This window comes from Streptomyces sp. CBMA152 (genome assembly GCF_014596475.1).
Lineage (GTDB): Bacteria > Actinomycetota > Actinomycetes > Streptomycetales > Streptomycetaceae > Streptomyces.
This window is the reverse complement of record NZ_MECJ01000029.1, coordinates 56439-171781: the sequence shown is the minus strand read 5'-3', so window position 1 is coordinate 171781 and position 115343 is coordinate 56439. Positions and strand designations below refer to the sequence as shown.

Here is a 115343-nt window from a genome sequence, read left to right as displayed (position 1 = left end):
TGCTTGATGGGCAGTTGCTCCAGCACCGCCTCGACGACCAGTGCGGCGTCCGCGAGCTCGCTCAGCGCGCCGGCCGGGTGCAGCCGGCCCACGGCGGCGTCGCGGTCGGCCGATGCGATCCGGCCTTTCTCGACGAGCCGGTCGAGCCGGGCGGCGATGGCGTCGGCGGCCTCCTGCGCCCGGCCCGGGACTGCGTCGTACAGCCGCACCGGGTGGCCTGCCACCAGCGCGACCTGCGCGATGCCCTGCCCCATGGTCCCGGTGCCGACGACGGCGACGGCCCTGTTCGGCCCGATGGCCCGGCTCTCTTCGATGGCGGTCATGACGCGATCCTCCCCGATGAGTTATCCACAGGTTCGACGGACCCCCTTGTCCCGACCGATCGTTCGGTTACTCTAACTCTGTCCGCCCGTCCCTGCCCAGCTCGAAGAGGAGTTGGTCCGTATGGCCGCCCAGCTCAGCCCCCAGCAGCTCACCGAGACCCACCGGACCACGCTCGACCAGGCGCTCGAAGCGATCCGCACGCGTGCGTACTGGTCACCGCACCCCGAGCACCCCAAGGCGTACGAGAACGACGGCAAGGCCGCTTTCGACGCGCTGCTGGGCACCCGGTTCGACCTGGACCAGCCCGGCACCGACGACTGGACGGGCGCCGAAGTCTCCCCGTACGGCATCGAGTTGGGCATCACGTATCCGCACCCGGACCTGGACGTGCTGCTGCCCGCGATGAAGGCCGGCATGGGCGCCTGGCGCGACGCCGGTCCCGAGACGCGGGCCCTGGTCTGTGTGGAGATCCTGGCCCGCATCGGCGCCCGCACGCCCGAGCTCGCGCACACGGTCATGCACACCAGCGGGCAGGCCTTCATGATGGCCTTCCAGGCGGGCGGACCGCACGCGCAGGACCGCGGCCTGGAGGCGGTGGCGTACGCGTACCAGGAGCAGACCCGCACCCCGTCGGGCGCGGCCCCCTGGTCCAAGCCGCAGGGCAAGCGGGACCCGCTGGAGCTGAGCAAGACGTTCGTCCCGGCCGCGCGCGGCATCGCGCTGATGATCGGCTGCAACACCTTCCCGACGTGGAACGGCTACCCGGGCCTGTTCGCCTCCCTGGCCACCGGCAACGCGGTCCTGGTCAAGCCCCACCCGCGCGCGGTGCTCCCGCTCGCACTCACCGTCAAGATCGCCCGCACCGTCCTCGCGGAAGCGGGCTTCGACCCGAACCTGGTCGCGCTGGCCGCTGAGCGCCCGGGCGAGGGCATCGCCAAGACCCTGGCCGTCCGCCCCGAGATCAAGATCATCGACTACACGGGCTCCACGGCGTTCGGCGACTGGCTGGAGGCCAACGCCCGCCAGGCGCAGGTCTACACCGAGAAGGCGGGCGTCAACACGGTCGTCGTCGACTCGACCGACGACTACAAGGGCATGCTCTCCAACCTGGCCTTCTCCCTGTCCCTGTACAGCGGCCAGATGTGCACCACCCCGCAGAACCTGCTGATCCCGCGCGACGGGATCACCACGGACACGGGTGACAAGTCCTACGACGAGGTGGTGGCCGACCTCGCCGCCTCCGTGGGCGGGCTGCTCGGCGACGACGCGCGCGCCAACGCGCTGCTCGGCGCGCTGGTCAACCCCGATGTGAAGCAGCGCCTGGACGCGGCCCCCGGCCTCGGCGAAGTCGCCCTGGCCTCCCGGGAGATCAGCAACCCGGACTTCCCGGACGCGGTGGTGCGTACGCCCGTCATCGTCAAGCAGGACGGCGCACGCAAGCAGTGGGAGGGGCCCGACACGGACGCCGCCTACCTGTCCGAGTGCTTCGGACCGGTCTCCTTCGCGGTGGCGGTCGACTCCACGGCCGACGCGCTGGAGCTGCTGCGGCGCACGGTGCGCGACAAGGGCGCGATGACGGTCGGCGCGTACACCACGTCGCGGGAGGTGGAGCGGGCGGTCGAGGAGGTCTGCCTGGAGGAGTCCGCCCAGCTCTCCCTGAACCTGACGGGCGGGGTCTACGTCAACCAGACGGCGGCGTTCTCCGACTTCCACGGCTCGGGCGGCAACCCGGCGGCGAACGCGGCACTGTGCGACGCGGCGTTCGTGGCCAACCGCTTCCGCGTGGTGGAAGTCCGCAGGCAGGCGTGAGGCGGGCCCGGGCCCGGCTCTCTCAGCCGGTCGGGCCCGGGATCTCGGCGTAGCGCTGGATCCACGCGTGCATGGCGATCGCCGCGGCCGCGCCCGCGTTGATCGACCGGGTCGAGCCGAACTGGGCGATCGAGCACACCGCGGACGCGTGCTCGCGTGCCTGCTCGGTCAGGCCCGGCCCCTCCTGCCCGAACAGCAGCACACACCGCCGGGGCAGCTCGGTCCGTTCCAGGGGCACGGCGCCGGGCAGGTTGTCGATCCCGATGATCGGCAGCCCCTGCTCCGCCGCCCACTTCGTCAGCGACTCGGTGTCGGGGTGGTGGCGCACATGCTGGTAGCGGTCGGTGACCATGGCGCCGCGCCGGTTCCAGCGACGACGCCCCACGATGTGGATCTCCTTCGCCAGGAAGGCGTTGGCGGTCCGTACGACGGAGCCGATGTTGAAGTCGTGGCCCCAGTTCTCCACGGCGACATGGAAGTCGTGCCGCCGAGTGTCCAGGTCCGCGACGATCGCCTCGCGCGTCCAGTACCGGTAGGCGTCGACGACATTGCGCCGGTCGCCGTGCGCGAGCAGCTCCGGGTCGTAGCGCTCCCCCTCCGGCCAGGGCAGCGGATGCGGCCCGACGCCGACCTCGGGCGCGAACCCGTCGTCGTACTGAGCGGGCTCGTCCGCACGGGCCTGGTCCGAGGGGGAAGGGCTGGGGCTGTTCTCGCTGCTCACGCCACGAGCGTACGGGGCCGCGGCTCCTCCTCCGTACGCCCCTGCTGAGCCGCTCGGGCAGGCAGCCTCTCGCGCAGCCGGGCGACACGGCCGCCGAGCCAGCGCAGGAAACCGGTCGGCAGGAAGACCGCGTCCGCCGCGATCATCGCCAGCGAGAAGAACGGCAGCCCGAGCAGCAGGGCGATCCCCGCGTGCTCCATCATCATCGCCACCAGCAGGACGTTCTTGACCCGCCGGTTGAAGAGCGTGAACGGGAACGCCACCTGGACGGCGACCGTTCCGTAGGTGAGCAGCATGACGATCAGTCCGCTGCCGCCGAGCACGTCGGACAGCGCGGGCCACGGCGAGAAGTAGTCCAGGTGCAGCGGGTAGTAGAGCGCGGTGCCGTCCTGCCAGCGCGAACCCTGGATCTTGTACCAGCCGGCGGTCGCGTAGATCAGGCAGACCTCCGCCATGATCACCACCATGGTGGCGTTGTGCGCGAGGTTCGCGACGACGTCCAGGAGGGCGCGCGGCTCACCTTGGGTGTACCGGTTCGCCGCCCACCACAGCGCCTGGGCCGTCCACAGACCCCAGAAGATCAGCAGCCAGCCCCAGCCCGCGTCGGCAAGGAGAGTGACCGCGGCGAGCGCCACCCCGAGCACCACCCACAGCACCGGCCCCACCCGGTCCGGCACGCTCTCGCCGGTCTCGGCACGGCGGGCGGCGGCGCGGCGCAGGCGCCGGGCGTCCAGCGACCAGACCTGCGCGCAGCGCGTCAGGACCAGATAGATCGCCATGAGGTGGATGACGTTGTCGCCGCCGTCCCCCATGAAGACGGACCGATTCTGCAGCGACAGCACGCCCACCATGAACAGCACGGACATGGTGCGGGTGCGCCAGCCAAGCATCATCAGCGCGCTGGACACCACGGCGACGGCGTACACGATCTCGAACCAGACCGTGCTGTCGGTCCACAGCAGCGCCGTGAAGGCGTGGTTGCCGGAGACGAGCTTCTGGGCCATGTCCCAGCTCCACGGCCCGTCGGGACCGTACAGCTCACGGCGGTGCGGCAGCTCGCGCAGCAGGAACAGCAGCCAGGTCGCGGAGAACCCGATCCGCACGACCGCGCTCTGATACGGGCCCAGAGCGGCGCCGGTGACCCGCCGCAGGGCGAGGGCGGCCTTGCTCTCGGGGACGGGGAGAAGCTGCGGTGACGTAGGGGACGCATGCGGCGACTGTGGAGCCTGCGGCGCGGGGGACGGATGGGGCGCACGGGGCGCTGGAGTGCTCATCGGCTCACTCATCGAGTCGCTCTTCGGCTCACTCATCGGCTGGCTTCCGTCCGTGCGTCGCCGGCCCCGGCGCCGGCCGGGAGATCGGCGGGGGTCACGGTCCACCAGGGGACGACCCGGTAGTACGGCCGGGTGTCGATCTTCTCGTCGCTCCACCGCGGAGCCTTCACGGACGTCGTCACGGACCTGACCTGTACACGGTCGACGGTGCCGCCGTCACGGTGCGCGCCGAGGCGGAGCATCACGATCCGGTGGATGTAGCGCTCGGAGAGCTCGCCGCGCAGGCCGTTGGGCTTGTTGTCGTCGGTGTGGGAGGTCACGAAGAACTCCCAGCCCCGGCGCAGTTCGTTCTGCTGGGTGTGGCTCGGGAGCGGGTTGCTGCGGATGCCGGAGCCGTCCATCGCCGACAGATCGATCCACCCGGTCGTCTTGCGCGTCCCGTCCGGCATCATGATCTCGGCCCGCGCCTGGACCGCGATGTTCTGCTGGAGCGGGTTGGGCGCGAAAAGCTTCCAGTTCTGCTCGAACTCGGGATAGATCCAGTCGTCGACGACCTTGCCGTGCTGCTTCGTGACCGTATTGGACGGCGCGACATGCAGAAACACCATCGCGATGTGGACGACCGCGACAACCGCGACGAGAGCGAGCGCGAGAGCGCCCACGATCTGGTACGGGAGGGACAGCGCGGCGATGCCACGGCCGGGGACGCCGGGCTCGGTGATCTCCGGAACATCGGACGGCGTCACGTTTTCGCTGCTCAGACGGGGTTCGGCGGCCTCGGCGCCGACGGCTGACCCGGCGTTTTCGGCAGCGGGCTCCGGTGGGCGGGGCTGCCCCTCCTGGCCCGACACGTCCTTCTCGTCGTACGAATCCATCCCGCCCCGATCCCGGTCGGCTCCACTGGGTTATCCACAGGGTTGACACCCTACGGGCCGTCGACTCACCATTGAAGTCAATGAACCGAACGATCGGTCGGGAGCGAGTGGCCCGGCGGACCGCCCGCAATCGACAGCTCGGCAGGGGGCTCGGATGACGGCAGTGACCGCGGAGACCGGCACGAACACGCACGGCTCACAGACGGCGGACGACAAGGACACGGCGGTGTACGCGGCGGCGTTCGACGCGGCCGTGGCCGCCGACGAGCGCATCGAGCCGCGCGACTGGATGCCCGACGCCTACCGGGCCTCGCTGGTCCGCCAGATAGCGCAGCACGCCCACTCCGAGATCATCGGCATGCAGCCCGAGTCCAACTGGATCACCCGCGCGCCCTCGCTGCGCCGCAAGGCGATCCTCATGGCCAAGGTGCAGGACGAGGCGGGCCACGGGCTGTACCTGTACAGCGCGGCCGAAACGCTCGGCGTGAGCCGCGACGAGCTGCTCGACAAGCTCCATTCGGGCCGCCAGAAATACTCGTCGATCTTCAACTACCCCACCCTGACCTGGGCGGACGTCGGTGCCATCGGCTGGCTGGTGGACGGCGCCGCGATCACCAACCAGGTCCCGCTCTGCCGCTGCTCCTACGGGCCGTACGCACGGGCGATGGTCCGCGTCTGCAAGGAGGAGTCCTTCCACCAGCGCCAGGGCTACGAACTGCTCCTCGCCCTCTCCCAGGGCACCGGGGAACAGCACGCCATGGCGCAGGACGCGGTGGACCGCTGGTGGTGGCCGTCGCTGATGATGTTCGGCCCGCCGGACGACGAGTCGTCGCACTCCGTGCAGTCCATGGCCTGGAAGATCAAGCGGCACTCCAACGACGAGCTGCGCCAGCGCTTCGTCGACATCTGCGTCCCCCAGGCCGAGGCACTGGGCCTCACCCTCCCCGACCCCGACCTGCGGTGGAACGAGGAGCGGGGACACCACGACTTCGGGACGATCGACTGGACCGAGTTCTGGGACGTCCTCAAGGGCAACGGCCCCTGCAACGAGCAGCGACTCACCCAGCGCCGCCGCGCCCACGAAGAAGGCGCCTGGGTCAGGGACGCGGCAGCCGCGTACGCAACGAAGCACAGCAACGGGGAGGCAACGGCATGAGCAGTACACACGACTGGCCGCTGTGGGAGGTGTTCGTGCGCTCGCGCCGCGGGCTGTCCCACACCCACGCCGGAAGCCTGCACGCCCCCGACGCCCAGATGGCCCTGCGCAACGCGCGCGATCTCTACACCCGCCGGTCCGAGGGCGTCTCGATCTGGGTGGTGCCGTCCACCGCGGTCACCGCCTCCTCCCCCGACGAGAAGGACTCCTTCTTCGAGCCGGCCGGTGACAAGCCCTACCGCCACCCGACGTTCTACGAGATCCCGGAAGGGGTGAAGCACCTGTGACGACCTCGGCGAAGGCCACGAACACGGCGCCGACGGCCACCACCGCGCACCCCGCCGCGCTGCCGCTCGGCGACGACGCCCTGGTGCTCTCGCACCGGCTGGGGGAGTGGGCCGGACACGCCCCCGTCCTCGAAGAGGAGGTCGCGCTGGCGAACATCGCGCTCGACCTGCTCGGGCAGGCCCGGGTGCTCCTCTCCCTGGTGGGCGACGAGGACGAGCTGGCGTATCTGCGCGAGGAGCGGGCGTTTCGCAACCTCCAGCTGGTCGAGCAGCCGAACGGCGACTTCGCGCACACCATCGCCCGCCAGCTCTACTTCTCGACGTATCAGAAGCTGCTCTACGGACAGCTGGCCGCAGGCGACAGCGAGCTCGCCGGGCTCGCCGCGAAGGCGGTCAAGGAAGTCGCCTACCACCAGGACCACGCCGAACAGTGGACCCTGCGCCTGGGCGACGGCACCGACGAGAGCCACCAGCGGATGCAGCAGGCGTGCGAAGCGCTGTGGCGGTTCACCGGCGAGATGTTCCAGCCGCTCGACGGCGTCGACATCGACTGGCGGGAGACCGAAGCGACCTGGCTCGCCTCCGTCACCGCGGTGCTCCAGCGGGCCACACTGACCGTCCCCGAAGGGCCGAGGAGCGGTGCCTGGGCCGCCGGAGCCGGCCGCCAGGGCCTGCACACCGAGCCGTTCGGGCGGATGCTCGCCGAAATGCAGCACCTGCACCGCAGCCACCCGGGGGCGACATGGTGACCGGCACGGCCACGGCTGAAATGACACCGCTGGAACAGGAACTGGCCCGGCTCGCCGGCTCGGTCCCCGACCCGGAACTGCCCGTGCTCACCCTGGCGGAACTGGGCGTACTGCGCGGCGTACACCTGGAAGGGCCCGGCAAGGTCACCGTCCAGCTGACCCCCACCTACACCGGCTGCCCGGCCATCGAAGCGATGTCCAGCGACATCGAGCAGGTCCTGCACGAGAACGGGATACCGGACGTCTCCGTCGTCCGCGTTCTGTCCCCCGCCTGGTCGACGGACGACATCAGCGCCGAAGGCCGCCGCAAGCTCGCGGAGTTCGGAATAGCGCCGCCCCGGCCCCACACGGCCGAAGGGCCGGTCGCGCTCACCCTGAGCGTGCGCTGCCCGAACTGCGGCTCCACCGACACCGAACAGCTGAGCCGGTTCTCCTCCACCGCGTGCAAGGCACTGCGCCGCTGCGTGAGCTGCCGCGAACCGTTCGACCACTTCAAGGAGTTGTAGATGTTCCATCCACTCCGGGTGAGCGAGGTCGAACGGCTCACGGACGACTCGGTGACCGTCACCTTCGACGTGCCGCCGGAGCTGCGCGAGGCCTACCGCCACCGTCCGGGCCAGCACCTCGCCCTGCGCCGCATAGTCGAGGGCGAGGAGATCCGCCGCACGTACTCGATCTGCGCACCCGCCGTGGAGCACCCGGCTCCGCCCGTACTGCGCGTGGGTATCCGCCTGGTCGAGGGCGGCGAGTTCTCCACGTACGCCTTCAAAGAACTCGCCGTGGGCGACGTCGTCGACGTCATGGAGCCGATGGGCCGCTTCATCCTGGAGCCGCGCGCCGGGTACTTCGTGGCCGTCGTCGGCGGCAGCGGCATCACCCCGGTCCTGTCGATCGCCACGACACTGCTGGAGCGCGAACCGCAGGCCCGGTTCTGCCTCATACGCAGCGACCGCACCGTCGCGTCCACCATGTTCCTGGAGGAGACGGCCGACCTGAAGGACCGCTTCCCCGACCGGTTCCAGCTGGTCAACGCCCTCTCCCGGGAAGAGCAGCAGTCAGGTCTGCCGTCCGGACGGCTCGACCAGGAACGGCTCACCGAGCTGCTGCCCGCGCTGCTCCCCGTGGACGAGGTCGACGGCTGGTACCTGTGCGGACCGTTCGGCCTGGTCCAGGCGGCAGAGCGGGCCCTGCGCGGACTGGGTGTGGCACGGGGCCGGATCCACGAGGAGATCTTCCACGTCGACGAGGCACCGGTGCAGAGCACGGCCGCGGCATCGGCTCCGGCGCACGCCACCCTGACCGCGACCCTCCACGGCCGCTCCGGCACCTGGCCGGTCCAGGAGGGCGAGAAGCTGCTGGACACGGTGCTGCGCGCCCGCGCGGACGCCCCGTACGCCTGCAAGGGCGGGGTGTGCGGGACCTGCCGGGCGTTCCTGGTCTCGGGCGAGGTGCGGATGGACCGCAACTTCGCGCTGGAGGAGGACGAGACGGAGGCGGGCTATGTGCTGGCCTGCCAGTCTCATCCGGCTACCAAGGAAGTGGAGTTGGACTTCGATAGGTGAGGGGGGAGGGGTTGGGGGGGACGGGGTGGGGCCGGGGGGGAGGGGGAGGCCCCCCAGGTTCTGCTCAGCATTCCGCGGCCTCAACATTCCGTGGCCCCCGCATTCCAATCCGCCAGAACCTGTTCTATCTTGACGACCCGTCAGATCCGGTGTGTGCAGGATGCGGGATGCGGGAGGGCAGGGCTGTGGACTTCACCTTCACCGAGGAGCAGCAGGCGGCCGTGGAAGCGGCGCGGGCGGTCTTCTCCGGCGTCGCGCCCGACACGGTGCCCAGCCCCGCGCTCACGCAGGGCGCGGTGGCCGAGGACTTCGACCGGCCACTATGGGCCAAGCTCGCCGAGTCCGACCTGCTGAGCCTGGTCATCGGCCCGGAGTACGGCGGCGCGGGGCTCGATCCGATCGCCCTCTGCCTCGTACTGCGCGAGTCCGCGAAGGTGCTGGCCCGGGTGCCGCTTCTGGAGACCAGCGCTGTCGCGATGGCTGTAGAGCGGTACGGGAGCGCCGAGTTGGCACGGGAACTGCTGTCAGCTGTCGGCCGGGGCGAGTTCGTACTCACCGTCGGCGCCAACGGCCGCACCGGCCATGATCCCGCCGAGCTCGGGGTCACCGCCCGTCCGGAAACCGGCGAAAGCGGTGGTGGCGGGAACGGCAGCTGGGTGCTCGACGGTGTGCAGACCGCCGTGCCGTGGGCGCACAGCGCGGACCGTATCGCCGTGCCCGCGCACACCGGTGAGGGCCGCGCCGTACTCGCCCTCATCCCCCGCGTACACGAAGGGCTCACCCTCGCCGAGCAGTTCTCGACCAGTGGGGAACGCTTCGCCGAGGTCCGCCTCGATTCCGTACGCGTCGAGGCGCGCGCGGTCATCGACGCCGAAGGCGCATGGGAGTGGCTGCGTGATCTGCTCGCCACCGGCACCTGCGCGCTGGCACTCGGCCTGGGGGAGGGCGTACTGACGATGACCAGCGAATACACCGGAAAACGCGAGCAGTTCGGGTTCCCCGTCGCCACTTTCCAGGCGGTCGCCGTCCAGGCTGCCGACCGTTATATCGACCTGCGTGCGATGGAAGCCACGCTGTGGCAGGCCGCCTGGCGCATCAGTACGGGTGCCGGGGGCGCGCTGCCGGCGAGCGGCGACGTATCGGTGGCGAAGATCTGGGCCTCCGACGGGGTGCGCAGAGTCGTGCAGACCGCTCAGCATCTGCACGGCGGGTTCGGCGCCGACACCGACTATCCCCTGCACCGGTACCACGCCTGGGCCAAGCAACTGGAGCTGTCACTCGGCCCGGCCGCGGCCCACGAGGAAGCGCTCGGTGACCTGCTGGCGGCGCACCCGCTCGCCTAGCCGAGTCACAGGGGCCGGACGGGCGCCCGGCGCCCGGCGCCCGCCGGAACGTGCTCGTCAGAGGACGAAAGCCGGGGTTCCGTTGTCGGTGACCATCGGGCGCCCGGCACCGTTCCACGCCTGCATGCCGCCGTCGACGTTCACAGCGTCGATGCCCTGCTGCACCAGATACTGCGTGACCTGCGCCGAACGCCCGCCGACCCGGCACATCACATACGCCCGGCGGCCGTCCTCGACCGCCTCGGTCACCTCACCGAACCGCGCCACGAAGTCGCTCATCGGCACATGCAGCGCGCCCTCGACATGCCCGGCCGCCCACTCGTCGTCCTCACGGACATCCAGCACCAGGGCGTCGGCCGGCACAGCGGCGACATCCACCGACGGCAGCTGGGCGAAATTCATGGGTCATGCCTTCTCTCGTACGTATCGGCAGGTCAGTCGTACCCGCAGGTCACTCGCGCTGGCTCATCACTCGTACCGGCGGGCACTCGTACCGGCTGGTCACCTGGAACGCTACTGCACCAGCTCCGCGAGTTCCGCCTCACGACCGGCCACCTCGGCCAGCAGCTGCTCGGCGATCTCGTCGAGCAGCCGGTCGGGGTCGTCGGGCGCCATCCGCAGCATCGAGCCGATCGCGCTCTCCTCCAGCTCCCTGGCCAGCACTGCCAGCAGCTCCTTGCGCTGGGCCAGCCACTCAAGGCGGGCGTAGAGCTCCTCGCTCTCGCTGGGCCGCGCCTCCTCCGGCACCGGCCCGGCCGCCCACTCCTCGGAGAGCTCCCGCAGCAGGGCCTCGTCGCCCCGGCCGTAGGCCGCGTTGACGCGGGCGATGAACTCGTCGCGCCGGGCGCGTTCGCCGTCCTCCTGCGCGAGGTCGGGGTGCGCCTTGCGGGCGAGCTCGCGGTAGAGCCTGCGCGCCTCCTCGCTGGGCCGCACCCGCTTCGGCGGCCGCACCGGCTGATCGGTGAGCATCGAGGCGGCTTCGGGCGAGAGCCCGTCGGAGTCCATCCAGTCGTGGAACAGTTCCTCGACGCCGGGCATGGGCAGCACCGCGGCCCGCGCCTCACGTGCCTTGCGCAGATCCTCGGGGTCACCGGTGAGCGTGGCCTTGGCCTCGGCGATCTGGGCGTCGAGCTCGTCGAGCCGGGCGTACATCGGGCCGAGCTTCTGGTGGTGCAGGCGGGAGAAGTTCTCCACCTCCACGCGGAAGGTCTCCACGGCGATCTCGAACTCGATCAACGCCTGCTCGGCCGCCCGCACAGCCCTGTCCAGCCGGGCTTCGGGCCGCTCCGCGTTCTCCGGGGGCTCGGTGTTCTCCGGGGCCTCGGTGGGGGCGGTCGGGGCGGTCGTCTCTTCGGCAGGTTCGTCCGTCACCGGTCCAGCGTACGGGCGCGGGGGGTGGGGGCCCTCCCTCCCCCTCCCCCCACCCCTCCCCGCCCCCCGCCTCACACCCCCAGCTCCGCCCCCACCCGCCCGTCCCTGATCGCGGCCAGCAGGGTGGCGTGGTCGGCCTCCGTGCGGTCGGCGTAGTGGACCGCGAAGCCGGCCACGGCTTCGTCCAGCTCTTCGTTCTTGCCGCAGTACCCGGCTATCAGCCGGGGGTCGGCGCTGTGCGCGTGGGCGCGGGCGAGCAGTGCGCCCGTCATACGGCCGTAGTCGTCCAGCTGGTCCGGGGCGAGCGCGGCCGGGTCCACGCTGCCCTTGCGGTTGCGGAACTGGCGTACCTGGTAGGGCCGTTCATCGACGGTGGTCCAGCCCAGCAGGATGTCGCTGACGACCTGCATCCGCTTCTGGCCGAGGACCACGCGGCGGCCCTCGTGGCCCACCTCCGGCGCGTGGAATCCTGCTTTCGCCAGGTGCGGCAGCAGGGCGGAGGGGCGCGCCTCCTTCACCTGGAGCACCAGGGGCTCGCCCCGGTGGTCGAGGAGCAGCACCACGTACGAGCGTGTTCCGACGCTGCCGGTGCCGACGACCCGGAAGGCCACGTCGTGTATCGCGTACCGCGCGAGCAGCGGCAGGCGGTCTTCCGACAGGGTCTTCAGGTATTCGCCGAGCGAGGCGGCGACAGCGGCGGCCTCCGCGTCGGGCACCCGGCGCAGTACCGGCGGCGCGTCGACGAAACTGCGGTGGCCGTCGAGGCTCTGCTGGGTCGCCTTGGCGGCGAAGCGCGCGCTGGTGTTGTTGCGGGCCTTGGCCGACACCCGTTCCAGGGTGCCGAGCAGGTCCCGGGCGTCGGTGTGGGAGACGAGTTCCTCGTCGGCTATCGCGTTCCATGCATCCAGCACCGGCAGCTTCGCCAGGAGCCGCATGGTCCGGCGGTAGGCGCCGACCGCGTCGTAGGCCGCGGCCCGGCAGGTGTCCTCGTCGGCGCCCGCGACCCGGCCGGCCAGGACGAGTGAGGCCGCGAGGCGCTTGAGGTCCCATTCCCAGGGGCCGGGCACGGTTTCGTCGAAGTCGTTCAGGTCGATGACGAGTCCGCCACGCGCGTCGCCGTAGAGGCCGAAGTTCGCGGCGTGGGCGTCGCCGCAGAGCTGGGCGCCGATGCCAGTGGTCGGGGTGCCGACCAGGTCGTGGGCCATCAGTCCGGCGGCGCCGCGCAGGAACGCGAACGGGGAGGCGGCCATCCGGCCGACCCGGATCGGGGTGAGCTCGGCCACCCGGCCCCGGTTCGACTCCTCGACGGCGCGCACGGCGTCCGGCCGGTCGGCGGAGAGGGCCAGCGCGTCGTGCGAGGAGCGGGGCACGCGGTCGCGCAGCGCCTTGCCGTCGCCCTTCGGCGAGCCGGGCGTGCGGTCCGGTCCCCGGCCGTTGCGGTGCCGGAAGCCCGGCACTTGCGGTATCCGGATCTGCCCGCCGTCGGGCACCGCTCGCAGTACCGGAATCACCGCCTCGACATCGCTCATCGCGCGCCGCCTCCCCCGTCCTCGTACAACATCAACAGCTCGACTGCCATGACCGTACAGGCGGTGGACGATGGGCGTCTCCCCCTGTGGATAACTCCCGTCGGCGGCCATACGGCAGGCCACCGGCGGGAGTTGTCCACAGATTGTCTGCGGCGTTGTCCACGGACTTGTCCGCTCAGACAGCGACCGCTTCCTCCAGCTCTTCCTCGACCTCTTCGTCCTCTCCGGCACCTTCCCGGACCTCGCCCCGGCCTTCGGCGCCGCCACTCACCGCAGCCGCACCCTGCGCCGCTCCCGCAGCCGCCACCGCACCCCGCCGCGCTCGCGCCTCGGCCAGCGCCGCGATACCCACCAGCGCGATGCCCGCGAGCAACCACAGGGTCAGGACCAGCACATGGCCGCCGAGGCCGTGGCCCGCGAAGTACACGTGGCTGCGGGTGCCCTCGACGAATCCGGCGCCGTTCCAGAAGGCGTGCAGCGCGCCGAAGAAGCCGGGCTGGAGTTCGGGGCGGAAGATGCCGCCGGAGCTGGTGAAGTTGAGCATCACGAAGAGCACCATCACGCCGAGCGTGGTCCACCGCTTCAGGAACGTGTGCAGCCCGACGCCGATGAGCAGGATCCCGGCCGAGTACAGCCACGACATGGCCCACACGCCACCGAGTCCGTGGTCGACGAGGTGGAACATCGGGCCCGCGAAGACCGCGCCGATGCCGCTGACCAGGAACGACATGCCCAGCGCCAGCAGCGCCCTGATCCGCAGCGGCAGGACCGCACCGGCGCCGCCGATCACCGCGACGGACGCGTACGAGCCGATGCTCAGCGCGACCAGCAGGAAGAAGATGCCCTGCCCGGTCGGGTCGCCCTTGGCGAGGTCGGTCACGTCGGTCACCTTGAGCGGCGCGTCCTGCGCCGCCGCGACCTTGGTGAAGACCTTCTCGACGGCGGTGGCGCTGGTGTCGGAGGAGGCGGAGGCGACGAGCAGTTCGGGCCTCGCGCCGGGGATGTACGCGCCGTAGACCTGCTGCTGTTCGAGGGCGTGGACCGCCGAGGCCCGGTCGGGCACGGTACGGACGTCGAGAGCGCCCGCGCCCTTGTCCTGGAGGGTCTGGGCGAGCACCTGCGCGCTGGGGCCCGACCCGACGATGTCGACCCGCAGGTCGTGCGCCTGCGGGCTGTGGAAGGCCCCCAGGTAGGCGAGGCCCATCCCGATGCACATCAGCAGGGGGGTGAGGAGATGGCCGAGCACATGACGCAGGGGGCTGGAAGCGGTACCGGCGGACACCACGACTCCAATGGTTGGCTTATACAACTCAAGCGATACGTTGTACTCTACAACCACTTCTTTGAAAGGGCGAACGCCCAGATCAGAGCCTGCAGCCAGCCATCACCGCCGACTGCTGCCCCACGACCCGCATCGCCGCCGCCAACGCCGATGTTTCACGTGAAACAACGCACCGCGCGGGCACCGGTCGGGCCCCAGGAAGGCCAAAGCCACGCCGACCCAGCCCGCTACAGCGCCGCTACAACCCCGCGTCCCGCGCCAGCAGAGCCGCCTGCACCCGGTTCTCGCACTCCAGCTTCGCCAGGATCCGGCTCACGTACGTCTTCACCGTGGCCTCGCTCATATGGAGCCGCTTTCCGGCGTCCGCGTTCGACAGGCCCTCGCCGAGCAGCGCCAGCACGTCCCGCTCCCGCTCGGACAGCACGCCCACCCGGCGCCGCGCCTGCTCGCCCCGCGCCGCCGCGCGCCCCGTGGCCAGCTGGTCCACGACATGCCGGGTCGCGGCGGGCGACAGATAGGCATCCCCGGCCGCCGCCGCCCGTACTGCGCGGATCAGCTCGGCCGGGGCGGTGTCCTTCAGCAGGAAACCGGCGCTACCGTGCTCCAACGCCCGCAGCACGTTCTCCCGCTCGCCGAACGTCGTGAGGATGATCACGTGCACCGAGGGGGTCGTCCTGCGCAGCTCGGCCAGCGCGGTCAGCCCGTCCATCACCGGCATCTGGATGTCGAGCAGCACCACGTCGGCGGCGTGGGCGCGCGCCGCCTCGACGGCCTCGCGGCCGTTCGCCGCCTCCGCCGCGACCTCGATGTCCGGGTCCGACGTGAGAATCATCCTGATTCCCGCGCGGATCAGCGGTTCGTCGTCCGCGATCACGACCTTGATACGCGGACTGTGCGACCCACGTACGCCCTGCATATCGCCCGTGTCGCCCGGACCGAGTGGACCCGTCACTCCTGCTCCCGTCCTGGCGCCGCGCTACCGCTCGACGTCGTAGGCCTTCTTCTCGATCAGCTTGCCGTCCTTGAAGCAGAACCGGAACACCGGCTCGGTCTTCAGGCTGTCGCCGACCTCCGAGGACATCAGCACGAGGCACGACGACCCGGCGGGCTCGGCCGGGCCCTTGCCGGACAGGCCGGTCGTGAGGAAGGTGTCGCCCTTCGGGAGCCGGGCGCGTACGTCCTGCTCGGCCGTGCCCACCTTGATCTTCTCGTACTCGGCCGGGTCGATCATGCCCTTGTCCGCCGACCCGGCGACGAAGAAGAGCGCGAAGCCCGCGGCCACCACCAGCAGCACCATCGCCGCGAACGCGATCCCGCAGCCCAGTGCGATGCCGCCGCCCCTGCTCCTGCTGCTCATGGCCAACTCCCTCTCCGCGACCTTCAGGTCGACGTCCCAGCCGTCGCGCCGACCGACCGGGTGCCGGCCGGTCCGCGTCGTACCGGCCGGACCACCGTCGCCGGGCGGGAGCTCTCGCGACTGCTGCCGGAAGTCGTCCCCCGCGTCGACGAAGGTCGCCGCCTCCGCCGCCCCGTACGGCAGGACGCCCGCCACCCGGAAGCCGCCGTCCTGGGTGCGCCCGGTGTGGACCATCCCGCCGACCAGTCGGGCCCGCTCGTGCAGCCCGGTCAGGCCCTGGCCGCCGCTGACGACCTCGTCCGACGGTGGCCCGGCCACGGGCCCGTTGACGACCTCGACGACCAGGGAGTCGGGCTCGTAGCGCAGTTCCACCGCGATGGGGGCGCCCGGGGCGTGCTTGTACGCGTTGGTGAGCGCCTCCTGGACGATCCGGTACGCGGCGTGGTCGGAGGCGGCGGCCAGTTGCCGGGGCTCCCCCGTCTCCCGCAGCTCCACCGTGGTGCCCGCCGCCCGCGCGGCCGCCACCAGGGCCTCGACTCCGGCGGTGCCCCGGGCCGCGCGCTGCGCCTCGTCGGCGTGGTCCGGGGCTTCGACGCCGTCGCGCAGGATGCCGACGACCTCGCGCAGTTCGTGCATCGCGGCGACCGATGCCTCCCGCAGCACCCCCACGGCCTCGCGCTGGCGGCCCGTCAGCGCGGGATCGACCTCCAGCGCCCCCGTATGCACGGAGATCAGCGCGAGCTGGTGGCCGAGGCTGTCGTGCATGTCCTGGGCGATGCGCTGGCGTTCGCGCAGCCTGGCCTGTCCGGCGACCATCGCGCGCTCGCGCAGCAGCTGGGTGTTGCGCTCCTGCATGGTCTGCAGCAGGGTGCGCCGCTGGTACCAGTAACGGCTGGCGAGGCCCGGCACGACGGCCGTCATCATGAAGAAGAGCGCCGCGAACAGACCGAGGAGGAGCGGGGGCCCGTCTCCGTGCTCGGCGATCTGAGTGACCGCCAGATACGCGGCGAAGCCGCCGCAGAACGCGAACAGCGCCCGCCCAGCCCCGATGATCCGCCGCCCCGACGAGCAGGCCACGATCAACAGCAGCAGCGTGGCCGCCGGGCTGACCCCGACCAGCGCGGACGTGGCGACCAGCACACCCGCGGGGAAGCGGCGGCGCAGCGGCGACAGGACGAGGACGGCGGCCGCCTCCAGGCCCGGCAGCACCACTCCGCCGTGGATCGCCGAGCTCAGCCCGCCGGCCAGTGCCGCCAGGCACAGGGCGAGCGCCGACTCGCCGACGATCCTGCGGCGCGACCAGCGCTCCGGCCCGGCCAGCCGGCGTCTGGCGTCCCGCAGGCCGTCCCGGATTCTCGATGACACATCCACGCCCGCACCCTAGGCAGCGGACCCCGGCCCCGACGGCTCTCTTTGGTCGCGCCCCGCCGAGACGAAAGTCTCCGCACCGATCCGCCTCGCCGGTCCGCACCGTCGGTCCGCCGCGCCAATCCGCCGCGCCGATCCGTACGTACGGGAACATCACCGCGTACACGGTCACGCGTCCGCGAAGAAGCGCACGCGAAAACGCGGAAGCCCCGCCGGTCAATGACCAGCGGGGCTTCCGTTCTGTGGGCGAGGGGGGATTTGAACCCCCACGTCCCGAAGGACACTGGCACCTGAAGCCAGCGCGTCTGCCGTTCCGCCACTCGCCCGAGTGGTGTCCAGTTCTTCGAACCGTTTCGGTCCGTTTCCCTGGCGACGTCGAGAAGATTAGCACGCAGCGCAGGGTGGATTCACATCCGTTGTTTCCGGCGGCCCTGGGGGGCACAAGAGGAGGAGAGGAGACGGGCCGACGCGACGGCAGGGGGACTCACAGGAACGTCACAGGGACCGCGGGGCAACCCATAGCGGCGCCACCCACTCCTCCACGGTGCACCCCGGGTGCGGGACACTGTCAGGAGGCCACCTCTACGATCCGTGTGAGAGGTGACACTCGTCCACCGGTCACAGAAGGGGAACCAGCCGATTTCCCGACGCGTGGATACGATCAGTAAGCAGTACCAGGACGACATCGACGGAGGAGGTGCCCCATGGGAGTCCTGAAGCGTTTCGAGCAGCGTCTCGAAGGCCTGGTCAACGGCACCTTCGCGAAGGTCTTCAAGTCCGAGGTCCAGCCCGTCGAGATCGCCGGCGCCCTCCAGCGCGAGTGCGACAACAACGCGACGATCTGGAACCGTGAGCGGACCGTCGTCCCCAACGACTTCATCGTCGAGTTGAGCCCGCCCGACTACGAGCGGCTCAGCCCGTACTCGGGCCAGCTGGGCGACGAGCTGTCCGGCCTGGTCCGCGACTACGCCAAGCAGCAGCGGTACACGTTCATGGGGCCGATCAAGGTCCACCTGGAGAAGGCCGACGATCTCGACACCGGCCTGTACCGGGTGCGCAGCCGCACCCTCGCCTCCAGCACCGACCAGCAGGACCTGCACAGCCAGCAGGAGCAGTTCGGCGGCCGGCCCCAGAGCCCCGCGCGTCCCGCTCCCGCCGCACCGCCGCAGTCCCCCCAGGGCCGCGGCGGCTACGGCTATCCGCCGGCCGCCGCGCCGCCGATGCCGGCCTCCCCGCCGCCCGGCGGGAACGGCGGCCCCGCCCGTCCGGGAGCGGACCGCCGTCCGGCGGCTCCGGGTCCCATGGCGTCCTCCCCGGTACGGCGCTGGATCGAGATCAACGGCACCCGCCACCAGATCTCCCGCCCGACGCTGGTGCTGGGTCGCAGCACCGACGCCGATGTGCGGATCGACGACCCCGGCGTCTCGCGCCGGCACTGTGAGATCCGGACCGGAACGCCCTCGACGATCCAGGATCTCGGGTCCACCAACGGCATCGTGGTGGACGGGCAGCACACCACCCGCGCTACGCTCCGCGACGGCTCGCGGATCGTCGTGGGCAGCACCACCATCGTTTACCGGCAAGCCGAAGGGTGAAGCGGGGGCAATGTCAGAGCTGACCCTCACGGTCATGCGGTTGGGTTTCCTCGCCGTACTGTGGCTGTTCGTCATCGTGGCCGTCCAGGTCATCCGCAGCGACCTGTTCGGCACGCGCGTCACCCAGCGCGGTTCGCGCCGGGGCGGCGACACCGGCCGCCAGCAGACCGGCCGGCAGGCCGCTGCTGCCGCTGCCGCGCCGCCGCAGCAGCGCGGCCAGCAGCCCGCGCCCGCCGGCCGCCAGCGCCGCGGAGCCCCCACCAAGCTGGTGGTCTCCGAGGGCACGCTGACCGGCACCACGGTGGCGCTGCAAGGCCAGACCATCACGCTGGGCCGGGCCCACGACTCGACGATCGTCCTCGACGACGACTACGCGTCGAGTCGGCATGCCAGGATCTACCCGGACCGGGACGGCAATTGGATCGTCGAGGATCTCGGGTCCACCAACGGCACCTACCTGGACCGGACCCGGCTCACCACCCCGACCCCGATTCCGCTGGGCGCGCCGATCCGCATCGGCAAGACCGTCATCGAGCTGCGGAAGTAGTACGACAATGAGCGAGCGGAGCGAGCGAGCCGCGGCGGTCCGGACGACGGACCGGGGCGGGCTCCCGACCGGAGGGTGGGCAGTGTGGCTCGACAAGACCGGCTGTACCCCGAGCCGACGGGCGAGGTGCGCATGAGTCTCTCCCTGCGCTTCGCCGCCGGATCCCACAAGGGCATGATCCGCGAGGGCAACGAGGACTCCGGTTACGCGGGTCCGCGCCTCCTCGCGATCGCCGACGGCATGGGCGGCCAGGCCGCCGGCGAGGTCGCCTCGTCCGAGGTGATCTCCACCCTGGTCACGCTCGACGACGACGTGCCCGGCTCCGACATCCTCACCTCGCTCGGTACGGCGGTGCAGCGCGCCAACGACCAGCTGCGCATGATGGTCGAGGAGGACCCCCAGCTGGAGGGGATGGGCACCACGCTCACCGCTCTGCTGTGGACGGGTCAGCGCCTGGGCCTGGTGCACGTGGGCGACTCGCGCGCGTATCTGCTGCGCGACGGTGTGCTCACCCAGATCACGCAGGACCACACCTGGGTGCAGCGGCTCGTCGACGAGGGCCGCATCACCGAGGAGGAGGCGACCACGCATCCGCAGCGTTCGCTGCTGATGCGGGCGCTGGGCAGCGGCGACCATGTCGAGCCGGATCTGTCGATCCGCGAGGTGCGGGCGGGCGACCGCTATCTGATCTGCTCCGACGGTCTGTCGGGGGTGGTCTCGCATCAGACGATGGAGGACACCCTCGCCAGCTACCAGGGCCCGCAGGAGACCGTGCAGGAGCTGATCCAGCTCGCGCTGCGCGGCGGCGGCCCGGACAACATCACGGTGATCGTGGCCGACGTCCTGGACGTCGACTCCGGCGACACCCTGGCCGGCCAGCTCAGCGACACCCCGGTGATCGTGGGCGCGGTCGCCGAGAACCAGCTCCAGCTCAACGACGGCGGGGCGATGCAGACCCCGGCGGGCCGCGCCTCCGGGCTCGGCCGTCCGACCCCGCCGCAGGGGGGCTTCGGCCCGCCCGGCAGCGGGGACGACTCCGGCTACGGCGCCCCGCCCGAGGGCGCCTTCGGCGCCTACACGGACGACGACTTCGTCAAGCCCCGGCGTGGCAAGTGGCTGCGCAGATCCGCCTACATCGTGCTCGCGCTCGCCGTGGTCGGCGGCGGTCTGTACGGCGGCTACCGCTGGACGCAGACCCAGTACTTCGTCGGCACCAAGGACGAGCACGTCGCGCTCTACCAGGGCATCAGCCAGGACCTTGCCTGGGTGAAGCTGTCGAAGGTGGAGACCGACCACCCCGAGATCGAACTCAAGTACCTGCCGCCGTACCAGCGCAAGCAGGTCGAGTCGACGATCGCGGAGAGCAGCCTCTCCAAGGCCCAGGCCAAGATCACCGAGCTGTCGACGCAGGCGTCGGCGTGCAAGAAGGACGAACAGCGGCGCGCCGCCGAGAGCCAGAACCCGCCGAAGACCGGCACGACGGCCTCACCGTCGCCGTCCGGCAAGCCCGGTTCCACCAAGACCACCGCCACTCCCACGCCCGGCCCCAGCCTCTCGGAGGATGAGCAGAAGCTGGTCCCGCAGTGCGGTAAGCAGTAGGCAGCCGTAGGGGGCCTTTCCACACCATGAGCGTTGTCACCAACACGACCACCATCGGCGCGATCGACGCACCGAGCCGCCGCAACACCGAGCTCGCGCTGCTCGTCTTCGCCGTCGCCATCCCGGTGTTCGCGTACGCCAACGTGGGCCTGGCCATGACCGGCAAACTGCCTTCCGGCATGCTCGGTTACGGGCTGGGCCTCGGGCTGCTCGCAGGCGTCGGACACCTCGTGGTGCGCAAGTTCGCCCCGTACGCGGATCCGCTGCTGCTGCCGCTGGCCACCTTGCTCAACGGGCTCGGTTTGGTGCTGATCTGGCGCCTGGACCAGTCGCCGCGGCTGATCCAGCGGGCCAAGAGCCAGTTCGGCGCGTTCCATCCGGACGCGCCCAAGCAGCTGCTGTACACCGCGATCGGCGTGGCGCTGTTCATCGCCGTGCTGATGCTCCTCAAGGACCACCGGATCCTGCAGCGCTACACCTACATCTCGATGGCGGCGGCGCTGTTCCTGCTGATCCTGCCGATGTTCTTTCCGGCGGTGAACGGCGCGAAGATCTGGATCTCGATCCCCGGTATGGGCACGATCCAGCCCGGTGAGTTCGCGAAGATCATCATCGCGGTGTTCTTCTCGGGCTATCTGATGGTCAAGCGGGACGCTCTTGCGCTGGCCAGCCGCCGGTTCATGGGCATGTATCTGCCGCGCGGGCGTGACCTCGGTCCGATCCTGGTGATCTGGGGCATCTCGATCCTGATCCTGGTCTTCGAGACCGACCTCGGTACCTCGCTGCTCTTCTTCGGCCTGTTCGTCGTCATGCTGTACGTGGCGACCGAGCGCACCAGCTGGATCGTGTTCGGTCTGCTGATGTCGGCGGTCGGCGCGGTCGCGGTGGCGTCCTTCGAGCCGCACGTGAAGCTGCGTGTGGACGCCTGGATGGACCCCTTCGCCTGTTACAAGACCACCGGTGCCTGCGAGCAGATCGGCCAGGCGATCATGTCGTTCGGCTCGGGCGGCACCATGGGCACGGGCCTGGGCCAGGGCAACTCCGACCTGATCGGCTTCGCCGCCAACGCCGACTTCATCCTCTCCACGGTCGGCGAGGAGCTGGGCCTGGCCGGGATGATGGCGATCCTGCTGATCTACGGCTTGATCGTGGAGCGGGGCGTGCGCACCGCGCTCGCCGCCCGCGACCCGTTCGGCAAGCTGCTGGCGATCGGTCTCTCGGGAGCGTTCGCGCTCCAGGTCTTCGTGGTCGCCGGCGGTGTCATGGGTCTCATCCCGCTGACCGGTATGACCATGCCGTTCGTGGCGCAGGGCGGTTCCTCCGTGATCGCCAACTGGGCGCTGATCGGCATCCTCATCCGGATCAGCGACACCGCCCGGCGCCCCGCGCCCGCGCCCGCCCCCTCCCCCGACGCCGAGATGACCCAGGTGGTCCGACCGTGAACAAGCCCCTGCGACGGATCGCGATCTTCTGCGGGCTGCTGATCATGGCCCTGATGCTGCGCGACAACTGGCTCCAGTACGTGCGCGCCGACGAGCTGAACGCGCACAAGTACAACCGCCGGGTCCAGATCGAGCGGTTCGCCCACGAGCGCGGAAACATCATCACGGCCGACGGCCAGCCGATGACCTCCTCCAAGGAGACCCAGGGCAGCGACTTCAAGTTCAAGCGCGCCTGGAACAACGGCACCCTCTGGTCGCCGGTCACCGGCTACAACTCGCAGGCCTTCGACTCCTCGCAGCTGGAGAACATCGAGGACAAGATCCTCTCGGGCAACGACGACCGGCTCTTCTTCGACCGGACGCTGTCGATGTTCACCGGCGAGAAGAAGCAGGGCGGCAACGTCGTCACCACCCTCAACAGCGCCGCCCAGAAGGCCGCCTTCGACGGTCTGGGCGACAAGAAGGGCGCGGTCGCGGCCCTGGACCCGCGCACCGGCGCGATCCTGGCCCTGGCCTCGACGCCGTCGTACGACCCGTCGGTGTTCGCGGGGAACTCCAAGGCCGACTCGGACGCCCGCCAGAAGCTGCTCGACGACAAAGACAAGCCCATGCTGAACCGGGCGCTGCGCGAGACCTACCCGCCCGGCTCCACGTTCAAGGTGGTCACCGCCTCGGCGGCGCTGGAGAACGGCCTGTACTCCAGCATCGACGAGCCGACCCGCTCGCCGCTGCCGTACAAGCTGCCGCAGTCGACGAGCGAGCTGAAGAACGAGGGCAACATCCCCTGTGAGAACGCCACCCTGAAGGCCGCTCTCCAGTACTCGTGCAACACGGTCTTCGGCAAGATCAGCGATGACCTGGGCAACAAGAAGATGATCGACGAGGCCGACAAGTTCGGCTTCAACGACCAGATCTTCACCCCGGTGCGGGCCGACGCCAGCATCTACCCCAAGGACAACCGCCCGCAGAACGCGATGGCGGGCATCGGCCAGGCCTCCAACCGCGCCACCCCGCTGCAGATGGCCATGGTCGCCGCCGCCGTCGCCAACGACGGCAAGCTGATGAAGCCGTACATGGTCGACCAGCTCCAGGCGCCGAACCTGGACGTCCTCTCCAAGACCCAGCCGGAGAAGCTGAGCCAGCCGCTGACGGCGGCCAACGCCCAGAAGGTCCAGGCGTTGATGGAGAACGTCGTCACCGACGGCACGGGCAAGAAGGGCGCCATCGACGGGGTCACCGTCGGCGGCAAGACCGGTACCGCCCAGCACGGCCTCAACAACAGCGAGAAGCCGTACGCCTGGTTCATCTCGTACGCCAAGACCGACCAGGGCTCCCCGGTCGCGGTCGCCGTGGTGGTCGAGGACGGCGACGCCAACCGCGACGACATCTCCGGTGGCGGCCTGGCGGCCCCGATCGCCAAGGCCGTGATGAAGGCGGTGCTCAAGAAGTGACGTGAGGGATGTTTCACGTGAAACGGTCCTCGTTTCACGTGAAACGTCGCTCGCGCCCTGTACCGGTCCGGTATCAGCTGACGGTCGGGGACTGATCCGCCACCGCTGCCCGGTAGCGTATGCGCGAACAGCACACCGCCGGACCACACACACGGGTGCGGTCGGGACTGACGGAGAGGGCTGGAACGTTATGGAAGAGCCGCGTCGCCTCGGCGGCCGGTACGAGCTGGGCCAGGTGCTCGGCCGTGGTGGCATGGCGGAGGTCTACCTCGCGCACGACACCCGGCTCGGCCGCACTGTCGCCGTGAAGACGCTGCGGGCCGACCTCGCCCGCGACCCGTCCTTCCAGGCCCGGTTCCGCCGTGAGGCCCAGTCCGCCGCCTCGCTCAACCACCCGGCGATCGTCGCTGTCTACGACACCGGCGAGGACTACGTCGACAACATCTCCATCCCGTACATCGTGATGGAGTACGTCGACGGGTCCACCCTGCGTGAGCTGCTGCACTCCGGGCGCAAGCTGCTGCCCGAGCGCACGCTGGAGATGACCGTCGGCATCCTCCAGGCGCTGGAGTACTCCCACCGCGCCGGCATCGTCCACCGCGACATCAAGCCGGCGAACGTCATGCTGACGCGCACCGGCCAGGTCAAGGTCATGGACTTCGGCATCGCGCGGGCCATGGGCGACTCCGGCATGACGATGACGCAGACCGCCGCCGTCATCGGCACCGCCCAGTACCTCTCCCCGGAGCAGGCCAAGGGCGAGCAGGTCGACGCCCGCTCCGACCTGTACTCGACGGGCTGCCTCCTGTACGAGCTGCTGACCGTGCGGCCGCCGTTCGTCGGCGACTCGCCGGTCGCGGTCGCCTACCAGCACGTACGGGAAGAGCCGCAGCCGCCGAGCAACTTCGACCCCGAGATCACGCCCGAGATGGACGCCATCGTCCTGAAGGCGCTGGTCAAGGACCCGGACTACCGCTATCAGTCGGCGGATGAGATGCGCGCCGACATCGAGGCGTGCCTGGACGGCCAGCCGGTCGCGGCGACCGCCGCCATGGGCTCGGTCGGCTACGGCGGCTACGACGCGTACACCTCGGGCCCCCAGGACCAGCCGACCACCGCGCTGCGGCCGACGGACGCTGCGGGCCAGACGTCCATGCTGCCGCCGGTCAACCCGGACGACGGCGGCTACGGCTACGACGACCGCCCGGACCGGCGCCGCCAGAAGAAGTCGCACACCTCGACGATCCTGCTGGTGCTCGCGGGCGTCCTGGTGCTGGTCGGCGCGATCCTGATCGGCAAGTCGGTCTTCGGCGGCGGGGGCGGCGACAGCGGCCAGGTGCCGGTGCCGCAGCTGGTCGGCGAGACCAAGAAGTCCGCGGAGACGCTGACGGCGAACGTCGGTCTGAAGCTGACCGTCTCCAAGACGGAGCCCTGCGCGGACCAGCCCAAGGACAACATCTGCAGCCAGACCCCGACCAGCGGCAAGCTGAAGAAGGGCGAAGCCGTCACGGTCGTCGTCTCGGCCGGCGCGCCCAAGGTCGAGGTGCCGGACGTCACGGAGAAGAAGCAGGACAACGCCAAGGAGATCCTCACGGGCAAGGGCTTCGACGTGAAGACCACCACGGTCGAGGCCGACCAGGACGAGGGCACCGTCGTCTCCCAGGACCCGCAGGGCGGCCAGCAGGTCGAGAAGGGCTCCACCGTGACCCTCTCGATCGCCAAGAAGAAGACGACGAAGCTCCCCGATGTCGTCGGCACCGACTACAACGCGGCGGTGGCGCAGCTCAACGGCCTCGGCTTCACGAGCGTGTCCCGCCAGGACGTCGACGGGTCCCAGCCCGCGGGCCAGGTCGTCGACGAGAGCCCCAAGGGCAACACCAACCAGACGAAGGACGTCCAGATCGTCCTGAAGGTCTCCAAGGGCCCGCAGACGCCCGTGCAGACCCCCGTGCCGAACGTGTTCGGCAAGACGGTCAAGCAGGCCACCGAGATGCTCAACGCGGCCGGGTTCAGCAACATCCAGTTCGCACCGGGCAGTTCGAACGACGAGAAGGCCAGGGTCACCTCGCAGACCCCGACGGCCAGCACCCCGTCCGACCCGGCCACCACCGCGATCGTCCTGACGACGCTCGGCGGTCAGAACCAGAACGGCGGCGGCGGCTTCCCGTTCGGCGGCCCCTCCGGCGGCTGACGGGCCACGCGCCCTCCGGCAACGAGAAGCCCCGGTCCCCTTCGAGGGGGCCGGGGCTTTCCCGTACGTACGACCGGAGCAGGGGCTTTCCCCTGCGGACCGACCGGGCCGGGGAGGCGCTAGCGCAGCTCCGCCGGCTTGGTGCGCTTGTCGTCGACCTTCTGGGTGCGGACCAGCTCGCCCCAGACGATGTAGCGGTAGTCGGAGGTGTAGACGGGCGTGCAGGTCGTCAGCGTGATGTAGTGGCCCGGCTTCTTCACGCCCGACTCCTTGGGGACCGGCTGGAGCACGTCGACGTTGTACTTCGACGTCTCCTTCAGCTCGGCGAACGTCTTGTAGACGTACCAGGTGTCCTTCGTCTCGAAGACGATCGGGTCACCGGTCCTTATCTTGTCGATGTTGTGGAACTTCGCCCCGTGGCCGTCCCGGTGCGCGGCCAGCGTGAAGTTGCCGTTGCCGCCCGCCTGCGGCAGGACCGCCTTCAGCGGGTCGGTGTAGTAGCCCGCGACGCCACCGTTGAGGACGTCGGTGCCGGTGCCCTTTTTGACCAGCACCTCGCCGTTGTGCATCGCGGGGACGTGCAGGAAGCCGATGCCGCCCTTGGTGTCGAGGGCGCCGGGGCCGCTGTTGGCCCAGTCGCGGCGCACGTCCTTGCTCTGCCTGGCGGCCTCACGGTCCGCTATCACGTTGGTCCACCACAGCGAGTAGACGACGAAGAGGCCGAGCACCAGCCCGGCCGTGATCAGCAGCTCGCCGATGACGCTGACGACCCCGGCGACCGCGCCGCGGCGGCGCGCCTGCGGCGGGGCGGGAGCTTCGGTCTGCTGCTCGTCGTGCTCGGTCCTCACTGCCACCGCACCTGTCTGTCGTCTAGTCAGCCGGCGAGCGCGTCGGGCAAGCCCTTGCTGCGCGGTCGTTCGTCGACCATCTTGCCCCACACGATCATTCGGTACGTACTCGTGAATTCGGGGGTGCAGGTCGTCAGGGTGATGTACCGCCCCGGCCCCGTGAACCCGGAGCCGACCGGGATCGGCTTGAGCACCGAGACGTTCTTGGGGCTCGTGGACGGGAGCGAGCTGGTGATGGCGTACGTGTAGTACGCCTGCTGCGTCTCGACGACCACGAGGTCGCCCCGCTTGAGGTGGTTGATGTAGCGGAACGGCTCGCCGTGGGTGTTGCGGTGCCCGGCGAGCGCGAAGTTGCCCGTCCGGTCGCCCGGCATCGCGGTCTTGAGGCTGCCCTGGCCGTAGTGGCCGACCATGCCCTTGTCGAGGACCTTGGTCTTGCTGGTGCCCTCGGCGATCGGCACGACCACGTCCAGCGTGGGGATGTGCATGATGGCGAAGCCCTTGCCGGGCTGGAACGCGCCGGGCGCCTTGCCGCTCGCCCAGTCGTGCGCGATCTTCTTCGCCTCGCTGCCCGCCTGCTGATGGGCGCGGATGTTCGTCCACCACAGCTGGTACGTGACGAACAGGAGCATCACCACGCCGAGCGTGATGAACAGTTCGCCGATGACCCGGCTGGCGACGACGGCCGCGCTGTCCTTGCGCGCCTTGGCGGCGCGGCGGGCCTCGGCGCGGGTGAGCGGCCGGTCCGGGGCCGCGGGCTTGGCAGCTGCCGCGTGGGGCCGGTGTCCCCGGCCCTTGGCGGCCCGGCGTCTCTCGGCCCGCCCCCCGGTGGGCGGCGCCGGCGGCTCGGCTATTCGCTTCAGCGCCATGGTCGAGTCGTCGAGCGGAACGGGGACGGAGGCCTCGTCGAGCACCGGCTCCGGTTCGGGTGCGGCTTCGGGCACGCGCGCGTAGGCGTCCGCCTGCGGGGCCGCATCCGGCACGCGCGCGTAGACGTCGGGTTCCGCCACCTGCGGCGCATAGCTGTACGTGTACGGCTCCGGCTCGGCCTCGGGCAGGTTGTCGGCCCGGAACCACGGCGACCCGTGCCGACCCGCCGGATGGTCCGTCAGCGGGTCGTACTCGTGCTCGGGCCGGACCGCCGTCACGCCGCGGCCTTGCCCACCACCGGTGCCAGGCCTGCCGACCGCTCGACGGCTCCCGTGTCCCCGCACCGCACCAGCCAGTTGGCGAGCATCCGGTGGCCGTGCTCGGTCAGAACGGACTCGGGGTGGAACTGGACGCCCTCCACCGGCAGTTCACGGTGGCGCAGCCCCATCACGATCCCGTCGGCCGTCCACGCGGTGACCTCAAGCTCCGCGGGCAGCGTGGCGGGCTCGGCGGCCAGCGAGTGGTACCGGGTCGCGGTGAACGGCGAGGGAAGACCCTGGAAGACGCCGGAGCCCTCGTGCAGGACCGGGGACGTCTTGCCGTGCAGCAGCTCGGGAGCGCGGCCGACCACGCCCCCGTACGCGACCATCATCGACTGCATGCCGAGGCAGACGCCGAAGACCGGCACACCGGTGTCGGCGCAGTGGCGCACCATGTCGACGCAGACGCCGGCCTGCTCGGGCGCGCCGGGGCCGGGGGAGAGCAGTACGCCGTCGAAGCCGTCCTGGGCGTGCTCCAGGGACACCTCGTCGTTGCGTACCACCTCGCACTCGGCGCCCAGCTGGTACAGGTACTGGACCAGGTTGAAGACAAAGCTGTCGTAGTTGTCCACGACGAGAACGCGTGCGCTCACCGGGCTGCTCCCAACCCCTGGTCGACGGTGACATCGTTGAACGGCAGCAGCGGCTCCGCCCACGGGAAGATGTACTGGAAGAGCACATAGACAAGCGCCAGTACGAGTACGAGCGAAGTGAACGCCCGTACCCACGCGTTGCCCGGCAGATGCCGCCAGATCCAGCCGTACATGCGGTCCGCTGTCCCTTCCGACGATCGTTACCGCACCAGACTAAGGGGCACGGCTGTGGGCGCGGGGTCAGCTGGTCAAAGCTTGGGGCTTGCCCTGGGCGACGGGCCGGGTGGAGTCGAGGTGCCCCCAGGCGATCAGCCGGTGGCTGCTTCCCCACTCGGGGTCGCAGGTGGTGAGGGTCAGATAGCTGCCGGGCGAGCGGAACGGCGACTCGGCGGGCACCGGGTCGATGACGCCGACATCGCTCGGCAGGGTCCGGAACGGCTTGTTGTCGATGCGGTACGTGAACCAGGTCGTCCCGTCGGTGAGCACCACCGCGTCGCCGGGCCGCAGCTCGGGAAAGTCCTTGAACGGGTCGCCGTAGGTGCGCCGGTGCCCGGCGACCGAGAAGTTGCCCGGCTGCCCCAGCCGCGCGGTGCTCGCGTAGTGCCCGAGCCCCTTCTGGAGGTCCTTCACCCCGGTGCCCTCCAGGACGGGCTTGTGCCAGTCCGTACCGAGCCGGGGGATGTACATGACGGCGAAGGACTTTCCGCCGGTGTACGGGGCGGGGGCGGGCGGCGAGGTGTGCTGGGGCGCGCTGGTGGCGGGGGTGCGCGCCCACTGGTGGTGCAGGGCGGATATCTGGCCGGCGGCGGCGCTGTCCGCCTTCACCCCGGTCCAGTACAGGACGTACACGACGAAGAGGACGATCAGGGCGCCGACCGTGATGCACAGCTCGCTGAGCGTCCTGACGGCCAGCCGCACCGAGACAACGGACACCGGCCCGCCCCCTCCCCGCGCTATCCCACCGGCTTCGCGTAGTGGAGATCCACTGTGCCCGAGTAGCCGGGCAGAGTCATCGCCTTGTGCTCGTCGACTTTCCAGCCGAGCCCGTACGCCTTCACGTACAGCTGGTAGTTCTGGATCGCCGGGGAGGCGGTGAGCGCCTGGCGCAGCTTCCCGGTGTCGCCGACGGCGGTCACCTTGTACGGGGGCGAGTAGACGCGGCCCTGGAGGATCAGCGTGTTGCCGACGCAGCGCACGGCGCTGGTCGAGATGAGGCGCTGGTCCATGACCTGGATGCCCTTGGCTCCGCCCTGCCACAGGGCGTTCACCACGGCCTGGAGGTCCTGCTGGTGGATGACCAGGTCGTTGGGCTGCGGGGCGGGGTAGCCGGGGGCGGCCGTGGCGTTGGGCGGGGCGTCGTTGAGGGTGACGGTGAGCGCCTTGCCGACGATCTTCTCGGTGCCCGCCGCGTCCTTGAGGGCGGCCAGCTGCTGGTCCTGCGCCCTGGTGGAGCCGTTGTCGCGCCGGGCGAGGGCGTCGACGTCGTCGCGGACGGTGGCGGTGGACTGGTCGAGCTCGGCGTTCTTGTGGCTGCGCTGCTGGATCAGGTCGGAGAGCTTCAGGAGCGAGGCGTCGGTGCGGATGTTGGTGCCCTTGGCCGTGTTGAAGCTGGTCACGAAGATCAGTCCGGCCAGCGCGAAGACGGCGGCGGAGAGCAGCCGGACGGGGCGTGCGCGCAAGCGGCGGCCAGGCCCAGTGGGCTCATCAGGGAGCCCTTGTGGGGAGTCGGCGGAATTGCTCAACGTACCCTTACTCCTTCGGCGCCACGGAAGCACTACGCTAACGGACGCCTGGGGGCAGCAGTGATCCCCCGTTGCCCCTCCGCCGCCGCCCAGCCATCAGTTCCTGCGCGGTCACGCAGCGCATCGACAGGAGTGTTCCTCGTGCCGAAGTCACGTATCCGCAAGAAGGCCGACTTCACGCCGCCGCCGGCGGCGAAGCAGGCCACCGCCATCAAGCTGGGCAGCCGGGGCTGGGTGGCCCCGGTGATGCTGGCGTTCTTCCTGATCGGGCTCGCCTGGATCGTCCTCTTCTATGTGACCGAGGGCGATCTGCCGCTGAAGTCCTTCGGGAACTGGAACATCGTGGTCGGCTTCGGCTTCATCGCCGGCGGCTTCGGTGTCTCCACGCAGTGGAAGTAGCTCTTCCGCAGCCTCCTCGTCAAGCCTTGCCCACGGGTTATCCACAACGCTATCCACACTGGGGAAAAGGTCAGACGATCTGTGGATAACCTCTGCCGTGTTGACGCCGGTGTGACTGCCACTGTTCCACACCGGCCCACGGCCTGTCCCTTGTCCCTGCTGGGAAAACCCAGGTCAGCGACAAGGGGCACAGTTGTTCCCCACCGGATGCACAAGATCCGGCACACACTGTGGACAACCTTGGGGGAAAGCCCGACTCCGTGTGCCCGCCCTGGTGGTCCCCCAGGGCGGGGGCGGGCGGCGCGGCTCAGGTGAGCTCGGCGGTCCTGGCTATGACCGTGACCACCGCGGCCAGCAGCACCAGTCCACAGGTCCCCCACTGGACGAGCGCGCGGCGCTCGCGGGGCGCGTGGACCATGGCGTACGCGATCACCGTGCCGCCGACGAGGCCGCCGATGTGCGCCTGCCAGGCGATGCCGCCCCAGGGGTTGAAGGTGATCACCAGGTTGATCACCAGCAGCGCGACCAGCGGGCGCATGTCGTACTTCAGCTTGCGCATCAGCACAGCGGTGGCGCCGAACAGCCCGAAGATCGCGCCGGAGGCGCCGAGCGAGGGCTGGTTCGCGGCGGCCAGCCAGTACGTCAGCGCGCTGCCGGCGAGCCCGGAGACGAAGTACAGCGCCAGATAGCGCACCCGCCCCAGCGCCGCCTCCAGCGGGCCGCCGATCCACCACAGGCTGAGCATGTTGAAGGCGATGTGGGTGATGCCGCCGTGCAGGAACATCGCGGTGACCAGGCGGTACCACTGTCCCTCGGCGACGCCCTGCACCGAGCTGAACCCGGGCACCATGGCCTGTCCGAGCAGGCTGTACGCATCGGTGAACTTGTCCCCGATCGCCTGCTGGAGCAGATACACGGCGATGTTGAGCCCGATGAGGACCTTGGTGAGCAGATGCGGGTCGCCGGGCGCGAGCGCCGCGCCGGCCATGGTGCGCGGCTGGTTCGCCGTCGGCGCGTGGCCCGTACCGGAGCCGGCGCGCACGCACTCCGGGCACTGGAAGCCGACCGAGGCGCTGACCATGCACTCCGGGCAGATCGGGCGCTCGCAGCGGGTGCAGGTGATCCCCGTCTGCACGCCCGGGTGCCGGTAGCAGCTCGGCAGGCTGGCCTGGTCCATCGGGCTCCTTGTGCTCGGGTGCGGGTACGGCGTACTCGGGTGCGGGCTGTACGGCATCGCGCCGCCCCGCTCGTCACGTCATACGGACGGGCGGGGCGGTTGGTTCCCCTCGAACGGGTCGTTTCGGGCGTCAGCCCTCGCGGGACTCGACGACGACCGACTCGATGACCACGTCGTTGACCGGACGCTCGGTGCGCGGGTTGGTCGCGGTGCCCGCGATGGCGTCCACGACCTTCCTGCTGGCGTCGTTGGTGACCTCGCCGAAGATCGTGTGCTTACGGGTCAGCCACGCGGTGGGGGACACCGTGATGAAGAACTGCGAGCCGTTGGTGGCCGGTCCGGCGTTCGCCATGGCCAGCAGGTACGGCTTGTCGAAGGCCAGCTCCGGGTGGAACTCGTCGGCGAACTCGTAGCCCGGGCCGCCGGTGCCGTTGCCCAGCGGGTCGCCGCCCTGGATCATGAAGCCGCTGATCACCCGGTGGAAGACCGTGCCGTCGTAGAGGCGGTCCGTGGACTTCTTGCCGGTCGCCGGGTGCGTCCACTCGCGCTCGCCCTTGGCGAGCTCCACAAAGTTGCGGACCGTCTTGGGGGCGTGGTTCGGCAGAAGCCGGATCTCGATGTCCCCTTGGTTGGTCTTCAGGGTGGCGTAAAGCTGCTCGGCCACGGTCTGCCTTCCTTCGGTCTGCGCTGACGTCCCACGATCCTCGCACGGAGCGGCCCGCGGCAAGGAAAAGCACGCGAGTGCCCGTCGATCCCCGCAGAACGGGCGCGCCCCGGGGCGAACCGTGGCATTGTCGAGCGCGAGCTCCCCTCGCACCGCCGTTGCGCCTTGTCGCCCGCGCGTCACCCGAAGCCGCCCCGTTTGACCCGGATGCCATTGCGCGCATGCCGGGTACTCGTCCGACAGGCATGATTTCGAGATGGGTGGAAAGGCGACACAGTGCTCATTCCGGGGCCATCCCCCTGGAGCGCCCCGCACCGCCCTGACCCCGCCACCAAGGAGGAGGATCACGTGACCCGCATGGAGAGCGTGCGCGCCGCGACCGGCTCGGCGAAGGACAGCATCGTGCACGCCGCGGAAGTGGTGGCGCCCTACACCGACTCGGCCAGGAACCAGGCCGCGCACTACGCCCACGAGGCGCGCGTACGCATCGCGCCCAAGGTGTCCAAGGCCGCCCAGCAGGCGCGCGGCCAGGCCCACCTCCAGTACGACGCCTATCTGGCGCCGCATGTGCCGCCGAAGGTCGACGAGGTCGCCCGGCAGGCCGCCGCCCGCTCCCGCCGGGCCGCCCGCCAGGCCGCCGACTACACGGCGCCCCGCGTCAGCCAGGCGGTCGCCGCCGCCCAGCCGGTGCGCGAGGAGGCGATCGCCCGCTCCACGGCCGCCCTGGCGGCGCTGCGCGGCCAGGTCTCGCCGCGCCAGATCCAGAAGCTGGCGAAGAAGCAGCAGCGCCGGGCCCGGGCCGGACGCCTGGTCAAGGGCCTCGCGGTGCTCGGCGTCCTGGCGGGCGGCGCCGTCGCCGCCTGGAAGTGGTGGGACAAGCAGGCCAACCCGGACTGGCTGGTCGAGCCCCCCGCCCCCACCGAGGTCGCCGACCGCCCCCCGCTCTCCTCGGTGGACGGCGCCGACCGCGCGGTCCTGGACCCCGAGGTCGAGGCCAAGCAGGCCGAGGAGGAGGCCGAGTACGGCTCCGAGGACCGCGACGGCAGGCACTGACCTCGGCCCCTCATGGCCGTACATACGACGAAGGCGGGTGGCGTAGACCAGGGTCTACGCCACCCGCCTTCGTCGTGCCGTGGAGCCACCCTGACCAGCACGTACGCGCCCGCCGGCATCCACTCACCCGCGCATTCGCCTGCCTGTCGCCGGACAGTGGCGCCAGGCAGGCGGCACATCCCACAACTGAGCGCAGATATAAGGCAGTTGACTACACGCGTAGACCAACATCCAACAGTTCCATCGCAGATCTACAACCGAGGGTGTGGCGACCGGAAACTACACCCAGAAGACCTCAGGATTCACCGAATTACATCAACCGCGGAGCCGGTGCGCATCACGCACAGATGAAGGCGTCGCACAGGGCTGCTGCCGCAGCCCCAACCGGACCGGTACCAATCCGATTCACCTTGACAGGTGACAGGTTAACTATCGTATCGTTCAAGCGATCATCCAGGGGGGGAAGATCGCCATCGCAGCCGGTTCCTCCCACCCTGCGATGTCGGCACGTCGCGCCATACGCGTACAGCCAGGGGGAAGAAATGGACATCGGAATACTCGGGCCACTTACCGTCAGCTCAGCGGGCCGCGAAGCGGCCCCGACCGCGCCAAAGCCTCGCCAACTGCTGGCCCTGCTCGCCGTCCGCTCCGGTCACGTCGTACCGGTGGAGCAACTCGTCGACGAATTGTGGGAGCACAATCCGCCGGCCAGTGCGATGACGGTCGTGCAGACCTACATCGTCCTGCTGAGGCGTTCACTCGCCGTAAGCCTGCAGATCAGTGCCGAGGAAGTCGCCCGAGACGTGCTGCCTTTCGCGGGCTGGGGCTACCACTTGGCGCCGTGGGGCGAAGGAGAGCTGGACGCCGACGCCTTCACCCGGCACGCGGAACAAGGGCGCAAGGCGCTCGCGGACGGTGACAACCAACGAGCGTCGATGTCCCTGCAGCGAGCCCTGCAGATGTGGCGTGGCCCCGCGCTGGCGGACGTCCGGGTCGGTCCGCAGCTCCTTGCCCACCGCACCTCCCTGGAGGAGGCCCGCATGTTCGCCGTCGAGCAGCGCATCGAGGCCGATTTGCGCCTCGGCCACCATCATCAGCTGATCGGCGAACTTTCCGGGCTGGCCATCCAGAATCCGCTGCATGAGAACACTCACTCTCTTCTCATGATTTCCCTGTACCGCGCAGGGCGGCCAGGACAGGCGCTGGAGACGTTCCGTAAACTTCACAAGAACCTGCGGACAGAACTGGGCATGGACCCGTCACCGCGCGTCAGGAACATCCATCAGCGCATTCTTTCCGGTGACGTCTCCCTGGCGGGCGGACACTGAATTCCCCACGGGGAAAACGGAGGGAACGACCTCCATTTAGGACTCCGGAGCGGATGCTGTTCGACTAACGGGGAACGATGTCCGCCCATCACCGTCAGCAGACTGAGGGAAATTAAAATCCGGACAAAATAATGGTATGGGGTTGCACAATTCCCAGCACCTCTCAATGAGGCACATATCACGAGGTCGGCAGCTGCATGCAGCTGCCGACCTCGCCGTTTTCAGTGCCGTCAGTCCTTGATTTCACAGACGAGGGCGCCGGAGCCCAGGGATGCGCCGATCTCGGCAGTGAGGCCCTTGATGGTCCCGGAGCGATGCGCGTTGAGTGGCTGTTCCATCTTCATCGCCTCCAGGACGACGACGAGCTCGCCCTCGGTGACCTGCTGACCCTCCTCGACGGCAACCTTCACGATGGTGCCCTGCATCGGCGAGGTGAGCGAGTCGCCCGAGACCGCGGCCCCAGCCTTCTTCGCCGCCCGCCGTTGGGGCTTCGCACTGCCGCTGCCGACCGCGCCGGTACGGGCGAACGTCATGCCCAGCGAAGCGGGCAGCGAGACCTCCAATCGTCTGGTGCCGACCTCGACGACCACGGATTCCCGGACGGGCTCGTCCTCGGTGTCGACCGCCCCACCCGTGAACGCGGGGATGTCGTTGACGAACTCCGTCTCGATCCACCGCGTGTGCACCGCAAACGGATCGGCGGTGAAGGACGGGTCGACGACCACCGCACGGTGGAAGGGAATCGCCGTGGCCATCCCCTCCACCTGAAACTCGCCCAACGCCCGCACAGCCCGCTGCAACGCCTGCTCACGACTCGCCCCGGTGACGATGAGCTTGGCGAGCAGGGAGTCCCAGGCCGGGCCGATCACGCTGCCGGACTCGACGCCCGCGTCCAGGCGCACGCCGGGGCCCGACGGCCCGTCGAACCGCGTGACCGTGCCCGGCGCGGGCAGGAAGCCCCGCCCCGGATCCTCACCGTTGATGCGGAACTCGAAGGAGTGCCCGCGCACCGGCGGGTCGGTGTAGCCGAGGGCTTCGCCGTCGGCGATGCGGAACATCTCGCGGACCAGGTCGATGCCGGTGACTTCTTCGGTGACCGGGTGTTCGACCTGGAGGCGGGTGTTGACCTCAAGGAAGGAGATCGTGCCGTCCACGCCGACGAGGAACTCGACGGTGCCCGCGCCGACGTAGCCGGCTTCCTTCAGGATCGCCTTCGACGCGCTGTAGAGCTGCGCGTTCTGCTCCGGGGAGAGGAACGGTGCGGGGGCCTCTTCCACCAGCTTCTGGTGGCGGCGCTGGAGCGAGCAGTCGCGGGTGGAGACGACCACGACGTTGCCGTGGGTGTCTGCGAGGCACTGGGTCTCGACGTGGCGGGGCTTGTCGAGGTAGCGCTCCACGAAGCACTCGCCCCGCCCGAACGCCGCAACGGCCTCGCGGACGGCCGACTCGTAGAGTTCGGGGACTTCTTCGAGGGTGCGGGCGACCTTGAGGCCGCGTCCGCCGCCGCCGAAGGCCGCCTTGATCGCGATCGGCAGGCCGTGCTCCTCGGCGAAGGCGACGACCTCATGGGCACCTGCAACCGGGTCGGGAGTACCCGCCACCAGCGGCGCACCCGCCCGCTGCGCGATATGCCGGGCCGCGACCTTGTCACCCAGATCGCGGATCGCCTGCGGGGGCGGGCCGATCCAGGTCAGGCCGGCGTCGAGGACGGCCTGCGCGAAGTCGGCGTTCTCCGACAGGAACCCGTAACCCGGGTGGACCGCGTCCGCCTGCGACTCCGCGGCCGCCGCCAGCACCTTGGCCATGTCCAGATAGGTCGACGCCGGGGTGTCCCCACGCAGCGCATAAGCCTCGTCGGCCGCGCGCACATGCAGCGCGTCCCGATCCGGATCCGCGTACACCGCCACACTCGCGATGCCGGCATCCCGGCACGCGCGGGCGACCCGGACAGCGATTTCGCCACGGTTGGCGATCAGCACCTTACGCACGACGGCTCCCCCTCTCCATGCCCCGGGAACGGACTCTCCATGAGCCCGCCGACCAGTGGCCGACCTGTTGTGTCTCTCCCCAGCCGGCCGTCGTGGTGCCGGGCCGGTTGGGCACGGCCGCCCTGTTCAAGGCCATGCCGCGCAACACGAGGACCAGCAGGGCCAGTTCCTCGTCGTTCGGATTCCCGTGGAGCACCCGGATGTCGACCGGGCCGCCCGGCGTCACAGCGGAGGGTTGCCGTGCTTGCGCGACGGCAGATCGGCGTGCTTGCTGCGCAGCATCGCGAGGGAGCGGATCAGGACCGACCTGGTGTCGCGCGGGTCGATGACGTCATCCACCAGCCCCCGCTCCGCCGCGTAGTAAGGGTGCATCAGCTCTGTCTGGTACTCCTTGATCTTCTGTTGCCGCACCGCGTCGGGGTCGTCAGAGGATGCGATCTCACGCCGGAAGATCACGTTCGCCGCGCCCTCCGCGCCCATCACCGCGATCTCGTTGGACGGCCAGGCCAAGGAGATGTCGGCTCCGATGGAACGGGAATCCATGACGATGTACGCGCCGCCGTATGCCTTGCGCAGGATCACCTGGATACGCGGCACGGTGGCGTTGCAGTACGCGTACAGCAGCTTCGCGCCGTGCCGGATGACGCCGCCGTGCTCCTGGTTCACGCCGGGCAGGAACCCAGGGACGTCGACCAGCGAGACCAGCGGGATGTTGAACGCGTCGCACAACTGGATGAAGCGGGCGCCCTTCTCCGACGCCGTGATGTCCAGCACCCCTGCGAGCGACGAGGGCTGGTTGGCGACGATGCCGACCACCTGGCCGTCCAGTCGGGCAAGCGCACAGAGGATGTTGGTGGCCCAGGCGGAGTGCACCTCGAAGAACTCGCCGTCGTCGACGACCTCCTCGATCACCGCGCGCATGTCATAGGCCCGGTTGGGGTCCTGCGGCACCAGGTCGAGCAGTGCGTCGCCGCGCCGGTCGGCCGGGTCTGAGCACTCCTCGGCGGGCGGGAGTTCACGGTTGTTGGCGGGCAGGAGCGACAGGAGGAAGCGCACGTCCTCCAAGCAGGATTCCTCGTCGTCATAGGCGGCGTGCGCCACGCCGGAGGTGCCCGCGTGCACGTCCGCGCCGCCGAGGCCGTTCTGGCTGATCTCCTCACCCGTGACGGCGCGGACCACGTCGGGACCGGTGATGAACATCTGCGAGGTCTCGCGGACCATGAAGACGAAGTCGGTGAGCGCCGGGGAGTAGGCCGCGCCGCCCGCACAGGGGCCGAGCATCACGGAGATCTGCGGGATCACACCGGAGGCGCGCGTGTTGCGCTGGAAGATGCCGCCGTAACCGGCGAGGGCGCTGACGCCCTCCTGGATACGGGCGCCGGCGCCGTCGTTCAGGGAGACCAGCGGGGCACCGGCCGCGATGGCCATGTCCATGATCTTGTGGATCTTCGTCGCGTGAGCCTCGCCGAGCGCGCCGCCGAAGATCCGGAAGTCGTGCGCGTACACGAAGACGGTACGGCCGTGCACCGTGCCCCACCCGGTCACCACCCCGTCCGTGTGGGGGCGGCGCAGTTCAAGGCCGAAGCCGGTCGCCCGGTGTCTGCGGAGCGCCTCGACCTCGGTGAACGAGCCCTCGTCCAGCAGGAGTTCGATCCGCTCGTACGCGGTGAGCTTGCCCTTGGCGTGCTGGCGTTCGGTGGCCGCCGGATCCGGACCCTCGCGGACCGACTGCTTGATCTCCTGCAGTTCGGCAAGCCGGTGGTGAGAGGCGGTGTGCTCGGCAGTTCGCATCGTGTTCACTACTCTCTGCGTGAATCCCGGATGGATCGTTGGTCTCCCGCGACATCGGCGGTCACGGTCACGGCGTCGGGGCCCCAAACGGCGCAGGACAGCACATAGCCGGGCGGGCCCGGCAGCACGGTGGCCGACAGTTCCGGATCGCCGGGCAGCGGTGCCAGCTGCCGGGAGGTGCTGGGGAGCGTGCCCGGTGGCGGGCTTCCCACCGGCCTGCGCAGCCCGCCACGGGTGAGCCCAAGGCCGACCGCCTTCCCCGCGGACTCCTTGCGGGTCCACAGGTCCAGCAGGCCGACCGGGCGCAGCGAGGGCGGCAGAGCCAGGACCCAGGACGCCTCGTCAGGGGTGAACCACCGCTCGGCGAGGGTCACCGCGTCGAGCGGGCGTACTTCTTCCACGTCCACTCCGATGCCCGACAGCCGCGAGCGCGGCCCGGCGAGCGCGACCGCCACGACACCCCGGGTGTGGCTCACGCCGGCGCGCCACCCTGTGGCGGCCCCGCCCAGTTCCGGTCGGCCGGACGCCGCCCGGCCGATCACCACATCGACCGGCCGGACAGCGGCAGCGGCAGCGGCCGCGCTCCGCAGGAGCGCTCTGGCCTGGGAGCGTGGGTCCGTCTCCGCATACGCCCAGTGGACGGTGACGGCGGCGTTCATGGGACTGGTTCAGTCCTGCGCGGCGGGGGATGCCTCGCCCTGGGCGAACGCCTTGGCGTGCTCCAGGGTGATCCGGCTGTTGCCGGTGAGCGCGTTGCGGGCGAAGTCGAGGGCGTCGGCCACGGTCGCGGTTTCGCCGAGAATGCCCGCCACGGCCTCGGGGTTGATCACCACGGTGTGCTGCGACGTGATCGCGACGCCACCGTCCACGGCCACCACGCGCCACTCACCGGTGTGGGCCGACAGCAGCGGGGGCAGCACCGTCTGCTTGTAGACGATGCGCTCATCGGCGAAGCAGACCCGTACGGACTTGGTCGTGTGCCGGTCGCCGGCCGCGGTGACGGTGTCCATCTCCATGACCTGGACCCCCGGCTCGTCCTCCTGCAGGTCCATCCGGGAGACGTGCGGGAGCCGGTCCGGCCACCGCGACGCCTCGTAGAGGAAGGCGTACGCGTCGCTCACCCGGGCGCCGTCCACCACGATGGTGTCCTCGAAGGTCAGCCGGCGCGCCGAGTCCGCATCGGCCTGCTCGGCGAGCGCCTTCAGATTCGCCAGCTCGGCACGGCTGTTGCGGTCCGTGACCTCGGCGATCCAGGCCAGGCCCGCCGGGTCGTCGTCGACCGCCCGGTAGCTGTGGTCGAGAGCGATCTTGGTACCGCCGTCGGGGAGGGCCGTGAGGGTCCAGCTTCCGGACATCGACGCGACCGGCGGCTGGGAGACTTCCTGCCGGAAGGTGATGCGCAGCGCCTCGGGGTCCAGTTCCCGGCGCGAGGTCCACGTCTTGGTCTGGTCTCCGGCGAGCGCCCAGATCCGGATGCGCTCGGTCCGGCTGTCCCCGTCCAACTTCTCGACGTGGATGGTCGGATGGAAGTTCACCGGCCACAGCACGGCATCGGCGAGGAGTTCGTACACGGTCTCCGGCGCGGCAGCGGCGGTGATGGTGTGCCGTACGTCGTTCATTGCGCTTGGCTCCTTGTCTTCGCGTGGGGATGGGCGTCGGTTCGCATCAGTAGTTGCCGAGTCCGCCGCATACATTGAGCGCCTGGGCGGTGATGGACGCGGCGAGATCCGAGAGCAGGTAGCCGACCAGTCCGGCCACCTCCTGCGGGGTGGAGTAGCGGCCCAGCGGGATCTTGGTCTCGAAGCGCTCCAGGACCGCCTGCTCCTCGGTGTCCCAGATGCGCGCGTAGTTGGAGCGCACCTGCTGCGCCATGGGCGTCTCGACATAGCCGGGGCAGACCGCGTTCACGGTGATGCCGGACTTCGCGAGTTCAAGGCCCAGCGCCTTGGTGAATCCGATGACACCGTGCTTGGACGCCGAGTAGGGCGCGCCCAGGACGACGCCCTGCTTGCCGCCGGTCGAGGCGATGTTGACGATGCGGCCGCGCTCCTTGGCCCGCATGCCACCGGTGTTGAGGACCTCGCGCGTCATCAGGAAGACGCTGTTGAGGTTGGTGTCGATGACGTCGTACCAGGTGTCGTCGTCGATGTCGGCGGTGACGCCGCCGCCGCTGCGGCCGGCGTTGTTGACGAGAGCGTCGACGGTGCCGTAACGCGCCACCGCGGCCTCGACGAAGGTGCGCACGTCGTCCCGCGAGCGGACGTCGCAGGTCCGGCCGTCCACCTCAAGTCCCCGCTCACGCAGGTCCTTTACGGTGGCGGCCAGGCCTTCCGCGTTACGGGCGCAGATGAAGACCTTGGCACCGGCGGCGGCCAGACTCTCCGTGACCGCGAGGCCGATTCCGCTGGTTCCACCGGTGACGATGACCGTGGCGGCCGTGTCGTTGGTCATTGCTGTGTTCTCTTCTCGCGTCGATGAGGGGTCTTGGTTGGGGCCGGGGGGCGGGCCTGCCGGGTGAGGGGTGCCGACAGGCCCGCGGTTCGGATGGCTCAGACGGCCGCCAGGACCGCCTCGTTGACGGCGGCCAGCAGCAGGCGCGGCGTCTCGGCCTCGCTCACGGCGTCGTCGGAGAGCTTGACGCCGACCTCTCGCTCAAGACGGCTGGAGGCTTCCAGCAGGGCCAGGGAGTCGTAGCCGAGCTCGGCGAAGGGAATGTCCAGGATGTCCCCATCGAGGTCGACGCCCTCGTCCTCACCGGCGCACTCCCGCAGGATGCGGGTCAGGTCGGCGATGGTCATCTCACGTGCTGCCATGGTGGTGTCCTCGTTTTCGATACGCAGATACGTCGTACGGTCAGGCCGTGCGGATACGTCGCACGGATGCTCCGGCCGCGCCGGGAGCGGCGGCCGTCGCGAACAGGTCAGTTGGCGGTGGGGGCGCGCAGCACCATGGCCGCGTTGAATCCGCCGTGGCCGCGGGCGACCACCAGCGCGTGGCGCACGGTCATCTCGCGGGCGGTGTCCCGGATCAGGTCGATCGGGCAGTCGGCCGCCTGGTCCCTCACCCGCAGGGTCGGCGGGACGATCCCGTCCCTCATGGCGAGCAGGGCCGTCGCCGTGTCCAGGGACGCCGCACCCGAGTAGAGGCGGCCGGTCATCGTCTTCGGGGCGGTGACGGGCACCCCGTTCGGGCCGAACACCGCGCTCAGGGCCTCGGCCTCCACCCGGTCCAGGTCGCGCACTCCGGCGGCGTCCGCGAAGACCACGTCGATGTCCGAGGGGGACACCTCCGCGTCGGCCAGGGCGATCTCGATGGCGCGGCGCAGTCCCGGTTCCCGGCCGGAGCCGGGCTTGGGGTCGAAGGTCGCGCCATAGCCGGCGATCGAGCCGTAGCTCCGGGCACCCCGCTCCCGCGCGCCGGACTCGCTCTCCAGCACCAGGATCGCGCCGCCCTCGCCGGGCACCCACCCGTCCGCGGAGTCGTCGAACGGTGCGTAGGCACGCTCGGGATCGGCGGTAGGGCTCAGCAGTCCGGTGGTCAGCTGGGAGACCAGGCCCCACGGCGACAGGGAGGCGTCGACTCCGCCGGAGATCACCAGCCCGGTGCCCTTGCGGACGTGCCGTCGGGCGTGGCCGAGCGCGTCCAGGCCACCGGCTTGGTCGGTGACCAGGACGCCGCTGGGGCCGCGCATGCCGTGCCGGATGGAGATCTGGCCGGTGTTGACGGCATAGAACCAGGCGAACGACTGATAGGCGCTGACGTACTCGGGTCCCTTGCTCCACAGCTTCTGCAGCTCGTTCTGGGCGAACTCGAAGCCACCGGAAGCGCTGGCGGTCACCACGCCCATGTCGAACTCCGGCAGCGCGCCGGGGTCCACGGCCGCGTCGGCGAGCGCCCAGTCCGAGGCGACCAGTGCCATCTGCGTCATCCGGTCGGTCTGCGGCAGCAGGCGGTTCGCCAGGTGCTCCTCGCCGTAGAAGTCCTGCACTTCGCCCGCGAGCCGGGTGGGATAGCCGCTGGGGTCGTAGCGGCTGATCCGGTCGATGCCGCTGAGGCCCTTCTGCGTCGCGGTCCAGAACTCCTCGGTGCCCAGACCGTTCGGCGCGACCACGCCGATCCCGGTCACCACTACGGTCTCGGTCATGCCGTCTTCCTCTCCGGGGCTCGGGTCAGCACCATGGCGCTCTGGAATCCGCCGAAGCCGCTGCCGACGGTGAGTGCGGTGTCCACTCGCTGTTCCCGGGCCACTCGGGGTACGTAGTCGAGGTCGCACTCGGGGTCGGGGGTGTGCAGGTTGGCGGTGGGCGGCACCACGCCGTGCTCGATGGCCAGCGCGCACGCCGCGATCTCGATGGAGCCGATCGCCCCGAGGGAGTGGCCGATCATCGACTTGATGGAGCTGACCGGCACGTTGTACGCGTGCTGGCCGAGGCTCCGCTTGAACGCGGCCGTCTCGTGGCGGTCGTTCTGCTTGGTGCCGGAGCCGTGCGCGTTGATGTACTTCACGTCCTCGGCGTTCATCCGGGCCTCGGCGAGCGCGGTCTCGATGGCGACCGCCATCTCGCGTCCGTCCGGACGCAGTCCGGTCATGTGGAAGGCGTTGCAGCGGGACGCGAAGCCCGCGATCTCCGCATAGATGTGCGCGCCGCGCCGTCGGGCGTGCTCGTACTCCTCCAGGACGAACACCGCCGCGCCCTCGCCGAGCACGAAGCCGTTGCGGCTCTTGTCGAACGGCCGGGAGGCGTGCTCCGCGTCGTCGTTGCGGGGCGAGGTCGCCTTGATGGCGTCGAAGCAGGCGACCGCGATCGGTGAGATCGGGGCGTCGGTGGCACCGGCGACCATGACGTCGACCCTGCCCTCGGCGATCAGCTCACGGGCATAGCCGACCGAGTCGATACCGGAGGTGCAACCGGCCGAGACGACGGCCGCGGGGCCCTCGGCGCCCACGGCCCAGGCGACCTCGGAGGCGATGCTGCTCGGCACGAAGTGCCCGTACAGGTGCGGAACTCCGTACTCGGCGTCCACGAGCCACTTGCGCCCGCTGTCGCTCAGAACGACGTACTCCTCCTCGAGCCCCATGGTCGCGCCGACCGCGCTGCCGATGGTGACCCCGATCCGGGCCGGATCCGGACCCGCGAAGTCGAGTCCGCTGTCGCGCACCGCCTCACCGGCCCCGACGACGGCGAACTGCGTCGCCCGGTCCATACGGCGGATCTCACGCGGCGTCAGCCCCTGGAGCAGCGGGTCGAAGTCGCACTCGGCCGCCACCTGCGAGCGGAACGGTGAAGGATCGAAGAACGAGATACGACCGGTCGCGGTGCGACCCGACGTGATGAGGTCCCAGAACGCCTTGGTACCGGTACCGCCGGGTGCCACCACTCCGATGCCGGTGATGACCACCCGGCGCGGGGCTGTGGGCTCTCGACCCGGCTCTGCTGCGCGGTGGGAGTCCGCAGCAGGGTCCGTCGCTGACATGTCGGCTGCCTTTCGTAGAGAGTCCCCGCGCCTTACGGCTGTCCGCCGACTGCCGGCGCGCACGGGGACGCATGACTTGGAGCGGCCGTCGGCGGAAGGGCCGGACCGGCTGGGTACACGCTCTCGACGCGGCCTCAAGGGCCGCTCAAAGGCTGGCCAAGGAGTTCACGAGTCGGCCTCCACCGGCCCGCGAGCGATGCCCCCGGACACGACTGCGGCCTGCGACACGGTGATCCGTGTCGCAGGCCGGCGCAGGGGCGATGGGGGTCCCGGTTCAGCGCATGAGCCGCCAGACCAGCCAGGCGTCCAGGCCGCTCCAGGCGGTGAAGGCCGACGTACGGACCCAGCTCACGCGGAGCAGATGGGCGTGGACGGACGGGGAGAAACGCTCCGCGAGGGCGATCCGGTCGGGCGTGGCCACAGCGCCGGAGAGGACCAGGATCAGGACCAGCAGCACCACGGACAACAGCGCCGCCCAGAGCGGGACCGCCGGGGTCCTGGCCACGACGAACAGCACCGACGTCAGAGCGGCCACCAGCAGGCCGGGGGCGAGGACACGCCAGAACATCTGGTTGTGGGCGGCCATGTACGACTCCGCCGCACCGGCACGGAGCCTGGCCACCATGGGGTAGTCCATCAGCTGCAGCGTCCACACGAAGCCGGTGGTGTAGAGCACGGCCAGCGTCTGGGCGAGCACCAGGGCGGAAGTGGTGCCGCGCGAGGTGACGAGACAGTTCATCCTTCGTTGTCCTTCCGCATGTGTGGTCGCGTATCCGATGGTCTGTCCCATAAGGCATGCAGCTCTTGCCAGTCCGGGGTGGGGTGAGGCAGCTCCGGTGGTGGCACCGAAGGTGCGCACCGCATCCCCTGCAAGGCCATGTGGAGATAGCGCTGCCGCAGCTGGCGGGTGCGCTCGGGCCGACCGGGAAGCCGTGTCTTCAGATGCACCAGGAGCAGCACCAGGTCGGCCGCGCTCACGTCCTGCCGGAGCACTCCCTCGGTCCGGGGGCGCTCCAGGATCACCTCGATGGCGTCGCGGAGCCGGGCAGAGGCGTTCTCGACCTCCCGGGTGACCGGCAGGATGCCGCCGATCACCGGCAGCAGCGTCGCGGCGGGCGAGCCGACGGCCTCGTCCATGAACCGGACCAGCGCCTGCCAGCCGTCGAGTTCCTCGGCCGCGGCCGCTTCGGCCGCCTCGGCAAGGCGCGTCATGCCGACGACCCGTACATGCTGGGCCATCGCCACCTTGCCCCGATACCGGCGGTAGAAACTGCCCATGCCGATTCCGGCCCGTTTGGCGATCTCGGTCACGGAGGCGCTCCAGCCGACCTCCGACAGCGCCTCGTGTGCGGCGACGAGCAGGCGTGCGTCGTTGCGCTCGGCCTCCCGGCGGCGGCCGCGGGGGGCTCCGGAGGGCACCGGTGTTGCCGGCATGGGGGCGGCTCCTTGGGACTCCCCGGCATCGACGGCCGGGAGACGGTTCACGTGGCGCGGCGGGACGTCATCACGCGGCACAGTGCGGATGCGCGCCGCAGTAGTCGACCATTTCCCCGAACACGGCGGGAACGTCGAGCGGGGCGGCGGGCTCGGCCCCTCGCTCTTCCGCGTACGCCCGGGCCAGATTGCCCACCAGCCTTTCGCTGTCGAGCAGTTGGGCGTACGGACCCAGATCCACCGAGCGCGCGAGCGGCAAGGGCTCCAGGTTCTCGGAGATGCCCTGGCGGGCCAGGCCACGCACCCACCGCAGATAGTCGGCGTCCGCGTCCAGCAGTTCGGGGCCGCCCACCGGTCCATGGCCGGGCACCACCACCAGCGGTTCCAGCGCCCGCAGTTGGTCGAGCACCCGCAGGGTTCCCGCCACCGACCCCATGAGGACGAACGGCGTGGCGCCGGAGAAGACCAGGTCGCCGGTGAACAGAACGCGCTGGTCGGGCAGCCAGACGACCGCGTCGCCCGCCGTGTGCCCCGGACCGAAGTGCAGCAGCTCGATCCGGAAACCGGACGTCGGCAGGGTCATACGGTCGCTGAAGACGACCTCGGGGGTACCCATCTCCACATGGCCCCACCGCACATCGGGCCACAAACCCGTGAGCCCCAGCCCGTGCTCGGCCATCTCGACGGCCGCCTGCCGGTGCGCGACCACCGTGGCGTTCTCGAAGAGGTGGTTGCCGAAGGTGTGGTCACCATGGCTGTGGGTGTTGACGAGGATGTCCACCGGTCTCGGGCCGAGTTCCCGGACCGCTCGCCGCAGTTGCCGGGCGCGCGCCTCGGTGGCCGCGGTGTCCACGAGTACGGGTCCTGAGTCGGCCAGCACGATGCCCGCGTTGTTCAGGCACCAGCCGCCGTCGGGCTGGAGGTAGGCGTAGACACCCTCTTCGATCTCCCGGACCTCGTGCACCGGTGCCACGGGGTCGGTGTGGACGAGGGACATGTCATACCTCCAGAGATGAACGCTCGAACACGGGGCGGCAGATCGTCGGCGCACCGGTCGCCAACGCGGCCAGCGGACGCAGGTGTTCGATGACTTCCGGACGGGCCAGCGCGTCGTTCAGCGACTGCTCGTCCTCCCACTCCGCGACATTGATGTACGTCGACTCCGCGTCCTGGGAGCGGAGCAGCCTGTGGTGGTGGAAGCCGGGCTGCGCCCTCAAGCACTCGGAAACAGCCGCGAATGCGTGCTCGAAATCGGACACCGATCCTCGAACTTCGAAGACGTTCACAAGGATGATCATGTAAATATCCCTTTTCTCTGCCTTGGGGTGCGCCATGCACGGGCTTGACCCGGTCCGCCGTGACTCCCACCGGGCCACGGCGGAAAGTCCAGGGTTGTTCCGCGCCACCCACGTGCTGTGACGGGCCGGGCGCGGGGCCCCGATAGGGAAGGGCCCGGGAGCGACGGCGGGGGCGGCGTCGGACCCGGGCCCGGTATGAGGGGGCGGTCGCGCGCTACTCGCCGACGGCGAGCGCGAGCTCCGCCTCACGGGTGGCTTCGCCGACCGGCTCGGCCTCCGCCTTGGCGGGTACGGGACGCTGATGGGGCATCAGCACAGCGGTGATCGCGCCGAGGGCGACGAAGATGAAGCCGACCCACAGGGCGGCGTGCAGACCGTGCACGTAGTGGGCCTTGGTGTCGTATCCGCCGTGGCCGGCGAACACCGCGGCGAGCACGGCCACTCCGAACACACCGCCGAGTTCGCGGATCGCGTTGTTGGCACCGGAGGCGATGCCCTCCTCCTCGCGGCGCACCGAACCCATCACGACGTTGCCGGCCGGCCCGAAGTACAGGCCCATGCCGAAGCCGTTGCAGACGAACGCCGGCACCAGGGAGAGGAACGAGCTCCCGGTCGTGATGGACAGGGTCAGCCAGAGCAGGCCCACACTCTGCAGGACCAGACCGGCCACGATGATCGGCTTGCCGCCGATCTTGTCGGACAGGCCGCCGCCCAGCGGGGCCGCGATGAGCACCACACCCGTCCAGGCCAGGAAGCGCAGTCCCGCGGCGAACGGCGAGTAGCCCAGCGCGGTCTGCAGGTACTGGGTGATCAGGAAGATCGAGCCGAACATACCGAAGAACATGAACAGCGACAGCAGGTTCACCGTGGCGAAGGTACGCCCGGAGAAAAGTCGCATCGGCAGCATCGGATGGGGCGTCCGCAACTCCCAGACGACGAACGCCGCCAGCACCACGAGGCCGCCGATCCCCGCGCCCAGGGTCTGCGCGCTGGTCCAGCCCGCCGAGTCGCCCCGGATGATCGAGACCACGACGCCGAGGAGACCGAGGCAGGCCAGCACCGTGCCCACCAGGTCGAGCCGGGCCAGCGGCCCATGGCTCTCCGTCAGCCAGGCCGAGGACATCGCGAGGAGCGCCACGCCTATCGGCACGTTCAGCCAGAAGATCCACTGCCAGGAAGCGTCCTCGGTGATGAACCCGCCGATCACCGGGCCGAGCGCGACGCCGAGTCCGCCCACCGCGCCCCACACACCGAGAGCGGCTCCACGCTTGCTCGCCGGGACCGCTGCGGAGAGCAGGGTCAGGGAGAGCGGCAGCACGATGGCCGACCCCATGCCCTGGAGCGCGCGGGCCGCGATGAGCACCCCGATCCCCGGGGCCAGTGCGGCCATCGCCGACGCCCCGGTGAACAGGGTGAGACCGATCAGGAAGAGCCGGCGCCGTCCGAAGCGCTCGGCCAGGGCGGAGGCCGTGAGCAGGAAGACGGCGAAGGTGAGGGTATAGGCGTTGACCGTCCACTCCAGCCCCTGGAGGCCGGTGTTCAGATGCTCCCTGATCTTCGTCAACGCGGTGGTCACGACCAGCTGGTCGAGAGACACCATGAAGGTGGCGATGGCGGTCACGGTCATGGTGCGTCCGGAATGACCGATGGTGGCCTCGGACGCATCCGGGGAGGTGGGGCTGCCCATCTCCGACTCCTTTGGATTTCGAATGGACTGCGGATCGATGTGCGGTAGTGGACGCCGACTACGCGTACGGCCTCACGGGCTCCCGGAACCGGGATTGCCGTTGGCGTGACAAAAACGGTCCGCCATGCAAGGGTTAACTTGGAAACCGCAATAGCGTCACCATAAGCAAGGAGCAGTTAACATGTCAACCGAGGCGCCCGGGGTGACCCCTGCCCCCAGCGGAATCGACGGACCGGAATTCCGGGCATGGATCTCGCTGGTGCATGCCTACGGCCATGTCTCCAAGACCCTGGACCGCTCCTTGACCCAGGAACTCGACATCTCCCTCGTGTGGTTCGAGGTCCTGGCCCGGCTCAACCGGGCCGAGGGCTCGCGGATACGGCTGCTCCAGCTCAGCCGCGACCTGGTGGTCTCCAAGGCGAGCGTGACGAAGCTCGTCGACCGCATGGAGCGCGCCGGTCTGGTCCGCCGGGAGACCCCGCCGGAGGACAAGCGAGCCGTCTACGCGGTGCTCACCCCGAGCGGCAGCGCCACCTTGGCCAAGGCGCTGCCCCTACAGGTGCACAACATCCAGCAGGCCCTCTCCGGTCTGGGCCTCACCGAGCTGGAGAGCCTGCGGGGGATGCTCGACGACGTCATCCGCGGGTTCGACCCCCAGTGGCGTACGAAGGGCTGACCCCCGCACGGCTCACCACTCGACGGCGCCGATGTCGAGCGGCCGCGGCGATCGACGCCGCATGCGTGCGACCAGGTCCAACAGCCGCTCATGCAGTTCCTCGGCCGGCCGGTGGCACCGGTCGCCATGACCGGGCAGCACCCAGGCGAAGCGTGTCCGCCGGGCCAGCCGCAGCAGCGAGTCGATCAGCTCCGGGCGCGAGTACCAGAGCACCGTCTCGAACACCTCCAGGTCCCGTGCGGTCCGCGACCAGTACAACGTGTCGCCGGTGAAGCAGTACCTCTCGTCCACCACGTACACCGTGCTCCCCCGGGTGTGGCCGGGCACGGGCAGCGCGGTCACCCCCGGGAGCACCTCGGTCGGCCCGGTGCCCCGCAGCACCGTGTCGGCGTACGGCGCGGCATCCGCGTCTCCCTCGTGGATCCACACCCGGGAGCCGAAGTGCTCCGCGAACCTCCGGGCGTGGGCGGTGTGGTCACGGTGCGTCAGCAGGATGTGCGCGATGCCGCCCAGGCGCTCGTACGACGCGGCGAGCGAGGAGGTCCAGCGCGGCGTGTCCACCAGCAGGTTGCCCTCGGGGCGGCGCACCAGATAGGCGTTGGCCCCGAAGGTCCGGGCGGAGTTGTGCCCGCAGAGATGGACCTCGCCCTCGATGCGCATCGGGAAGGGAGCCTCCCCGATGCGCCCCGGACCACGGCGGATCGCCCGTACCGGACAGGCCGCCGCCGCCCTCTCCAGGGCCCGGTGCTCGCGCGCGTCGGACGGCTGGCGGGCCAGCACCGAGCGGGAGCCGAGCCGGACGACCGTCTGTGGGGCCAGCTGGCGTGCCACGTCGCAGTCGATGCAGCTCTCGTCGATCTCCCAGTCGCGCCCGGCCTGCCCACTCCGGTCAGGCGCCGGCAAGACGTGCCCGGAGTTCGTCCCGGGCCACCTTGCCGGTGGCGAGCCGGGGGATGGTCGCCACCACCTCGGCGCGGCGGATGCGCTGCCCCTCGGTCAGTTCGCTGTTGACCTCTGCGAGGACGCTGTCGAGGATGCCCGCCTCGGCGCCGTCATGGAGGGCGACGAAGGCCACCGCGGAGGTTCCGAGTACGGGATCGGACCCGCCCACGACAGCGCAGTCCCGCACCGCCGGGTGGGCGTCCAGCCTGCGCTCGACCGAGGTCGGTGAGACCAGCTCGTCGCCGCACCGGAAGGCGTCCTTGACCCGGTCGAACATGTAGAGGTAGCCGTCCTCGTCCAGGTACCCCATGTCCCCCGTGGCGAGCCAGCCGTCCTCGTCCACCGGGGAGGGGCCGTCGTGGCCCAGATACCCCTGCATCACATGGGGACCGTGAATCCGGATCTCCCCGATGCCGCCCGCGGGCAGGACGTCCCCGGACCCGGGGTCGACGATCCGTATCGTGCTGCCGTCCAGGGGCAGACCGACCGAACCCGCCCGGGGCGCGTCCGGGACGTCCAGGGACGCCAGCGACGAGGTCTCGCACATGCCGTATCCCTGGAGCAGCTGAAGGCCGAAGGTGTCCGCCAACGCGCGCACCACCCGTGGCGGAACAGCGGTGCCGCCGGACGCGATCAGCGAGACGGTGTCCAGGCGCCAGGAGGACAGCTCGGGCTCGGCCGCGAGCTCCAGCAGGCGCACCGGGAAGGTGTAGTAGTGCGTCGCGGCGGTGCGGTTGGCCAGCTCGATCGCCTCGGCCGGGCGCGAGCTCGTGCACACGACCTGCGTCGCCGCCACGGAGACAGTGGTGTTCATGTGCATCGGGTGGTAGATGGGGAGGTGCAGCAGAACCGTCGACGAGGAGTCGATGCGGTGCGCGGCCGCCATCTGGGCCGCGTTCACCTTGATGTTGCGATGGCTCAGCTGAACGGCCTTGGGCACACCGGTGGAGCCGCTGGTGAACAGCATCACGGCCCGGTCCTCCTCGGCCGGAGCCGCCGGCGGGAACCAGTCGCCGTCGTCGTCCGCCAGGTCCTCGCCGAGGACCAGCACGTGCTTCAGGTCGGGGAGCGTGTCCAGGAGCGGCAGCAGCCGCTCACGCACCTGGGACGGAACGACCGCCAGACGGGCCTTCGACAGCCTCAGCACATGCGCCAGTACGTGGTCCGGGAGCAGCGGGTTGACCACGGCGGCCGTACCGCCCGCCCGCAGGATCCCGTAGTACACGGCGGGGAACCGAGGGTCGGGGGCCTGGGCGACCGCCACCGTCCCCGGCGGCTCGTCGAACACGCGGTGCAGGGTCCGGGCCCAGTCCGTCGCGGCCGCGTCCAGTTCGGCGTAGGAGATCTCCACGCCGTCGCCGAGGATCGCGGCCCGCGCCGGGTAGGCACGTGCCGCGTCCGCCAGCATCGCGTCGACGGAGCCGCGTGCCCAGCTCAGCGGGACGGCGGGTCGGTCCAGGGGCATCTCGGTGGTCAGCGGCGCCGACTCGGTTCGGGTCATCTCGTCCTCATCTTTGGCAGTCCTGTTCACGGCTGCCCTCGTAGGCGGTGCCGCACGACCGCCGACCCTGGTGATGTGGGCTCAAAGGCTGCTGTAAGCCGGGTCAAGACACGCACAGATCCGATGTGTGCCTTTGACCCGGCTTACAGCAGCCCTTGAGCAACGACACCCAACCTGCCTGCGGGACACACCAGTTCCCGACCACCGAACCTTGAGGAGGCCCCGTTATGGTCCAGGCGGCAGCAGTGGCGACGGTCCCGGTCACCACGGAGGTCTATCAGGACCTCCAGCACTTCTACGCCCGGCAGATGCAGTCCTCCGACGACCTCGATGTCCCGGCCTGGGCGGGCAGCTTCACCGAGGACGGCGTCTTCGCCACCAACGCGTTCCCCGAGCCCCTCAGCGGCCGGGCCGCCATCGCCGAGCACTGCGAGCGGGCCTTCGCCGCACAGGCCAAGGCCGGGATCGTCCGCCGTCACGTCATGACGATGCTGGCGGCCGACTCCGTGACGGAGGGCGACGGCGAGCGGGTCCACACCCGGTCGTACGTGATGGTGCTGGAGACCTGGCGCGGCGAGAAGCCGACGATCTACTGCAGCACTCTGTGCGAGGACATCCTGGTACGGGTGGACGGCGGCTGGCAGGTGGTCCGGCGCCAGGTGAGCCGCGACGACCTGTGACGGCCGACAAGGCCGCGCTGTCCACCATGGCCGTCGAGGTCTCGCGGCCTCGCGGAGCACCCCGTAGCGGCTGCGGTGACCCGGCGGTACAGGCGGAGGCGGCCGGCAGGACCGGGTGACACGGTCACCGGCGTCCTTTTCGGCAACCGGACGCCTTCGCGGGCGCCGGCCCGGTTCCCCCCGGGCCCCGGGGGGGCGGGGGGAACCGGGGCCCGTTCCGCCACGTGATCCGCCCGCACCGATCCGACCATCCGCATCAGGAGGAGCACATGAGCCGCGCCTGTCTGCACGACCGCTCCCGGGGCAAGGGGTGAGCGCCCCCACCGTCGCGCCCACGATGTCCCCGGGTGTCCGGCCGCTCGTCCTGGAGACCGGTCCCTTCCCCCTGTCCGCGCTGATCGCCCAGCCATCCGGCCCGCCGCGCGCGACCGTCGTCGCGGTGCACGGCGGTGGCATGAGCGCCGGCTACTTCGACGGCCAGGCCCATCCCGACGTCAGTCTCCTCACCCTCGGCGCCCGTCTCGGCTACACCGTCGTCGCCGTCGACCGGCCCGGCTACGGGCTGTCCGCCGCTCACCTGCCGCTCGGCCAGAACCTGGCCGAGCAGTCCGCCGCTCTGCGCGCCGCGCTCACCCACCTCGCCGGCCGGTTCCCGACCGGCGCCGGGGTGTTCCTCGTCGCGCACTCCTTCGGTGGCAAACTCGCCCTCACCTACGCCGCCGACCAGGACCAGCCGGACCCCACCGCGCCGCCCCTGCTCGGCCTGGACATCTCGGGCTGCGGCCGGGACTACGCCGTCGACCCGAGTGCGTTGGGCGACCCCCACCAGTTCGGCCAGTGGAAGCGGAACTGGGGCGCTCTGTGCTTCTACCCGCCCGGCACCTTCCGCGCCGCCGGCGCCCTCGTCGCGCCCATGCCCGCACGGGAGCGGGCGGAGGCAGTGCGCTGGCCGGAGCACTTCACCGCCGCCTCCGCCCGGGTCCCGGTCCCGGTCCGCCTCACCTTCGCCGAGCAGGAACTGTGGTGGCGGCACGACGAGCAGGATCTCGCCGAACTGACCCGCCTGTTCCCCACCGCGCCGTTCGTCACCGTCGACCGGCAACCCGGCGCGGGCCACAACATGAGCCTCGGCTGGGTTGCCCGCTCCTACCACCTGCGCGCTCTGGCGTTCCTGGAGGAGTGCCTGGCCCGGTCCGGCGCGACCTCCTGATCCGAAGGACGCTCCGGCGGACCAGGCAGACCCCGAGAGGCTAGGCGGACCACACGCTCATGGACAGGACGCGTCCCAAGACCTTCCGCTCACTCGCCGTACGCAACTTCCGGCTGTTCGCGGCCGGCCAGGTCATCTCGGTGGCGGGGACCTGGATGATGGTCGTGTCCCAGGACTGGCTGCTCCTGGACCTGACCGGCGACTCCGCCACCGCTCTGGGCACCCTGACCGCCCTCCAGTTCACACCGATGCTGCTGCTCAGCCTGTACGGCGGCGGACTCGCGGACCGGTACGACAAGAGACTGCTGCTCACCCTCGCCAACCTGGTCTCCGGCGTACTGGCCCTGGCGCTGTCGGCGCTGGTCCTGGCCGACGCCGTGCGGCTGTGGCACCTGTATCTGTTCGCGCTGGCGCTCGGCACCGTCAACGCCTTCGAGGTCCCCGCCCGACTGGCGTTCGTCAGCGAGCTGGTGGGGCCCGACCTACTGCCCAACGCCTCGGCGTTGAGCGCCGCGTACTTCAACACCGCCCGAGTCGTCGGCCCGGCCCTGGCCGGCCTGCTCATCTCCGCGGCCGGTACGGGCCTGGTCATGGCCCTAAACGCGGTCAGCTACCTCGCCACCGTGGCGGGACTGCGTCTGATGCGGCCCCAAGAGCTGATCCGCGCAGAGCCCGGCCGGCGCGTCTCCCGGGTGGTGGACGGACTGCGCTACGTCCGCACCCGGCCCGACCTGATGGTGCCACTGGCCCTGCTGGCGGTGGTGGGCCTGTTCGGGTTCAATTTCCAGCTCACCCTGCCACTGCTCGCCAAGACCGTCTTCAAGGCGGACGCGACCTCCTTCGGCCTGCTCACCACGGCCTTCGCCACCGGCTCACTGCTCGCCGCGTTTGCCACCACCGCTCGGCGCGGCCGCCCCGCCGCCCGGACCGTCACCGGCTCCGCCCTGGCGTTCGGGGTGCTGGAGAGCGCCACCGGCTGGTCCCCCGACTATGCCTCGGCGGCCGTTCTGCTCTGCTTGACCGGCTTCGCCACCATCTACTTCACGCAGGCCGTCAATCACCGCATCCAACTCGGCAGCGACCCGCGGTTCCGCGGCCGGGTGATGGCGCTCTACACCCTGATCCTGCAAGGACTCACCCCGCTGGGCGCGCTCCTCGTCGGCTGGCTGACGGCCCGATACGGCGCACGCTCCGGCCTGTGGACGGGAGGGATCGCATCGCTGGCCGCAGCCCTCGCGGTCCTGCTGGCGGGGCTACCGCACCGGCGTGGCCACCGTCGCACGGACACCCCCGGCATCGCCCTTGGGCCACCGCCACGCTCCCGGCGCCGAGCGAGCAACTCTGCTACGGCCCCCACCCGGGCTCCTGCAAACCCCCCGAATCACGGGCATCTGCCGCCCCCGGTGGGCACCCATGTGCCCACCGATGGGCATGAAAAATGCCCTCCGAAACCGCGTTTCCGCAGGTCGGAGGGCATTTCATAGGTGGAGCCTAGGGGAGTCGAACCCCTGACATCTGCCATGCAAAGACAGCGCTCTACCAACTGAGCTAAGGCCCCGAAACGGTGATGCGCAGACCAGAGTACCGGGTGGAACGGGGTATCCCGCAAAAGGATTGGGACTCCCGGTCGGCGACCACTCTCCGTAAGATGCTCGTCGGGGTTCGCGACAGCGAAGCGCCTCAAGGGGAAGCGATGGGGAGACGCGCAATGGACGCAGCACAGCAGGAAGCGACCGCAAGAGCCAGGGAGCTCCAGCGGAGCTGGTACGGGGAGCCGCTGGGGGCGCTCTTCCGTCGGCTGATAGACGACCTCGGCCTGAACCAGGCCAGGCTCGCCGCCGTCCTCGGCCTGTCGGCGCCCATGCTGTCCCAGCTGATGAGCGGTCAGCGCGCCAAGATCGGCAACCCGGCCGTCGTCCAGCGGGTCCAGGCCCTCCAGGACCTGGCGGGCCAGGTCGCGGACGGCAGCGTCAGCGCCGCCGAGGCCACCGACCGGATGGACGAGATCAAGAAGTCGCAGGGCGGCTCCGTGCTCACCAACACCGGTCAGACCACGACCAGTTCGGGCGCGCCGACGGTGCGCCGGGTGGTGCGCGAGATCCAGTCGCTGCTCCGCTCGGTGGCCGCGGCCGGGGACATCATCGACGCCGCCGACACCCTCGCCCCCGCCCACCCCGAACTGGCAGAGTTCCTCCGGGTGTACGGCGCCGGACGCACCGCCGAGGCGGTCGCCCACTACGAGGCGCACCAGAGCTGACGGCCGATGGGGGCGGGGGTGCCAGGTGGGTGAGGTCTTCGCCGGTCGGTATGAGCTCATCGACCCGATCGGGCGCGGCGGCGTCGGCGCCGTATGGCGTGCCTGGGACCACCGCCGTCGGCGCTGTGTGGCGGCGAAGGTCCTCCAGCAGAGCGACGCGCACACGCTGCTGCGCTTCGTCCGCGAGCAGGCACTGAGGATCGACCACCCTCATGTGCTGGCCCCCGCGAGCTGGGCCGCCGACGACGACAAGGTCCTGTTCACCATGGACCTGGTGGCCGGCGGCTCGCTCGCCCACCTGATCGGGGACTACGGACCGCTGCCGCCGCGCTTCGTCTGCGTGCTGCTCGACCAGCTGCTCGCCGGACTGGGCGCGGTGCACGCCGAGGGGGTCGTCCACCGCGACATCAAGCCGGCCAACATCCTCCTGGAGGCCACCGGGACCGGGCGGCCGCATCTGCGGCTGTCCGACTTCGGCATCGCCCTGCGCAAGGGCGAGCCACGCCTGACCGAGACCAACTTCGTGATGGGGACGCCGGGGTACTTCGCGCCCGAGCAGGTCATGGGCGCGGAGCCCGACTTCCCGGCCGACCTGTTCGCCGTCGGCCTGGTCGCGCTGTATCTGCTGGAGGGTCAGAAACCCGACGCCCGGGCCCTGGTGGAGTATTTCTCGGCGTACGGGACACCGGGGGCGCCCAAGGGCATCCCGGAGCCGCTGTGGCAGGTCCTGGCGGGCCTGCTGCAGCCGGACCCGCACGCCAGGTTCCGGACGGCCACGGGGGCGCGCAAGGCGCTCGCCACGGCCGTCGAGCTGCTGCCGGACCCCGCGTCCGACGAGGAGCCGGTCGAGGTCTTCGACCAGATCGGCCCGCTCCCGGAGGGGTTCGTTCCGCGCCAGGTCCCGCGGGGTGCGCACCGTGCGCCGGACCCGCAGGACCCGTGGGACGTGCAGGCCACGCCGTCCTCCGCGCAGCTCCCACCGGATCAGGCACCACAGCAGTGGGAGCAGCAACAAGCGCTGCCCGTACAGCAGTTGCCCACCCCGCCGACGGCCGACGGCCATGTCACCCCACCCCCGTATCCACCCTCCTACGCACCAACTCCTGTCACCAAGAGCTACGTCTGGCAGGGCCCGGAAGTTCCCTCGCAGAGCCCGCAAGTTCCCACTCCAACCCCGCCCGTTTACAGCCCTGTTCAGCCCGTGGGGCCCATGGAGCCAGCGGAACCGGTGAGTTTTGTGGGACCAGCGACCGGGCCGCATCCCGGGCATTCCGGGCGCCCCGCCCCCACCGGCCCGCCCCGCAAAATCGCCGTCCCGGTCCTGCTGCTCGCGCTGCTCTGCTTCGCCGTCGGCTTCTGGGCGCTCAGCCGGACCTGAGAGACAGCGCCCGGCGCCGGGCCACCAGCGTCCACACGCCGAGCCCCACCATCAGCAGCGTGCCCGTCCCGATCCCGGCGGCCGCGAGCAGCCGCATCCGCGTCGAGCCGCTGCCACGGCGAGGGGAGGTGGCGGCCACGGTGCCCTGCGCAGGGCCGGTACCGGTGGTCCCGAAGCTGGGCGCGCCCCCCTCGTACGCGGGCCCGGGCCCCGCCTTGCCGTGTACGTCCACCCTCAGCGTCACCACGTACGGCCCGCTACCGAGAGCGTCGGCGAGGGCGGGGCTGAGGCTCACCGCCAGGTAGTAGTCGCCGTTGAAGCGCATGGCGGCGGCCGAGCTCGTGTTGGCGTACCGGTTGCGGTAATTCACCGTCGCGAGCGGCTGGAAGCCGGTGGAGGCCGGGCTGCTGCCGTCGTATCCGATGAACGCGTAGCCGACCAGTCCGAGCGCCGGGTTGTAGAGCCGGAGGTCGATCGCCTCCGGCACGTACTTGTTACCGCCGTAGCGGGCCAGCACGGCCGTGACGGACAGCTGTTGGTCCCAGCCGACCGGCACGCGGTAGAAGAGCGTGTCACCCGGCCTCAGCTTGTCCCGCCACTCGCCCTGGCGCATGGGGAACGCGTCGGCGAAGCCCGTACCGCCGCGGATCTCGCGCCCGCCGCCGGTGGGTGCGGGCGGCGACGCGGTGGACCCCTGCATCGGCGCGGTGCTCGGCCCGCCGGAGGCGACCCTCGGCTCCCGGAATTGACGCAGCTCAAGCCCCCAGGGGGCCGCCTGGTCGCCGATCCGTTCGATCAACACCGTGTACGTGCCCGCCGCCTGACAGGGCGTCTGCTGCCGGTTGAGGCCCCGGGAGACGTACGCGGCGATCGGCCTCGGGTACTGGGGGGTGCCGAAGAGGGCGCTGTTGGAGTCGCAGGTGTTGCCGTTACGGTCCCGCAGGGTCAGCTGGATGCCGTCATTGGAGGAGACCTTCGCGTCCTGCTTCGGCACGGCCACGGCCGACACATAGGCGTCACCGCTGCCGTCGAGGTCGACCTGGAAGGAGATGGTGGCGCCCGGCCCGATCGTGGACCGGTAGACCGTCTTGGCAACGAGGCGGGGGCCGCCCTGACCGCTCGCGGCGCCGGTGACCGGCTGGGCATTCGGGTCATAGTGGTACGAGCTGCTGCGCCCCCGCGCATCCGCTTCGACCTGCCCGTTCGCGGCCTGCGCCCGCCCCTGGCCCGGTAACGCCGTCAGCGCGCACAACGCGGCCACGGCGGCTGCGGCCAGGGCCTTCCCCCGCTGGTTCGTCATGCCGCCGCGCCCCCTTCAATTTTGCTTGTGCAAGCCATTGATTTGCGCAGGTGAACCCATGGGGGCCGCTGCCCCGGGCACATGACAGCACAGAGCCCCGGCCGCGTCGGCGGCCGGGGCTCTGCAACTGGACTCTGTGGGGCTCACACACCCGAACCTGCGGGCACGGAGTCGGTCGCCTCCGTCCACAGGTCCTGCTCGGCGCGATCCGCCTGGATCTGGCGGTACACGAGGAGCCCGCCGATGGCGGCCAGTGCGACCAGGAGGAGCTTCTTCACCGCGCGACCTCGTCTTTCCTTGACGTAAGGGACCTCTGTCGCCCGACTATACACACCGATCGATATCAATCGGTGATGGTCCATCCGAGTGCAGTTCATCGGAACATCCGCCCATAACGGTGCGTCGCACCCTCGCTCTGCCCCGCCCGTACACATCATGAGGTACATCGCAAATCGGGCAACCAAGAAGCGCACAGAAGCGAGGAAGTCATGGCAACCAGCAAGCTCACGACGTGGTGGACCGCACTCATCGGCATGTTCGTCGCCCTCCTCGCCTCCCTCGGCTTCGCCTCCCAGGCCTCGGCCGCCGCTTCTGTACCGCAGCAGGCCGTAGCGCACAACCGGAGCGAAATCCCCACCGCCCGTACGCCGATCGCGCCCTGGGCCCTGCCAGGCCTCTCGGCGCTGCCGCCCACGATGAAGCAGCGCATCCGCGCCGAGGCCCACGGCTCCTCGCCCTCGACCCGGCACCTGCCGACCGCCAACGAGGACAGGGAGAGCGGCAACGGTGCCGACGGCAGCGAGGCCGACGACAGCACGGACGCCGCCGCTCCGGGCGCCGGCGCCCTGTCCCCCTGAATCCCCCCGAACCTCCCCGCGCCCGCCCGAGCGCACGAGCCCGGCAACTCCCCGAGTTGCCGGGCTTCTTCATGTCGGTACGACGGCGTCGCGTCATCGGTACGGCTTCGCGCCGGGCCGTCGGTACGCGGCGTCGCCTTGCACGTACGTAGTACGTAGGGGACGCCCGCCCCGGACCCGCCAGCCCGGACCTACGCGGACCACCGACACCCGCCCGCCGACAACGCGAAGACCCCCGGACGCGATGTCCGGGGGTCTTCGTCACTGTGGGGCTAACAGGATTTGAACCTGTGGCCTCATCCTTATCAGGGATGCGCTCTAACCAACTGAGCTATAGCCCCGCCGCGCTCTTCGGGGGTGTCCCCCGCGCGCTGACCTCTGAAGATTAGCGCACGTGGGGGCCAGTCCCAAAATCGATGACCGGCCCCCGTCCGACGTGCGGGAACCGCGCTTACTCGTCCTCGGCCAGCGTGAGCTCGATGCCGCCCACGAAACCGGCCGAGAGGTTGTAGATGAACGCACCGAGCGTCGCCAGCGCGGTGGCGAGCACCACGTCGATGACCGCGATCACCGAGGTGAAGATCAGCACGCGGGGCAGCGACAGGAACGACTGCAGGTCAAAGCCGTTGGACTCGTTGGAGCCGGTGGCCTCGCTGATGGTGCCGCCGACCGACGAGAAGACGCCCATGGCGTCCATGACCATCCACAGCACCGCCGCCGCCACCACCGTGCACACGCCGAGCGCGATGGAGAGCAGGAAGCTGACCTTCATCACCGACCACGGGTCGGCCTTGGCCACCCGCAGCCGCGCCTTGCGGGTACGCGGCGTCGTGCGCGCCCCGGTGCGGGGCTGCCGGCGTGCGGCGGCGGACGCCTGCCCGCCGATGCGCTGCTGACCGCCCTGCGACCCGTTCTGGGGCGTCGGGTAGGCCTGCGGCGGGTGGTACGGCTGCGAGGGGCCCGAAGCGGGCTTCTCGCGCTCGCCGGGCAGCGGCCCGGCCGCGTACCCCTCGTCGGACCGGGCCTGCGGCCCGCGGGTGTCGGTCACCGTTACCCCCTGGGAGTCCGCGGCAGGGCCACGGGCACCGTCCGCTCCGGAACTGGCCGATCCGGCGCCCGTGGCTCCACTCACGCTTTACTCCTCGTGCTCCCCGGCCGAGGGCTCGATGCCCTCGACTGCGGCCTCGGCAGACTCGCCCTCGGCCGCGTCGATCTCGGCCCCTTCGGGACCGTCGACCTCTTCAGCCTCGCGACCGGCCTCGGCGTTACGAGCGATACCGACCACGGCATCGCGCTTGCCCAGGTTGATCAGTTGGACGCCCATGGTGTCACGGCCCGTCTCCCTGACCTCGTTGACTCGCGTACGAATCACACCACCGCCGAGCGTGATGGCGAGGATTTCGTCCGTTTCCTCGACCACCAGCGCGCCGACCAGCGAGCCCCGGTCCTCGACGATCTTGGCGGCCTTGATACCGAGGCCACCGCGACCCTGGACGCGGTACTCGTCGACGGGGGTCCGCTTCGCGTACCCGCCGTCGGTGGCGGTGAACACGAAAGTACCGGGCCGGACGACATTCATCGAGAGCAGCTCGTCGCCCTCGCGGAAACTCATCCCCTTGACACCGGAAGTGGCGCGTCCCATCGGGCGCAGCGCGTCGTCCGTCGCCGTGAAGCGGATGGACTGCGCCTTCTTGCTGATGAGCAGCAGATCGTCCTCGGCTGAGACCAGTTCGGCGCCGATCAGCTCGTCCTCGCCGGCGGCCTCCGTCTCACGGAGGTTGATGGCGATGACACCACCCGAACGGGGCGAGTCGTAGTCCTTCAGCGAGGTCTTCTTCACCAGGCCGGACTTGGTGGCGAGGACCAGGTAGGGCGCCGCCTCGTAGTCGCGGATGGCGAGGATCTGGGCGATCTTCTCGTCCGGCTGGAAGGCCAGCAGGTTCGCGACGTGCTGACCGCGCGCGTCCCGTCCGGCGTCCGGCAGCTCGTACGCCTTGGCCCGGTAGACGCGGCCCTTGTTGGTGAAGAACAGCAGCCAGTGGTGCGTGGTGGAGACGAAGAAGTGGTCGACGATGTCGTCCTGCTTCAGCTTCGTGCCGCGCACGCCCTTGCCGCCGCGCTTCTGCGAGCGGTAGTCCTCGGTCTTGGTGCGCTTGACGTAGCCACCGTTGGTGATGGTGACGACGATGTCCTCTTCGGCGATCAGGTCCTCGATGGACATGTCACCGTCGAAGGGCACCAGCTTGGAGCGCCGGTCGTCGCCGAACTTCTCGACGATGGCCGCCAGCTCCTCGCTGATGATCTGGCGCTGGCGCTCCGGCGAGGCGAGGATCGCGTTGTACTCGTTGATCTTCGCCTGGAGCTCGTCGTGCTCGGCGACGATCTTCTGGCGCTCCAGGGCGGCGAGCCGGCGGAGCTGCATCTCCAGGATCGCGTTGGCCTGGATCTCGTCGATCCGGAGCAGGCCCATCAGGCCCTCGCGCGCGACCTCGACGGTCTCGCTGCGCCGGATCAGCGCGATGACCTCGTCGATCGCGTCGAGCGCCTTGAGCAGACCACGCAGGATGTGGGCCCGCTCCTCGGCCTTGCGCAGCCGGAACTTCGTGCGCCGGACGATGACCTCGATCTGGTGCGTCACCCAGTGGCGGATGAACGCGTCCAGCGAGAGGGTGCGCGGCACGCCGTCGACGAGCGCCAGCATGTTGGCGCCGAAGTTCGTCTGCAGGTCGGTGTGCTTGTACAGGTTGTTCAGGACGACCTTGGCGACCGCGTCCCGCTTCAGCACGATGACCAGGCGCTGGCCGGTGCGCGAGCTCGTCTCGTCGCGGACGTCGGCGATGCCGCCGACCTTGCCGTCCTTGACCAGGTCGGCGATCTTCTGCGCCAGGTTGTCCGGGTTCACCTGGTACGGAAGCTCGGTGACGACCAGGCACTGGCGGTTCTGGATCTCCTCGACCGCGACCACCGCGCGCATCGTGATGGAGCCGCGCCCGGTGCGGTACGCCTCCTCGATGCCCTTGCGGCCGACGACGAGGGCGCCGGTCGGGAAGTCGGGGCCCTTGATGCGCTCGATCAGCGCGTCCAGGAGCTCCTCGTGCGAGGCCTCCGGGTGCGCCAGGAACCACTGGGCGCCGTCCGCGACCTCGCGCAGGTTGTGCGGCGGGATGTTGGTGGCCATACCGACGGCGATACCGGCGGAGCCGTTGACCAGCAGGTTCGGGAAGCGCGCCGGCAGAACCGTCGGCTCCTGGTTGCGGCCGTCGTAGTTGTCCTGGAAGTCGACGGTCTCCTCGTCGATGTCGCGGACCATCTCCATGGACAGCGGCATCATCTTGCACTCGGTGTACCGCATGGCGGCGGCCGGGTCGTTGCCCGGGGAACCGAAGTTGCCGTTGGAGTCCACCAGCGGCATCCGCATCGACCAGGGCTGGGCGAGGCGGACGAGCGCGTCGTAGATCGAGGAGTCGCCGTGCGGGTGGTACGTGCCCATGACGTCGCCGACGACGCGGGCGCACTTGTAGAAGCCCTTCTCGGGCCGGTACCCGCCGTCGTACATCGCGTACAGCACCCGGCGGTGGACGGGCTTCAGGCCGTCCCGTACGTCGGGCAGCGCGCGCGAGACGATGACGGACATCGCGTAGTCGAGGTAGGAGCGCTGCATCTCCGTTTCGAGCCCGACGGGCTCGATGCGCACTACAGGTTCTTCCTCGGTGGGTTCAGTGGTCGCGGGAGTGTTCTCGTCGGCCATTGCTGGTTCTCAAGTCCTTTCGAAGCGGTCAGCGAGGGACCGACTCAGATGTCGAGGAAGCGGACGTCCTTGGCGTTGCGCTGGATGAACGAGCGCCGCGCCTCGACGTCCTCGCCCATCAGCACCGAGAACAGGTCGTCGGCCTGGGCCGCGTCGTCCAGGGTGACCTGGCCGAGCACACGGTGGTCGACGTCCATGGTGGTGATGCGCAGTTCCTCGGCGTTCATCTCGCCCAGACCCTTGAAGCGCTGGATCGAGTCCTCGCGGATCCGCTTGCCCGACTGCTTGCCGAGCTCCACGAGCGCGTCGCGCTCACGGTCCGAGTACGCGTACTCGAAGTCGTCCCGGCCCCACTTGATCTTGTAGAGCGGCGGACGCGACAGGTACACGTGCCCGGCCTCGACCAGCGGCCGCATGAAGCGGAAGAGGAAGGTCAGCAGCAGGGTGTTGATGTGCTGGCCGTCGACATCGGCGTCCGCCATCAGGATGATCTTGTGATAGCGGAGCTTCTCGATGTCGAAGTCCTCGTGGACTCCGGTGCCGAAGGCCGAGATCAGCGCCTGGACCTCGGTGTTCTGCAGGATCTTGTCGATGCGGGCCTTCTCGACGTTCAGGATCTTGCCGCGGATCGGCAGGATGGCCTGGTACATCGGGTTGCGGCCGGACTTCGCCGAACCACCGGCGGAGTCACCCTCGACGATGAAGATCTCGCACTTCGTCGGGTCGTTGGACTGGCAGTCCGAGAGCTTGCCGGGGAGAGAGGCGCTTTCCAGCAGACCCTTGCGGCGGGTCAGGTCGCGCGCCTTGCGGGCGGCGACACGTGCCGTCTGCGCCTGGATGGCCTTGCGGATGATGTCCGCGGCCTCGTTGGGGTTCCGGTCGAACCAGTCGGTCAGGTGCTCGTGCACCACCTTCTGGACGAACGTCTTCGCCTCGGTGTTGCCCAGCTTGGTCTTGGTCTGGCCCTCGAACTGCGGCTCGCCCAGCTTGACGGAGATGATCGCCGTCAGACCCTCGCGGATATCCTCGCCGGAGAGGTTGTCGTCCTTCTCGCGCAGCAGCTTCTTGTCGCGGGCGTACCGGTTGACCAGGCCCGTGAGCGCGGCGCGGAATCCCTCCTCATGCGTACCCCCCTCGTGCGTGTGGATGGTGTTCGCAAAGGAGTAAACGCCCTCGCTGTACTGAGAGTTCCACTGCATCGCGATCTCGGCCGAGAGCATGCGCTCCTTGTCCTCGGCCTCGACGTCGATGACGGTCGGGTGGATCAGGTCGCCCTTGCGCGAGTTGAGGTACTTCACGAAGTCGACGATGCCGCCCTCGTAGTGGTACGACACCGTGAGCGCCTGCTGGTCCTCCGACTCCTCGGCCGAGTCCGCCCCGGAGACGGCCTTCGCCGACTCGCGCTCGTCCGTGAGCTTGATCGTCAGGCCCTTGTTGAGGAAGGCCATCTCCTGGAAGCGCCGCGCGAGCGTCTCGAAGGAGTACTCGGTGGTCTCGAAGACGTCCGGGTCGGCCCAGAAGGTGACCGTCGTGCCGCTCTCCTCGACCTGCTCGTGCTTGGCGAGCGGGGCGGTGGGGACGCCGAGCTTGTAGTCCTGGGTCCAGCGGTAGCCGTCGCGCTTGATGTCGACCGCGAGCTTGGTCGAGAGGGCGTTCACGACGGAGACGCCGACGCCGTGCAAACCACCGGAGACGGCGTAGCCGCCGCCGCCGAACTTGCCGCCCGCGTGCAGCACGGTGAGCACGACCTCGACGGCCGGCTTCTTCTCCACGGGGTGGAGGTCGACGGGGATGCCACGGCCGTTGTCGACCACGCGCACGCCGCCGTCGGCCAGGATCGTGACGTCGATCGTGTCCGCGTGACCGGCGAGGGCCTCGTCGACGGAGTTGTCGACGACCTCTTGCACGAGGTGGTGCAGGCCGCGCTCACCGGTCGAGCCGATGTACATGCCGGGTCGCTTGCGGACCGCGTCCAGACCTTCGAGGACGGTGATGGCGCTGGCGTCGTACGAGGCGGTGACCTCGCCGTTCTCACCGACGGCAGCGGACGGGGTGTTCTCGTTGGGGTTGCCGGAATCGGCCACGAAGCGCCCTTTCTGGCACAGCACAGCCTTCCCCTGGGCAGACAGGAGCAGCTGCGTCGTTCAGCGATGGTCAGCGTCGGGCGGTGCCGTGAAGGCAACGTCCGACCGCGTCATTCGGTGGTTCCCGCGAGGAGGGCGGGATTATTGACCAGTCTACCGGTAGCGCCGACATGAATGGGGGTTTGCCGGTACCTGAGTCCGCATGTGCCGCCCTGAGCGGGCGGCTACCGACTCCCCATATCCAGGCAGGGGCTCTAAGAGCCTCACACGGGCGTTCAGCGCTTCGGCCTGTCAACCTCCGGCTACCGTGAGGGACGCCTCACCCGTACCGCCCGGTTTCCTGGCGCGCGGAGGCCGCCAACAGGCGGCCCGGGCCGGGTTCTTCGCGCCCGCGCCACGCCCCGCGCGCACGCGTGAGGGCCGCGTGCGGTCATGGGCGGCCGGTTACGGCGCGGCCGGGCGGCGGGAACTGCCGCCTCACCCGTACGTGTCGCCCGGCCCCGTGCTCCCCGGGGCCCGCAGGCGCCCGTACCGGGTGGGCGGGCCGCCCGGCCCCAGGACCTTGATCATCCGGACCGTGCCGTGGCCCAGGTCCGCGTTCAGGCGCGCCACCAGCTGGGGTGCGAGCAGGCGCAGCTGGGTCGCCCACGCCGTGGAGTCGCACTGCACGGTGAGGACGCGCTCGTCGGGGTCCTCGTCGTAGCGCAGCGGTACGCAGTGCTTGGCGAGGTCCTCGCCGACGATCTGCGGCCAGCGGCCCATCACGCCGCCCACCGCGGCCGGGGTCTCCCAGCCGCGCTCGGTGATCAGCCGGTTGATGGCGGCGCCCAGCGGCTGCGGGTCGCGGCCGTCCGCGCGCGCGCCCGAGCGCAGGCCGCCGCCCCGTCTGGCCTGCTTCTTCTGCTGCGCGGCGGCGCCCCGTGCCTTGGCCTGCTCCTTGGCGGCGCGCAGCGCCACGCGCGCGAGGTCGATGCCGGAGGACTCGGGAACCTTCGGCTGCGGTGTCTCGTTACCGGAGTGCTCGCTCATACCCGCCTCACCTCGCCCCCGGCGACCTCGTACCGCACCCCTGCGAGGACGCCCGGCACATCGTCGTCCACGGCCGCCGTCACCAGCACCTGCTCGCCCGGAGCCACCAGCTCCGCCAGCCGTTCGCGGCGCCGCGCGTCCAGCTCCGCGAAGACGTCGTCCAGGACCAGGACCGGCTCGTTGCCCTCGGCCCGCAGCAGGTCGTACGAGGCGAGCCGCAGCGCCAGCGCGTACGACCAGGACTCGCCGTGGCTGGCGTAGCCCTTGGCCGGGAGCTGGCCGAGCTTGAGCAGCAGGTCGTCGCGGTGCGGCCCGACCAGGGTCACTCCGCGCTCGACCTCCTGCTTGCGTACGTCGGTGAGCGCGGCCATCAGCTGCCCGTACAGGTCCTCGCGGGTGGTCGCCTCGCCCTCGGCCGACGGCTTGTACTCCAGGGCCACCGGGCCGCCGCCGGGCGCCAGTTGCTCGTACGCCTTGTCCGCGAGCGGCTGGAGGGTCGCGATGAGGTCCAGGCGCTGCGCCAGGAGCTCCGCGCCGGCCCGCGCCAGATGCTGGTCCCACACATCCAGGGTCGACAGGTCCATGCCCCGGCCGCCGTGGCGCCGGGCCATCGCCGCGGACTTCAGCAGGGTGTTGCGCTGCTTGAGGACGCGCTCGTAGTCGGAGCGGACCGCCGCCATGCGCGGGGAGCGCGCGGTGACCAGCTCGTCCAGGAAGCGCCGCCGCTCGCCGGGGTCGCCCTTGACCAGCGCCAGGTCCTCGGGCGCGAAGAGCACGGTGCGTACTATCCCCAGCACGTCACGCGGTCTGACCTGCGAGGATCTATTGATACGGGCGCGGTTCGCCCGGCCCGGGTTGAGCTCCAGCTCAATCAGCTGGGAGCGCTCGCCCTGGGTCACGGCCGCGCGGATGACCGCCCGTTCGGCGCCCATGCGCACCAGCGGCGCGTCCGAGGAGACGCGGTGGCTGCCGAGGGTCGCGAGATAGCCGACCGCCTCGACCAGATTGGTCTTGCCCTGGCCGTTGGCCCCCACGAAAGCGGTGACGCCCGGGTCGAGCGGGACCTCGACCCGGGCGTAGGAGCGGAAGTCGGCCAGCGAGAGATGCGTGACGTGCATGGTGGTGCGCCGACCTCCCCCGGCCCTGCCAACAGCCTGTGGATTACTTCTTGGACTCGACCGCGTGGCCGCCGAACTGGTTGCGCAGCGCCGCGATCATCTTCATCTGCGGGGAGTCGTCCTGCCGGGACGCGAACCGCGCGAAGAGCGACGCGGTGATCGCGGGCAGCGGTACGGCGTTGTCGATGGCGGCCTCCACGGTCCACCGGCCCTCGCCGGAGTCCGCCGCGAAGCCGCGCAGCTGGTCGAGGTGCTCGTCCTCGTCGAGGGCGTTGACCGCCAGGTCGAGCAGCCAGGAACGGATGACCGTGCCCTCCTGCCAGCTGCGGAAGACCTCGCGGACGTCGGTGACGGAGTCGACCTTCTCCAGGAGTTCCCAGCCCTCGGCGTACGCCTGCATCATCGCGTACTCGATGCCGTTGTGGACCATCTTGGCGAAGTGGCCGGCGCCGACCTTGCCCGCGTGGACCGAGCCGAACTCGCCCTCGGGCTTGAGCGCGTCGAAGATCGGCTGGACCTTCTCGACGTTCTCGGCGTCGCCGCCGTACATCAGCGCGTAGCCGTTCTCCAGGCCCCAGACGCCGCCGGAGACACCGCAGTCGACGAAGCCGATGCCCTTGCGGCCCAGCTCCTCGGCGTGCTTCTCGTCGTCGGTCCAGCGCGAGTTGCCGCCGTCGACGACCACGTCGCCGGGGGAGAGCAGCTCGGCGAGCTCGTCGACGGTGGACTGGGTCGCGGCACCGGCCGGAACCATCACCCAGACCACGCGCGGGCCCTTGAGCTTGCCCACCAGCTCTTCGAGGCTGTGGACATCGGCGACGTCCGGGTTGCGGTCGTAACCGATGACGGTGTGGCCTGCGCGGCGGATCCGCTCGCGCATGTTGCCGCCCATCTTGCCGAGGCCGACGAGACCGAGCTCCATCACATGATCCTTTGACGTTGTGGCTTTCGTACCCGGGTCCGAGACTACGCCCGGACACGGGCACACACCTGTGGGGTCGGCCGCTCAGACGTACGCCCCGCGCAGGTCAGCCGGACAAGCTCAGCCGGACAGGCGCACCGGCATGATCAGGTACTTGTACGCCTCGTCCGCCTCGGCGTCGAGCGCGGGCTTGCCGCTCAGCAGCGCCGGCTTGGTCGAGGTGGTGAAGGAGAGCTGGGCGACCGGGGAGTCGATGGCGCTCAGGCCGTCGAGCAGGAAGGTCGGGTTGAAGGCGATCGAGATGTCGTCGCCCTCCAGGTTGGCGTCGACCCTTTCCACAGCCTGTGCGTCGTCGCTGGAACCGGCTTCCAGGATGAGCACGCCCTGCTCGAAGCTGAGGCGGACCGGGGTGTTCCGCTCGGCGACCAGGGAGACACGCTTGACGGCCTCGACGAACGGGGCGGTCTCGATCACCGCGACCGAGTTGAACTCGGTGGGGAACAGCGTGCGGTACTTCGGCAGGTCGCCTTCGAGCAGCCGCGTGGTGGTACGCCGACCGGCGCCCTCGAAGCCGATCAGGCCCTCGCCGGCGCCCGAGCCCGACAGCGCCAGGGTGACCGTGTCACCGCTGGTCAGCGCCTTGGCGGTGTCCAGGAGCGTCTTGGCGGGCACCAGGGCGACCGCGGAGGCGTCCGGGTTCTCCGGCTTCCACAGGAACTCGCGGACCGCGAAGCGGTAGCGGTCGGTCGAGGCCAGGGTGACCGTGTCGCCCTCGATCTCGATCCGTACGCCGGTCAGGACGGGCAGCGTGTCGTCGCGCCCGGCGGCGATGGCGACCTGGGCGGCGGCCGAGGCGAAGACCTCACCGGGAACGGTGCCGGTGGCGGTCGGCATCTGCGGCAGCGCCGGGTACTCCTCCACAGGCAGGGTGTGGAGGGTGAAGCGGGAGGAGCCGCAGACCACCGTGGCCCGTACACCGTCTGTGGAAATCTCCACCGGGCGGTTGGGCAGGGCGCGGCAGATGTCGGCGAGCAGGCGGCCGGAGACGAGCACCGTGCCGTCCTCGTCGACCTCGGCCTCGACGGAGACCCGCGCCGAGACCTCGTAGTCGAAGCTGGAGAAGCTGAGGGCGCCGTCCTCCGCCTTCAGAAGAAGGCCCGCGAGGACGGGCGCGGGCGGACGGGCCGGGAGGCTGCGGGCCACCCACGCCACCGCCTCCGCGAGAACATCGCGCTCCACCCGGATCTTCACCGGAACCGCCTCCTGCTGTTGCTGGCTCGCCCTGCTGGCATTCGTCGTCGGCTGTATCGCCGGGGACCAGTCTGACGTACGCCGCTGACACTCGGTGCGAGTCGGGGTCAAGTCGCGCCGACGGGTCACGGAGCCGCCGGGCTCAAGTTGTGCACAGGCCCCACTTCGAAGCGAAATCCGAGCTAACTCTAAGTGGGAGTAGTAGTAGGGCCTGTGGAAACGGTGGATAACCCCGTTTTCGCAGGTCAACCCCACTTTTTTGTCCACTGAGCCTGTGGGTGGAGCCGGTGGACAACTCGACTCTTCTGTGGACACCCGAAAGTTCTGCACACCCGATGCACAGGCAGGGGCCACTTCTCCCCAGAGCTGTCCCCAGCTTTACCCACGTTCCCCACAGCCCAACCGACCACGTTGGTGTGACGCCTTTCACTCGGCACGGTGATCGGGGGTGTTTCGTTGCCGAACAGTGGACAGGGGTGTGGAGAAGCTGTGGGCAACGGGACCCAGCCTGTGGGCCGCCGGTGGACAACTTTGATCACAGGCTGTGGACGAAGATTCTGTCCACAGCCTGTGGAGACTGCTCGCGCACAAATCCACAGGTGGCTGACCTGGGGTGATGGAGTATCAGGGTGTCGGCCTGTGGATGCAATCTGGACAACTCGGCAGTCCCCAGGGTGTGGACGGGGAAAAGTCCCCCGATCTGTGGAGAACCCCCACCGACCAGCGGGTATTCGAACACCGGTGGCCCGGGCGGACCGTACGAACCGGTCGTGAGAGGCGCCCACGGCACGCGAAGAGAGGCCTCACGGCGTCCCCGAGACGTCCTCACGGCGCTCGGCGAGCGGCTCCCACAGCAGCGGAGAGACGCCCTCACGGCACGAGAAGGGCGCCCGGGACGATGTCCCGGGCGCCCTTGAAGGCTCTGCTCAGCGGCGCGTTCAGCCGTTCTTGATGCGGTTGGTGAGCTCGGTGACCTGGTTGTAGATCGAGCGGCGCTCGGCCATCAGCGCGCGGATCTTGCGGTCGGCGTGCATCACCGTCGTATGGTCGCGGCCGCCGAACTGGGCCCCGATCTTGGGCAGCGAGAGGTCGGTCAGCTCACGGCAGAGGTACATGGCGATCTGGCGGGCCGTCACCAGGACGCGGCTGCGCGAGGATCCGCACAGGTCCTCCACCGTCAGCCCGAAGTAGTCGGCGGTCGCCGCCATGATGGCGCTCGCGGTGATCTCCGGCGCCGAGTCCTCGCCGCCGGGGATCAGGTCCTTCAGCACGATCTCGGTGAGCCCGAGGTCCACCGGCTGCCGGTTGAGCGACGCGAACGCCGTCACCCGGATCAGCGCGCCCTCTAGCTCACGGATGTTCCGCGAGATCCGGGACGCGATGAACTCCAGCACCTCCGGCGGGGCGTTGAGCTGCTCCTGCACCGCCTTCTTACGGAGGATCGCGATCCGCGTCTCCAGCTCGGGCGGCTGGACGTCGGTGGTCAGACCCCACTCGAAACGGTTCCTCAGCCGGTCCTCAAGCGTCATCAGCTGCTTGGGCGGCCGGTCCGAGGAGAGCACGATCTGCTTGTTGGCGTTGTGGAGCGTGTTGAACGTGTGGAAGAACTCCTCCTGCGTCGACTCCTTGCTCGCCAGGAACTGGATGTCGTCGACGAGCAGGATGTCCACATCGCGGTACCGCTTGCGGAAGGTGTCGCCCTTGCCGTCGCGGATCGAGTTGATGAACTCGTTGGTGAACTCCTCGGAGCTCACGTACCGCACGCGCGTGCCGGGGTACAGGCTGCGGGCGTAGTGCCCGATCGCGTGCAGCAGATGCGTTTTGCCCAGGCCCGACTCCCCGTAGATGAAGAGCGGGTTGTACGCCTTGGCCGGCGCCTCGGCGACGGCGACCGCGGCCGCGTGCGCGAACCGGTTCGACGAGCCGATGACGAAGGTGTCGAAGAGGTACTTGGGGTTGAGGCGCGCGTGCGGCTCGCCCGGACCGCCGGGCTGGGCCGAGGAGGACGACGGCGCGCCCATCGGACGCGGGGCGCCGCCGCCCGGCTGCGGGCCGCCGGGGTGCTGCTGGGCCTGCGGCTCGGGCAACTCGTGCCGCTCCGGCCGCTCCGGCCGCTGCTGCTCGTACTGCTGGGGCTGCTGGGGCTGCTGCTCGTACTGGGGCCGCTCGGGCATCTGCGGCTGGCGGTAGTCGTGCTGCGGCTGGGGGCGGGCGGTCGCGTACGGGTCGCGCTCCTGGAAGCCGCCGAGCCGCTGCTGCTGCCAGGAGAGGTCCTCCTGGGCGCGCGGCCAGGCGCCGGGCTCGGGGCGCTGCTGCTGGTAGTCCGGGTAGGCGGGCCGCACGCTGGGCAGGCCGTCGTCGGCCGGGCGCCCGTAGGCGTCGTCCTGGTAGCGCGGGGGCTGCTGCGGGGCCGGCGGCGCGAGCTGCGGGCCGGGCTCGCCCACGGAGTCGTCGACGGTGATCGCGATCCGGATCTGGCGGCCGCACTCACGGCTGAGCGTGTCGCTGATCAGCGGGGCCAGGCGGCCCTCCAGGACGCGCTTGCCCCACTCGTTGGGGACGGCGAGCAGCGCCGTGTCGGCGACCAGGGCGAGCGGCTGGCAGCGCTCGATCCACTGCTTGTCCTTGGGCTCGATGCCCTGCTGGCCTTCTCCGAGGAGCTGCTCCAGCACTCGTGGCCACACTGCGGCAAGATCGGCAGGTACGTCAGCCACAAGGCACGCTCTCTCGCAGGTCCCACGAATGTGTGGTTCTCGGGACGGGATGGAAGGGCTGGGAAAGGACAGAAGGGAAAAGAGTCAGGGTTGAGCCACGGTAGTCGGGGCGGCTGACGTGGTTCAAGTTGTTGTCCACAGCCTGTGCACAGTGGGGCCCGTCGAGATGCTGGTTTGACCGGATGGCGTAGTCGCGCGTACCGTAACCAGGTCGAGTTGTCGATGGCTGCTGCCGCCTGCCTCCGATGGGCAAAGATCACGGTCATGTGATCGTGAAGCGGTGCACTCGGGCGTATTGCGAGCTTCTCGTGGGCGCACGGTGACAGCCAGGCGATGTCCCGCCACCACCGAAACACTTCTGGAGCCCCCGAGTGAGCAAGCGCACCTTCCAGCCGAACAACCGTCGTCGCGCCAAGACCCACGGCTTCCGCCTGCGGATGCGCACCCGTGCCGGCCGCGCGATTCTCGCGAGCCGTCGTGGCAAGGGTCGCGCCAGCCTGTCCGCGTAATCGCGTAATCAGGTCATGACGTGCTGCCTACCGAGAATCGGCTGAGGCGGCGCGAAGACTTCGCGACCGCGGTACGCCGAGGACGCCGGGCCGGTCGCCCGCTTCTCGTCGTCCATCTACGCAGCGGTGCAACGGACCCGCACGCGCCTGGGGAGAGCGCTCCCCCGACGCGTGCGGGTTTCGTCGTCAGCAAGGCCGTGGGAGTCGCGGTCGTGCGCAACGTGGTGAAGCGCAGGCTTCGCCATCTGATGCGCGATCGGCTCCCCCAGCTGCCCCCCGGTAGCCTGGTTGTCGTACGAGCATTGCCCGGCGCGGGCGATGCCGATCAAGCACAGCTGGCCCGAGACCTGGACGCCGCCCTTCAGCGGCTGCTGGGAGGGGGTGTGCGATGAAGTACCCGCTGCTGGCCCTGATCAAGCTGTACCAGTGGACGATCAGCCCGCTGCTCGGGCCCGTCTGCAGGTACTACCCGTCGTGCTCCCACTACGGGTACACGGCCATTGACCGGCATGGCGCGGTGAAGGGCACGGCACTGACCGCCTGGCGCATTCTGCGGTGCAATCCGTGGTCGCCGGGCGGCGTGGACTATGTCCCCGAACGCAAGCGCCCTCGTTGGCACGAGGCGCTGCGCAACGCCTGGCGCGGCAGCAAGGGCGGGCACTCCGCCGCTGAGACCGAGCCCAGCCCGGCCGCAGAGACCTCGCCCAATGCTCAAGGAGCCTGATTAGTGGACACGATTGCCAGTCTGTTCAGCTTCATCACCTGGCCTGTTTCCTGGGTCATCGTCCAGTTCCACAAGTTGTACGGCGCGATCTTCGGGCCGGACACGGGCTGGGCCTGGGGACTGTCCATCGTGTCCCTGGTGGTGCTGATCCGGATCTGTCTGATCCCGCTCTTCGTGAAGCAGATCAAGTCGACCCGGAACATGCAGGCGCTCCAGCCGAAGATGAAGGCGATCCAGGAGCGCTACAAGAGCGACAAGCAGCGTCAGTCCGAAGAGATGATGAAGCTGTACAAGGAGACGGGCACCAACCCGCTCTCCTCGTGCCTTCCCATCCTGGCGCAGTCGCCCTTCTTCTTCGCGCTGTACCACGTGCTGTCGGGCATCGCGAGCGGCAAGACCATCGGCGTCATCAACCAGCCGCTGCTTGAGAGCGCCCAGAAGGCCCACATCTTCGGCGCCCCGCTGGCGGCCAAGTTCACGGACAGCGCGCACAAGGTCGAGAGCCTGGGCGCCACCCTCACCGACGTCCGCGTGATCACCGCGATCATGATCGTGATGATGTCCGCGTCGCAGTTCTTCACCCAGCGCCAGCTGATGACGAAGAACGTGGACCTGTCGGTGAAGACGCCGTTCATGCAGCAGCAGAAGATGCTGATGTACGTCTTCCCGGTCATGTTCGCCGTGATGGGTATCAACTTCCCCGTCGGTGTCCTCGTCTACTGGCTGACCACCAACGTGTGGACCATGGGCCAGCAGATGTTCGTGATCAACCAGAACCCGACGCCGGGCTCCAAGGCGCAGGCCAGCTACCTGGAGCGACTGAGCAAGAGCGTCGCCGCCCACAGTGACGTACGGGGCAAGCGCCGTCGCGCCGTCGTCCAGGCGATCGTGGCCAAGGGCCCGGACCGCAACGACAACGAGCGCAAGTTCATCACCAGCCTGGCCAAGCAGGGCTTCGCGGCCCAGGCCGACGGCTCCGTGATCAAGAGCGATGTCGCCGTGGCCGAGGCGGAGGGCGCGGCCCCCAAGCGCCAGCAGCCCAAGCGCCAGACCAAGGCCCAGCGCCAGTCGGGTGCCCAGCAGAGCGCGGCCGACGCCGAGGACGAGGCGAAGACCTCGCTGGACAAGGGCACGTCGGACGAGGAGTCCGAGACGAAGCAGGACGCGCCGCAGAACGCCAAGGCCAAGCAGGCGGCCAAGCCCGCCTCCGGTACCGCACGCAGCAAGGCCCAGTCCGGACAGCGCAAGGGTCAGCAGCGGCCCAAGCACCCGTCCAAGAAGTAAGAAGGAGTCCATCCGTGACGGAAGGCACCACCCCGGCCGCCGAGGGTGTCGACACCCTGTCCCGCCTGGAGCAGGAGGGGGAGATCGCCGCCGACTACCTTGAGGGTCTGCTCGACATCGCCGATCTCGACGGCGACATCGACATGGACGTCGAGGCGGACCGGGCCGCGGTTTCGATCATCAGCGACGCCGGCAGCCGTGATCTCCAGAAGCTCGTCGGCCGTGACGGTGAGGTGCTGGAGGCGCTCCAGGAGCTGACGCGGCTCGCCGTGCACCGGGAGACCGGGGACCGCAGCCGGCTCATGCTGGACATCGCGGGCTTCCGGGCCAAGAAGCGTACGGAACTCGCCGAGCTGGGTGCCAAGACCGCGGACGAGGTCAAGAACTCGGGCGAGCCGGTGAAGCTCCAGCCCATGACGCCGTTCGAGCGCAAGGTCGTGCACGACGCGGTCGCGGCCGCCGGTCTGCGCAGTGAGTCCGAGGGCGAGGAGCCGCAGCGCTTCGTCGTCGTGCTCCCCGCCTGAGCGGTTCATCGCTTTCTCGGCCCCGTCTGTTCGCAGGCGGGGCCGATCTTTGTCAGCCTGATAGTCAGCCACCCCAGCGCGGGAAGCGCGGTACGGAAGGACGGTCCCCGTGACGGAGGCAGCAGCAGAGCTTCCCCAGGCGCCCGAAGAGGCGCGCGCGGTATTCGGCGAGTACTTCCCGGAAGCCGTCCGGTACGCCGAGCTGCTCGCGGACGCGGGAGTCAAGCGCGGCCTGATCGGGCCCCGCGAGGTACCCCGTCTCTGGGAGCGGCATCTGCTCAATTGCGCGGTGCTCTCCGAGGTCGTCCCCGAGGGCGTCACGGTCTGCGACGTCGGCTCCGGCGCCGGGCTGCCCGGTATCCCGCTGGCGCTGGTGCGTCCGGATCTGAAGATCACGCTCCTTGAGCCGCTGCTGCGCCGCACCAATTTCCTCCAGGAAGTGGTCGAGCTGCTGGGCCTGGACCATGTGACCGTGGTCCGCGGCCGGGCGGAGGAGGTGCTGGGCACGCTCCAGCCCGTGCATGTGGTGACGGCGCGTGCCGTGGCCCCGCTGGACCGGCTGGCCGGCTGGGGCGTCCCGCTGCTGCGCCCGTACGGCGAGATGCTGGCCCTCAAGGGCGACACCGCCGAGGAGGAGATCCAGGGGGCGCGGGCCGCGCTGAGCAAGCTCGGTGTGGTGAACACCTCAGTGGTTCAGGTCGGCGAGGGCGTCGTGGACCCGCTTTCCACGGTCGTACGGGTCGAGGTCGGCGAGAGCCCGGGCGGTGTGCGGTTCGCCGCCAAGCGCGCCAAGGCCGCGAGGACCGGCCGCACCAGGCGCCGTCGCTGACCCGACGGACCCGCAGCCGGACCCGCCGAGGGGTGGATGCTCCATAGAAGGTGCGATACGTACGCATTTCGGAGTGTCGTAACCATCTGACCGCAGGGCGCGTGCATCGTGTTTCACGTGAAACGTCGCTCTCTGCTGCATGGAATCATCAGCCGCGGCCGTTCCGCCGCGCCACGCGACCGCAAGCCCTTCGGCGGGGCCCTGGAGTCCCCCTTGGGGGCTACGGAGTTGTCCACATCGGTGGATTCATCCACAGAAGACCGGGCCTCGCTGGTTCACCACCCCGAAGGCATGGCAGGCTCTGTGCATTGCGAGCCTGAAGTCGAGGAGAGTGAATCCTTGCGGTCCGACGCCAACATCGCGGGACCGATGACCGATCCGGTCCCCGGTCCCCGTACCGAGTCAGCGGGGGAGGATGTTTCACGTGAAACACCGCCCCCGATGGACGACACCCCCATCGGTCGTGCTGCCCAGCTGGCGGTGGAAGCTCTCGGCCGTGCCGGCGAGGGGCTGCCCCGGCCGGAGCAGACACGCATCATGGTGGTCGCCAACCAGAAGGGCGGCGTCGGCAAGACCACGACGACGGTCAACCTCGCCGCCTCGCTGGCCCTGCACGGTGCCCGGGTCCTGGTGGTCGACCTCGACCCGCAGGGCAACGCCTCCACCGCGCTGGGGATAGACCACCACGCCGAAGTCCCCTCGATCTACGACGTCCTGGTGGAGAGCAAGCCGCTCTCCGATGTCGTCCAACCGGTCCATGACGTCGAGGGTCTCTTCTGCGCCCCCGCCACGATCGACCTGGCCGGCGCGGAGATCGAGCTGGTGTCCCTGGTGGCACGGGAAAGCAGGCTGCAGCGCGCCATCCAGGCGTACGAACAGCCGCTGGACTACATCCTGATCGACTGCCCGCCGTCCCTGGGGCTGCTGACGGTCAACGCACTGGTCGCCGGAGCCGAGGTCCTGATCCCGATCCAGTGCGAGTACTACGCACTGGAGGGTCTTGGCCAGCTGCTGCGGAACGTCGATCTGGTGCGCGCCCATCTCAACCCCACGCTGCATGTGTCGACGATCCTGCTCACCATGTACGACGGCAGGACCAGGCTCGCCTCCCAGGTGGCGGACGAAGTGCGCAGCCACTTCGGACAGGAAGTCCTGCGGACGAGCATCCCGCGGTCGGTCCGTATCTCGGAGGCTCCGAGTTACGGCCAGACGGTGCTCACCTATGACCCGGGCTCCAGCGGCTCGCTCTCGTATCTCGAAGCCGCCCGTGAGATCGCACTGCGCGGGGTCGGCATCAACTACGACCCGACGACGCACATCCCCGTGGGCAGTCAGAACAACCAGCACAGCATGTCGGAGGGGATCCAGTGAGTGAGCGACGTAGAGGTCTGGGGCGCGGGCTCGGTGCGCTGATCCCCGCCGCCCCGCAGGATAAGTCCGCGCCGTCGCCGGGGACGGCGTCCACGTCCCCGGCGTCGGTGCCGGTACTGACCGTGGAGCGCGGGGTGGCGGCGGCCAAGGTGGCCACACTGGCAGCGCCTCCTGTTTCACGTGAAACATCGCTGCCGGTCCAGGCGCCCGAGCCGGAGGCCGTACCGGAGCTGAAGGAGCCCGCCGGGGCGTACTTCGCCGAGGTGCCGCTGGACTCGATCACGCCCAACCGGAAGCAGCCGCGTGAGGTGTTCGACGAGGACGCGCTCGCCGAACTCATCACGTCCATCAAGGAAGTCGGGCTTCTCCAGCCCGTCGTCGTACGCCAGCTGGCACCCGAGCGCTATGAGCTCATCATGGGTGAGCGGCGCTGGCGGGCCTGCCGTGAGGCGGGCCTGGAGCGGATTCCCGCGATCGTCCGGGACACGGACGACGAGAAGCTGCTCCTGGACGCCCTCCTGGAGAACCTGCACCGGGCCCAGCTGAACCCGCTGGAAGAGGCGGCCGCCTACGACCAGTTGCTGAAGGACTTCAGCTGCACCCACGACCAGCTGGCGGACCGCATCGGCCGGTCTCGCCCGCAGGTCTCCAACACGCTGCGCTTGCTGCGCCTTTCGCCACCCGTTCAGCGCAGGGTGGCGGCCGGAGTTCTCTCGGCGGGCCATGCCCGGGCCCTGCTCTCGGTCGACGACTCGGACGAGCAGGACCGGCTGGCGCACCGCATCGTGGCTGAGGGGCTTTCGGTGCGCGCGGTTGAGGAGATCGTGACGCTGCTGAACTCGGAGCCCAAGAGCGCCGCGAAGGCCAAGGGCCCGCGTGCCGGGACCCGGCTGGCGCCCGCGCTCACCGATCTGGCAACGCGCCTCTCGGACCGCTTCGAGACCCGAGTGAAGGTCGATCTGGGCCAGAAGAAGGGAAAGATCGTCGTCGAGTTCGCGTCGATGGACGATCTGGAGCGGATCCTCGGCACGCTCGCCCCCGGCGAGGGACGGGTCCTCAACAAGGGCCTGGCCGAGGACTCCGAAGAGGGCGACGACGTCTGACCCGATGATGTTCTCGTCGTTGCGGCCAGGGTAGTTGTCGTAGCGGGCGGGCTGTGTTCCGATGCATAACGGAACACAGCCCGCCCTTTGCTGTCACGCGGTATGCGCGTCGGCGTTGGGTGGATACGATGCGTTCTGGTATGGCACATCCACCTTGAGCCACTTCAAAGGGAGGGCGGGGAGCCATGCGTACGGTGAGCCGTACCCAACTGGTGACAGCGGGGCTTGGCCTCGGGGCGGTCGGCGGCTTCGTCGGCAGTCTCCTCCGGGAACGGAGCGCGCTGTCGGCCGCCCAGGGAGCGGCAGGCGAGGGAAGCGAGGAACAGCCTTCATGGGGCGTCGGCTTGTACCGCTCACGCTGGACAACCTTCCGGACCTTCCCAAACGCTGTCGCTCCTGCGTCTTCTGGGAGCTTGACCCGGTCAGCGGAGAAGCCGCGATAAAGGCCGGGACGCCGGAGCTCGAAAAGGAAGCCTGGATATCGGCCGTGCTTCTGGAGTGGGGCTCCTGCGGCCGGGTCGTCTATGTCGACGACGTGCCGGTGGGCTACGTCCTGTACGCCCCGCCCGCCTATGTGCCGCGCTCCACCGCCTTTCCCACGAGCCCCGTGTCGCCCGACGCCGTGCAGCTGATGACGGCATGGATCATGCCCGGCTACCAGGGCCAGGGACTGGGCAGAGTGATGGTGCAGACCGTGGCGAAGGATCTGCTGCGGCGCGGGTTCAAGGCCATCGAGGCGTTCGGGGACGCCCGTTGGCGGGAGCCGGCCTGTGTGCTGCCCGCGGACCATCTGCTGGCGGTGGGCTTCAAGACGGTCCGGCCGCATCCCCGCTATCCCCGGCTGCGGCTGGAGCTGAGGACGACGCTCTCCTGGAAGGAAGACGTCGAGCTGGCCCTGGACCGGCTGCTGGGAGCCGTCCAGAAGGAGCCGGCCCTGCGGCCGCTGTAGCGAACCGCGCATCCATATCGTTGTACGCGAACGGGCCCGGCCCCCATGAGGGACCGGGCCCGTTGCGCTGTTTCACGTGAAACAGCGCAGCTGAGACTTACTCGCCGATGAAAACGTCGAGGTCGCGCAGGAGCGCGGCCTTCGGCTTGGCGCCGACGATGGTCTTGGCGACCTCGCCGCCCTGGTAGACGTTCAGGGTCGGGATCGACATGACGCCGTACTTCGCCGCAGTGCCCGGGTTCTCGTCGATGTTGAGCTTGACGATCTCGATCTGGTCGCCGTGCTCCGCCGCGATGGCCTCCAGGGACGGGGCGATCTGACGGCACGGGCCGCACCACTCGGCCCAGAAGTCCACCAGTACGGGCTTGTTGCTCTTGAGGACGACCTCGTCGAAGTCGGCGTCGGTCACGTTCTTCAGGGTGCCGGCCACGGCATCCTCCTTGCGGGGTGTGGGTGAGGGGGGTGGGGAAAGGGGTCAGACGGCGGCTGCGGCGGCCTTCTCGTCGTCGGCGAGCGCGGCCAGGAAGCGCTCGGCGTCGAGGGCGGCGGAGCAGCCGGTACCGGCGGCGGTGATGGCCTGCCGGTAGGTGTGGTCCACCACGTCGCCGGCGCCGAAGACACCGGTCAGGTTGGTGCGGGTCGAGGGCGCGGCGACCTTCAGGTAGCCCTCGTCGTCCAGGTCCAGCTGGCCCTTGAAGAGCTCGGTGCGCGGGTCGTGGCCCACGGCGATGAACAGGCCGGTGACCGCCAGCTCGGAGGTCTCGCCGTTCTTGGTGTTGCGCAGGGTCAGACCGGAGAGCTTCTGGTCGCCGTGGATCTCGGCGACCTCGCTGTCCCAGGCGAACTTGATCTTCGGGTCGGCGAACGCGCGCTCCTGCATCGCCTTGGAGGCGCGCAGGCTGTCGCGGCGGTGGACGATGGTGACCGACTTGGCGAAGCGGGAGAGGAAGGTCGCCTCCTCCATCGCGGTGTCACCGCCGCCGACCACGGCGATGTCCTGGTCCTTGAAGAAGAAGCCGTCGCAGGTGGCGCACCACGAGACACCGCGCCCGGACAGCTTGTCCTCGTTGGGCAGGCCGAGCTTGCGGTGCTGGGAGCCGGTGGTGACGATGACGGCCTTGGCGCGGTGGACGGTGCCCGCGGTGTCCGTGACGGTCTTGATGTCACCGGAGAGGTCGACGGCGACGACGTCGTCCGGGACCAGCTCGGCGCCGAAGCGTTCCGCCTGCGCGCGCATGTTGTCCATGAGGTCCGGACCCACGATGCCGTCGCGGAAACCGGGGAAGTTCTCCACCTCGGTGGTGTTCATCAGCGCGCCACCGGCGGTGACGGCGCCTTCGAACACCAGCGGCTGAAGCGACGCACGCGCGGTGTAGAGCGCGGCCGTGTACCCGGCCGGCCCGGAGCCAATAATGATCACGTTACGGACGTCGCTCACGGGTTTCTTCCTCGTCTCTGCGGACTGCCTACTGCCTACCGGGGCCCGGTCCAGGACTCTCACCCCACCCAACGGATCCTACGGGGCGAGCATTCCCGAGACGTCTCACCGACGGGGATAGGCGTGGGTCAGCAGCAGCTTGCCCTTGGTGTTGGGCGCTGTGCTCGCGCAGGACGCGTCGACGACGTACGCCTGGACCTGGGAGTTGTCCGTGGCGTGCGGAAGGACGAGGAGGTACGCCCGGGTCCCCTGGTACTCGCCGATCTGCTTCGCCAAGGGACTCTCGTCCGTACGCCCGGTGCCCGCCTGGACACACGGTGGCACGTTGACGGTGCTTCCGGTCTCCGGGGATTGGGACGTGACGGTGAGGGGCTTCTTGCCCGACGGGGAGTTCGGGGCGCTCTCCAGGGACGGGTGGGGAGAGGAGGAGAGCAAGGTCTCTACCTGTCCCGGGAGGGAGGAGGCGGAGAACTGGGCTCCCTGCGCCGTGTGTGTGGCCGTATCGGTCGCCCGGGTGTTGTTGTCGGACGTCTGGACGGTCTGCACCAGCAGGACGCCGAAGCCGATCGCCGCCGCGCCGAAGACGGCGCCGAGAACGGCCGTACGACGGCGCCTGGTCATCCGGGGACGGCCGGGCCCGGTGGCGGCCCGGGGGCGCCCGGCCGGACGGTCCGCCGTGGGTGCCTCCGTCGAGACGGCTTGGGGCGATGTTTCACGTGAAACATGCGCGGCTTCAGCGGTCGCCACGACGCTCAGGGGTGCTTCCGCACCGGCGGGCGCCGTCGCGTCGAGAAGAGCCTCGGCGGCGAGCGCGGCGTCGATGCGGCCCGCGACATCGGCGGGCATACGCGGGGGCCCCGGCAGGGTGCCCAGCAGCTCGCGGATCTCCGCCAGGGAGGCGTGTACGTCGGCGCAGAGGCCGCAGGAGTCCAGATGCCGCCGGACATCGGCCGTGCGGGAGGGCGGCAGAACGCCCTCGTGGAGGTCGGAAATCTCCGAGACGTCCGGGTGCTGAGTCGTGTCGGCCGTGGATGTCACGCGCGTCCACCTCCGCCCTTCACAGCAGCAGGATCATTCGGTCCTGCGTCCCTTGGTCCCGACGCAGGTGGGACGGATGTCCCCGGCGTCCGGTTCCTTCCCCCACCTTGCGCGTCGCTATCCCCACCATCCCGGGTACCGCCCGCATCACCGCGCAGATGCCCGAGCAGGGGCAGCAGCCGCGCTCGGCCCCTGGCGCAGCGGCTCTTCACGGTTCCCACCGGCACTTCGAGGATCTGCGCCGCCTCCGCCACCGGATACCCCTGCATGTCCACCAGGACCAAGGCGGCGCGCTGTTCGGCCGGGAGCGTCCCCAGGGCCTTCACCAGCTGCCTGTGGAGGTCCGAGCGCTCCGCGGGGGCCTCGGCGGACTCATGGGGCTCCAGAAGCTGCTCCAGGCGCTCCGCGTCGTCGACGGGCGACGTCTTGCGGGAGGCGGCCTTGCGGGCCCGATCGAGGCAGGCGTTCACGGTGATGCGGTGCAGCCACGTCGTGACGGCCGACTGGCCGCGGAAGGTGTGGGCGGCCCGGTAGGCGGACACCAGGGCGTCCTGCACCGCGTCGGCGGCCTCCTCGCGGTCGCCGAGCGTCCGCAGGGCGACCGCCCAGAGTCTGTCGCGGTGGCGCCGCACGAGCTCACCGAAGGCGTCGGGGTCACCGTCGACATGGCGGGCCAGAAGATCCTGGTCGCTCGCGCCGCGTGTGGCGTCGTCCAACGGTGAACCCCCTCCCCCTGCTGTCGGATCCCGGATCAGCCGGTGAACTTGACGTCCGTTATGGCCTGCTTGTACCCCGCGCGGCTGAACTCGTCGTCGGACGTGTAGGGCGCCGCCGTGATCCACAGGAGGACATAGCGGGTCTTCACCGGCTTCTTCGCCTTGAGATCGACCGCGGTGCCCTTGGTTGTCGCGGTCGCGATCTGCTGCATCGAGCCGACCGGACCCGGCGACAGGGAGTCCGCCGCGTACAGCGTCAGCGTCGTGTGGTCGCCTCGGTACCGGAGCGCTATCGAAGCCGCCGCGACGTCCTTCTCTGACCCGAGGTCGTAGACGATGCCCACGCCCTGCTTGAAGGGCGCGAGTTTGGGGCCGTCGTTGTAGCTCTTGGAACGCCAGTACGTGGAGGCGTCGCCGTCGTACGTCTTGTCCACGTCCTTGGCGTCCTGCAGATTGCCGTCCGGGGCGTACTCCTCGGCGCCCTGGATCTGCAGCGGCACCAGGGCCTTGGGCTTGTCGCCGTCGGTCTTGGTCGTCTGCTGGGACGTCCCGGACTCGCCGGAGCCGCCCTTGTCGTGGCCCAGGAGCGTGTCCGCGAGCTGCCAGCTGCCCAGGCCCAGCGCGGCGATGAGGAGTGCCGAGACGCCCCACTTGATCACCTTGCCGGTACGGCCCTGGAGCGTCGGCGGCGGGACGGGCACGGTCTGGGTGACCTGCGGGCGTGGCCCGGCGGGCGGGCGGCCGTAGGTGCCCTGCTGGTAGGTGGTGCGCTGGTACTCCGGCGGCGCCGTGAAGGCGGGCTCCGGCGGACGGATGCGCGGCATCGACGAGATGGCCTTGACCAGCTCGTCCGGGGTCGTGCAGGCCGGCTCCTGACGCGACGCGGTGGCGCCGTCGTTGGCCAGCGCACGCATGGCGAGCTCCGACAGGCCCCGGTGGACGCCTGCCCGTACCTGGTCGGGGGCGATCAGGCCGACCCCCTTGGGCAGGCCGTGGAGGCCGTACGCGTCGCTGTCGTACGGCCAGCGCTGGGTGAGCGCGGCGTACAGCAGCGCGCCGATCGCCTCCGTGTCGGTCCGCTGCGGGGTGTCGGAGGCGATGCCGCGCAGGGCGGCGTTCACCGCGAGGCCGCGGATGCGGTACTGCCCGGACGACGTCCGAAGAATCGCGCCAGGGGTCAGCCGCAGGTGCGCCAGACCCTCGCGGTGGGCCGCGGCCATGGCCTGGGAGACCTGGGTGACCATCTGGTAGGCGTCGTGCGCCTCCAGCGGTCCCAGGGCCAGCAGCGCGGTCAGCTCGGTGGCGTCCGGCAGCCACTCGTGGACCACGTAGACGAGATCGTTCTCCTCCACCGCGTCCAGGACCTGGACGAAGCGGGGGTCCCCGAGGAGCGCGGACGAGCGGGCCGCGGCCAGCACCGAGCGCGCCCGCGGATGGTCCGCGGGGAGCAGATGGACCCCGACGGCGCGGCGGAGCTTCTCGTCGACCGCCCGCCAGCTGCTGAAACCGTCCAGACGGGTGACGCACTCTTCGAGTCGGTAGCGTCTGGCGAGCTTGTGGCCGCTGTGCAGCTCCGGTGTGGCGATGGAGGGCTCGGCGGTCTTCCGCTCACCACCCGTGTCGCCGGCGCCCTGCTCCGCCGTGTCTGCCGTATCGATGGATTCCGCCACCCCGTCGGTCGTGGTCCCGTCCGCCTTGGCGGTCAGCGGGTTGTCGCCGCTGTTGTCGGCCACGTCGACGGCAGCCGTGCTACGTTCCGCCACCGTCGTTCCTGCCTCCCCATCCGTTGCGTGCTGTCGGCCAGCCATGCAAAGTCATGCCAATTGTGCCCACAGTCCGGCGCTATGCACGACACGCGGCGGCGGACGATGGTTGTGCTCGGGCAGCGGGCTCAGCGCCCGAGCCGTCCCCGCACCATTCCGACCATGGAGTTCAGCTCCTCGATCCGCATCTTCTTCGCCGAGACGAAGAAGACTCCGAGCAGGACGGCCCCGCCCACGACCAGCGCCACCAGCGAGCCGAACACGCCCTGGCCGAGGCCCTTGAGCGCCGCGAAGCCCACCGCGCCGCCGATCGCGGCCGCCGGCACGGACGCCAGACACAGCCTCGCGTAGGTACGCAGGACGTGCGCGCCGTCCAGGTCGCCGCCCAGCCGGTTGCGCAGCCGGCGCCAGGCCACCCCGACGCCCACGGCATACGCCAGACCGTACGCGCCGGCCATGCCCACGACCGCCCACTGGGCGGGCAGCAGCACATAGCAGGCCGCCGAGGCGGCGGCGTTGACCGCGGCCACGATGACGGTGTTGTAGAACGGCGTGCGGGTGTCCTCGTACGCGTAGAAGCCGCGCAGGACGACGTACTGGACCGAGTACGGGATCAGGCCCAGCGCGAACGCCATCAGGATGAAGCCCATGGACCGGGCGGCCTCGGTGCTCGTGTTGGCGTACAGCAGGCTGCACATCGGGACGCCGAGCGCGAGGAACGCGAAGGCGATCGGGACGATCGCGACGGCCGAGTTGCGCAGGCCCTGCGAGATGTCGTCGCGCACCGCGCCCGGGTCGTTGTCGTGCGCGGCACGGGAGATGCGCGGCAGCAGCGCGGCCATCACCGAGACGGTGATGATGGCCTGCGGCATGCCCCAGATCAGCTGGGCGTTGGAGTAGGCGAGGAAGCCCGCCCCGTGCGCGCCCGACGCCTTTCCGGCGGCCGTGGCGAGCTGGGTGACGACGAGCACGCCGGCCTGGTTGGCGAGCACGAACAGCACGGTCCACTTGGCGAGCTTGACCGTCTTGCCGAGGCCGTGGCCCTTCCAGTCGAAGCGCGGCCGGAACCGGAAACCGGTCTCCCGCAGGTACGGGATCATCGCCAGCGCCTGGACGACCAGGCCGAGCAGGGTGCCGATGCCCAGCAGGCGGATGCCGTCCGCCGGGATGGTCTGCACGCCCATGTGGGACTCGCCCGAGGTGCCGTACACCCAGATGAACAGGCCGAACGTGCCGATCATGACGATGTTGTTGAGGACCGGCGTCCACATCATCGCGCCGAACTTGCCGCGCGCGTTGAGGATCTGCCCCAGCACCACGTGCACACCCATGAAGAAGATCGTGGGCAGGCAGTAGCGGGCGAAGGTGACGGCGACGCTGTTGGCGGCCGCGTCGTCGGAGATGGTGCTCGACATCAGCTTGATCAGCAGCGGGGCCGTGAGGACCACGAGCGTGACGATCGCGCCGAGCGACACCATGACGAGGGTGAGCAGCCGGTTGGCGTACGCCTCGCCGCCGTCCTCGTCGTCCTTCATGGACCGCACCAACTGCGGCACGAACACCGAGTTCAGGCCGCCGCCGACGGTGAGGATGTAGATCATCGTCGGCAGGGTGTACGCGACGGTGTAGGTGTCGCCGAGCAGCGAGGTGCCAAGGGCGACGGTGATCACCAGGCTGCGGACGAAGCCGGTGAGCCGGGACACGAGCGTGCCCGCGGCCATCACGGCGCTCGACTTCAGCAGGTTGGAGGCCCGGCCGCCCGACTCCTTCTGTGGCGCGGGAGGCAGCGGCTCGGGCTCCGGGCCGGCCGGTGCCGGGCCCGACGCCTGCTGGTCCCGGTAGAGGTACGCGAAGGCGTCCTGATCGGGCAGCTCTTCGCCCGAGTGGGTGACCAGGTCGTCGACGCTCACGAACTGCGTGGTGCCCGCGGTGTCGCCGTACGGCAGATGACGCGACGGCCCGTCCGGCTCGGGGGGCGGGGTCTGGGCCCAGATCCGGGGGTCCGGCGCGTACTGCTGCGCGGGAGGCTGCTGGTAGAGCGGCTGCGGCTCGGCGTAGGTGCCCGGGGGCGGCGGCGGGTGCGCGGCGCGGTCGTACAGCGCCTCGCCCACCGGGTCCTGGGCGGACAGGTCCTGCGCCCGGTACGGGTCGTAGCCGTAGGCGTCCTGGAGGTACGGGTCCGCCGCGGGCTGCTGCTGGTACGGGTCCGGTACGGGCTGCTGCGGCGGAGGCACCTGCCCGGAGTGGGGAGGCACCGGGGGCGTGCCCCCGGAAGACGCGGAGCCGCCGCCCGCGCCCTGCCCGCGGTCACCGTCGTACGGCGCGTTCATGGATACCCCACCTCATCGTCCCCGGCCTGGCCGGCCACGGCATAGCGATAGCTCAATGCTCCACTTTCTCACCCGGGCCGGGCGAGGCCCCGCTTTCCGGACCGGTGTCCGGTGTCGGGTCACTCGGCTGCTCGGGATCGTCACCGTGTCCGGGCTCGGCGCCGTCGCCGTCCCCGTTGTCCTCGCCGTTCTCCTTCCGGGCCGTCGAGCGCTTGCGCTGGGTGTACATCCTGATGCCCGCGAGGACGAGCAGCAGGACACCGCCGGCGATCACCAGCATCACGGTCGGGGTGATCTCGGAGACCTGGACCGTGAACTCCATGGGGTCGCCGTACGGCGTGCCGTCCTGGGTGTAGAGCCGCGCGGTCACCTGAACGGGGCCGTTGGCGTTCGCCGTGGCGGTGAACTTCACCGACTGGGTGTGTCCGCCGTCGACCTTGACCTGCTGGCCGCCGCCCGCGTCGTCGTTGGTGGTCACCTTGAGACGGGTGGGGCTGCTCGGCTCCAGCCGCAGCACCAGGTTGTCGACGGGCTGGACCAGCTGGTTCTGCACCGTGACCGCGAGGGTGGCACTGCGCCCCGACATGGTGGCCGTGGACTTCTGGATGAGCCGGACCTTGTCGGTGAGGCTGTCCAGGTAGCTCTGGACGCCGGCCCGGTAGACCACGGCGCCTTCCCGGTTGGTGCGCCAGGACGTCGACATCTCGCGGTTGATGGCGTTGCCGAACGGGGTGACCACCCGGTCGGGGGCGGTCAGGATGACCTTGAACTTGTCCAGGGTGCCCTGGGTGCTGCGCATGTCCTGGAACGCCTGTGGCGGCAGCTCGTCCTTGCGCAGCGCTCCCGGATACGAGGAGGAGCCGGGGACCCGGGTGGTGGCGTGGGCGTCCGGCTTGGCCGCGGCGGCCGCGTCGAGGCCGAGGGGCTGCGTCCAGCGCTGTCCGCTGAGGGCGCGGATGGCGCTCGCCATCGTCTGGGCCTGGCTGGCGGAGGGCATCCGCTGCGGCGCGACGACGATGCTGCGCTGGGTGTCGGTGTTCTGGAGCGTGACGGCCAGCGACTGGGCGAGGAACTCCTGCACCGCCAGCGTGGAGCTGCCGGCTCTCGACATGTCGCCCTCGAAGGCCGTGGAGAGCCGGGCGTCGGCGACCACGGCGGTGGTGCCGCCGCCGATCGGCCGGGCGGCCGTCGGCGAGTACGACAGGCTCCCCGTCTCGCGGAGGCTGTCGCTGCGGGCGATCACGTTGTGCGCGCCGGCCGAGGTGGCCACATCCACGATCGACGGGTCGACCGCGCCGTCCACGGGCCAGGCGAAGTCGACCGACGGGGTCACGTGCAGGATCGTGTCGACCGTCTTCTCGGCGACCTCGGTGGCGCCCTGCAGATGGCTCAGCGAGCCGGAGACGTCCTTGCCCCGGTGGGCGAGCGAGGCCAGGTCCGGGTCGGCGAAGGGCAGCGCGACGACCTTGTCGCCCTGCACCGCCTCTTCAAGTGAGCTCAGCCACTGCTTGGCCACTTCCTGATTGGTGCCCGGCACATTGGTGTCGCCGGAGTTGACCTTGTAGTTGCGGGTCATCGCGTCGACGGCGGCCAGCAGGTCGGGGTCTATCACCCAGGTCACCGGCAGCTGGCTGCCGAGCGAGACCATCCGCTCCAGGCGGCCGCCGGGGGCGAGCTCGGCGGCCAGCGAGTCGTCGGCGAAGACCGGCGTCTGCTGCTCGTCCGAGCCCGTCTGCGCGGTGAGGTGGGTCGAGGAGATGAGCGGCCACATGTAGGTGAGCTGCGACTTCTTGCCGTCGACGGCCTCCGGCTGCCACGGCAGGAAGGTCCGCTGGATGCCCAGGACCTGGTCGTACTGCTGGTTCGGCGTCTGGCCCGAGAGGGACACGCCGAGCTGGTACACGCCGTCCCCGTCCAGGCCCAGCTTGCTCACCGGTACGGAGAGGGTGAAGTCCCGGCTGATCCCGGGAGCCAGCTTCGGGAACTTGACCGTGGGCCCGTCACCGAGCTCGGCGGCATCGACGCCGGGGGTGAAGCCGGTGCGCTCGGAGGCGTCGTCGATCGTGGTGCGGCTGGTGAGCCGCCCGCCGACCCGCAGCCCCACATGGGCGCTCGTGACGGCCTGCTTGCCCGTGTTGGTGACCGATCCCGAGACGGTCAGCGTGTCGCTCTTGACGGGGGCGCTGGGCGTCATCGAGTCGAGCGTCACCTGGACGGTGCGCGACCCGGTCCCGGTCTGGCCCAGGGCGGCCTTCTCGGCGGCGTGGGCCACCGGCGCGGGGGCCGTCCCGGAGAGCAGTCCGGCGATCAGGGGTGCGCCGACCAGCAGCGCCGCGGTGCGGCGCAGCCACCGGCGGGCAGGAGAGTGGCCCGTCCCCTGAGAATCTGCCGCCTCGGCCACGCGTTCGCCCGTCCCTCGTCGTCGTCAGCTGTGTCGGTGGTTGTCGGTTTCTGCGTCCACGCATGGTAACGAGGTGGACTGTGGCGAAGTGCCGTGGACTGCTCCACATGATCGGAAGAGTGTGACAGGGCGGCGCGCGAGGCGCCTTTTCAAGCCGCCGGGGACGCCCGCGGAGCCGGTCCGCGCGGGGCGGGCGGAAACGGGGACGCTCCGGTCGGCCAAGGCACGTACCCTTTTCTGTTGTGCCGAACGCCAATGAAGACAATCCCAGCGCACTGAGCCAGGTGCAGCGCCGCGCGGTCAGTGAACTGCTGCGGGTGTCCCCTGTCGCCGACGACCTCGCCCGCCGCTTCCAGGAGGCCGGGTTCTCGCTCGCCCTGGTCGGCGGCTCGGTGCGGGACGCGCTCCTTGGCAGGCTCGGGAACGACCTGGACTTTACGACGGACGCCCGCCCCGAGGACGTGCTGAAGATCGTGCGCCCGTGGTCGGACGCGGTCTGGGAGGTCGGGATCGCCTTTGGGACCGTCGGCTGCCAGAAGGACGGCTACCTCATCGAGGTGACGACGTACCGTTCCGAGGCGTACGACCGCACCTCGCGCAAGCCCGAGGTGTCCTACGGCGACTCCATCGAGCAGGACCTGGTCCGCCGGGACTTCACCGTCAACGCGATGGCCGTGGCGCTCCCCGAGAAGGAGTTCATCGACCCGCACGGTGGCCTGGAGGACCTGGCGGAGCGCGTGCTGCGCACCCCCAGCACCCCCGAGGAGTCGTTCTCGGACGATCCGCTGCGCATGATGCGGGCCGCGCGGTTCGCCGCGCAGCTCGACTTCGAGGTGGCCCCCGAGGTCGTCGCCGCGATGAAGGCGATGGCCGACCGGATCGAGATCGTCTCCGCCGAGCGGGTGCGCGACGAGCTGAACAAGCTCCTCGTCTCCGCTCACCCGCGCAAGGGGCTGCGGCTGCTCGTCGACACCGGGCTCGCGGACCACGTCCTGCCCGAGCTGCCCGCACTGCGGCTGGAGAGCGACGAGCACCACCGGCACAAGGACGTCTACGAGCACTCGCTGACGGTCCTGGACCAGGCCATCGCACTGGAGAAGGACGGGCCCGACCTGGTGCTGCGTCTGGCCGCGCTGCTGCACGACATCGGCAAGCCGAGGACGCGCCGGTTCGAGCAGGACGGCCGGGTCTCCTTCCACCACCACGAGGTGGTCGGCGCGAAGATGACCAAGAAGCGCATGACCGCGCTGAAGTACTCCAACGACATGGTCAAGGACGTCTCGCGGCTGGTGGAGCTGCATCTGCGCTTCCACGGCTACGGCACGGGCGAGTGGACCGACTCGGCGGTGCGCCGCTACGTACGTGACGCCGGGCCGCTCCTCGATCGGCTGCACAAGCTGACCCGCTCGGACTGCACCACGCGCAACAAGCGCAAGGCCAGTGCCCTGTCCAACGCGTATGACGGTCTTGAGGACCGGATCGCACAGCTCCAGGAGCAGGAAGAGCTCGACTCGATCCGCCCGGACCTGGACGGCAACCAGATCATGGAGATCCTGGGGATCAGCCCCGGCCCGGCGATCGGCCAGGCGTACAAGCACCTGCTGGAGCTGCGGCTGGAGCACGGGCCGATGGAGCACGACGCGGCGGTCGCGGCGCTCAAGGAGTGGTGGGCCGCGCAGGGCTGAGGCCATGTTTCACGTGAAACACGACGCGTTTCACAACGACGCGTTTCACGTGAAACATGACGGCACGGCGATACGACGAGGGGCGATGTTTCACGTGAAACATCGCCCCTCGCGTCTGCGTCGGACTACTTCTTGTAGTCCTCCAGGCAGAGGGTGAAGTCCTTGCTGCCGCCCGTCTGCGTGTACTCCGAGTACTTGGTGCGGTCGCAGCCGCTGTTGTCGTCCTTCTTCTCGACGACCTTGTACTTCGCCTTGGAGTCGTCGCAGCTCACGACCTTCAGGTCCGGGTGGGTCGTGCTGGCCGGGTTCCCGATGCTCATGCAGTCGCCCACCTTGGCGGTGTCGGCGTCATGACGGCTGGTGTACCAGCCCACGGCCGCGGCGATGAGGACGCTCACCGCGATGACGATCCGCACGATCTTCTTGACGTTGCGGCGCGGCGGGGCGGGGGCCGGCGCGTGGGGTATCGGGGCGCCCTGGTTCATGTAGGGCGACGGCTGCTGCGGGATTCCGGGCTGGCCGGGCTGCTGGCCGTACGGAGCGCCTCCCTGCGGCGGCCCGTACGGGCCTGCGCCCTGCGGCTGGCCGTAGGGAGCGTTGGGCTGCGGCGCGTACGGGTTCTGGCCCTGGGGCGGCGGAGTGGACACTTCGGGGTTCCCCCTTGTGAAAAAACAGGCGATGTATGACGCCCGTAAGGTAGCGGTCCGCTAGGACAACCCCGATACCGGAGGGGACTCTGTGGCCCTCATGTGACACTCGCCGCGCTGAAAGCGGGTCATAAACACTGCTACTGCCGCGTAGATGACGGAGACCGTGACAACCAGAGGGGCCGACTTGCCGTCAGGCGGCAGCATCAGCGCGGCGACCGCTGCGGCGCCGACGAACGCCACGTTGAAGAGCACGTCGTAGAGCGAGAAGACCCGACCCCGGAATCCGTCGTCCACCGAGGACTGCACCACCGTGTCCGTGGAGATCTTCGCCCCCTGAGTGATCAGACCCAGGACGAAGGCGGCGATCAGGATGGGCACGGGAGCGAACGACAGCCCCAGAGCGGGCTCCAGGACCGCCGCCGTCGCCGCGCACACCGCCATCCACCCATAGGGCCCCAGCCGCGCCACCGCACCGGGCGTCACGACGGCCGCGGCGAAGAACCCCGCCCCCGAGACGGCCACCGCGAGCCCCAGCAGGGCCAGCCCGTCGGAGGTGCCGTCGGCCCAGGCGTACCGGCAGAGCATCATCACCATGACCGTCAGCGCACCGTAACAGAAGCGCAGGAGCGTCATCGCGGCCAGGACCCGGGCGGCCGACGGGCGTTGCCGCAGATGCCGCAGTCCCTCGGTCAGTCCGCGTGCCGTCGTACGGATCGCCGTGCCCATACCGGGCTGTGCCGACTCCGGGTCGGGCCCGAGCAGTGCGGGCGCGAGCCGCAGCGACCACAGGGCCGCGCAGAGATAGAGGAGGGACCCGAGCAGGACGGTCGCGGCGTCGACGGGGAACAGCAGGCGCAGCCCGAAAGCGAGCCCGCCGCCCGCGGTCGCGGCCAGCGTTCCGGCCGTCGGGGAGAGGGAGTTGGCCATGATGAGCCGGTCCTGGTCCACGACCCTGGGCAGCGCGGCCGACAGTCCGGCCAGGACGAAGCGGTTGACGGCGGTGACACAGAGCGCGGAGGCGTAGAAGAGCGGGTCGGGCGCGGCGGCGGCGAGGAGCAGCGCGGTGCAGCCGGCCAGCAGGGCCCGCAGCAGGTTGCCGTACAGAAACACCTGGCGCCGCTGCCAGCGGTCGAGTAGGACGCCCGCGAAAGGGCCGACGACGGAGTAGGGCAGCAGCAGGACGGCCATGGCCGAGGCGATCGCGGTGGGCGAGGTCTGTTTCTCGGGGGAGAAGACGACATGTGTGGCGAGCGCGACCTGGTAGACGCCGTCCGCCGCCTGGGACAGCAGCCGTACGGCCAGCAGATGCCGGAACTTCCTCAGGCGCAGGAGTACGCGCAGATCACGCACGACGGGCATGTGTGCAAGCGTCACATACGAAGAGGGTCCCCGCGCCGGTGCGGCACAGGGACCCTCAACAGTCGGACGGAAGCCGAGACTTAGCGCTCGACCTCGCCCTTGATGAACTTCTCGACGTTCTCGCGGGCCTCGTCGTCGAAGTACTGGACCGGCGGGGACTTCATGAAGTACGAGGACGCGGAGAGGATCGGGCCACCGATGCCGCGGTCCTTGGCGATCTTCGCGGCGCGCACGGCGTCGATGATGACACCCGCGGAGTTCGGGGAGTCCCACACCTCGAGCTTGTACTCGAGGTTCAGCGGAACGTCGCCGAAGGCACGGCCCTCAAGGCGCACGTACGCCCACTTGCGGTCGTCGAGCCACGCGACGTAGTCGGACGGGCCGATGTGGACGTTGTCCTCGCCCAGCTCGCGGTCGCGGATCTGGGAGGTGACGGCCTGCGTCTTGGAGATCTTCTTGGACTCCAGGCGCTCGCGCTCCAACATGTTCTTGAAGTCCATGTTGCCGCCGACGTTCAACTGCATCGTGCGGTCCAGGATGACACCCCGGTCCTCGAACAGCTTCGCCATGACGCGGTGCGTGATGGTGGCGCCGACCTGCGACTTGATGTCGTCACCGACGATCGGCACACCGGCCTCGGTGAACTTGTCCGCCCACTCCTTGGTGCCGGCGATGAAGACCGGGAGGGCGTTGACGAACGCGACCTTGGCGTCGATGGCGCACTGCGCGTAGAACTTCGCGGCGACCTCGGAACCGACGGGGAGGTAGCAGACCAGAACGTCGACCTGCTTGTCCTTGAGGATCTGGACGATGTCGACCGGGGCCTCGGTGGACTCCTCGATGGTCTGGCGGTAGTACTTGCCCAGACCGTCGTGGGTGTGACCGCGCTGGACGGTGATGCCCGTGGTGGGCACGTCCGCGATCTTGATGGTGTTGTTCTCGCTCGCACCGATGGCGTCCGCGAGGTCGAGGCCGACCTTCTTGGCGTCCACGTCGAACGCGGCCACGAACTCCACGTCCTTGACGTGGTAGTCGCCGAACTGGACGTGCATCAGACCCGGCACCTTGCCGGCCGGGTCGGCGTCCTTGTAGTACTCGACGCCCTGCACCAGCGAGGCGGCGCAGTTGCCCACGCCGACGATGGCTACGCGAACCGAACCCATTCCGGTTGCTCCCTGTGTGTTCTCGACGAAGTCCTGCGGACGCAGGGCCTTCAGTTGGCGGTGTCCTCGGACGGATCCGGCCGGGTACTGTCCCGATGCCGGGGCAGGCCGCCCGTCTCTCCTGATGTGTGGTCCTGCTGAGCGGAGCCGGTGGCCGGGCCGGATCGCTGATCCCGCCCCGCCCGCTCGCTCTCGATGAGCTCGTTCAGCCAGCGCACCTCGCGCTCCACGGACTCCATACCGTGGCGCTGCAGCTCAAGCGTGTAGTCGTCCAGGCGCTCGCGCGTACGGGCCAGGGAGGCGCGCATCTTCTCCAGGCGCTCCTCCAGCCGGCTGCGACGACCTTCCAGCACGCGCATCCGCACCTCGCGCTCCGTCTGCCCGAAGAAGGCGAAACGGGCGGCGAAGTGCTCGTCCTCCCAGGTGTCGGGGCCGGTGTGGGAGAGCAGTTCTTCGAAATGCTCCTTCCCTTCGGCCGTCAACCGGTAGACGATCTTGGCCCGGCGCCCTGCGAGTGAAGCGGCCAGAGCGTCCTCGGGAGCGCTGCCCGGTTCCTCGATCAACCAGCCGCTCGCGACCAGCGTCTTGAGGCAGGGGTAGAGGGTCCCGTAACTGAAGGCCCGGAAGATCCCCAGTGAGGTGTTGAGCCGCTTGCGCAGCTCGTACCCGTGCATCGGGGCCTCGCGAAGCAGACCGAGTACGGCGAATTCGAGGATGCCGGAGCGTCTGCTCACCCTTCGCCTCCTCTGTCGCCGCGGACCTTTATGCCGTGCTGATGTATCGACTCGATACATCCTGACGATAGAACGGTGGCGCCTCTGCGACAAGAGGGGCCATGGTGAACGGCGTCACATCGTCAATTCATGGGAAGCAAGTTGCCTGATTTGGGGTGAACTTCGGCCCTAGGCGGGTTTTGACCGTGCGTAGTCTGTGCGGCATGCAGACCACCGGTGGCCGAATGACGTCAGGGGGCGTCGGCGCGTACAGCGCCATCGGCATACCGGGTGCACAGCGGACGCGCTCCTCGCAGCGCTGGTCCGTGTATCGGGGGGACCGGAACTCACCAGTCGTTTTCAGGCGCTCTCGCCTGCCCGAGGAGTAGTCGTTCGATGAGCGAGCACCGTCGCAAACCGCCGGAGTCGCAAGGCGGCGGCCGGGCCGCGGCCCGGCGAGCCGCGCAGCAGCCGTCCGGCCGCCGCGCGGCCCCCGCCCGGGACGCCGTCACCGGGTCGCCCTCCGCTCCCTACGGGGAGCAGCGCCCGGCCGGTGGGCGCGCCGAGGCGCGACGAGCCGCCCAGCGGGGCGGTCGCAGACGCGGAGCCGAGCCCGGTGGCGGTGGTCCGGCGGCCCCCGGCGGTCGGCGCGGCGGTGCGGGTCCCGGCAACCGGCGACCCGGGAAGAAGCGCTTCATCGACTACCCGCGCTTCAACAAGCGCGGGTGGCGGCGCTGGATGCCGTCCTGGAAACTTGTGAGCGGGCTGTGCGTGGGCTTCCTCGGCACGCTGCTGGTGGTGATCGGCGTCGCGTACTGGATGGTGAGCGTCCCCAACGTGGCCCAGGCCGCCCAGGCCCAGAACAACGTCTACTTCTGGGCCGACGGCTCCCAGATGGTCGCCACCGGCGGTGAGGTCAACCGTCAGATCATTCCGTACGAGAAGATCCCCGCGGCCATGCGCTACGCAGTGATCTCGGCGGAGAACAAGACCTTCGAGACCGACTCCGGCGTGGACCCCCAGGGCATCGCGCGCGCCCTGCTGAACATGGCCAAGGGCGGGCACACGCAGGGTGGCTCCACGATCACCCAGCAGTATGTGAAGAACGCCCGGCTCGACGACCAGTCGCAGACGCTGACCCGTAAGTTCAAAGAGCTCTTCATCTCGATCAAGGTCGGTGCGACCAAGAAGAAGAGCGAGATCATGGCGGGCTATCTGAACACCGCCTACTACGGGCGCGGCGCCTACGGTCTGCAGGCCGCCGCCCGCACGTACTACAGCAAGGACGCCCAGGACCTCGATCCCAGTCAGTGCGCCTTCCTGGCCTCGCTGCTCAAGGGCGCGACGTACTTCGACCCGGCCGGCGCCACCGAGATCGACCCGGCCGCGACGCCCGAGCAGAACACCAAGAACGCCATGAACCGCTGGGCCTGGATCCTCGACGAGGAAGTCAAGGACAAGCATCTCTCCGCGGCGGACCGCGCGAAGTACAAGCAGTTCCCGATGCCGGACAAGCCCAAGAAGAACGCGCAGCTCAGCGGCCAGATCGGCTATCTGGTCAGCCTGGCCAAGGCGTACTTCGTGAACAACAACACCCAGGGCATCACCGCCGCCGACCTGGACCAGGGCGGCTACGAGATCCACACGACCTTCGACAAGAAGAAGGTCCAGGAGCTCGAAGACGTGGTGAAGAAGGTCCGCAAGGAGAACATCGACCCGAAGAAGCGGCCCAAGTACGACACCTTCGTACAGTTCGGCGCCGCGTCGGTGGACACCAAGAGCGGCGCCATCAAGGCGCTGTACGGCGGCGAGGACGCCACCAAGCACTTCACCAACAACGCCGACCAGACGGGTGCGCAGGTCGGCTCGACCTTCAAGCCCTTCGTGCTGGCCGCCGCCATGGAGTACGGCAAGCGCGACCCGAAGGGGCCCGCCGACCAGGGCGACTCGGAGCGGACGCCGGTCTCGCCGAAGAGCATCTACAGCGGTATGAACAAGCTGAAGATCAAGAACTACGACGGGACCGTGTGGACCGACAAGGACGGCGGGCAGTGGCTGCAGACCAACGACGGCGGTGAGTCCTACAACCCGCCCAGCTACGGCATAGACCTGCGGTACGCGATGCAGGAGTCCGCGAACACGCCCTATGTCCAGCTCGGCATGGATGTCGGCACCGACAAGGTGAGGGACGTCGCCCTGGCGGCTGGCCTGCGCAAGGAAAGCCTGGCCTCCTCCAGCGTGCCCTCTTTCTCCATCGGTACCTCCTCCCCCAGCGCGATCCGGATGGCCGGCGCGTACGCCACCTTTGCCACCAGCGGGATGCACCGCGACCCGTACTCGGTCGACAAGGTCAACAAGCAGGGCCGGGTCGTCTACCAGCACGACGACAAGGCGACCCGCGCCTTCTCCGCCGCGATCGCGGACAACGTCACCGACGTCCTGAAGAACGTGGTCGAGAAGGGCACCGGCACCAACGCCAAGCTCAGCGGCCGCGATGTGGCGGGCAAGACGGGTACGACCGACGGCAACAAGTCGGCCTGGTTCGTCGGCTACACACCGCAGCTGTCGACCGCCGTCAGCATGTACCGGCTCGATGACGACGAGACCAAGAAGGACCGCAAGTTCTTGGAGATGTTCGGGACCGGCGGCCAGGAGAAGATCCACGGTGCGTCGTTCCCGGCCACCATCTGGCACGACTACATGGAGCAGGCGCTGAACGGCGTCCCGGCCGTCGACTTCCCGACGCCCGAGGCGATCGGCGAGAAGGTGTACGGCGGCGGCATGTCGCCGAGCCCGAGCGTGGCCCCCTCGCCCTCGTCCTCCCCGCAGCCGTCCGACAGCCCGTCGCCCACTCCGTCGATCACCCCGTCGAAGTCCCCGAAGCCCAGCAAGTCCTGCGGCAAGTGGGACTGGAACTGCAGCGGCGGCCCCGGCGGCACCAACGCCGGAGCCGACCAGGGCACCACGACCGGGAACGTCGGCGGTCCCACCGGCAGCCCGTCACCCACCACCTCCGGGAAACCGGGTAACGGCCCTCAAGGAAACATCTTCGGAGGGCCGGGCGGCGGCTAGCCGGTCCGGCGCACACGGTGGAAAGTCAGGGGCGATGTTTCACGTGAAACAGCGCCCCTCGGCTTTTCCCCAGAGGTGTACGGCAGGATGTGCGGCATGACGAGCGAGACCAGTGCCCGCGTGGACGAGGACCGGCGGGACGAGCCCGCCGAACCCGTCGTACGGCCCACGGAGCAGGACGAGGTCGCCGCGGCGGGCAGTGAGGTGCTGGGTGGTCCGGTGGGCCGCTGGGCCTGGGGGGCGAGCCACTGGCTCACGCCGGTCCGGGTGATTGCCCTCGTCGCGATCGGCATGTTCGCCCTCGGGATGGCGCAGAAGGCGCCGTGCTACGACTGGGCCTGGTTCCGGGGGGCGAACTCCCAGTACACCCACGCCTGCTACTCCGACATCCCGCACCTGTACGTCGGGCGGGGCTTCGCCGACAATCTCGTCCCGTACTTCGACCGTCTCAACGGCGACATGGACTACCTCGAATACCCCGTTCTGACGGGGCTGTTCATGGAGGTGGCGGCCTGGATCACCGGGCCCGTCGGCGGGTCGATGCAGCACCGCGAGCAGATGTACTGGATGGTCAACGCGGGGATGCTGATGGCCTGCACGGCCGTCATCGCCGTCTGTGTCGCGCGCACCCACCGCCGCCGCCCCTGGGACGCCCTGCTGGTCGCCCTGGCGCCCGCGTTCGCGCTCACCGCGACGATCAACTGGGACCTCTTCGCCGTCGCCCTGACGGCCGCCGCGATGCTGATGTGGTCGCGCGGCCGCTCGCTCGCCTTCGGCATCCTCATCGGGCTGGCGACCGCCGCCAAGCTCTATCCCTTCCTGCTGCTCGGGCCGCTGCTGTTCCTGTGCTGGCGGGCCGGGAAGTGGCGGGAGTACGGGGCGTCCGTGCTCGGCGCGGCGGGGGCCTGGCTGGTGGTGAACCTGCCGGTGATGCTGCTCGCGCCCGAGGGGTGGAAGAAGTTCTACACCTTCAGCCAGGAGCGGTCCGTCGACTTCGGCTCCTTCTGGCTGATCATCTCGCAGCGTACGGGCAAGTCCCTGGACGTCGACATGGTGAACAACCTGGCGACGCTGCTGATGCTCGTGCTGTGCGCGGGGATCGCCGCGCTCACCCTCACCGCGCCGCGGCGGCCGCGGTTCGCGCAGCTCGCCTTCCTGGTCGTCGCCGCGTTCATCCTGACCAACAAGGTCTACTCGCCGCAGTACGTGCTGTGGCTGATCCCGCTCGCCGCGCTGGCCCGGCCGCGCTGGCGGGACTTCCTGATCTGGCAGGCCGGTGAGGTGGTCTACTTCCTCGGGATCTGGATGTACCTGGCGTACACGATGAGCGGCGAGAAGCACCAGGGGCTGCCGCCCGAGGGCTATCAACTGGCCATCGCCGCCCATCTGCTGGCGACGCTGTATCTGTGCGCGGTGATCGTGCGGGACATCCTGATGCCGGAGCGGGACGTCGTACGGCGCGACGGCGCGGACGATCCGTCCGGCGGGGTGCTCGACGGCGCCCCGGACGTCTTCGTCCTGGGACAGGCGGCGCATCCGCCCCGGCACGCGGCCCAGTTGACCGAGGGCCCCCGGGTGGAGTGGGGCATGCGCCAGCCGGGCGTGTAGCGGAACGACAAAGGGGCCCCTGCCATCGGCAGGGGCCCCTTCGCGTCGGCTAGCGGTCGACCAGGCGGTCGAACTGCGTGGTGGTGTGCCGCAGATGGGCCACCAGCTCGTCGCCCACCCTCGGCTCCTGGGAGTCGGAGGGGACGAACAGGATCGACACCTGCATGTGCGGCGGCTCGGCGAACCAGCGCTGCTTGCCGTCCCAGACGAACGGCGACAGATTGCGGTTGACCGTCGCGAGGCCGGCCCTGGCGACGCCCTTGGCGCGCGGCATCACACCGTGCACCGCCTTCGGGGCCTCCAGGCCCACGCCGTGGGAGGTGCCGCCCGCGACCACGACCAGCCAGCCGTCGGAGGCGGCCTTCTGCTGGCGGTAGCCGAAACGATCCCCCTTCGCGACCCGGGTGACGTCCAGGACGGCGCCCCGGTACTCGGTCGCCTTGTGGTCGCCCAGCCACAGCCGCGTACCGATGCGGGCGCGGAAACGCGTCTGCGGGAACTGCTGCTGGAGCCTCGCCTGTTCCTCGGCCCGCAGATGGCTGACGAACATGGTGTGCAGCGGCAGCCGGGCCGCGCGCAGCCGGTCCATCCAGGCGATGACCTCCTCGACCGCGTCCGAGCCGTCGGTACGGTCGAGCGGGAGGTGCAGGGCGAAGCCCTCCAGGCGCACGTCCTCGATGGCGGAGTGGAGCATGCCGAGCTCCTCCTCCTTGATGCCGTGGCGCTTCATCGAGCTCATGCACTCGATGACCACGCGCGCGCCGACCAGGGCGTGCACCCCGTCGACGGACGACACGGAGCGGATGACGCGGTCCGGCAGCGGCACCGGCTCCTCGCCCCGGCGGAACGGCGTGAGCACCAGCAGGTCCCCGCCGAACCAGTCCTTGATGCGGGCCGCCTCGTACGTGGTACCGACGGCCAGGACGTCCGAGCCGAACCGGCTCACCTCCTCGGCCAGCCGCTCATGACCGAAGCCGTACCCGTTGCCCTTGCAGACCGGGACGATGCCCGGGAACTGATCGACCACGGACTTCTGGTGCGCCCGCCAGCGAGCGGTGTCGACGTACAGGGAGAGCGCCATGGACGATCCGGAACCTTTCTGGTGGCCGCGGTGCAGCGGAGGTACGAGAGACGAGGTTACGCAACCATCAGCGACGCGACATGTAGATGTCGAGAGCCTTGTGCAGCAGCTTGTTGAGCGGGAAGTCCCACTCGCCGAGGTACTCGGCGGCCTCGCCGCCGGTGCCCACCTTGAACTGGATGAGGCCGAAGAGGTGGTCGGTCTCATCCAGCGAGTCGGAGATGCCGCGCAGGTCGTAGACGGTCGCGCCCATGGCGTACGCGTCGCGCAGCATCCGCCACTGCATCGCGTTCGAGGGCCGGACCTCACGGCCGATGTTGTCGGAGGCGCCGTAGGAGTACCAGACGTGCCCACCGACGACGAGCATCGTCGCCGCCGACAGGTTCACACCGTTGTGCCGCGCGAAGTAGAGCCGCATACGGTTGGGGTCCTCGTTGTTGAGGACCGTCCACATGCGCTGGAAGTACGAGAGCGGGCGCGGCCGGAAGTGGTCGCGCACGGCGGTGATCTCGTACAGCCGCTGCCACTCCTCAAGGTCGTGGTAGCCGCCCTGGACGACCTCGACGCCGGCCTTCTCGGCCTTCTTGATGTTGCGGCGCCACAGCTGGTTGAAGCCCTTGAGGACGTCGTCGAGCGAGCGGTTGGCGAGCGGCACCTGGAAGACGTAGCGCGGCTGCACGTCGCCGAAGCCGGCGCCGCCGTCCTCGCCCTGCTGCCAGCCCATCTTCCGCAGCCGGTCGGCCACTTCGAAGGCGCGCGGCTCGATGTGGCTGGCCTCGACGTCCCGCAGGCGCTTGACGTCCGGGTCCTGGATGCCCGACTTGATGGCGGTCGAGTCCCAGCGGCGGATGACGACCGGCGGGCCCATCTTCACCGAGAAGGCGCCCTGGTGCTTCAGGTGCGCCAGCATCGGCTGGAGCCAGTCGTCGAGGTTGGGGGCGTACCAGTTGATGACCGGGCCCTCGGGCAGGTACGCGAGGTACCGCTTGATCTTCGGGAGCTGCCGGTAGAGCACCAGCCCGGCGCCGACCATCTGGCCGTTCGCATCGAACCAACCCAGGTTCTCCGAGCGCCACTCCGTCTTCACATCGGCCCACGCCGGGACCTGGCAGTGGCTAGCCGCGGGCAGGCTCTGGATGTAAGCCAGATGCTGCTCACGGCTGATGGTCCTCAGGGTCAGGCTCATGCGGGGCGCTCCTCGGCAGGTGTGTCCCCATGGGTACAGGGGCTCCGGCTCTCGCGCCGAAGCCTACTGCGCCCGGGGAGCGCCCCGACTGGCCGTACGGGCCCTGGGGGTGCGAGGAGCTCTCAGCCGCCGATCACACCGCCGAACAGGCCGCCGTGCGCCATGCCCAGGAAGAAGCCCACGGCGGAGGCGCCGAGGCCGAGGATCAGCAGGAAACGCTCCCGGGTCGTCGCCGAGATGAACTGTCCGTACGCACCGGTGAGGATGCCGACGAGGCCCGCCCACGAACTGATCAGATGCAGGTTGTGGAAGAAGGCCGTGGTGAACGCCACTGCGCCGAGCAGCACGGTCACCGCCATGAAGGCGTCCTGAAGGGGATGGGCCTTGCCGTCGGTGGCGAAGAGGGAGACGACGGACGAGTTCGATCGCATTGCCTGTGCCATGGGGCACCTCCTGGCGGAAGCGGAACGCGGCGAAGGGTAGCGCCGCGCACACCCGATGTGTACAGATTCTGCCCCCTGACCGCCGGATTTCAACCGGAAGCGGATGTGCGGGTACTCTGTACGGTCTGCACCGGTGTCTGCCCTGGCCAGTACGCGGTCCCCCTCTTCGGAGCGGGATTGTCAGTGGTCGCGGATACCGTTGCGTACGCATCACGACCCTCCTGCCACGGAACGACCGTGGCCGCTGAGTCCAAAGGAGGTGGGTTCCACATGCGTCACTACGAGGTGATGGTCATCCTCGACCCCGATCTGGAGGAGCGCGCTGTCTCTCCCCTGATCGAGAACTTCCTTTCTGTCGTCCGTGAGGGCAACGGAAAGGTCGAGAAGGTCGACACCTGGGGCCGTCGTCGTCTCTCCTACGAGATCAAGAAGAAGCCCGAGGGCATCTACACGGTCATCGACCTCCAGGCCGAGCCTGCGGTCGTCAAGGAGCTCGACCGTCAGATGAACCTGAACGAGTCGGTCCTCCGGACCAAGGTCCTCCGTCCCGAGACCCACTGAGCTTCCGCTCAGAAGTCATCGGGTTCCGAGTAGCAACACAGCAGCCAGCAGCAATCCCCGCCGAGAGGTTCACCCATGGCAGGCGAGACCGTCATCACGGTCGTCGGCAATCTCGTCGACGACCCCGAGCTGCGCTTCACCCCGTCCGGTGCGGCCGTCGCGAAGTTCCGTGTCGCGTCGACTCCCCGCACCTTCGACCGTCAGACCAATGAGTGGAAGGACGGCGAGAGCCTGTTCCTGACCTGCTCGGTCTGGCGTCAGGCGGCGGAGAACGTCGCCGAGTCGCTTCAGCGAGGCATGCGCGTCGTCGTGCAGGGCCGGCTGAGGCAGCGGTCCTACGAGGACCGCGAGGGCGTCAAGCGCACGGTCTTCGAGCTGGACGTCGAGGAAGTCGGCCCCAGCCTCAAGAACGCCACGGCCAAGGTCACCAAGACCACCGGTCGAGGCGGCCAGGGCGGGTTCGGCGGTGGCGGTCAGCAGCAGGGCGGCGGCAACTGGGGCGGAGCTCCCAGTGGTGGCTCCCAGGGTGGCGGCGCTCCCGCCGACGACCCCTGGGCCTCCAGCGCGCCGGCCGGCGGCGGCCAGCAGCAGGGTGGCGGCGGTGGCGGCTGGGGCGGAAGCTCCGGCGGCTCCGGCGGCGGCTACTCGGACGAGCCGCCCTTCTAGGGCAGCCCGTACTCCCACTTCTTGATCACACAGGAGAAACACCATGGCGAAGCCGCCTGTGCGCAAGCCTAAGAAGAAGGTCTGCGCTTTCTGCAAGGACAAGACCGCTTACGTGGACTACAAGGACACGAACATGCTGCGGAAGTTCATTTCCGACCGTGGCAAGATCCGTGCCCGCCGCGTTACCGGCAACTGCACGCAGCACCAGCGTGACGTCGCCACGGCCGTGAAGAACAGCCGTGAGATGGCGCTGCTGCCCTACACGTCCACCGCGCGATAAGGGAAGGGTGACCGAAAAATGAAGATCATCCTCACCCACGAGGTCTCTGGCCTCGGTGCCGCTGGCGACGTCGTGGACGTCAAGGACGGCTACGCTCGCAACTTCCTGGTCCCGCGTGGTTTCGCGATCCGCTGGACCAAGGGCGGCGAGAAGGACGTCGAGCAGATCCGTCGTGCTCGCAAGATCCACGAGATCGCCACCATCGAGCAGGCCAACGAGATCAAGGCCCGCCTCGAAGGCACGAAGGTCCGTCTGGCTGTTCGCTCCGGCGACGCCGGCCGTCTCTTCGGCTCCGTCACCCAGGCCGACGTCGCTGCGGCGATCAAGGCTGCCGGTGGCCCGGACGTGGACAAGCGTCGCGTCGAGCTCGGCTCGCCGATCAAGACCCTGGGCGCGCACCAGGTGTCCGTGCGTCTGCACGCCGAGGTCTCCGCGAAGGTCGGCGTCGAGGTCGTCTCCGCCTAAGCGTTGCGCTCGGTAGAGCATGAGAAGGGCCGCACCCCCTGGGGTGCGGCCCTTCTTGCTGTCGGTACGACGGCCGATGTTTCACGTGAAACATCGACGGCCGTGCGGGTGCCTCCAGGCCATCCTCGTCCGTACGCGGCTCAGCGCGTCGCGCCCGTCACCAGCCAGCGGCCCGAGCGGGCGCGGAGCCACAGGGTGAGCATCCGGACGGCCATCATGAGGGTCATCGCCCACCACAGGGCGGTGAGACCACCGCCGAGCGTCGGGACCAGCAGCGCCACCGGGGCGAAGACGGCGAGCGTCAGCAGCATGGCCCGGGCGAGATACGGGCCGTCGCCCGCGCCCATCAGGACGCCGTCGAGCACGAAGACGACACCCGAGAGCGGCTGGGAGAGGGCCACCACCAGGAGGGCGGGCACCAGCGCGTCCTGGACGGTGTGGTCGCTGGTGAACAGCGGCATGAACAGGGGCCGAGTGACGGCGATCAGCACGCCGAGCCCCACACCAGCGGCGATGCCCCACTCCACCATGCGGCGGCACGCCTGCCGTGCGCCCTCGGTGTCCTCCGCCCCGAGATAGCGGCCGATGATGGCCTGCCCGGCTATGGCGATCGCGTCGAGGGCGAAGGCCATCAGGCTCCACAGGGACAGGATGATCTGATGGGCGGCGATGTCGGCGTCGCCGAGCCGAGCCGCCACGGCGGTCGCGATCATCAGGACGGCGCGCAGCGAGAGCGTACGGATGAGCAGCGGCACTCCGGCCTGGGCGCTGGCGCGTATGCCTGCCGCGTCCGGGCGCAGTGAGGCGCCGTGGCGCCGGGCTCCCCGGACGACCACCGAGAGGTAGACGGCCGCCATGGCGAACTGGGCGATCACGGTGCCCCACGCCGAACCGGCGATGCCGAGTCCGGCACCGTAGACGAGCCCCACATTGAGCGCGGCGTTCATGGCGAATCCGCCGATGGCCACATACAGCGGGGTTCTGGTGTCCTGGAGGCCGCGCAGGACGCCGGTGGCCGCGAGCACGACGAGCATGGCGGGGATACCGAGCGCCGAGATGCGCAGATAGGTGATGGCGTACGGAGCGGCCGTGTGCGAGGCCCCGAAGATGTCGACGAACCAGGGCGCGGCGGGCAGGACGACGGCGATGACGGCGGCGCCGAGGAGCAGGGCGAGCCAGATGCCGTCCATGCCCTGGCGGATGGCGGCCGGCAGATCGCCCGCGCCGACGCGGCGTGCGACGGCGGCGGTGGTGGCGTAGGCGAGGAAGACGAAGACGCTCACGGCGGTGGTGAGGAGCGCCGCCGCGATGCCGAGACCGGCCAGTTGCGGGGTGCCGAGGTGGCCGACGATCGCGCTGTCGGCCATGACGAAGAGCGGTTCGGCGACGAGTGCGCCGAAGGCGGGCACGGCGAGGGAGACGATCTCGCGGTCGTGTCGGCGCCGAGTGTCCTTCGGTGCCACTGGGGCCTGTGTCATGGACTCAATCTAATCTTCCACAGGTAAGAGATGCAATGGCCTTTGGGTCCTTACCTGAAGGGTGGAGCGCGGCTCGGCCGTGCGCCGTTTGTCGTGATCTTGGGCCAGCCGGGAAAGTTTTTCTCCCCCACAGCCGGTGGATGGAAAAACCGCAGGTCAGGGTGGTGACTTCGGGGGTGCTATGACTTTGTCCACAGTGCTGTCCCCCGGTCCGTGCACAGGTTCTGCGGGGTTCTCCACAGCATCTGGTCGGTCGTCCACATGGCCTGTGGATAACCAGATTGGCTGACGGTGCCGACGGGCCTAACGTGGACCGGCGCCCGACGCGCCGGAAGCGGAGTCGGGCCTCTTGTTTTGTCAGTGTCGTGCCGTACAAAGAGTGGCACGGCTAGGTCCGCGGAGCGGACGGGAGGAGGTGGCCCGGTGAGCATTCCCGAGCCCTTGGACGACCCCTGGGCCGACAGCGGTCCGGGTGACCGTCTGCCCGTCTCCCGCCCGCGCCGCGCCGACGGACGGGGCCGCGGCCGCGACGACCAGCACGACCGGGGCCGCGAGAGCGAGTCCTGGGACGGCGGCGGCTCATCTGGCTTCGAGCGCGTCCCCCCGCAGGACATCGACGCCGAACAGTCCGTCCTCGGCGGCATGCTGCTGTCCAAGGACGCCATCGCCGACGTCGTCGAGATCATCAAGGGCCATGACTTCTACCGGCCCGCCCACGAGACCGTCTACACGGCGATCCTCGACCTGTACGCCAAGGGCGAGCCGGCCGACCCGATCACCGTCGCGGCCGAGCTGGTCAAGCGGGGCGAGATCACCCGCGTCGGCGGCGCCTCGTATCTGCACACGCTGGTCCAGTCGGTGCCGACCGCGGCCAACGCCTCGTACTACGCGGAGATCGTCCACGAGCGGGCGGTGCTCCGTCGGCTCGTCGAGGCGGGCACCAAGATCACGCAGATGGGATACGCGGCCGACGGCGACGTCGACGAGATCGTCAACTCCGCCCAGGCCGAGATCTACGCCGTCACCGAGCAGCGCACCAGCGAGGACTATCTGCCGCTGGGCGACATCATGGAGGGCGCGCTCGACGAGATCGAGGCGATCGGCTCCCGCAGCGGCGAGATGACCGGTGTCCCCACCGGCTTCACGGACCTCGACTCGCTGACCAACGGGCTGCACCCGGGCCAGATGATCGTCATCGCGGCCCGTCCCGCCATGGGTAAGTCCACGCTGGCGCTGGACTTCGCGCGTGCTGCGTCGATCAAGCACAACCTGCCCAGCGTGATCTTCTCCCTCGAAATGGGCCGCAACGAGATCGCGATGCGTCTGCTGTCGGCCGAGGCGCGCGTGGCCCTGCACCACATGCGCTCGGGCACCATGACGGACGAGGACTGGACCCGTCTCGCGCGCCGGATGCCCGAGGTCTCGCAGGCGCCGCTCTACATCGACGACTCTCCGAACCTGTCGATGATGGAGATCCGCGCGAAGTGCCGTCGGCTCAAGCAGCGCAACGACATCAAGCTCGTGATCATCGACTATCTGCAGCTGATGCAGTCCGGTGGTTCCAAGCGCTCCGAGAGCCGTCAGCAGGAGGTCTCGGACATGTCCCGTAACCTCAAGCTGCTGGCCAAGGAGCTGGAGGTCCCGGTCATCGCGCTCTCGCAGCTGAACCGTGGCCCCGAGCAGCGCACGGACAAGAAGCCCATGGTGTCCGACCTGCGTGAGTCCGGCTCCATCGAGCAGGACGCCGACATGGTCATCCTGCTGCACCGCGAGGACGCCTACGAGAAGGAGTCACCGCGGGCGGGCGAGGCGGACATCATCGTGGGCAAGCACCGTAACGGCCCCACGGCGACGATCACGGTCGCCTTCCAGGGCCACTACTCGCGCTTCGTGGACATGGCGCAGACCTGATCGGGCCCCAACTGAGGCTTCCGACGCGCCTCATGCGTGTCGGGAGAAAACCGGTCGACGCCGCCCTGGGGCGGGGAGAGACCATGGGCCATGACCTCATCACCGCACTCGCCGATCGTCCCCCTCATGACCACGGCCCCCGATGAACTGCTGCCCAGCACGCAACGTGCCCTGATTCACCGCCTCGCCGTCGCCCAGTCCGAGGGCAGGGCCCCTTCGGCCGTCGCCGCCGTGGTGCGGGACGGCCGGATCGTCTGGACGGGCTCGCGCACTTCGGTCGAGGGCCACGGGCCCGACGCCGACGTCCAGTACCGCATCGGCTCGATCACCAAGACCTTCACGGCCGTTCTGGTGATGCGGCTGCGCGACGAAGGGCTGCTCGACCTCAACGACCCGCTGGAGAAGCATCTCCCCGGCACCGGGGTGGGTGAGGTGACCATTGCCCAACTCCTCGGCCACAGCGCCGGGTTGGCGGCCGAGACGCCCGCTCCCTGGTGGGAGCGGAGCCCGGCGTCGCTGCGGCCGGAGCTCTCCGACGTCCTGGGAGACAAGCCGCTGCTGCATCCGGTCGGCAGGCTGCACCATTACTCCAACCCTGGTTACGCGCTGCTCGGTTCGCTGGTGGAGGCGGTACGCGGTGTGTCCTGGGAAGAGGCGCTGCGCAGCGAGGTCCTTGAGCCCCTGGGGCTGAACCGGACGAGCGCGCAGCCGGTGGCTCCGCACGCGGGCGGCTGGGCCGTGCACCCCTGGGCCGATGTGCTGCTCCCCGAGCCCTCCGAGGACCTGGGCGTCATGGCGCCCGCCGGCCAGCTGTGGTCGACGGCGGCCGACCTCTCCCGCTTCGCCGTCTTCCTCGCCGAGGGCGACGACCGAGTGCTGAGCGCCGCGAGCGTACGGGAGATGCGCACGCCCTCCGCGCCGCCCGAGGCGGGGGACTGGCAGGGCGGTTACGGGCTCGGCGTGCAGCTGGCCCGGCAGGACAGCGGCCGAACTCTTGCCGGGCACACCGGCTCCCTGCCCGGGTTCGTCGCCAGTCTCTGGATCAGTGTGGAGGACGGCGTCGGCGCGGTCACGCTCGTCAACGCCACCTCGGGCACGCCCGCTGCCGCAGTCGCCGCCGATCTCGTACGGATCGTCGTCGAGGCCGAGCCGAAGCTCCCCGAGCCCTGGAGTCCGCTGCCCGAGGTCGACTACGCCCTGTTGGAGCTCACCGGCCCCTGGTACTGGGGCACTTACACCTATGGCCTGCGCCTGACCAAGGACCGCGGGGTGGCGCTGGAGCCGCTGCGCGGAAGCGGTCGGGCGGCGCGATTCGAAGCCCTGGCCGACGGGACCTGGGTCGGGCTCAACGGCTATTACCAGGGGGAGATCTTTCGAGTGGTGCGCCGCCCTGATGGCACGGTGAGCCATCTCGACCTCGGCTCGTTCGCCTTCACCCGCGAGCCGTACGGGCCGGGGGATGCCGTACCGGGAGGCGTGGACCCGGAGGGCTGGCGCGGGGTGTGATGTTTCACGTGAAACATGGCCCCGCCGCCACGTGAAACATCGTTCGTCGCGCAGTGCTCGGCGTGCAACGGAGCGCTCAGAGGGCTTTCTTGAAGCCCAGATGGGACGCCTCGAACCCCAGCCGCTCATAGAAGCGATGGGCATCGGTCCGAGTGGCGTCCGAGGTCAGCTGGACCAACTGGCAGCCCTGGCGCCCGGATTCATCGACGGCCCACTCGATGAGCCGGGTGCCGAGGCCGCTGCCGCGCTCGTCGGCGTAGATCCGTACGCCCTCGATGATCGAGCGGGTGGCGCCTCGCCGGGACAGGCCCGGGACGACCGTCAACTGGAGCGTGCCGACGACCCGTTCGCCCCGGACGGCGACGACCACGTGCTGGTTGGGGTCGTCGGCGAGCCGCTCGAAGGCGGAGAGATACGGGGTGAGGTCGTCCGGCGACTCGCGCCGGGCTCCGAGTGGGTCGTCCGCGAGCATCGCCACGATCGCTGGGATGTCCTGCTGCTGCGCCGGCCGTATCTCAAGATCGCTCATGATCCGGAGACTACGCCGGGACGCGGAGTTCCTCGACGGCTCGGACCAGCGGGGCCAGCTCCGGGTTCCGCGCGGCCTGGTCCAGCGCCTCGCGCAACGCGCTGTCGTTGGTGGGCCGGGCCGCGGCGAGCAGTTCCTGACCGGACTCGGTGACATCGGTGTAGATGCCGCGCCGGTCGGTGTCGCAGAGGTACCGCGTGAGCAGGCCGCGGTCCTCCAGGCGGGTGACCAGGCGGGTGGTGGCGGACTGGCTCAGTACGACCCCGTCCGCGACCTGCTTCATCTGCAGATGGCCGCCCGGGCCGCTGTGCTGGCGGCTGAGGACGTCGAGGAGCGAGTACTCGCGCACGCTCAGTCCGTGCCCGGACTGCAGGGCCCGCTCGATATGCGCCTCGATCCTCCCGTGCAGAAGGGAGAGGGCGCACCAGCCCTGGGAGAGGGCGGTGAGCGCGGGGTCCGTCGCTGTCATGCGTCTGTCCTCCGTCCGGAGCGGCTTGAGACCAGGATAGGCCACGAGCGCAATAGCCCGCGCTTGCCATTAACCCGCGTCTGCAATTATTGTGAACGCTCGTAAGGCGCTCGTGCAATCTCCTGGAAAGGTGAGTCCATGCCACTCGCGCTCCTAGCCCTCGCCATCGGGGCGTTCGGGATCGGCACCACCGAATTCGTGATCATGGGGTTGCTCCCCGAGGTTGCCGACACCTTCGATGTCACCATCCCCACCGCGGGCTACCTGGTCACCGGATACGCGCTGGGCGTGGTGCTCGGCGCCCCGCTGATGACCGTCCTGGGCACCAGGATCTCCCGCAAGCGCATGCTGATGCTGCTGATGGGTTTCTTCATCGTCGGCAATGTGCTCTCCGCCGTCGCTCCCGTCTTCGGGCTGATGCTGGCCGGACGGATCGTCGCCTCCCTCGCCCACGGCGCGTTCTTCGGCATCGGCTCGGTCGTCGCGGCCGACCTCGTCGCCCCGGAGAAGAAGGCCGGAGCCATCGCGATGATGTTCACGGGTCTGACCGTCGCCAATGTGATCGGCGTTCCCCTGGGTACCCTCGTCGGCCAGCAGATCGGCTGGCGTACGACGTTCTTCATCGTGGCCGCGCTGGGGGTGTTCGGGCTGCTCGGCGTCGCCAAGCTCGTCCCGGACATGCCGAAGGCCGAAGGCGTCCGGCTGCGCCATGAGATCGCCGCGTTCCGCAATGTGCAGGTGCTGCTCGCGATGGCGATGACCGTGCTCGGCTTCGGCGGGGTCTTCGCCGCCATCACCTACGTGACGCCGATGATGACCCACGTCACCGGCTACGCCGACACCTCCGTCACCTGGCTCCTCGTCCTGTTCGGACTGGGCATGGTCACCGGCAACCTGATCGGCGGCCGGTTCGCGGACCGGGCCCTGATGCCGATGCTCTATGTCTCGCTCAGCGGACTCGCCGTCGTACTCGCGCTGTTCACTCTCACCGCGCACGACAAGACGGCCTCCGCCGTCACCGTCTTCCTGATCGGCGCTCTCGGCTTCGCCACTGTGCCGCCGCTGCAGAAGCGGGTCCTCGACCAGGCCGCGGGTGCCCCCACCCTCGCCTCCGCCATGAACATCGGCGCCTTCAACCTCGGCAACGCGCTCTCCGCCTGGCTGGGCGGACTCGTGATCTCGGCCGGTCTCGGCTACACCGCCCCGAACTGGGTCGGCGCCGCGCTCGCCGCCTCGGCGGTCGTCCTCGCGGTCGTCTCCAGCAGCCTGGAACGGCGTACGGACCTGCGTACGGCGAAGGAGGGCAGCCGGATCGTCGCGAGCGCCGCCGCTCCTGAACCGGCTCCTGTCCCCGCCGGTCGCCGCTGACCACCCGCGAGGGCCGACACCACCTGGCAGTCCGACCCGGACCACCGCCTCAACCGCACCACCGCATCAAGGAGTTACCCCTCATGACCGCCACCCCCACCGCCGTCGCCCCGCTCACCACCCAGGACGCCGAAGCGCTCGTCGAGGCGGCCCGTGTCGCCGCCGAGGACGCCGGAGTCACGGTCGCCGTCACCGTCCTCGACGCGGGCGGTCATCTGCTCGCCTTCCGCCGTGACGACCGTGCCGTGCTGATCGCGGGCGAGACCAGCACCCGCAAGGCGTACACCGCGCTCCAGCTCAACGCCGCGACCGCCGACCTCGTCGACGCGGTGCAGCCGGGCGGGCTGTTCCACACCCTGCCGACCGCGCTCGACCGGCCGCTGCTCTTCATCGCGGGCGGCGTCCCCGTCCACCGTGGCGGCCGGCTCATCGGGGCCATCGGCGTGGGCGGTGGAGCTCCCGAGCAGGACCACGGCTTCGCCACGGAGGCCGTGCGCCAACTCGGCTGAGCACCGGCCCGTAGCTGACCACCGGCCTTCGTATCGACACGGCGGCCTCCGTGAAGGCGTCCGATCAGCCCGCCGCGACCGTCAGGGGAGCGAAGCGGCGGGTCCAGTCGCCGGGCAGGCCCGGGATGTTGCGCGTCATCACCGCGTTGAAGGCGAGCGGCTCCAGGCCGTTCGCCTTCAACCAGTCGAGCAGCTCCTCGTGACGTACGTCGATGTCGGTGCGCAGCGGGCGGTCCGTGCCCGCCGCGAGCGAGGCGACCAGGGCCTTCGCGGTCTCCGTGTCCCGGGCGACCAGAGGGCCCACGACATGCGTCTCCATGTTCGGCCAGGCCGCCGCGTAACCGATGAGGCCCCCCGAGTCCTCGGCGACCCGCAGCTGGTCGGCGAAGGCGGGCAGCCGGGTGAGCACATGGGTACGGTCGCGGCCGAAGACCTCGGCGTCCAGCCGCAGCATGGCGCTCAGGTCCTCGGCGGTCGCGGGGCGGGTGGCCACGGTGGGGGCCGGACCCGACGGGCGGAAGTGGCCGCGGACCATCTCCACGCGGCCGGTGACCTCGAAGCCCAGCTGTTCATAGAGCGGCTGCCCGAACGGCGTGGCATGCAGGGTGACGGGCTGGTCCCCGAGCTCCGCCAGGACGTGCTGCATCAGCCGTCGCCCCACGCCCTGCCGGGCGAACTTCTCGGCCACCAGGACCATGCCGATCGCGGCCAGATCCGGCGTGTAGGACGTGACCACGCAGACGGTGACCAGCCCCTTGCCTTCCGGGTCGTCGATTCCGTAACCGGTTCCCGCGGTGAGGAGCAGGCCCCACTTGTGCTCTTCGCGCGGCCAGCCGCGGTTCTCGGAGAGGTCGGCGCAGGAAACGAGGTCGTCAATGGTCAGACGGCGGATCGGAAGCTCGGCGAGCGGTGAGGGCATGGAGATCAGGCTGTCCGATAAACCCTTACCGCGTCCACCGTTTTGCGTATACGGGACGTTGCTTTCGGCCACGCTCTGTCAGGCCGCGGTGCGGATGTTTCACGTGAAACAGGGACCGAGAGCGTTGTTTCACGTGAAACATGGAGCGGATGTACGTCTCCGGGCACCGGCCGGGGTGCCCGGCGGTGGGCCGTAACCATGGGTACTAGCCTCGGCGTACATGGCGAGACTTCATCTCTTCGACCTCGACGGCACCCTCATCAAGGGGTCCGCCGCGCCCGTCGAGATATCCCGGCAGCTGGGGCTGCTGGACGAGATCGGCGAGCTGGAGCGGGACCTGGCCGGGGGCAGGATCGGCCCGCCCGAGTACGCGGTGCGCGTGCACGGCCTGTGGTCCGGGCTTACCCAAGCCCATGTGGCGGCGGCCTTCGTGTCGGCGCCCTGGCTCGTCGGGATCCAGGACGTGTGGCGGGACATCCGGGAGCGCGGCGACTACTGCGCCGTCATCTCGCTCTCGCCGTCGTTCTTCGTGGAGCGGTTGCTGGAGTGGGGAGCCCATGCGGCACACGGATCCGTCTTCCCCGAGGTGCCCTTCACCCGGCCCGTGGACCCGGCCGGGATCCTCAACGCGTCCGCGAAAGTGGGCGTCGCGGAGCGGCTGCGCACCGAGTTCGGCGTCGGCCGTGCGGACTGCATCGCGTACGGGGACTCCATGTCGGACGTGGAACTCTTCGCCTCGGTGCCGGTGTCCGTCGCCGTGAACGCGGACCACCATCTCGCCGGGCTCGCCACCCACACGTACACGGGCGGCGACCTCCGAGAGGCCTACGCGCTCGCACAAGTCAAACGAGCCTAACGGGAAAGCGGGTTCGGATACCCGGGATTCCTGCTATTTGTCCCCGCCCGGCCCGTCCACCTGACATGCTCCCGTTACGGGAGGGACGGGACTCCCGGACGTCGGTTCCTACGGCCAGAGGTTCGAGGCGAGACAAGGAATGAACGCTCCGACCACCACGTCGACCGACGCTGTGCTGATACGCCGCACACTCGCGGAGATCGCACCGTTAGCGGACAAGGTCACGTCGTACTTCTACGCTCTGCTGTTCATAGGCGACCCGGAGCTGCGCACGCTTTTCCCCGCAGCCATGGACGCCCAGCGCGACCGGTTGCTCAAGGCGCTGCTCACGGCCGCCGAGCATCTGGAGAACACCGCCACACTCACCGAATATCTGAGACAACTGGGCCGGGGCCACCGCAAGTACGGGACCCGGCCCGAGCATTACCCGGCCGTCGGCGAGGCGCTGATCGGCGCGCTGATCCGGTACGCCGAGAAGACCTGGGACGACGCGACCCAGCAGGCCTGGATCCGCGCGTACACCACGATGTCCCAGATCATGATCGACGCGGCCGACGAGGACGAGCGGCGCGCGCCCGCGTGGTGGTACGCGGAGGTCGTCTCGCACGATCTGCGGACCCCGGACGTCGCGGTGGTCACGCTCCGCCCGGACCAGCCGTACGCCTTTCTGGCGGGCCAGTACACGACGCTGGAGACGCCCTGGTGGCCGCGCATCTGGCGGCACTACTCACTGGCCTCCGCGCCCCGCTCCGACGGGCTGCTGTCGCTGCACGTCAAGGCGGTCCCGGCCGGCTGGGTCTCCGGCGCCCTGGTCCACCGCGCCCGGCCCGGCGACACGCTGCGCCTGGGGCCGCCCGCCGGGTCGATGGTCGTCGACCACAGCACCGACAACGGCATGCTCTGCCTGGGCGGCGGCACCGGCATAGCGCCCATCAAGGCGCTGGTCGAGGACGTCGCCCGGTACGGAGAGCGCAGGCCGGTCGAGGTCTTCTACGGCGCCCGCAGCAACCACGATCTGTACGACATCGACACCCTGCTGCGGCTCCAGCAGGCGCACTCCTGGCTGTCGGTGCGGCCGGTCATCTCCGACAGCCCCAGCCGGGGACTGACCGGACGGCTGCCCGACGCGGTGCGCGAGTACGGGCCGTGGAACTCCTACGACGCCTTCGTGTCGGGGCCGCCCGGCCTGATCCGCAGCGGGGTGACGACTCTGCGGGACATCGGCATCCCGTCGGACCGCATCCGGCACGACTCGGTCGAGGAGCTCGTCGCGGCCAACGACTGAGGCCGCGCGCCCCCGGATCAGCCCAGGTCGGGCGCGTGCATCGCGCGCACGCCCTCGATGTTGCCGTCGAGGTAGTGCCGCAGCGACAGCGGTACGAGGTGGACAGAGGCGATCCCGACGCGGGTGAACGGGATCCGTACGATCTCGTACTCGCCGCACGGCTCCTCCACTTCGGGGCCGTGCCGCAGGGATGTGTCCATGGAGTCGAGCCGGCAGACGAAGAAGTGCTGCACCTTCACCCCGGTGGCCCCGCCGTCGGCGCCGATGTGCTCGACGGTGTCGACGAAACAGGGCACCACATCGGTGATCTTCGCGCCGAGCTCCTCGTGCACCTCGCGGTGCAGGGCCTCGACGACGGTGGAGTCCTCCGGCTCGACGCCGCCACCGGGGGTGAGCCAGTACGGATCCATGCCGGGCTTGGTGCGCTTGATCAGGA

107 protein-coding genes, 3 tRNA genes and 1 pseudogene (2 of these 111 cut by a window edge) are annotated in these 115343 nt (G+C 69.7%); 45 read left to right on the top strand and 66 right to left on the bottom strand.

Annotated elements, in window-relative coordinates; translation table 11 throughout:
* Positions 1–323: the start of a 3-hydroxyacyl-CoA dehydrogenase gene (locus tag BG418_RS27805; protein WP_188276743.1), read on the bottom strand. Its footprint begins 1204 nt before the window's first position; the window shows 323 of its 1527 coding nt (coding positions 1–323); the start codon lies at positions 321–323; the stop codon falls past the left edge of the window.
* Positions 324–444: 121 nt separating this feature from the next.
* On the opposite strand from BG418_RS27805, the gene paaN reads away from it, so the two are divergent.
* On the top strand, positions 445–2133 hold the full coding sequence (paaN, locus tag BG418_RS27800) for a phenylacetic acid degradation protein PaaN (protein WP_188276742.1): 1689 nt from the start codon (positions 445–447) through the stop codon (positions 2131–2133).
* A 22-nt stretch (positions 2134–2155) separates the two neighbouring features.
* On the opposite strand, the gene BG418_RS27795 is transcribed toward paaN, so the two are convergent.
* The 3 genes from BG418_RS27795 to BG418_RS27785 are packed head-to-tail and all read right to left on the bottom strand — an operon-like array spanning position 2156 to position 5003.
* Entirely contained in the window at positions 2156–2854 is a 699-nt protein-coding gene (locus BG418_RS27795) for a TrmH family RNA methyltransferase (RefSeq protein WP_188276741.1), read from the bottom strand.
* A complete protein-coding gene (locus BG418_RS27790) occupies positions 2851–4164 on the bottom strand; it encodes an HTTM domain-containing protein (RefSeq protein ID WP_399000532.1) in 1314 nt (437 codons plus the stop codon). Before BG418_RS27790 ends, BG418_RS27795 begins: the two co-directional genes overlap by 4 nt.
* Positions 4161–5003 (bottom strand): DUF5819 family protein, encoded by an 843-nt coding sequence (locus BG418_RS27785; RefSeq protein WP_188276740.1) that lies wholly within the window; start codon positions 5001–5003, stop codon positions 4161–4163. The genes BG418_RS27790 and BG418_RS27785 overlap by 4 nt, the downstream gene beginning before the upstream one ends.
* A 154-nt stretch (positions 5004–5157) precedes the next feature.
* Here BG418_RS27785 and paaA point away from each other — a divergent pair, with 154 nt between their 5' ends.
* From paaA to BG418_RS27755, 6 genes are all read left to right on the top strand, one after another.
* Positions 5158–6159: a 1,2-phenylacetyl-CoA epoxidase subunit PaaA gene (paaA, locus tag BG418_RS27780; protein ID WP_188276739.1), complete on the top strand. Its 1002-nt coding sequence runs from the start codon at positions 5158–5160 to the stop codon at positions 6157–6159.
* The gene (gene paaB / locus BG418_RS27775) at positions 6156–6446 is read left to right on the top strand and encodes a 1,2-phenylacetyl-CoA epoxidase subunit PaaB (protein WP_188276738.1); all 291 of its coding nucleotides are present in this window, start codon (positions 6156–6158) and stop codon (positions 6444–6446) included. Before paaA ends, paaB begins: the two co-directional genes overlap by 4 nt.
* Positions 6443–7195 (top strand): 1,2-phenylacetyl-CoA epoxidase subunit PaaC, encoded by a 753-nt coding sequence (gene paaC / locus BG418_RS27770; protein WP_188276737.1) that lies wholly within the window; start codon positions 6443–6445, stop codon positions 7193–7195. Before paaB ends, paaC begins: the two co-directional genes overlap by 4 nt.
* The gene (gene paaD / locus BG418_RS27765; RefSeq protein ID WP_188276736.1) at positions 7189–7701 is read left to right on the top strand and encodes a 1,2-phenylacetyl-CoA epoxidase subunit PaaD; all 513 of its coding nucleotides are present in this window, start codon (positions 7189–7191) and stop codon (positions 7699–7701) included. Before paaC ends, paaD begins: the two co-directional genes overlap by 7 nt.
* A complete protein-coding gene (locus tag BG418_RS27760) occupies positions 7702–8757 on the top strand; it encodes a 2Fe-2S iron-sulfur cluster-binding protein (protein WP_188276735.1) in 1056 nt (351 codons plus the stop codon). It abuts the gene before it with no gap.
* Between the two features lie 185 nt (positions 8758–8942).
* The gene (locus tag BG418_RS27755; protein ID WP_188277240.1) at positions 8943–10100 is read left to right on the top strand and encodes an acyl-CoA dehydrogenase family protein; all 1158 of its coding nucleotides are present in this window, start codon (positions 8943–8945) and stop codon (positions 10098–10100) included.
* A gap of 57 nt (positions 10101–10157) precedes the next feature.
* On the opposite strand, the gene BG418_RS27750 is transcribed toward BG418_RS27755, so the two are convergent.
* The 7 genes from BG418_RS27750 to BG418_RS27720 form a co-directional block, all read right to left on the bottom strand.
* The gene (locus BG418_RS27750) at positions 10158–10502 is read right to left on the bottom strand and encodes a rhodanese-like domain-containing protein (protein WP_188276734.1); all 345 of its coding nucleotides are present in this window, start codon (positions 10500–10502) and stop codon (positions 10158–10160) included.
* Positions 10503–10613: 111 nt separating this feature from the next.
* Positions 10614–11471: a hypothetical protein gene (locus BG418_RS27745; RefSeq protein ID WP_188276733.1), complete on the bottom strand. Its 858-nt coding sequence runs from the start codon at positions 11469–11471 to the stop codon at positions 10614–10616.
* Between the two features lie 71 nt (positions 11472–11542).
* A complete protein-coding gene (locus BG418_RS27740; protein WP_188276732.1) occupies positions 11543–13000 on the bottom strand; it encodes a DUF2252 domain-containing protein in 1458 nt (485 codons plus the stop codon).
* A gap of 175 nt (positions 13001–13175) precedes the next feature.
* Positions 13176–14282, bottom strand: coding sequence for a hypothetical protein (locus BG418_RS27735; protein ID WP_188277239.1), 1107 nt, complete (start codon positions 14280–14282; stop codon positions 13176–13178).
* A gap of 238 nt (positions 14283–14520) precedes the next feature.
* Positions 14521–15198, bottom strand: coding sequence for a response regulator transcription factor (locus tag BG418_RS27730; protein WP_188277238.1), 678 nt, complete (start codon positions 15196–15198; stop codon positions 14521–14523).
* Between the two features lie 60 nt (positions 15199–15258).
* A complete protein-coding gene (locus BG418_RS27725) occupies positions 15259–17010 on the bottom strand; it encodes a histidine kinase (protein WP_317453776.1) in 1752 nt (583 codons plus the stop codon).
* Between the two features lie 240 nt (positions 17011–17250).
* Positions 17251–17333 (bottom strand) — tRNA-Leu (locus tag BG418_RS27720).
* A 378-nt stretch (positions 17334–17711) separates the two neighbouring features.
* Here BG418_RS27720 and BG418_RS27715 point away from each other — a divergent pair.
* The 6 genes from BG418_RS27715 (at position 17712) to pknB (ending at position 25832) form a co-directional block, all read left to right on the top strand.
* On the top strand, positions 17712–18602 hold the full coding sequence (locus BG418_RS27715) for a DUF3662 and FHA domain-containing protein (RefSeq protein WP_188276731.1): 891 nt from the start codon (positions 17712–17714) through the stop codon (positions 18600–18602).
* Positions 18603–18612: 10 nt separating this feature from the next.
* Positions 18613–19149 (top strand): FHA domain-containing protein, encoded by a 537-nt coding sequence (locus BG418_RS27710; RefSeq protein WP_188276730.1) that lies wholly within the window; start codon positions 18613–18615, stop codon positions 19147–19149.
* 132 nt (positions 19150–19281) lie between these two features.
* Positions 19282–20748 carry a Stp1/IreP family PP2C-type Ser/Thr phosphatase gene (locus BG418_RS27705; protein ID WP_188277236.1) on the top strand — a complete coding sequence of 489 codons (1467 nt, stop codon included), beginning with the start codon at positions 19282–19284 and terminating at the stop codon, positions 20746–20748.
* A 26-nt stretch (positions 20749–20774) separates the two neighbouring features.
* Positions 20775–22190 carry an FtsW/RodA/SpoVE family cell cycle protein gene (locus BG418_RS27700; protein ID WP_188276729.1) on the top strand — a complete coding sequence of 472 codons (1416 nt, stop codon included), beginning with the start codon at positions 20775–20777 and terminating at the stop codon, positions 22188–22190.
* Positions 22187–23641, top strand: coding sequence for a penicillin-binding protein 2 (locus BG418_RS27695; protein WP_188276728.1), 1455 nt, complete (start codon positions 22187–22189; stop codon positions 23639–23641). Before BG418_RS27700 ends, BG418_RS27695 begins: the two co-directional genes overlap by 4 nt.
* 190 nt (positions 23642–23831) lie before the next feature.
* Positions 23832–25832: a Stk1 family PASTA domain-containing Ser/Thr kinase gene (gene pknB / locus BG418_RS27690; protein ID WP_188276727.1), complete on the top strand. Its 2001-nt coding sequence runs from the start codon at positions 23832–23834 to the stop codon at positions 25830–25832.
* Between the two features lie 119 nt (positions 25833–25951).
* Here pknB and BG418_RS27685 read toward each other — a convergent pair whose 3' ends face one another.
* The 6 genes from BG418_RS27685 to BG418_RS27660 form a co-directional block, all read right to left on the bottom strand.
* Positions 25952–26686, bottom strand: coding sequence for a class E sortase (locus tag BG418_RS27685; protein ID WP_188276726.1), 735 nt, complete (start codon positions 26684–26686; stop codon positions 25952–25954).
* A gap of 20 nt (positions 26687–26706) precedes the next feature.
* Positions 26707–27828, bottom strand: coding sequence for a class E sortase (locus BG418_RS27680; protein WP_317453775.1), 1122 nt, complete (start codon positions 27826–27828; stop codon positions 26707–26709).
* Positions 27825–28463 carry an aminodeoxychorismate/anthranilate synthase component II gene (locus BG418_RS27675; RefSeq protein ID WP_188276725.1) on the bottom strand — a complete coding sequence of 213 codons (639 nt, stop codon included), beginning with the start codon at positions 28461–28463 and terminating at the stop codon, positions 27825–27827. The genes BG418_RS27680 and BG418_RS27675 overlap by 4 nt, the downstream gene beginning before the upstream one ends.
* Entirely contained in the window at positions 28460–28636 is a 177-nt protein-coding gene (locus BG418_RS27670) for a hypothetical protein (protein WP_188276724.1), read from the bottom strand. The genes BG418_RS27675 and BG418_RS27670 overlap by 4 nt, the downstream gene beginning before the upstream one ends.
* A gap of 67 nt (positions 28637–28703) precedes the next feature.
* Complete coding sequence (locus BG418_RS27665) at positions 28704–29381, bottom strand: class E sortase (protein WP_188277234.1); 678 nt, start codon at positions 29379–29381, stop codon at positions 28704–28706.
* A 35-nt stretch (positions 29382–29416) separates the two neighbouring features.
* On the bottom strand, positions 29417–30205 hold the full coding sequence (locus BG418_RS27660; protein WP_188276723.1) for a DUF881 domain-containing protein: 789 nt from the start codon (positions 30203–30205) through the stop codon (positions 29417–29419).
* A gap of 141 nt (positions 30206–30346) precedes the next feature.
* Here BG418_RS27660 and crgA point away from each other — a divergent pair, with 141 nt between their 5' ends.
* On the top strand, positions 30347–30604 hold the full coding sequence (crgA, locus tag BG418_RS27655) for a cell division protein CrgA (protein WP_101389137.1): 258 nt from the start codon (positions 30347–30349) through the stop codon (positions 30602–30604).
* Between the two features lie 307 nt (positions 30605–30911).
* Here crgA and BG418_RS27650 read toward each other — a convergent pair whose 3' ends face one another.
* Together BG418_RS27650 and BG418_RS27645 are read right to left on the bottom strand one after the other, a co-directional pair.
* A complete protein-coding gene (locus tag BG418_RS27650; protein ID WP_188276722.1) occupies positions 30912–31781 on the bottom strand; it encodes a rhomboid family intramembrane serine protease in 870 nt (289 codons plus the stop codon).
* A gap of 130 nt (positions 31782–31911) precedes the next feature.
* Positions 31912–32445, bottom strand: a complete 534-nt coding sequence (locus BG418_RS27645; protein WP_188276721.1) for a peptidylprolyl isomerase — start codon at positions 32443–32445, stop codon at positions 31912–31914.
* 348 nt (positions 32446–32793) lie between these two features.
* On the opposite strand from BG418_RS27645, the gene BG418_RS27640 reads away from it, so the two are divergent.
* Together BG418_RS27640 and BG418_RS27635 are read left to right on the top strand one after the other, a co-directional pair.
* Positions 32794–33498: a DUF5324 family protein gene (locus BG418_RS27640; RefSeq protein ID WP_188276720.1), complete on the top strand. Its 705-nt coding sequence runs from the start codon at positions 32794–32796 to the stop codon at positions 33496–33498.
* Between the two features lie 542 nt (positions 33499–34040).
* Entirely contained in the window at positions 34041–34826 is a 786-nt protein-coding gene (locus BG418_RS27635; RefSeq protein ID WP_188276719.1) for an AfsR/SARP family transcriptional regulator, read from the top strand.
* A 230-nt stretch (positions 34827–35056) separates the two neighbouring features.
* On the opposite strand, the gene BG418_RS27630 is transcribed toward BG418_RS27635, so the two are convergent.
* From BG418_RS27630 to BG418_RS27565, 14 genes are all read right to left on the bottom strand, one after another.
* Positions 35057–36814, bottom strand: coding sequence for a biotin carboxylase N-terminal domain-containing protein (locus BG418_RS27630; protein ID WP_188276718.1), 1758 nt, complete (start codon positions 36812–36814; stop codon positions 35057–35059).
* Positions 36807–37010 carry an acyl-CoA carboxylase epsilon subunit gene (locus BG418_RS41240; protein ID WP_399000901.1) on the bottom strand — a complete coding sequence of 68 codons (204 nt, stop codon included), beginning with the start codon at positions 37008–37010 and terminating at the stop codon, positions 36807–36809. Before BG418_RS41240 ends, BG418_RS27630 begins: the two co-directional genes overlap by 8 nt.
* 26 nt (positions 37011–37036) lie before the next feature.
* A complete protein-coding gene (locus BG418_RS27620) occupies positions 37037–38605 on the bottom strand; it encodes an acyl-CoA carboxylase subunit beta (protein ID WP_188276716.1) in 1569 nt (522 codons plus the stop codon).
* A gap of 8 nt (positions 38606–38613) precedes the next feature.
* Positions 38614–39264 carry a 4'-phosphopantetheinyl transferase superfamily protein gene (locus BG418_RS27615; protein ID WP_188276715.1) on the bottom strand — a complete coding sequence of 217 codons (651 nt, stop codon included), beginning with the start codon at positions 39262–39264 and terminating at the stop codon, positions 38614–38616.
* 9 nt (positions 39265–39273) lie between these two features.
* A complete protein-coding gene (locus tag BG418_RS27610) occupies positions 39274–40224 on the bottom strand; it encodes an aromatase/cyclase (protein ID WP_188276714.1) in 951 nt (316 codons plus the stop codon).
* Positions 40225–40270: 46 nt separating this feature from the next.
* Positions 40271–41056 (bottom strand): 3-oxoacyl-ACP reductase FabG, encoded by a 786-nt coding sequence (gene fabG / locus BG418_RS27605; protein WP_188276713.1) that lies wholly within the window; start codon positions 41054–41056, stop codon positions 40271–40273.
* Between the two features lie 98 nt (positions 41057–41154).
* The gene (locus tag BG418_RS27600; RefSeq protein WP_188276712.1) at positions 41155–41418 is read right to left on the bottom strand and encodes an acyl carrier protein; all 264 of its coding nucleotides are present in this window, start codon (positions 41416–41418) and stop codon (positions 41155–41157) included.
* A gap of 107 nt (positions 41419–41525) precedes the next feature.
* Positions 41526–42749, bottom strand: coding sequence for a ketosynthase chain-length factor (locus tag BG418_RS27595; protein WP_188276711.1), 1224 nt, complete (start codon positions 42747–42749; stop codon positions 41526–41528).
* On the bottom strand, positions 42746–44080 hold the full coding sequence (locus BG418_RS27590; RefSeq protein WP_188276710.1) for a beta-ketoacyl synthase: 1335 nt from the start codon (positions 44078–44080) through the stop codon (positions 42746–42748). The genes BG418_RS27595 and BG418_RS27590 overlap by 4 nt, the downstream gene beginning before the upstream one ends.
* A gap of 274 nt (positions 44081–44354) precedes the next feature.
* Entirely contained in the window at positions 44355–44819 is a 465-nt protein-coding gene (locus BG418_RS27585) for a hypothetical protein (protein ID WP_188276709.1), read from the bottom strand.
* Positions 44816–45514, bottom strand: coding sequence for a TetR/AcrR family transcriptional regulator (locus BG418_RS27580; protein WP_188276708.1), 699 nt, complete (start codon positions 45512–45514; stop codon positions 44816–44818). Before BG418_RS27580 ends, BG418_RS27585 begins: the two co-directional genes overlap by 4 nt.
* A 70-nt stretch (positions 45515–45584) precedes the next feature.
* Positions 45585–46511, bottom strand: a complete 927-nt coding sequence (locus tag BG418_RS27575) for an MBL fold metallo-hydrolase (RefSeq protein WP_188276707.1) — start codon at positions 46509–46511, stop codon at positions 45585–45587.
* 1 nt (position 46512) lies between these two features.
* Positions 46513–46848: an antibiotic biosynthesis monooxygenase gene (locus tag BG418_RS27570; protein ID WP_188276706.1), complete on the bottom strand. Its 336-nt coding sequence runs from the start codon at positions 46846–46848 to the stop codon at positions 46513–46515.
* Between the two features lie 178 nt (positions 46849–47026).
* Positions 47027–48499 carry an MFS transporter gene (locus BG418_RS27565; protein ID WP_188276705.1) on the bottom strand — a complete coding sequence of 491 codons (1473 nt, stop codon included), beginning with the start codon at positions 48497–48499 and terminating at the stop codon, positions 47027–47029.
* 181 nt (positions 48500–48680) lie between these two features.
* Between BG418_RS27565 and BG418_RS27560 the strand changes: the two genes are divergently transcribed.
* Positions 48681–49175, top strand: a complete 495-nt coding sequence (locus BG418_RS27560; RefSeq protein WP_188276704.1) for a MarR family winged helix-turn-helix transcriptional regulator — start codon at positions 48681–48683, stop codon at positions 49173–49175.
* Positions 49176–49187: 12 nt separating this feature from the next.
* Here the strand turns inward: BG418_RS27560 and BG418_RS27555 are convergent, their stop codons facing one another.
* Together BG418_RS27555 and BG418_RS27550 are read right to left on the bottom strand one after the other, a co-directional pair.
* Positions 49188–50078 (bottom strand): MBL fold metallo-hydrolase, encoded by an 891-nt coding sequence (locus BG418_RS27555; RefSeq protein WP_188276703.1) that lies wholly within the window; start codon positions 50076–50078, stop codon positions 49188–49190.
* Entirely contained in the window at positions 50065–51618 is a 1554-nt protein-coding gene (locus BG418_RS27550) for a class I adenylate-forming enzyme family protein (RefSeq protein ID WP_188276702.1), read from the bottom strand. The genes BG418_RS27555 and BG418_RS27550 overlap by 14 nt, the downstream gene beginning before the upstream one ends.
* A 227-nt stretch (positions 51619–51845) precedes the next feature.
* On the opposite strand from BG418_RS27550, the gene BG418_RS27545 reads away from it, so the two are divergent.
* The 3 genes from BG418_RS27545 to BG418_RS27535 all read left to right on the top strand — a co-directional run bounded on the left by BG418_RS27545 (position 51846) and on the right by BG418_RS27535 (position 54992).
* Positions 51846–52298: a nuclear transport factor 2 family protein gene (locus tag BG418_RS27545; protein WP_188276701.1), complete on the top strand. Its 453-nt coding sequence runs from the start codon at positions 51846–51848 to the stop codon at positions 52296–52298.
* Between the two features lie 337 nt (positions 52299–52635).
* Entirely contained in the window at positions 52636–53508 is an 873-nt protein-coding gene (locus BG418_RS27540) for an alpha/beta hydrolase (protein WP_188277233.1), read from the top strand.
* A gap of 59 nt (positions 53509–53567) precedes the next feature.
* Positions 53568–54992: an MFS transporter gene (locus tag BG418_RS27535; protein ID WP_188276700.1), complete on the top strand. Its 1425-nt coding sequence runs from the start codon at positions 53568–53570 to the stop codon at positions 54990–54992.
* A 1-nt stretch (position 54993) separates the two neighbouring features.
* Here BG418_RS27535 and BG418_RS27530 read toward each other — a convergent pair.
* Positions 54994–55066 (bottom strand) — tRNA-Ala (locus tag BG418_RS27530).
* 150 nt (positions 55067–55216) lie between these two features.
* Here BG418_RS27530 and BG418_RS27525 point away from each other — a divergent pair.
* Both BG418_RS27525 and BG418_RS27520 read left to right on the top strand, forming a co-directional pair.
* A complete protein-coding gene (locus BG418_RS27525; RefSeq protein ID WP_188276699.1) occupies positions 55217–55765 on the top strand; it encodes a DNA-binding protein in 549 nt (182 codons plus the stop codon).
* Between the two features lie 25 nt (positions 55766–55790).
* Complete coding sequence (locus tag BG418_RS27520) at positions 55791–57143, top strand: serine/threonine-protein kinase (protein ID WP_188276698.1); 1353 nt, start codon at positions 55791–55793, stop codon at positions 57141–57143.
* Here the strand turns inward: BG418_RS27520 and BG418_RS27515 are convergent.
* Both BG418_RS27515 and BG418_RS40105 read right to left on the bottom strand, forming a co-directional pair.
* Positions 57130–58443 (bottom strand): hypothetical protein, encoded by a 1314-nt coding sequence (locus tag BG418_RS27515; protein ID WP_188276697.1) that lies wholly within the window; start codon positions 58441–58443, stop codon positions 57130–57132. The two genes, BG418_RS27520 and BG418_RS27515, sit on opposite strands and share 14 nt — an antisense overlap.
* A gap of 143 nt (positions 58444–58586) precedes the next feature.
* A complete protein-coding gene (locus BG418_RS40105) occupies positions 58587–58721 on the bottom strand; it encodes a DLW-39 family protein (protein WP_003958712.1) in 135 nt (44 codons plus the stop codon).
* A 210-nt stretch (positions 58722–58931) separates the two neighbouring features.
* On the opposite strand from BG418_RS40105, the gene BG418_RS27505 reads away from it, so the two are divergent.
* The gene (locus BG418_RS27505) at positions 58932–59300 is read left to right on the top strand and encodes a DUF6344 domain-containing protein (RefSeq protein WP_188276696.1); all 369 of its coding nucleotides are present in this window, start codon (positions 58932–58934) and stop codon (positions 59298–59300) included.
* A gap of 267 nt (positions 59301–59567) precedes the next feature.
* Here the strand turns inward: BG418_RS27505 and BG418_RS27500 are convergent.
* The 9 genes from BG418_RS27500 to dnaA all read right to left on the bottom strand — a co-directional run bounded on the left by BG418_RS27500 (position 59568) and on the right by dnaA (position 72166).
* Positions 59568–59641 (bottom strand) — tRNA-Ile (locus BG418_RS27500).
* Positions 59642–59751: 110 nt separating this feature from the next.
* Positions 59752–60348, bottom strand: coding sequence for a DUF3566 domain-containing protein (locus BG418_RS27495; protein WP_317453774.1), 597 nt, complete (start codon positions 60346–60348; stop codon positions 59752–59754).
* Positions 60349–60435: 87 nt separating this feature from the next.
* Positions 60436–63048, bottom strand: coding sequence for a DNA gyrase subunit A (gyrA, locus tag BG418_RS27490; RefSeq protein ID WP_188276694.1), 2613 nt, complete (start codon positions 63046–63048; stop codon positions 60436–60438).
* Positions 63049–63092: 44 nt separating this feature from the next.
* Positions 63093–65156: a DNA topoisomerase (ATP-hydrolyzing) subunit B gene (gene gyrB / locus BG418_RS27485; RefSeq protein WP_317453773.1), complete on the bottom strand. Its 2064-nt coding sequence runs from the start codon at positions 65154–65156 to the stop codon at positions 63093–63095.
* Between the two features lie 453 nt (positions 65157–65609).
* Positions 65610–66161 (bottom strand): DUF721 domain-containing protein, encoded by a 552-nt coding sequence (locus BG418_RS27480; protein ID WP_188276692.1) that lies wholly within the window; start codon positions 66159–66161, stop codon positions 65610–65612.
* Entirely contained in the window at positions 66158–67279 is a 1122-nt protein-coding gene (recF, locus tag BG418_RS27475; protein WP_188276691.1) for a DNA replication/repair protein RecF, read from the bottom strand. Before recF ends, BG418_RS27480 begins: the two co-directional genes overlap by 4 nt.
* A gap of 43 nt (positions 67280–67322) precedes the next feature.
* A complete protein-coding gene (gene gnd, locus BG418_RS27470; protein ID WP_188276690.1) occupies positions 67323–68201 on the bottom strand; it encodes a phosphogluconate dehydrogenase (NAD(+)-dependent, decarboxylating) in 879 nt (292 codons plus the stop codon).
* Between the two features lie 120 nt (positions 68202–68321).
* Entirely contained in the window at positions 68322–69452 is a 1131-nt protein-coding gene (gene dnaN / locus BG418_RS27465; protein WP_188276689.1) for a DNA polymerase III subunit beta, read from the bottom strand.
* Between the two features lie 938 nt (positions 69453–70390).
* A complete protein-coding gene (gene dnaA, locus BG418_RS27460) occupies positions 70391–72166 on the bottom strand; it encodes a chromosomal replication initiator protein DnaA (protein ID WP_188276688.1) in 1776 nt (591 codons plus the stop codon).
* 371 nt (positions 72167–72537) lie between these two features.
* Here dnaA and rpmH point away from each other — a divergent pair, with 371 nt between their 5' ends.
* The 9 genes from rpmH (at position 72538) to BG418_RS27415 (ending at position 79459) form a co-directional block, all read left to right on the top strand.
* Complete coding sequence (gene rpmH, locus BG418_RS27455; protein ID WP_010985740.1) at positions 72538–72675, top strand: 50S ribosomal protein L34; 138 nt, start codon at positions 72538–72540, stop codon at positions 72673–72675.
* A gap of 20 nt (positions 72676–72695) precedes the next feature.
* Positions 72696–73067 (top strand): ribonuclease P protein component, encoded by a 372-nt coding sequence (gene rnpA, locus BG418_RS27450; RefSeq protein WP_188276687.1) that lies wholly within the window; start codon positions 72696–72698, stop codon positions 73065–73067.
* Positions 73064–73399, top strand: a complete 336-nt coding sequence (yidD, locus tag BG418_RS27445; RefSeq protein WP_188276686.1) for a membrane protein insertion efficiency factor YidD — start codon at positions 73064–73066, stop codon at positions 73397–73399. Before rnpA ends, yidD begins: the two co-directional genes overlap by 4 nt.
* Before the next feature lie 3 nt (positions 73400–73402).
* Positions 73403–74683 carry a membrane protein insertase YidC gene (gene yidC, locus BG418_RS27440; RefSeq protein ID WP_188276685.1) on the top strand — a complete coding sequence of 427 codons (1281 nt, stop codon included), beginning with the start codon at positions 73403–73405 and terminating at the stop codon, positions 74681–74683.
* A 14-nt stretch (positions 74684–74697) separates the two neighbouring features.
* Positions 74698–75207 carry a R3H domain-containing nucleic acid-binding protein gene (locus BG418_RS27435; protein ID WP_188276684.1) on the top strand — a complete coding sequence of 170 codons (510 nt, stop codon included), beginning with the start codon at positions 74698–74700 and terminating at the stop codon, positions 75205–75207.
* A 109-nt stretch (positions 75208–75316) separates the two neighbouring features.
* Entirely contained in the window at positions 75317–76036 is a 720-nt protein-coding gene (rsmG, locus tag BG418_RS27430) for a 16S rRNA (guanine(527)-N(7))-methyltransferase RsmG (RefSeq protein WP_188276683.1), read from the top strand.
* 291 nt (positions 76037–76327) lie between these two features.
* Positions 76328–77407, top strand: coding sequence for a ParA family protein (locus BG418_RS27425; protein WP_188276682.1), 1080 nt, complete (start codon positions 76328–76330; stop codon positions 77405–77407).
* Complete coding sequence (locus BG418_RS27420; RefSeq protein WP_188276681.1) at positions 77404–78510, top strand: ParB/RepB/Spo0J family partition protein; 1107 nt, start codon at positions 77404–77406, stop codon at positions 78508–78510. The genes BG418_RS27425 and BG418_RS27420 overlap by 4 nt, the downstream gene beginning before the upstream one ends.
* Before the next feature lie 331 nt (positions 78511–78841).
* On the top strand, positions 78842–79459 hold the full coding sequence (locus BG418_RS27415) for a GNAT family N-acetyltransferase (RefSeq protein WP_188276680.1): 618 nt from the start codon (positions 78842–78844) through the stop codon (positions 79457–79459).
* Between the two features lie 97 nt (positions 79460–79556).
* On the opposite strand, the gene trxA is transcribed toward BG418_RS27415, so the two are convergent.
* From trxA to BG418_RS27380, 7 genes are all read right to left on the bottom strand, one after another.
* Positions 79557–79889, bottom strand: a complete 333-nt coding sequence (gene trxA / locus BG418_RS27410) for a thioredoxin (protein WP_188276679.1) — start codon at positions 79887–79889, stop codon at positions 79557–79559.
* Between the two features lie 45 nt (positions 79890–79934).
* On the bottom strand, positions 79935–80897 hold the full coding sequence (gene trxB / locus BG418_RS27405; protein WP_188276678.1) for a thioredoxin-disulfide reductase: 963 nt from the start codon (positions 80895–80897) through the stop codon (positions 79935–79937).
* A 105-nt stretch (positions 80898–81002) separates the two neighbouring features.
* A complete protein-coding gene (locus tag BG418_RS27400) occupies positions 81003–81935 on the bottom strand; it encodes an anti-sigma factor (protein WP_188276677.1) in 933 nt (310 codons plus the stop codon).
* On the bottom strand, positions 81932–82651 hold the full coding sequence (gene sigM, locus BG418_RS27395; RefSeq protein ID WP_188276676.1) for an RNA polymerase sigma factor SigM: 720 nt from the start codon (positions 82649–82651) through the stop codon (positions 81932–81934). Before sigM ends, BG418_RS27400 begins: the two co-directional genes overlap by 4 nt.
* A 35-nt stretch (positions 82652–82686) precedes the next feature.
* Positions 82687–84414 carry a protein kinase family protein gene (locus BG418_RS27390; RefSeq protein WP_188276675.1) on the bottom strand — a complete coding sequence of 576 codons (1728 nt, stop codon included), beginning with the start codon at positions 84412–84414 and terminating at the stop codon, positions 82687–82689.
* A 128-nt stretch (positions 84415–84542) separates the two neighbouring features.
* Positions 84543–86744: a murein biosynthesis integral membrane protein MurJ gene (murJ, locus tag BG418_RS27385; RefSeq protein ID WP_188276674.1), complete on the bottom strand. Its 2202-nt coding sequence runs from the start codon at positions 86742–86744 to the stop codon at positions 84543–84545.
* A 52-nt stretch (positions 86745–86796) separates the two neighbouring features.
* The gene (locus BG418_RS27380) at positions 86797–89145 is read right to left on the bottom strand and encodes a DUF6049 family protein (RefSeq protein ID WP_188276673.1); all 2349 of its coding nucleotides are present in this window, start codon (positions 89143–89145) and stop codon (positions 86797–86799) included.
* 242 nt (positions 89146–89387) lie between these two features.
* Here BG418_RS27380 and BG418_RS27375 point away from each other — a divergent pair, with 242 nt between their 5' ends.
* Positions 89388–90830: a CCA tRNA nucleotidyltransferase gene (locus BG418_RS27375; RefSeq protein WP_188276672.1), complete on the top strand. Its 1443-nt coding sequence runs from the start codon at positions 89388–89390 to the stop codon at positions 90828–90830.
* 125 nt (positions 90831–90955) lie between these two features.
* Here BG418_RS27375 and BG418_RS27370 read toward each other — a convergent pair whose 3' ends face one another.
* The 4 genes from BG418_RS27370 to BG418_RS27355 all read right to left on the bottom strand — a co-directional run bounded on the left by BG418_RS27370 (position 90956) and on the right by BG418_RS27355 (position 94736).
* A complete protein-coding gene (locus tag BG418_RS27370) occupies positions 90956–91477 on the bottom strand; it encodes a hypothetical protein (protein WP_188276671.1) in 522 nt (173 codons plus the stop codon).
* A gap of 60 nt (positions 91478–91537) precedes the next feature.
* Positions 91538–92839 carry an MFS transporter gene (locus BG418_RS27365; RefSeq protein WP_188276670.1) on the bottom strand — a complete coding sequence of 434 codons (1302 nt, stop codon included), beginning with the start codon at positions 92837–92839 and terminating at the stop codon, positions 91538–91540.
* Between the two features lie 80 nt (positions 92840–92919).
* The gene (locus BG418_RS27360; protein WP_067162170.1) at positions 92920–94002 is read right to left on the bottom strand and encodes an inositol-3-phosphate synthase; all 1083 of its coding nucleotides are present in this window, start codon (positions 94000–94002) and stop codon (positions 92920–92922) included.
* A gap of 50 nt (positions 94003–94052) precedes the next feature.
* Positions 94053–94736, bottom strand: coding sequence for a PadR family transcriptional regulator (locus BG418_RS27355; RefSeq protein ID WP_188276669.1), 684 nt, complete (start codon positions 94734–94736; stop codon positions 94053–94055).
* 375 nt (positions 94737–95111) lie between these two features.
* Here BG418_RS27355 and BG418_RS27350 point away from each other — a divergent pair, with 375 nt between their 5' ends.
* Both BG418_RS27350 and BG418_RS27345 read left to right on the top strand, forming a co-directional pair.
* The gene (locus tag BG418_RS27350) at positions 95112–97787 is read left to right on the top strand and encodes a transglycosylase domain-containing protein (protein WP_188276668.1); all 2676 of its coding nucleotides are present in this window, start codon (positions 95112–95114) and stop codon (positions 97785–97787) included.
* Positions 97788–97883: 96 nt separating this feature from the next.
* On the top strand, positions 97884–99395 hold the full coding sequence (locus BG418_RS27345) for a glycosyltransferase family 87 protein (RefSeq protein WP_188276667.1): 1512 nt from the start codon (positions 97884–97886) through the stop codon (positions 99393–99395).
* 49 nt (positions 99396–99444) lie between these two features.
* On the opposite strand, the gene BG418_RS27340 is transcribed toward BG418_RS27345, so the two are convergent.
* The 3 genes from BG418_RS27340 to BG418_RS27330 form a co-directional block, all read right to left on the bottom strand.
* Positions 99445–100476, bottom strand: coding sequence for an alanine racemase (locus tag BG418_RS27340; RefSeq protein WP_188276666.1), 1032 nt, complete (start codon positions 100474–100476; stop codon positions 99445–99447).
* Between the two features lie 67 nt (positions 100477–100543).
* The gene (locus tag BG418_RS27335; RefSeq protein ID WP_188276665.1) at positions 100544–101662 is read right to left on the bottom strand and encodes a peptidoglycan bridge formation glycyltransferase FemA/FemB family protein; all 1119 of its coding nucleotides are present in this window, start codon (positions 101660–101662) and stop codon (positions 100544–100546) included.
* A gap of 122 nt (positions 101663–101784) precedes the next feature.
* A complete protein-coding gene (locus BG418_RS27330; protein WP_188276664.1) occupies positions 101785–102105 on the bottom strand; it encodes a hypothetical protein in 321 nt (106 codons plus the stop codon).
* Between the two features lie 270 nt (positions 102106–102375).
* Here BG418_RS27330 and rpsF point away from each other — a divergent pair, with 270 nt between their 5' ends.
* From rpsF to rplI, 4 genes are all read left to right on the top strand, one after another.
* The gene (gene rpsF, locus BG418_RS27325; RefSeq protein WP_067162183.1) at positions 102376–102666 is read left to right on the top strand and encodes a 30S ribosomal protein S6; all 291 of its coding nucleotides are present in this window, start codon (positions 102376–102378) and stop codon (positions 102664–102666) included.
* Between the two features lie 75 nt (positions 102667–102741).
* Complete coding sequence (locus BG418_RS27320; protein ID WP_188276663.1) at positions 102742–103332, top strand: single-stranded DNA-binding protein; 591 nt, start codon at positions 102742–102744, stop codon at positions 103330–103332.
* 43 nt (positions 103333–103375) lie between these two features.
* Positions 103376–103612 (top strand): 30S ribosomal protein S18, encoded by a 237-nt coding sequence (rpsR, locus tag BG418_RS27315; protein ID WP_005315025.1) that lies wholly within the window; start codon positions 103376–103378, stop codon positions 103610–103612.
* 18 nt (positions 103613–103630) lie between these two features.
* Positions 103631–104077 carry a 50S ribosomal protein L9 gene (gene rplI / locus BG418_RS27310; RefSeq protein WP_188276662.1) on the top strand — a complete coding sequence of 149 codons (447 nt, stop codon included), beginning with the start codon at positions 103631–103633 and terminating at the stop codon, positions 104075–104077.
* 140 nt (positions 104078–104217) lie between these two features.
* On the opposite strand, the gene BG418_RS27305 is transcribed toward rplI, so the two are convergent.
* Positions 104218–105555 carry an MATE family efflux transporter gene (locus BG418_RS27305; RefSeq protein WP_188276661.1) on the bottom strand — a complete coding sequence of 446 codons (1338 nt, stop codon included), beginning with the start codon at positions 105553–105555 and terminating at the stop codon, positions 104218–104220.
* Between the two features lie 423 nt (positions 105556–105978).
* On the opposite strand from BG418_RS27305, the gene dnaB reads away from it, so the two are divergent.
* Both dnaB and BG418_RS27295 read left to right on the top strand, forming a co-directional pair.
* Positions 105979–107466, top strand: coding sequence for a replicative DNA helicase (dnaB, locus tag BG418_RS27300; protein ID WP_317453772.1), 1488 nt, complete (start codon positions 105979–105981; stop codon positions 107464–107466).
* A 126-nt stretch (positions 107467–107592) separates the two neighbouring features.
* Positions 107593–108972, top strand: coding sequence for a serine hydrolase (locus tag BG418_RS27295; RefSeq protein WP_188276660.1), 1380 nt, complete (start codon positions 107593–107595; stop codon positions 108970–108972).
* Positions 108973–109048: 76 nt separating this feature from the next.
* Here BG418_RS27295 and BG418_RS27290 read toward each other — a convergent pair whose 3' ends face one another.
* On the bottom strand, positions 109049–109501 hold the full coding sequence (locus tag BG418_RS27290) for a GNAT family N-acetyltransferase (RefSeq protein WP_188276659.1): 453 nt from the start codon (positions 109499–109501) through the stop codon (positions 109049–109051).
* 10 nt (positions 109502–109511) lie between these two features.
* Positions 109512–109970 (bottom strand): MarR family winged helix-turn-helix transcriptional regulator, encoded by a 459-nt coding sequence (locus BG418_RS27285; RefSeq protein ID WP_188276658.1) that lies wholly within the window; start codon positions 109968–109970, stop codon positions 109512–109514.
* 138 nt (positions 109971–110108) lie between these two features.
* Between BG418_RS27285 and BG418_RS27280 the strand changes: the two genes are divergently transcribed.
* Positions 110109–111338: an MFS transporter gene (locus BG418_RS27280; RefSeq protein WP_188276657.1), complete on the top strand. Its 1230-nt coding sequence runs from the start codon at positions 110109–110111 to the stop codon at positions 111336–111338.
* 83 nt (positions 111339–111421) lie between these two features.
* Positions 111422–111847, top strand: a complete 426-nt coding sequence (locus BG418_RS27275; protein WP_188276656.1) for a heme-binding protein — start codon at positions 111422–111424, stop codon at positions 111845–111847.
* A gap of 64 nt (positions 111848–111911) precedes the next feature.
* Here BG418_RS27275 and BG418_RS27270 read toward each other — a convergent pair whose 3' ends face one another.
* The gene (locus tag BG418_RS27270; RefSeq protein ID WP_188276655.1) at positions 111912–112766 is read right to left on the bottom strand and encodes a GNAT family N-acetyltransferase; all 855 of its coding nucleotides are present in this window, start codon (positions 112764–112766) and stop codon (positions 111912–111914) included.
* Positions 112767–112986: 220 nt separating this feature from the next.
* Between BG418_RS27270 and BG418_RS27265 the strand changes: the two genes are divergently transcribed.
* Together BG418_RS27265 and BG418_RS27260 are read left to right on the top strand one after the other, a co-directional pair.
* Complete coding sequence (locus BG418_RS27265; RefSeq protein ID WP_188276654.1) at positions 112987–113622, top strand: HAD family phosphatase; 636 nt, start codon at positions 112987–112989, stop codon at positions 113620–113622.
* A 160-nt stretch (positions 113623–113782) separates the two neighbouring features.
* Positions 113783–114907, top strand: a pseudogene (locus tag BG418_RS27260) (globin domain-containing protein); the annotation flags it as partial.
* Between the two features lie 17 nt (positions 114908–114924).
* On the opposite strand, the gene BG418_RS27255 reads toward BG418_RS27260, so the two are convergent.
* Positions 114925–115343, bottom strand: the 3' portion of a protein-coding gene (locus BG418_RS27255; RefSeq protein ID WP_188276652.1) for an NUDIX domain-containing protein. Its footprint extends 64 nt past the window's final position; the window shows 419 of its 483 coding nt (coding positions 65–483); its start codon lies beyond the right edge, outside the window; it ends in the stop codon at positions 114925–114927.

What these genes read in the sequence shown, in the direction of transcription:
- gyrA (WP_188276694.1), bottom strand. Translation starts at nt 63,048, where the DNA reads ATGGCCGACGAGAACACTCCCGCGACCACTGAACCCACCGAGGAAGAA.
- BG418_RS27330 (WP_188276664.1), bottom strand. Translation starts at nt 102,105, where the DNA reads ATGGCACAGGCAATGCGATCGAACTCGTCCGTCGTCTCCCTCTTCGCC.
- BG418_RS27275 (WP_188276656.1), top strand. Translation starts at nt 111,422, where the DNA reads ATGACCGCCACCCCCACCGCCGTCGCCCCGCTCACCACCCAGGACGCC.
- BG418_RS27285 (WP_188276658.1), bottom strand. Translation starts at nt 109,970, where the DNA reads ATGACAGCGACGGACCCCGCGCTCACCGCCCTCTCCCAGGGCTGGTGC.
- BG418_RS27790 (WP_399000532.1), bottom strand. Translation starts at nt 4,164, where the DNA reads ATGAGTGAGCCGAAGAGCGACTCGATGAGTGAGCCGATGAGCACTCCA.
- BG418_RS27710 (WP_188276730.1), top strand. Translation starts at nt 18,613, where the DNA reads ATGTCAGAGCTGACCCTCACGGTCATGCGGTTGGGTTTCCTCGCCGTA.
- BG418_RS27560 (WP_188276704.1), top strand. Translation starts at nt 48,681, where the DNA reads ATGTCAACCGAGGCGCCCGGGGTGACCCCTGCCCCCAGCGGAATCGAC.
- BG418_RS27600 (WP_188276712.1), bottom strand. Translation starts at nt 41,418, where the DNA reads ATGGCAGCACGTGAGATGACCATCGCCGACCTGACCCGCATCCTGCGG.
- BG418_RS27715 (WP_188276731.1), top strand. Translation starts at nt 17,712, where the DNA reads ATGGGAGTCCTGAAGCGTTTCGAGCAGCGTCTCGAAGGCCTGGTCAAC.
- yidD (WP_188276686.1), top strand. Translation starts at nt 73,064, where the DNA reads ATGAAGTACCCGCTGCTGGCCCTGATCAAGCTGTACCAGTGGACGATC.
- BG418_RS27505 (WP_188276696.1), top strand. Translation starts at nt 58,932, where the DNA reads ATGGCAACCAGCAAGCTCACGACGTGGTGGACCGCACTCATCGGCATG.
- BG418_RS27585 (WP_188276709.1), bottom strand. Translation starts at nt 44,819, where the DNA reads ATGAACTGTCTCGTCACCTCGCGCGGCACCACTTCCGCCCTGGTGCTC.
- murJ (WP_188276674.1), bottom strand. Translation starts at nt 86,744, where the DNA reads ATGAACGCGCCGTACGACGGTGACCGCGGGCAGGGCGCGGGCGGCGGC.
- BG418_RS27305 (WP_188276661.1), bottom strand. Translation starts at nt 105,555, where the DNA reads ATGACACAGGCCCCAGTGGCACCGAAGGACACTCGGCGCCGACACGAC.
- BG418_RS27535 (WP_188276700.1), top strand. Translation starts at nt 53,568, where the DNA reads ATGGACAGGACGCGTCCCAAGACCTTCCGCTCACTCGCCGTACGCAAC.
- BG418_RS27480 (WP_188276692.1), bottom strand. Translation starts at nt 66,161, where the DNA reads ATGAGCGAGCACTCCGGTAACGAGACACCGCAGCCGAAGGTTCCCGAG.
- BG418_RS27365 (WP_188276670.1), bottom strand. Translation starts at nt 92,839, where the DNA reads ATGCCCGTCGTGCGTGATCTGCGCGTACTCCTGCGCCTGAGGAAGTTC.
- paaN (WP_188276742.1), top strand. Translation starts at nt 445, where the DNA reads ATGGCCGCCCAGCTCAGCCCCCAGCAGCTCACCGAGACCCACCGGACC.
- gnd (WP_188276690.1), bottom strand. Translation starts at nt 68,201, where the DNA reads ATGGAGCTCGGTCTCGTCGGCCTCGGCAAGATGGGCGGCAACATGCGC.
- BG418_RS27280 (WP_188276657.1), top strand. Translation starts at nt 110,109, where the DNA reads ATGCCACTCGCGCTCCTAGCCCTCGCCATCGGGGCGTTCGGGATCGGC.
- recF (WP_188276691.1), bottom strand. Translation starts at nt 67,279, where the DNA reads ATGCACGTCACGCATCTCTCGCTGGCCGACTTCCGCTCCTACGCCCGG.
- BG418_RS27540 (WP_188277233.1), top strand. Translation starts at nt 52,636, where the DNA reads ATGTCCCCGGGTGTCCGGCCGCTCGTCCTGGAGACCGGTCCCTTCCCC.
- BG418_RS27265 (WP_188276654.1), top strand. Translation starts at nt 112,987, where the DNA reads ATGGCGAGACTTCATCTCTTCGACCTCGACGGCACCCTCATCAAGGGG.
- BG418_RS27580 (WP_188276708.1), bottom strand. Translation starts at nt 45,514, where the DNA reads ATGCCGGCAACACCGGTGCCCTCCGGAGCCCCCCGCGGCCGCCGCCGG.
- BG418_RS27730 (WP_188277238.1), bottom strand. Translation starts at nt 15,198, where the DNA reads ATGCAGGGCGTACGTGGGTCGCACAGTCCGCGTATCAAGGTCGTGATC.
- BG418_RS27650 (WP_188276722.1), bottom strand. Translation starts at nt 31,781, where the DNA reads ATGGACCAGGCCAGCCTGCCGAGCTGCTACCGGCACCCGGGCGTGCAG.
- BG418_RS27545 (WP_188276701.1), top strand. Translation starts at nt 51,846, where the DNA reads ATGGTCCAGGCGGCAGCAGTGGCGACGGTCCCGGTCACCACGGAGGTC.
- BG418_RS27700 (WP_188276729.1), top strand. Translation starts at nt 20,775, where the DNA reads ATGAGCGTTGTCACCAACACGACCACCATCGGCGCGATCGACGCACCG.
- fabG (WP_188276713.1), bottom strand. Translation starts at nt 41,056, where the DNA reads ATGACCAACGACACGGCCGCCACGGTCATCGTCACCGGTGGAACCAGC.
- BG418_RS27785 (WP_188276740.1), bottom strand. Translation starts at nt 5,003, where the DNA reads ATGGATTCGTACGACGAGAAGGACGTGTCGGGCCAGGAGGGGCAGCCC.
- BG418_RS27525 (WP_188276699.1), top strand. Translation starts at nt 55,217, where the DNA reads ATGGACGCAGCACAGCAGGAAGCGACCGCAAGAGCCAGGGAGCTCCAG.
- rplI (WP_188276662.1), top strand. Translation starts at nt 103,631, where the DNA reads ATGAAGATCATCCTCACCCACGAGGTCTCTGGCCTCGGTGCCGCTGGC.
- BG418_RS27515 (WP_188276697.1), bottom strand. Translation starts at nt 58,443, where the DNA reads ATGACGAACCAGCGGGGGAAGGCCCTGGCCGCAGCCGCCGTGGCCGCG.
- BG418_RS27270 (WP_188276655.1), bottom strand. Translation starts at nt 112,766, where the DNA reads ATGCCCTCACCGCTCGCCGAGCTTCCGATCCGCCGTCTGACCATTGAC.
- BG418_RS27335 (WP_188276665.1), bottom strand. Translation starts at nt 101,662, where the DNA reads ATGAGCCTGACCCTGAGGACCATCAGCCGTGAGCAGCATCTGGCTTAC.
- BG418_RS27615 (WP_188276715.1), bottom strand. Translation starts at nt 39,264, where the DNA reads ATGAACGCCGCCGTCACCGTCCACTGGGCGTATGCGGAGACGGACCCA.
- BG418_RS27620 (WP_188276716.1), bottom strand. Translation starts at nt 38,605, where the DNA reads ATGCGAACTGCCGAGCACACCGCCTCTCACCACCGGCTTGCCGAACTG.
- BG418_RS27570 (WP_188276706.1), bottom strand. Translation starts at nt 46,848, where the DNA reads ATGGCGCACCCCAAGGCAGAGAAAAGGGATATTTACATGATCATCCTT.
- BG418_RS27760 (WP_188276735.1), top strand. Translation starts at nt 7,702, where the DNA reads ATGTTCCATCCACTCCGGGTGAGCGAGGTCGAACGGCTCACGGACGAC.
- BG418_RS27340 (WP_188276666.1), bottom strand. Translation starts at nt 100,476, where the DNA reads ATGGCGCTCTCCCTGTACGTCGACACCGCTCGCTGGCGGGCGCACCAG.
- BG418_RS27415 (WP_188276680.1), top strand. Translation starts at nt 78,842, where the DNA reads ATGGGGCGTCGGCTTGTACCGCTCACGCTGGACAACCTTCCGGACCTT.
- BG418_RS27590 (WP_188276710.1), bottom strand. Translation starts at nt 44,080, where the DNA reads ATGTCAGCGACGGACCCTGCTGCGGACTCCCACCGCGCAGCAGAGCCG.
- BG418_RS27565 (WP_188276705.1), bottom strand. Translation starts at nt 48,499, where the DNA reads ATGGGCAGCCCCACCTCCCCGGATGCGTCCGAGGCCACCATCGGTCAT.
- BG418_RS27290 (WP_188276659.1), bottom strand. Translation starts at nt 109,501, where the DNA reads ATGAGCGATCTTGAGATACGGCCGGCGCAGCAGCAGGACATCCCAGCG.
- pknB (WP_188276727.1), top strand. Translation starts at nt 23,832, where the DNA reads ATGGAAGAGCCGCGTCGCCTCGGCGGCCGGTACGAGCTGGGCCAGGTG.
- BG418_RS27350 (WP_188276668.1), top strand. Translation starts at nt 95,112, where the DNA reads ATGAGCGAGCACCGTCGCAAACCGCCGGAGTCGCAAGGCGGCGGCCGG.
- paaB (WP_188276738.1), top strand. Translation starts at nt 6,156, where the DNA reads ATGAGCAGTACACACGACTGGCCGCTGTGGGAGGTGTTCGTGCGCTCG.
- rpsR (WP_005315025.1), top strand. Translation starts at nt 103,376, where the DNA reads ATGGCGAAGCCGCCTGTGCGCAAGCCTAAGAAGAAGGTCTGCGCTTTC.
- rpsF (WP_067162183.1), top strand. Translation starts at nt 102,376, where the DNA reads ATGCGTCACTACGAGGTGATGGTCATCCTCGACCCCGATCTGGAGGAG.
- BG418_RS27345 (WP_188276667.1), top strand. Translation starts at nt 97,884, where the DNA reads ATGACGAGCGAGACCAGTGCCCGCGTGGACGAGGACCGGCGGGACGAG.
- BG418_RS27670 (WP_188276724.1), bottom strand. Translation starts at nt 28,636, where the DNA reads ATGTACGGCTGGATCTGGCGGCATCTGCCGGGCAACGCGTGGGTACGG.
- BG418_RS27595 (WP_188276711.1), bottom strand. Translation starts at nt 42,749, where the DNA reads ATGACCGAGACCGTAGTGGTGACCGGGATCGGCGTGGTCGCGCCGAAC.
- BG418_RS27610 (WP_188276714.1), bottom strand. Translation starts at nt 40,224, where the DNA reads ATGAACGACGTACGGCACACCATCACCGCCGCTGCCGCGCCGGAGACC.
- BG418_RS27550 (WP_188276702.1), bottom strand. Translation starts at nt 51,618, where the DNA reads ATGACCCGAACCGAGTCGGCGCCGCTGACCACCGAGATGCCCCTGGAC.
- BG418_RS27705 (WP_188277236.1), top strand. Translation starts at nt 19,282, where the DNA reads ATGAGTCTCTCCCTGCGCTTCGCCGCCGGATCCCACAAGGGCATGATC.
- BG418_RS27425 (WP_188276682.1), top strand. Translation starts at nt 76,328, where the DNA reads ATGGCAGGCTCTGTGCATTGCGAGCCTGAAGTCGAGGAGAGTGAATCC.
- BG418_RS27740 (WP_188276732.1), bottom strand. Translation starts at nt 13,000, where the DNA reads ATGAGCGATGTCGAGGCGGTGATTCCGGTACTGCGAGCGGTGCCCGAC.
- BG418_RS27750 (WP_188276734.1), bottom strand. Translation starts at nt 10,502, where the DNA reads ATGAATTTCGCCCAGCTGCCGTCGGTGGATGTCGCCGCTGTGCCGGCC.
- paaD (WP_188276736.1), top strand. Translation starts at nt 7,189, where the DNA reads ATGGTGACCGGCACGGCCACGGCTGAAATGACACCGCTGGAACAGGAA.
- paaA (WP_188276739.1), top strand. Translation starts at nt 5,158, where the DNA reads ATGACGGCAGTGACCGCGGAGACCGGCACGAACACGCACGGCTCACAG.
- BG418_RS27320 (WP_188276663.1), top strand. Translation starts at nt 102,742, where the DNA reads ATGGCAGGCGAGACCGTCATCACGGTCGTCGGCAATCTCGTCGACGAC.
- BG418_RS27635 (WP_188276719.1), top strand. Translation starts at nt 34,041, where the DNA reads ATGGACATCGGAATACTCGGGCCACTTACCGTCAGCTCAGCGGGCCGC.
- BG418_RS27575 (WP_188276707.1), bottom strand. Translation starts at nt 46,511, where the DNA reads ATGTCCCTCGTCCACACCGACCCCGTGGCACCGGTGCACGAGGTCCGG.
- BG418_RS27295 (WP_188276660.1), top strand. Translation starts at nt 107,593, where the DNA reads ATGACCACGGCCCCCGATGAACTGCTGCCCAGCACGCAACGTGCCCTG.
- BG418_RS27360 (WP_067162170.1), bottom strand. Translation starts at nt 94,002, where the DNA reads ATGGGTTCGGTTCGCGTAGCCATCGTCGGCGTGGGCAACTGCGCCGCC.